The organism is Winogradskyella marincola, assembly GCF_029624125.1.
In the GTDB taxonomy this organism is placed as follows: Bacteria; Bacteroidota; Bacteroidia; order Flavobacteriales; family Flavobacteriaceae; genus Winogradskyella; species Winogradskyella marincola.
This window is the reverse complement of record NZ_JARSBN010000007.1, coordinates 57,672-173,014: the sequence shown is the minus strand read 5'-3', so window position 1 is coordinate 173,014 and position 115,343 is coordinate 57,672. Positions and strand designations below refer to the sequence as shown.

Here is a 115,343-nt window from a genome sequence, read left to right as displayed (position 1 = left end):
AATGAAGCTTTAATGAAGCCGATAATTGCGGACGCTAAAAAAGCAATTCAAGAAGTGGCAAAAGCTCAAGGATATGAGTATGTTTTAGATTCTGCAATGTTACTTGTTTCAGATGGTAAAGACCTTATGGCAGATGTAAAAGCTCACTTAAAAATATAAGTAAGTTTTAAATAAAATCTTTTTGAAAGTCGCTTTTTAATAAAGCGACTTTTTATTTTTGTAAGTATGAGTAATTATCCAATTGGTATTTTCGATTCTGGTGTTGGCGGTACTTCCATTTTTAAGGAAATACATGCCTTGCTTCCTAATGAAAATATAATCTACTTAGCAGATAGTAGAAATGCGCCATATGGTAATAAGACTCAAGAAGAGATTAAGAATCTTTCCATAAAGAATACAGAATATTTACTAAACAAAGGTTGCAAAATTATTGTGGTTGCATGTAATACAGCGACAACAAATGCAATCACCTATTTAAGGGAATCGTATGAGATGCCTTTTATTGGGATAGAACCAGCAATTAAACCTGCAGCTTTAAACACAAAGACCAATGCGGTTGGGATTTTAGCCACAAAAGGAACACTTAGTAGTCAGCTTTTTCATAAAACCTCAGATTTATATGCTAATGGCATAAAAGTGGTAGAGCAGATAGGGGAAGGCATTGTACCTTTAATAGAATCTGGCAAATTGAATTCAGATGAAATGAAAGATTTGCTACAGCTCTATTTAGAGCCTATGCTTAAGGCTAATATAGACTACCTGGTTTTAGGTTGTACGCATTATCCTTACTTAATACCAATGTTAGAAACGATGCTTCCAGAGGGCGTAAAAATCATAGATTCAGGATTGGCAGTCGCCAAACAAACTAAGGCTGTTTTGCAATCTCAAGATTTATTGAATTTAAATGAAGCAACACCTTCAGTAAAACTACATTCTAACAGTAACGTTGAGGTCTTAAATACTTTAGTAGGTGGCAATTTTGAAACCACATTTTTAGATTTTTAAGACTTATTCTTTAAACCAACCAGAATATTTTACATAGTTGTTGGCGATACGGTCAATCTCTCCAGAGATTAATTCCTCACTAATATCCTTTACTTTTTTAGCTGGTACACCAGCGTATATACTGCCAGATTCTACAATTGTGTTTTTGGTTACTACAGCACCAGCAGCAATAATGCTATTGCTTTCAATAACGCAATCATCCATCACAATGCTTCCCATACCAATAAGTACGTTGTCGTGTATTGTGCATCCGTGAACAATAGCGTTATGACCAATAGAAACGTTATTGCCAATAGTAGTTGGTGATTTTTGATAGGTAGCATGGATTACAGCACCATCTTGTATGTTCACCTTATTTCCCATCTTTATATAATGCACATCGCCTCTAACAACAGCATTAAACCAAATACTACATTGGCTTCCCATAGTAACTTCGCCTACAATAGTGGCATTGTCGGCAACAAAACAATCTTCAGATATATGAGGGTGTATATTTCTAACGGGTTTAATAATTGGCATAATTATAATTTTTTGAATGAGTAATTTTAAATCTTCTTCAATTTGCTAAAAACATCCCATATTACTACACCAGTACTTACGGAAATATTTAAAGAGTGTTTGGTCCCAAATTGTGGTATTTCTATAACTTCATCACTAGCGGTTACGATATCTTGCGCTACACCTTTAACTTCATTGCCAAATACAAAAGCATGTTTAGTATTAGGTCGAGGTTGAAATGTATCTAACATCGTTGCATGCTCAGCCTGTTCAATAGCACAAATTTTTACACCTTCGTTTTTTAAATTGGTAACAACATCTATTGTGTTTTCTGCATATTCCCAATCAACAGTTTCGGTACTTCCTAAAGCCGTTTTGCGAATATCGTTATGTGGAGGTTGAGCTGTAATGCCACAGAGGTAAATTTTTTCTATTAAAAAAGCATCACTCGTTCTAAAAACAGACCCGATATTATTCAAACTACGAATATTATCCAAAATGATAATTATAGGTGATTTTTTAGCTTCTTTAAATTCAGAAACATCGAGACGGTCTAATTCGCTATTTTTTAATTTGCGCATGTTGAAATGTTATGTGTTTTGTAAATAACTTATGTTCAAATGGCTTTATATAATAAGGCTATTTGGCTACATTAGCAATCTTACAATTACAAGTCCCGATGACAATCGGGATGAAGCAAAAATACACATTTCTCTTGGCTAAAAAGGCAAAAAAAGAAACACCATTAATGAAGCAGTACAATGCTATAAAAGCAAAGTATCCTGATGCATTATTGCTGTTTAGAGTTGGGGATTTTTATGAAACCTTTGGAAGTGATGCTGTAAAAGCATCCAAAATACTAGATATTATCTTAACCAAACGAGGTGCAGGTAGCGATAGCGAAACTGAATTGGCAGGTTTTCCACATCATTCATTAAATACATATTTACCAAAGTTGGTAAAAGCAGGTGAGCGTGTGGCAATTTGCGATCAACTTGAAGATCCTAAGCAAACCAAAACAATCGTTAAGCGAGGAGTTACAGAATTGGTAACACCTGGTGTGGCATTAAATGATGATATTTTACATTCTAAGTCTAACAACTTTCTGTGTGCTGTTCATTTTGATAAAACCTACATCGGAATTTCGTTTTTAGACATCTCAACAGGTGAATTTTTAACTTCTCAAGGAGATGCAGAATATATAGATAAGTTACTTCAGAATTTTAATCCTAGTGAAGTGCTTATTTCAAAAAAGTGCAGAAAGTCTTTCAGTGAAACGTTTGGAAATGATTTTCATACTTTTTATCTCGAAGACTGGGTGTTTCAAGCAGATTATGCCAACGAAACATTAACCAAGCATTTTAATACTAAAACCTTAAAAGGGTTTGGTGTAGAAGATTTGTATGAAGGTATTATTGCTTCAGGAGTTGTGCTTCACTATTTAAGTGAAACAAGGCATAACAAGTTAGAGCATATCGCAACCATTTCTAGGATTGCTACAGACGATTACGTTTGGATGGATAAATTCACCATTAGAAATTTAGAATTATACCATTCTACCAATGCCAATGCGGTAACCCTAATTAACGTTATTGACAAAACAATTTCGGCAATGGGAGGTCGTACCTTAAAGCGTTGGTTAGCCTTGCCTCTAAAACATGCCGAAAAAATAAAACAACGTCATGAGGTTGTTAAGTATTTACTGGAGCATGATGTTGCGCTTCAAAAAATGCAAGGACAAATAAAGCATATTGGAGATATAGAACGTCTTATTTCTAAAATTGCAACCACTAAGGTGAGTCCACGCGAAGTGATTCAGCTTAAAAATTCTTTAGAAGCAATTGTTCCGATAAAATCTATTTCTGAAAGTTGTGAAAATGAAGCCTTAAAAATTATTGGAAGTAGTCTTCATAATTGCGATTTGCTTCGCGAGAAAATAAAGCAAACGCTAAACGAAGAGGCTCCTGTTAATGTCTTAAAAGGCAATACTATTGCCGAAGGTTTTTCTGAAGAACTCGATGAACTCAGAGGCTTGTCAAAGTCAGGCAAGGATTACTTAGATAAAATGTTAGAGCGCGAAAGTGAGCGCACAGGCATTCCTTCATTGAAAATAGCATCAAATAACGTTTTTGGTTATTACATTGAAGTTAGAAATACGCACAAAGATAAAGTGCCGCAAGAATGGGTGCGTAAGCAAACATTGGTAAGTGCGGAGCGTTATATTACCGAAGAGCTAAAAGAATACGAAGCAAAAATACTAGGTGCCGAAGAACGCATTTTAGCTATAGAGCAACAGTTGTTTGCTGAGTTGGTAAGCTGGATGCATCAATTTATCATTCAGGTGCAGCAAAATGCGCAATTAGTTGGTCAGTTAGATTGCCTTTGTGGTTTTGCAAGTTTGGCAAAGAGTAATAACTATTCTTATCCTCAAATTGATGATAGTTTTGAACTAGATATAAAAGAAGGTCGTCATCCTGTTATAGAAAAACAATTACCATTAGGTGAAGCTTATATTGCTAATGATGTTTATCTCGATAGAGAATCGCAGCAGATTATAATGATTACAGGACCAAACATGTCTGGTAAATCGGCAATCTTAAGACAAACGGCATTAATTGTATTACTAGCCCAAATAGGAAGTTTTGTGCCAGCAGAACAGGCCAGAATTGGACTTGTAGATAAGATTTTTACACGTGTTGGTGCAAGCGATAATATTTCTATGGGAGAATCTACGTTTATGGTAGAAATGAATGAAACCGCTTCTATACTAAATAATATATCAGACCGAAGTTTGGTATTGTTAGATGAAATAGGACGCGGTACAAGTACCTATGATGGTATATCTATTGCATGGGCAATTAGCGAGTATCTGCATGAGCATCCTGCAAAACCAAAAACACTTTTTGCAACGCACTATCACGAGCTTAATGAAATGACAGAAACTTTTAATAGGATTAAAAACTTTAATGTAGCTGTTAAAGAATTAAAAGATAATGTGCTTTTTGTTAGAAAACTTGTTGAAGGAGGAAGTGAGCACAGCTTTGGTATTCATGTTGCTAAAATGGCTGGTATGCCACAACAAGTGATAAGACGAGCAAATAAAATTTTAACTAAACTTGAAAAATCTCATTCAAGTGAAGAGCTAACGGATAAGGTGAAATCTTTAAAGGACGATATGCAGTTAAGTTTCTTTAACTTGGATGATCCTCTTTTAGAGGAGATTAAAGATGAGATTTTACATACAGATATAGATACTTTAACACCAGTTGAGGCATTAATGAAGTTGAATGAAATAAAACGTATGTTGTTGAAAAAAAAGGAAGTGTAAAAAAAATTAATTTATTTTAAAAAAAGGCTTTGGTTTTATAAGATTTATTTTAAATTTGCATCCGCTTTTACAGCGAAATGTTCTTTAAAAAGACTACGCGAAAGTAGCTCAGGGGTAGAGCATCACCTTGCCAAGGTGAGGGTCGCGGGTTCAAATCCCGTCTTTCGCTCTATACAATATAAAAATTTAAGTTACAGTCCGTAACTTGATGCTGAAGTGGTGGAATTGGTAGACACGTTGGACTTAAAATCCAATGGCCATTATGGCCGTGCGGGTTCAAGTCCCGCCTTCAGTACAGATGAAAAGCCGAAACGAAAGTTTCGGCTTTTTTTGTTTTTATTTAACTACAATATTTTACCGGTATAAAAGCAATAAAAGAGATGATTTTTAAAGGGTTAAAAACATGTTTTTAGATTCTAATCCTAGTCGTAAAAAAATTAATGTAACCCAACGAATTAATAAAAACTCATATATTTTTTATTAATTTACCAACCAAACCAATACTATTTTAACAAATTCATAATCCGAAAATAGCAATTACCATATTTATTTATATATTTGTGTAATCGATTACAATTAAAATAAAATTATGTCAAAATACGATACAAGATACGCGTCTAGTCCGCAAGCTGTAAAAAAGTACGATACCCAAGAATTGAGAGACGAATTCTTAATTGAGAATGTAATGAAAACTGATGAATTGAGATGGGTTTATTCGCACTACGATAGGTTTATGGTTGCAGGTATAGTGCCAGTAAGTACAACTGTAAAGTTAGAAACGATTGATCCTTTAAAAGCATCTTATTTTTTAGAAAGAAGAGAATTAGGAATTATCAATGTTGGTGAATCTGGTGTTGTAACTGTAGATGGTACAGTGTACGAGTTAGACCACAAAGAAGCTTTATATCTTGGTCAAGGTAACAAGGAAGTTGAGTTTTCTAGTAAAGACGGAAGTAATCCAGCAAAATTTTATTTAAACTCAACACCTGCTCACAAAACATTTCCAAACAAAAAAATTGGAACTAACGATGTTGAGGTTATAGAATTAGGTTCTGCAGAAACAGCTAATGCCAGAACACTTAGAAAATATATCGTAAATAGTGTTGTTGATGTATGTCAATTGCAAATGGGAATGACAACCATAAAAACAGGTAGTAGTTGGAATACTATGCCTGCTCACGTGCACGATCGTAGAATGGAAGTGTATTTCTATTTTGAAGTTCCAGAAGATCAAGCGGTAAGTCATTTTATGGGTGAGCCTCAAGAAACAAGACATATCTGGATGGGTAATGAAGAAGCTGTAATCTCACCACCTTGGTCTATTCACTCTGGTTCTGGTACAGCGAGCTATTCTTTTATTTGGGGAATGGCAGGTGAAAATCTAGACTACGGAGATATGGATGTTTGTAAAATCAACGAATTAAGATAAGCATAAAATTATGTTCGATTTAACCGGAAAAACAGCACTGGTTACAGGCTGTAAAAGAGGTATTGGCTTTGCTATGGCTGAAGCTTTAGCAGAAGCTGGAGCAGATATTATTGGTGTGTCAGCATCATTAGAAAAAGAAGGCTCTGCAATAGGACAACGCGTTGAAGAGCTAGGGAAAAAGTTCTCAGCTTATCAATGTGATTTTTCAAGTAGAGATTCATTATATAGCTTTATTAAGGCTGTAAAGTCTGACCACTCTAAAATAGATATCCTAGTTAATAACGCAGGTACTATTTTAAGAAAGCCAGCAGCTGAACATCCTGATGAGTATTGGGATAAAGTGATAGAAGTAAACTTAAATGCACAATTTGTTTTAAGCCGAGAAATTGGAAAAGATATGGTTGCTAATGGTTCTGGTAAAATCATTTTTACAGCATCATTACTGACTTTCCAAGGCGGAATTACAGTTCCAGGTTATGCAGCTTCAAAAGGTGCTATTGGTCAGTTAACGATGGCGCTTTCTAACGAATGGGCTTCAAAAAATGTACAGGTTAATGCTATTGCGCCTGGTTATATAGCAACAGATAATACCGAAGCATTGCGCAACGATGAAGACAGAAGTCAATCCATTTTAGCAAGAATTCCTGCTGGAAGATGGGGAACACCAAAAGATTTTAAAGGACCTATAGTTTTTCTGGCTTCAGAAGCAAGCGACTATATGAGTGGCTCAATTTTAACCGTAGATGGCGGTTGGATGGGTCGATAAATTTTCAAAATAGATGAAACAGTTTATACACGATAATTTTCTTTTAGAAAATAAATATGCTGAAGAGTTATATCATAACTATTCAAAAAATCAACCAATAATAGATTACCATAATCACTTGCCACCTCAAGAAATTTTAGAGGATAAAGTGTATAATAATCTTACCAAAGTGTGGATTAATGGCGACCATTATAAGTGGAGAGCTATGCGTACTTTGGGAGTTAATGAAAAGTATATTACTGGTGACGCGTCAGATAAGGACAAGTTTATGCAGTGGGCAAAAACAGTTCCTTACACAATGCGTAACCCTTTGTATCATTGGACGCATTTAGAGTTAACACGTTATTTTGGTGTTACAGATTTATTAAATGAAAAATCTGCAGAACGCATTTTCGAATCTACTTCCGAGCAGTTAAGTTCTTCAGATTACAGTTGTAGAAATTTACTTCGTAAGGTCAATGCCGAATTGGTTTGTACCACCGAAGACCCGATTGATACATTAGAGCATCACCAAGCACTTGCTAAAAGTGATTTCGAAATTAAAGTAAGCACAGCGTTTAGACCAGATAAGGCTATTTTAATAGCAAACGATGGTTATAATGATTATATGGATGCGCTTGGAAAAGCAGCCGATAAAGAGATTTCTAATTATCAAGATTTAAAAGACGCACTACGCAGTAGAATTGAATACTTCCATAATAATGGATGTAGATTGTGTGATCATGGTTTAAATCAAATTTCTTTTGTTGGCTATACAGATAATGAAGTTGAAACGATTTTCAAGAAGAAAAGAGCAGGAGATACATTAACAAAAGACGAGGTGCTTAAGTTTGAAACAGCTATTCTTTTATACCTGTCGGAAACGTATCATGAATTTGGTTGGGTACAGCAATTCCATTTAGGAGCATTAAGAAATAACAATGCGCGTATGCATAGTATTCTTGGGCCAGATACAGGTTGGGATTCTATTGGAGATTATCCACAAGCTGAAAAATTATCTGCATTTTTAAACGCATTAGACGGAAAAGATAAACTTACAAAAACCATAATTTATAACTTAAATCCTGCTGACAACGAAGTTATGGCGACCATGATTGGTAACTTTAACGATGGTAGTGTAAAAGGAAAAGTTCAGTTTGGTTCTGGTTGGTGGTTTTTAGACCAAAAGGATGGTATGACCAAGCAAATGAATGCCTTGTCTAATATGGGATTAATTAGCTGTTTTATTGGTATGCTTACCGATTCTCGTAGCTTTTTATCATTCCCAAGACACGAATATTTCAGACGTTTGCTTTGTAATCTTTTAGGAGACGAAATTCAGCGTGGTGAGTTGCCAAAAGAAGAGCTGGAATGGATTGGTAAAATCGTTTCAGACATCAGTTATTTTAATGCTAAAGAATATTTTAATTTTTAATTAGAAACGCATGTCTGACGCAGCTGTTTTTTTTGAGCAAGACAAGATAGAGTGGGAAGTTTTAGATGATAAAATTAGCCGTCAAATTGTTGGTTACGATGATACAATGATGATGGTTAATGTAAAGTTTAAAAAAGATGGTGTAGGTCAAATGCACAATCATTTTCATACGCAAACCACATACATTTCAAGTGGTAAATTTGAAGTGACTATTGATGACAAAATGAAAATTCTTGAAGAAGGGGATTCTTTTTTTGTGCCATCAAACGTTATGCATGGTGTTGTCTGTTTAGAAGAAGGCATGCTGGTAGATGTTTTTAATCCAGTAAGAAAAGATTTTTTAGAGAATAAAATTTAAAAGAGAAATTATGAAAAACGTATTCCAGCATTTTATTCTTTTAATAGCAGTGACGCTTACCGCATTTAGTTGTAGCGATACAAGCGATGTAGAAACTATTAAGTTGGCACATAGCTTAGACGTTAATCACTCTGTGCACAAAGCCATGGTGAAAATGGGTGAGGATTTGGCTGAAATTTCTGGCGGAAAAATGCAGTTAGAAATATACCCAAGTCAGCAATTAGGAACTGAGCGCGAGTGTATAGAATTGCTTCAAATCGGAAGCTTGGATATGACAAAAGTTTCCGTAGGTGTTATGGAAAATTTTGCACCACGCATGAAGGTTTTCGGTTTACCATATTTATTCAGAGACAGAGCACATGCTTTTGAAGTTTTAGACGGACCAATTGGTCAAGAGCTATTAGACGAAGGTACAAAGTACTGGATTAAAGGAATGTGTTATTACGATGCTGGTAGCAGAAGTTTTTACACTAAAGATAAGCCTATTAACTCTCCAGAAGATTTAAAAGGACTTAAAATTAGAGTAATGGAGAGTGTTACAGCAATGGATATGGTAAAAAGTTTAGGAGGTTCGCCAACACCAATTTCTTGGGGAGAGCTTTACACATCTTTACAACAAGGTGTTGTAGATGGAGCAGAGAATAACCCTCCAAGTTTTTATTTGTCCAGACACTATGAGGTTTGTAAATATTATTCGTTAGATGAGCATACCGTTTTACCAGATGTACTAATCATAGGAACACATGTTTGGGATCGTTTATCTGAACAACAAAAGAAATGGCTTCAGCAAGCTGTAGATCAATCTGTATCTTATCAACGCGAATTATGGGCAGAAGCAGAAAAAGAAGCTTTAGAGGAAGTTCAAAAAGCAGGAGTAACTGTGGTAAGACCAGATAAATCTAGCTTTGCCAATGATGTAGAAGGAGTATACGAAGCATACAGTAAAGATGATGATATGAAAGATCTTATAAACCGCATAAAGAATAACTAATAATGAGAAAAAAGATAGATAAGATTTTAGGAAACCTTCTCATTGTTATTATGGGAGTTATGGTAGTCAATGTAATTTGGCAAGTATTTACAAGGTTTGTTGTAGGTACGCCAAGTTCTTTTACAGATGAGTTGGCTAGATACCTTATGATTTGGTTGGGTATTCTGGGTGCAGCTTATGTTTCAGGAAGAAACATGCATGTTGCAATTGATGTATTACCTCAAAAAGCTTCAAATAAGACACAAAAACACCTAAAGTTAGTAGTATATGTGCTTATTATTTTGTTTGCATTGTTTGCTATGGTAATTGGAGGTTGCAGATTGGTTTACATTACCTATGTTTTAGATCAGCAATCACCAGCATTACAAATTCCTTTAGCCTTTGTGTATTTAGCAATTCCGGTAAGTGGATTACTAATTATTTACTATAAAATTTCAGACATCATTAATATCGAATAATATGGATTACATCCCAATTTTAGTTTTAGTTTTAAGTTTTGTTGGTTTGCTTTCAATAGGTACACCAGTAGCTTGGAGTATTTCTATTTCGTCTGTATTAACGATGTTAGTTAGTATTCCTGCTTTACCAGCTTTTACAACAGTTTCTCAACGTATGGGAACAGGTTTAGATAGTTTTGCCTTGCTTGCCATACCGTTTTTTATCCTCTCAGGACAATTGATGAATAAAGGAGGTATTGCACACCGACTCATAGCTTTTGCCAAGACACTTGTAGGTTCTTTACCAGGTGGATTAGCTTTAATAAATGTTATAGGAGCAATGTTAATGGGAGCTATTGCAGGTTCTGCAATGGCATCAGCTTCTGCAATGGGAAGTATTCTTGGTCCTGAAATGGAAAAAGAAGGTTATTCCAAAGAGTTTGGTGCTGCAGTTAATATTACTTCTGCAACAACAGGATTAATCATTCCGCCAAGTAATGTACTTATTGTATATTCCTTAGCTAGTGGTGGTGTTTCTATTGCTGCATTATTCTTAGCAGGTTACATTCCTGGGATCATTACAGGACTATTCCTAATGATGGTTGCTATGTTTTGGGCTAAAAAGAAAAAATATAAACTAGGAAAGCGTAGTTCTTTAAAAGATGTATTTAAAACATTTATTGATGCTGTTCCAAGTTTATTTTTATTGGTTATAGTAATTGGTGGAATTGTAACAGGAATTTTTACAGCTACAGAAGCTTCTGCAATAGCAGTACTTTACACATTGATTCTAGGTTTTGCATACAAAGAAATTAGTTTTAAAACCTTACCTCAAATTTTATTAGACTCTTCATCTACAACAGCAGTTGTAATGCTATTGATAGGTGCATCAATGAGTATGTCTTGGGTAATGTCTTTTGAGAATATTCCTCAGAGTATCAGTGCTTCATTATTAGCAATAAGTGATAATCCAATCATCATATTATTAATCATCAATCTAATTTTATTGTTTGTGGGCATATTTATGGATATGACTCCAGCAGTATTAATCTTTACACCAATATTTTTACCAGTAGTAGAAGGTCTAGGTATGGATCCTATACAATTTGGTATCATCATGGTTTTAAATTTATGTATTGGGCTCTGTACACCACCTGTAGGCTCCGTCCTCTTTGTAGGTGTTGGTGTTGCAGAAACTACAATTCAAAAAGTAATGAAACCATTGCTACCATTGTTTTTAGCTATGGTAGTAGCTTTATTTTTAGTAACATATTTCCCACAATTAACACTTTGGTTGCCAAGTGTTTTCAACCTTTAAAATAGATTAAAATGTCAGTGACTGTAGATAACAAATTAAATAGATCTAATTTAGGATTAGAAGAAAAATCACCGATAAAAGTCGTACAATTTGGAGAAGGTAATTTTTTAAGAGCCTTTGTTGAGTATGCATTTCAAAAATTAAATCAAAACGCTGATTTCAATGCTGGTGTTGCTGTGGTGCAACCTATTGATAGAGGTATGGTTGATATGTTGAATGACCAAGACGGACTATATACATTGTTCTTAAAAGGGATTCAAAAAGGTAAAGAAATTCAGACGAAAGAGCTTATCACAAATATTGTAAAAGGTGTAAATCCATATGCCGATTTTCAACAGTATTTAGACCTTGCGAAAGAAGAAGAGTTACAATTTATTATATCTAACACAACCGAAGCTGGTATCGCTTATGTAGAAAGTGATACTTTAGAAATGCAACCACCAAGTTCATTTCCCGCGAAACTTACCGTGTTATTATATGAGCGTTTCAAGCATTTCAATGGTGCTTCAGACAAAGCATTGACGATTATTCCGTGTGAATTAATCAATTATAATTCTGATACTTTAAAAGAAATAATTTTAAAATATTGTGCAGATTGGAAGCTTGAAGATGGATTTAAAACCTGGTTAACGCAAGACTGTTCATTTCATAATACTTTGGTAGATCGCATTGTTCCTGGTTATCCAAAAGATCAAATTGAAGAGTACAATGCGCAGTTAGAATATAAAGACAATTTAATTGTTTCAGCTGAAGCATTTCTACTTTGGGTTATTGAAGGAGGCGATGACTTAAAAGCCAAATTACCTTTCGATAAAACCGATTTAGACGTAAAAATTGTTGCAGATATGCAACCATATCGTACTAGAAAAGTACGTATTTTAAATGGTGCGCATACCTCAATGGTGCCATTTTCGTTGCTTTACGGAAACGAAACGGTAAAAGAAACCGTTGATAATGAATTTACAGGAGCTTTTGTAAACAGTGCTATTTTTGATGAAATCAATCAGGTGTTGCCAATGGATAAAGCAGAATTAGACAGTTTTGCTGAAGAAATCCTAGACCGTTTTAGAAACCCATTCATCAAGCATAAGTTAGCTGATATTGCTTTAAATTCCATTTCAAAATTTAAGGTGAGAGTATTACCAAGTTTATTGGAATACAACGAGAAATTTCAAAAGTTACCAGCGCATTTAACCTTTGCTTTTGCGTGTTTAATTCGTTTTTATAAAGGCGAATGGAATGGCGAAGCATTGCCTATAAAGGATAGTGAAGACATTGTAAATGCTTTCAAATCAATTTGGTCAACTGATGATTACAAAGCTGTTGCTACAGCAGCATTACAAAACACGACGTTTTGGGACGAAGACCTTACAAAAGTAAATAACCTTGTAGATGCTATTGCATTGGCATTAGAAGAAATTGAAGCTAATGGTGTTGAGCAAGGTTTGAAAAATTTCAAGAATAAATTATAAGATTAATAAACCGAGAGGTGATGCAGAAGAAGTTAATAAAAGTACATCCAACAGATAATGTCGCAGTGGCTTTGGTCAATCTAAAAGCTGGAGACGTTATAGCATTTGAAGGTCAAGACATCAAAGTGATTTCAGATGTTAAGGCGAAGCATAAAATCGCGATGAATGATTTTGGTGCTGGCGACCGCATTATGATGTACGGAGTTTTAGTAGGAAAAGCGAGTGAAGCTATAGCGAAAGGTGATGTGCTTACCACTGAAAATGTAAAACATCAAAGTGCAAAAGTCACTCAAAAAACTGATACCATTGGTTGGTCTGTTCCAAATGTAGATAAGTGGAAAGACAAAACATTTATGGGTTACCATAGAGAAGATGGACAAGTTGGTACTGCCAATGTTTGGTTGTTTTTTCCTTTGGTGTTCTGCGAAAACAGAAATATTGAACTACTAAAAGATATTTTTGAAAAAGAATTACTGACTCAAAAATCTAATAACCATAGAATGTTATTACGTTCGTTGGTAAATGAAGATAATGGAACTACAGCAGTAGAGCCAGAGCAAACCACGAATGTTTTTGATAATATTGAAGTAAAATTCATCACGCATCCTGGAGGTTGTGGTGGTATTCGTCAAGATTCTGAAAGTTTAGCGCGTTTGTTGGCTGGTTATGTGAAAAACCCGAATGTAGCAGGAGCAACCGTGTTGAGTTTGGGTTGTCAAAATCTTCAAATTGATATTTTCAATAAAGCATTAGAAGCGATTAGCCCAAACAACAAAAAACCAGTGTTGATGTATGAGCAGCAACAAATGGGAACTGTTGACGAAATGCTAACAGCGATTATAAAAAATTCGTTTGAAGCCATTAAGGAAGCGAATAAAATTGAACGTCAACCAGCACCTTTATCGAAGCTTAAAGTAGGTTTAGAATGTGGTGGTTCTGATGGTTTTTCAGGTATTTCAGCCAATCCAACTTTAGGTTACACTTCAGATATGTTAGTTGCACTAGGAGGAACGGCAATTTTAGCTGAATTCCCAGAGCTTTGTGGTGTAGAGCAGGAGTTGGTAAATAGATGTGTAGAAGAAGACAAAGCGAATAAGTTTTTAAGCTTAATGCAAGCCTTTGAAAAATCTGTTGTAGATGCTGGTTCTGGTTTTGATATGAATCCATCACCAGGAAACATCAAAGATGGATTGATTACTGATGCTATGAAATCTGCAGGTGCTGCTAAAAAAGGTGGTACGTCACCAGTTGTTGATGTTTTGGATTATGGCGAATATGTTACAAATCCTGGCCTTAACTTATTGTGTACACCAGGAAATGATGTAGAAAGTACCACAGCAATGGTAGGTTCTGGAGCAAACATTGTGTTGTTCACAACAGGTTTAGGTACACCAACCGGAAACCCAATTACACCAGTGATAAAAGTATCTTCTAACTCGGAGTTAGCAGCAAAAATGAGCGATATCATTGATGTAGATACAGGTGATGTGATTAAAGGCGAAAAGACTATAGAAGAAATGGCAGAAACAATGCTTCAGTACATAGTTGATGTAGCAAGTGGTACCATAAAGTCTAAAGCAAGTATTTTAAATCAAGATGATTTTATTCCTTGGAAACGAGGAGTGTCTTTATAAAATTAAGTTTTCAGCTAGAGTTAAGCAGAAGCTTCACTTTTCACTTTAAGTGAAGAATCTCTGATAATTAATTCTGGCTGAAGTACTATTTTTTCGCTTTCCTTTTTAGGTGTTTTACTGTCTACTTCCTTTAAAAACACTTTAGCGGCAATTCTACCCATTTCAATCGGAGACTGATCTACAGAAGTGATAGAAAGTTCCATAAATTTGGTAAAAGGCTCGTTACTAAATCCAACAACGCTGATATCTTCAGGAATTCTTAAACCATGATCTTTTATTTCCTGTATAGCACCTAAAGCGCTAAAATCTGAAGAAGAGAAAATAGCATCAGGTGGATTTTTCATTTTTAGTAATTTTTTGACTGTTTTTCGTCCTTCTAAAACTTTACTAAAGGTTTCTATAACCAAACTTTCATCAAACTCTAATCCATGATCTATAATGGCTTGTTTGTAGCCTAAATAACGATTTTTAAAGATCTCTAACGACCTGTTGTTAGATAGATGAGCAATACGCTTACAACCTTGTTCTATAAGGTGTTTTGTGGCTTGGTAAGCGCCATTAAAGTCATCAATGGTCACGGAACTTACACCTGGAATTTCTTTTTTTCTATCGAAGAAAATTAATGGTACTTTTTTCTGAGCAATACTATCAAATACGTTACTTTTTGATTTGGCGTTAGAAATAGACATTAAGATACCATCAACTTGTGCATTTAACAACGAATTAATGTTACCGGTTTCTAGATTTTCCTGATCGTGTGTTTGGCAAATAATAACGTGGTAACCTTTTGGGTACAATTCTTCTTCAATACCTCTAATAACGGATGCAAAGAAATTACTGTCCATACGAGGAACAATAACACCAACGTTATAACTTTTTCCACTTTTTAACGCTCTTGCAAGTGTGTTTTGCTCATAGTTCATTTTTTTTGCAGTTTCTTGAACTAGTTTGCGCGTTTTTTCACTAATTTTTGGGTTGTTATTTAATGCTCTAGATACAGTTGCAGCGGTAAGACCAACCTCTTTGGCTATATCGTAAATCGTAGTCTTTTTCTTCATTAAATTCAAGTACAGAATAAACATGTAAATCTAAGCATTTTATTTTAAGTAAGTTTTGTTTCTAGGAAGAAATTCGCTATACTTGTGTAATCGATTACATTAATTTTTTAGATAATGAAAAACATCAATATTATCATATTACAAGTTATTGTAATACTGTATCTATTACCAACTCTTGGTTGCAGTAGTGATAGCTCTGGTGGCTCTTCAGAAACTATTGCGGTTTCTTCGATAACTATTTCAGGAAGTACTATAACAGATGGAGGATCGAGTCAACTTTCTGTTTCTGTTTTGCCTAGTGATGCGACAAACAGTGCTGTAACTTGGATGGTTAATAACAGTAGTGTTGCTACTATCTCTAACTCTGGTTTGTTAACAGCAATTTCTAATGGTTCGGTTACAGTTAGAGCGACAGCACAAGATGGCTCTAATGTGTTTGCTGAGAAAATGTTTGAAATTTCTGGAGTCAGTGATCCTGTTAATGGTACTGTAGTAGAAACGTCGCAACAACTTCTAGCCGCAATTGCTTCTGCTAATTCAGGTGAGACAATTTACGTTAGAGGAGGAGACTATATTTTCAATTCTACCATACAAATTACGGGAAATGGTTCTGGCAACAATTTAATTTCGCTTTTCGCTTATCCTTCGGACACTGAAAGACCTCGATTTAATTTTTCGTCCATGTCTGAAAATTCATCTAACAGAGGTGTTGAACTTTCTGGTGATTACTGGCATATTAAAGGCATAGATATTTATGCTGCTGGCGATAATGGTATGCATATTTCTGGAAACAATAATACTATAGAATTTTGCACATTTAGTGAAAACAAGGACTCAGGATTACAGATTGATGGAGGTGGAAGTAATAATATTATTCTGAATTGTGATTCGTACTACAATGCAGACGCTTCTCTAGAAAATGCAGATGGGTTTGCATGCAAATTAAATGCTGGATCCAATAATAAATTTATTGGTTGTAGGGCTTGGCAAAACTTAGATGATGGTTGGGATGGCTACTTAAGAGATACAGATAATATTTCGACTACCTACGAAAACTGTTGGGCTTTTAAAAATGGATATTTAATGGATGGAACTGTTGGTGCTGGTGATGGAAACGGTTTTAAAACTGGAGGTAGTGATGATAAAACATTAAAGCATAATGCTGTGTACACCAATTGTATTGCAGCAGGTAATGTTTATGATGGTTTTGATCATAATAGCAATAGAGGAGAGGTAGAAATCTATAACTGCTCAGCTTACAGCAATGGACGCAATATTAACTTTAGTTCTACTAATATTGCTCAATTTTTACTGATAAAAAACACAGCTTCTTTTGCCGGAAATAATAATGATAGCTATTCTGCTACTACAACAGATATATCTAGTAACGGATGGCAGAATGGTATTACCACTAATGCTTCGGATTTTATAACTGTTGACATTGATTTACTTGCTTCTCCAAGAAATGAAGACGGAAGCTTACCTAATATAGATTTCTTAAAATTAGTTTCTGGAAGCGACTTAATTGATGCTGGTGAAGATGTTGGACTTCCGTTTAATGGTACAGCACCAGATATTGGTGCTTTTGAATTTAATTAAAGCAAAATATGCTAGTAGATGTATTTATAGTTCATCTACTAACATATGAGCATAAACTTCTATATTAGAATAATGCTCATTTAAGGTATTTAAGTGGGCATCTTTTTTGTTTTTATTTAGCTGTAATTTTCGCTCCCATTTGTCTGGTATACCATCGTTATCAGAGTCTTTTGAAGCTTTCTTAGCTTTTATTTTAGGCCAACCACCAACATTATCCTGCGAGTCTATAATTCCGTTTTTGTAGCTTGGTTTATCCTTTTTTATGCTCTTTATAATCCTTTTGTCTACTTTGTCTCTGTTAAAGCTGGCACCAGCTTGTTTAAGCACGTTTTTATAAGCAATTTCGGTATTGGTAGTTTGAACATTGTTGTTAATATCAACAGCTTTTTCAAGTTTTGTAAGTTCTGGTTGATCGCATTGAACACCACCATTCCAATTGTTATTAGTGATGTCTTCGTAATTGTAAACGAAGTTTCCATCAACATAGAATTTTCCGTAAGGTTCAGAAGGGCTTACAATTCTGTCTAATTTTGAAGATGTTGTTGCAGGTCCTGATTTAAAATAATTGTTCACAATATTGTAAGTACCTTCTTCGCCACCATAAATACTATTTTCGCCCCAATTATATATTACGTTATTTCTGAAATCAACAAATTCATCTTCAGAATTTTTAGTGGTTTTAGAGCCGCTAAATCTTGGGTTTCTGCTATTGTTATTAGCAATTAGATTATGGTGAAACGAAGCGTTTACTCCTCCCCAAATTCCTCCATAACCATGAGCGCCTTTTTTGTGTACAGATCTGTTTAGAGCTTCTGAAACAATGTTCCATTGAAACGTAAAATTTTTGTTGTTATAAAATGAAGCATTTTCATCTGTTGCCCAACTGATAGAGCAGTGGTCTATAATTACATTTTCGGTATTTCTACAACCAAGAGCATCACCTTCAATACCATTAACATCTCCCATTCTAAATCTCAAGTATCTTACAATAACATTATTAGATTTTATAGTTACAGGATAGCCTTTTATGGTAATGCCACCACAAGGAGCTGTTTGTCCTAATATGGTTAAATTTCCTTTGTTGATATCTAATTTAGACTGAAGCTCAATAGTACCAGATACATCAAAAACAATAATTCTGGCACCTTTTTTTTGAATGCCTTTTCTAAGGCTACCTTCTCCGCTATCATTTAGGTTCGTTACTTTATAAATAAAGCCACCTCTTCCACCTGTGGCATATTGCCCAAAGCCTTCTGCAGTAGGAAACGCTTTTTGTTGAGCAGAAAGACCAAGAATGGTTATTAGGCTTATTAACAATATGAAGTTTATTTTTTTCATGTAATATTCTTCCATTTTCAATTTAATAAAAAAAGGAGAAATGTTATTTAAAACAAATCTCCTTCTTTAAAGACTAACTTATCTAAATATTATTGTCTCCAACGTGGATCTCCAACTTGGTTATCAATTAAAGATTGTGTTGTAATTGTGAAATCTCCATTAAGAGGATCTACAAAACCAGGATCTAAAGTTGTATAACTTGATGATGTGTCATATCTAGGTACTGTAGGATCATAGAATGTAGGTGCATTAAAATAATTGTTGTTACTAAATGAAATGAACTCATCCGTTCTGTCTTGATCCGAATAACCTTCTGATTCAGTATCTGTAATTAAAGTATTTGTTACAGTGATGTCATTGTCTTCAAATCTTACGTACAGAATTCTTCTGCTTGAAGAATTGGAACAAGCATATAAAGTACAACTGTCTATAGAGATATTACAAAGGTTGCCGTTAGATGCAAGTGTTCCTGCATCATCAATTCTAAAGAAATCTCTTCCAGGTGCACAATTGTTGAATGTGCTGTTGCTGAAATTTACGTTTAATACATCAGAATTTCTGAAATCAAAGAAATCACCACCACTTGTTAAGACATTTGTAACAACACAGTTCTCAACTGTTATAGATTGCACAATAGCGTCAGTAACATTTCCTGCTATAAATGATCTGTTGTAATCATGAACATTACAACCACTTACCAATAAAGAGTTAAAGTTTCCTGTAGCAGTATACCTTAACATGTCGGTTAAGTCTGTAGCAACATCTCCTGTAAGATCTAAATCTATAAGTTCTACATCTGTTGCACCATCTACAATAGAGAAGCTTAATTTTAATAAAGGCTTATCAAAACTGTAAAGACCTCTAATAGTTAAAGATTTGTCTAATGTAATTGTACCTACTTGAGCAGTATAATCACCAGCATCTAATACTAAAACATCACCTGGATCAGCATCAGCTACCATTTGAAATATATCATCTGTAGGAGTAACTAATATACCATCTCCAATATCAATACCAGTAGTAAAATCTAATACACCTCTTATTGTAGAGCCGTTAAGAATTTGTACAGTATAATCTGTTTCACCTGTTAAACCAGTTACAGTTGCAACACCTTCTGCAATTTCTTGTGCAGATAAAGTATAGGTAATGTTACCTGGTACTAAAAATAACTCAGTTACAGCAGTGTTTGGTAACCATCTAAATGTAGCTTCAGTAGCTAAAATATCTTCTGGTACTATAGGGTAAAAAATCTGCTCAGTTAATGTTTCGGCAGTAGTAGTAGCATACGTAGAGTTTTCTAAACCTCTAGAGCTAATTGCTTGTACTCTTATATAGTAGAATGTTTCTTGTTGCATTTCTACCTGAACAGGAACCTGCTCATAGGTAACATTAACAGTTTCTACGATAGTAGAAAAAGATGCATCTTCACTAAATTCAATAACATAGTCATTAACATAAGGATCAGAATCCCATTGGAGTTCAACAATTACTTGGTTTCTAATAAACGATTGTAATCCTACCGGAGCAAATTCGCGACTTACGTTTAGCTCTTCAATAACTTCATCAGGACTGTCACATCCCGAAAATGTGAATAGTAGAGAAAGAACCACTATTGAACATTTTAAAATATATTTTGCTTTCATCATGTTTTAAGTTTCTTAATTAATAGTTATTAATAGCCGTAATCGTTAACCAATTGACCATTACTTGCGTCTAAAAAGACTTGCCATATTGGCCAAAACTGTCTGTCGTCTGGATTTACACCTAACTTGTATATAGAGTTAATCATGTCGTCCTCTAAAATAGTCCAATCTTGAGCAGAATAATCTGGTCCAGGATTTTCCGTTTCATTTCTATTTAAACCATAGATGTCTAACGTTTCGCCATCCTCTTGGTATTTGTAGTAAAGTGTTGTAGGTACATCTGCATACTCACCAATTCTATTTTTTAGATTGAACATTTTAGCTTTTGCTTCATCTAAATTAGCCCCAAGTAAGTTCCAGCGAATAAGGTTCATTTTACGTTCCATTTCACCAGTAAATTCGTATTTGTGCTCATTGATTATAGCATCAAGCATGTCTGCAGGACTTGATAAAGCATCAACATAAGCGTCAACTTTTTCGGCATGTAATTCAGAAGGGAATGCTCTTCTTCTTAATGCTTTTAAGTAAGGTGCAGCAGCTCCAGGACCTTGTAATTCATTAGCAGTTTCTGCAGCAATCAGTAATACTTCAGCATAACGCATGTAAATTTTATTTACACCATCATCATTAGTAGAAGTTACATAACGATTCATCCACTCGTATCTGTATTTTCCGAAATACCATGTGTCAAGATTAACTAATTCTTGTTGAGCAAAACCATCTGTAGGATTTCCCCATTGGTAAGGTACACAAGTAACATCTCTACGAGTATCTTGTTCGTCAAAATCATAGAATACAGTTGGTAATGGACCAGCAATACCACCTCTTGCCTGACCAGTATGTTGGTCTACACCTCTGTGTCTTACAGCAAAAGAGAATAATACTCTACCACGACCTGCAGCAAATGGTATTTCCCAAAGTGACTCACCACCTGCAACAACAGATTCTTCATTGTAATTTCTCCATAAAGTTTCAAAAGAAGGCTCTAAGCTTGCTTTTCCACTATTAATAACGTCTGTAGCTTCATTAAAAGCTAAAGTGTACATATTTTGAACAGAAAGATCTGGATCATTACTTCTTCTTATACCATCAGGATATTGTTGGAAACCAGAAGCAGCAAGTGCTAATCTAGCTCTAAAAGCTTTAACAAAAGCTTTGTTTGCTTTCTCTACAGTAGTAGTTGTAGCGTTATCGTTTGGCCAAGCTACTAATTCTTCAGCTTCACCTAAGTCAGCAATGATTTGCTTGTATATAACATCTCTGCTTGATTTAGGTAGATATAATGTCTCTGCAGAAATAGGCTCAAAACGCGCAGGTACATCACCCCAAGTTTTTAATAAATCTGCATAATAAATAGCTCTATAAGTTAAAGCTTCTCCAAGTAGCTGTCCAAGAGCTGTTCCTGGCTCAGGATTACCGTAAGTTCTTAAACCTCTAATACAAAGGTTTGCACGTTCTATACCAGCATACATCATAGCCCAAACGTTATTGTCTCTGTTCATTTGAGTATTAGTAGGTGTAGCATCGTATATCATTAATTCTCCTTGAGAGCTTCCTACTTCATCAGAACTGTAATTCCATTCTGTATCAGTATTAAAACCATAAAACGGAATATAGCGACCTCTGTAAGAGTTGGTTTGTCCCATACGCTCTAGTATACCATCTACAGCACCTCTAGCTAAATCTGGTGTAGAGAAGATAACTGATTCATCTCCAGATGATGGAGCAGGCGCATCTAAAAAGTCTTCATCAAATTCTTGACAGGAATTAAATAATCCTGCTAGAAAGATCAGTGTTAGAAATATTGTTTTTTTCATTTTCAAAGTTTTTTAAAAATTAAGGTTTAAACCAAAAGCAACTTGTCTACTTCTAGGGTATGCTGAGTAATCTACACGAGGTGTAAATGTCGTTTTTCTTCTTGTTGATACTTCAGGATCAAGACCAGAATAATTAGTCCATACAAAAACGTTGTTTGCAGTAACGTATAATCTTAGTTTAGAGATTCCGAAGTCAGACACTGCTGATTCTGGTAACGTATACCCTAAGGTTAATGTATTTAATCTTAAGTAAGAACCATCTTCAACAGCCCAGTCGCTAAATACATATCTCTGCATGTATGGAGACCACATCGTTGTATTAGCATTTAAAGCTTCTAATTGAGAAGGGTCTGTAACAAGTTGACCTGAAGAAGGATCTAGGTTAGTCCATCTAACACCATCAGCAAATTGAGTAGTTAAGTTTCCGAAGTCATTACTTTCTCTTGGGGTGTTTGAGTGAATTTTGTTCGCGTTATACACGTCAAACCCAACACTAAAATTAAAAGCGGCACTAAAATCAAATCCATAAGCTCTAGCACTTAAAGTCATACCTCCTGTAAAATCTGGATTAGCATCACCAATTATAGTATTATCATCATTATCAACAACACCATCTCCGTTGATATCTTTAAGTTTTAAAGCACCAGGTCTAACAAATCCATCTCCAATTACTGCACTGTTATCAACAACTCCATCTCTTAAGGTATATTCACCTGTAGAAGAGTCATAATCAAAATCAGATACTTCATAACGACCATCGCTCTTATAACCGTACATAATACCTAAAGGCGAACCTACTTGTACAAGGTAATCATTTCCAATTTGACTAGAAGCCCACTCAGATGTCCATCCAAAATCTTCTAACTCTCCTAGAGAGTTGATACGGTTGGTGTTTGCACTAATATTAAAAGATAAATCTAATCCGTAGTTTTCTTTGTTTATTGCAGAGTAGTTAATTAAGGCTTCAAAACCAGTGTTCTGAATTTCACCTATGTTTCTAAATTGGTATTCGTAACCAGATCCTGGTGTACGGAATGCTAATAATAAATCTTTAGTTACGTTTTTATAAAGCTCAAAAGATCCACTAATACGTCCATTAAAAAGAGAATAATCTATACCAAGGTTTTGAGTAACTGTTGTTTCCCATTTTAAATCAGGGTTTGCTAATACATTAGAAGCAGCCCAATAATTATCTATACCATTTATGTAAGATGTGTTATAAGATTGGAATGTTTGAATAGTTTGTCCTGTTGGAATGTTATTATTACCAGCCTGACCGTAGCTTAAACGTACTTTTAATGAGTTTAACCAATCTGTATTTTGAAGAAACTCTTCTTCAGATACTTTCCATGCAAAAGCAGCAGAAGGGAAGTAACCCCAACGATTATCTCCTAAGAATTTACTAGAACCATCAATACGATAGGTTGCTGTAAGTAAGTATTTGTTTTTGTAATCGTAATTTGCACGACCAAAGAAAGATAATAGTTTGTCTTCTGGGCTGTAGAAGTTGTTTACAGAAAACGGTGTTCCTTGAGTTGTTAAGTTAACACTTGTATTAAAATCAAATGCTGAAGGAAAACCATGAAGCTCGCTAGTAACTTGATTGTTCTTAGCAATAATCATTTCCTGACCAACTAAAAGTTGTAATCCATGATCATCACCAAGGTGGTTTTTAAAGTCGTAGTTAATAGTATTTGCATTTCTAAAGTCTTCACGCTTTCTATCTCTAATAACTAAACTTGGTAAACCTTGATTTTCTACAGCAGGTCTGTTGCTTGAAAAATAGGTTGATTTACCATAAAAACGATAATCTAAATCATTTCTATTGTTAAGGGTAAGACTTGTCTGAAATTTAAGATTATCAATTACTTCCCACTCAAAACTACCAGATAAGTTAAGGTTTTTTCTAGATTGTCTTCTCTGGTTGTCATCTACAGCAACAAAAGGATTTACTAAGTCGCTAAAGAAAGTTTCTTCAGTGTTAGTAGGGTCAAAGCTAACTAATGGTATAGGTGAGTATCTTATAGAGTGCTTTAGTCTAGAATCTGCAGAAGAAACTTCATTCTGCTCATTAGCACCACCACCATTAATTTCAGTGTCAGAGTAACGCGCATTAAACGTTAAGTTAACTCTGTCGCTAGCCTTACTTTTTAAAGCTAATGATAAGTTATTTCTTTTAAAGTTAGAACCAACCATGATTGCCTTTTCATCATAAAGCGCATAGTTGAAATTGAAATTTATTTTTTCAGAACCACCTCTAATAGATAAATCTCTACTTTCAACTTCACCAGTACGACCATAAATTAGCTCTTGCCAATTATTTCCTTTCATGCCAACGTATTGGTCGTAATCTTGATATAAACCATAGTTTTCTTCATAAATCTGTGGTTCATCATTAAGTAACCAATATTCATATTGCCACTTTACAAAATCTTCAGGGCTTAAAACATCAATCGTGTTAGCTATCTTTTTAACACCATAAAATGTGTTAAAGTTAACAGATATTTTTCCTTCTCTACCACTTTTAGTTGTTATAATAACAACACCATTTGCACCTCTAGAACCGTATATAGCAGTAGAAGATGCGTCTTTTAAAACACTAATGTTAGCAATGTCTGAAGGTGAAATGTCACTTAAGTTATTAATAGGGAAACCATCAACAATTATTAATGGAGAACTATCTTGAGTTATAGATCCTGTACCTCTTACTTTAATTTGAACTTCGGCATCAGGTGATCCTTCAGTAGATAATATTTCTACACCAGCTAAACGACCAGTTAAAGTTTCAGCAACATTAGAGATGTTCTGCTCTTTAAGGTCATTACCACTAACTGTTACAACCGAACCTGTTAAGTCAGATTTTCTGGCAGTACCATAACCAATTACAACAACTTCATCTAAAGCTTCTTGACTTGGTTGTAAAGCCACATTTATTGTAGTCTTGTCGCCTACTTTTATTTCTTGAGTAGCATATCCTAGATAAGAAACAACTAATATAGCATCAGGACCACTAACTGTAAGAGAGTAATTACCATCAAAATCAGTAGATGTTCCATTGGTAGTACCTTTAACTAATACAGAGGCACCAGGAACAGGTCCTCCTATATCATCAGCGGTTACAGTACCTGATATAGTTTTGCTTTGGGCAAACAAACAAGAACCGCTCAAAAGGAATAATACAAATAAGGATGTCGAAATGTTTTTTTTCGAAATAATACGCTTAGTATTTATTTTTTCCCGAAAAAAAAGCAAATGTTCAAATAGAGAGTTAAACATAAGATTTTTGAGTTAGTTTATAAATTAATTAAAATATGTAATCGATTGCACAAATTTATCGTTAATTTTGAAATACACAAATTTTTGTTAATATTTTTTTCGATATGTTAATTTTTTAAGTAAATATTGAGTAATCTATAATTTCAAGCATTTTGCAGTTTATACTCCATTTTATAATTTCAAAGAGTTTGTTCTTTTTTTTGGAATATCAAACTAAATTTTATAGGTTTGGTAATCGATTACATTTTTAATAATTTGATATGATTATAAACAGACTTTTTAGTGAGATTTTAAAAAATAGCAAGTTCTTTTTAAGAATTTCTCAAATATCTCTTTTTGCAATGTTAATGTTGGTTGTTTCTTGTAAAGGGGAAGAGCCTGTAAAAGAAAAAGGCCCTTGGGCTAAGATGCAAGAAGTTGTTGAAAGTGTAAAGGAGCCAACGTTTCCTGACAAAACATTTAATGTTGTAGACTATGGAGCAAAAGCAGACGGTGTTACTAAAAACACGGATGCTTTTAAAAAAGCTATAGAAGCTTGTACAGAAAGTGGAGGAGGAAAAGTTGTTGTGCCACAAGGTAAATATCTTACAGGTGCCATTCATTTAGAAGATAATGTAAATCTTCATTTAGAAGAAGGTGCTGAGATTTTATTCAGCACTGATCCAAAAGATTTTTATCCATTAGTGCCAACGGCATATGAAGGTATTGAGCTAATGAATTATTCGCCACTTTTATATGCATATAAGAAAAAGAATATAGCCATTACAGGAAAAGGAACGTTAAACGGACAAGCTAGTAATGAAAATTGGTGGAACTGGTGCGGAAAAGATGTCTACGGATGGAAAGAAGGAATGCCACACCAGAAAGATAGTTTAAATCTTCCTAGACTTATGGATATGGGTCAAGAAGCTACACCATTAGCAGAGCGTGTCTTTGGAGATGGTCATTATTTAAGACCTACGTTTTTAGAGCCTTACGAATGTGAAAATGTTTTAATAAAAGGTGTTAAAATCATTGATGCACCATTTTGGATTATACACCCATTCAAGTCTAATAATGTTATTGTAGATGGTGTAACGGTGGAAAGTCACGGACCAAACAATGATGGTTGTGACCCAGAGTATTCAAAGAACGTCATCATTAAAAACTGTACATTTAATACAGGTGACGATTGTATCGCGATAAAAGCAGGAAGAGATGCTGAAGGTAGACGTGTAGGTATTAAAACTGAGAACGTTGTGGTGCAAAATTGCAAGATGATTGATGGTCACGGAGGTGTTGTAATTGGTAGTGAGATGTCTGCTGGAGTTTCTAACGTTTATGTAGAAAATTGTGAAATGAATAGCCCAAATCTAGATAGAGCTATCAGATTAAAAACAAACTCAAGACGAGGTGGTGCAATAGATGGTGTGTATGTTCGAAATCTTGAAGTTGGTCAAGTAAAAGAAGCGGTACTAAAGCTGAATATGTTCTATGCAACATACACTAACCAAACTGGCGAGCATATACCAGAAATAAAGAATATTGTATTAGAAAATGTAAAAGTTAAAAACGGAGGTTACTACGGTATTTTAGCCAAAGGTTACGAGCAATCGCCTATAACTAACGTGACTTTAAAAAATGTAAATATTGAAAAAGTAGACGAGGCATTTTCGTTAGAGAATGTGTCTAATTTAAAACTTATAGATACATATATCAATGGCTCGTTAATGCAGAGTCCACCTCAGACTAAAGATTAACAATTGTTATAAGTCAATTCCCTAACAATTGAGATTAATAGCGTTAATTTGAATAAGCCTGACTTGAAAATCAGGCTTATTTTTTAAAAAAACCATACAGTGCAAAAAGCCATAACATACAGCCTTTTTTTCTTGATGTTTTCGTCAAGTGTTTTTGCGTTTCAAAGTGTGAAAAAGGATACTTCATACACCGTTAGTAGTTCCTTCAAAAAGTATAAAAAATACTTTTCTGATATAGAAATACCAAAACCTCAGCATTATGAGAATGTCAACGAAATATACGATGAGGTTTACAAGCAAATTGATGAGCGAAAACTACATTTAGACGCTTTTGTAAATACAGATTCCTTGTTAAAGCCAGCGGTAGTAATGGTTCACGGAGGCGGTTGGAAATCTGGAGACAAATCGCATATGAAACCAATGGCTCAGTTTATTGCTTCAAAAGGCTATGCTTGCTTTGCATTAGAATACAGACTTTCTGATGAAGCCCAATATCCTGAAGGTGTTTACGACATTAAAGAAGCTATTCAGTATATAAAGTCTAATGCAACTCGATTTAGAATAGACACTACCAAAGTCGCGATTCTTGGTACATCATCAGGTGCGCAAATGGCAACATTGGTAGGTGCTACCAATAATAATTCAAATTTTGAAGAAGAAACAGATTACAGTACATCGACTTCAGTTCAGGCTATTGTAAATTTAGACGGAGTTATAGCCTTTGTGCACCCAAAATCTAGCGAAGGTAAGATGGCTGCTTGGTGGTTGGGTGGCACTTCAAAAGAGAAACCAGAAACTTGGAAACAGGCATCTGCATTAACGCATATTGATGAAAACACACCACCAACATTGTTTATTAGTAGTCAATACGAACGCTTTCAGGCAGGACGAGAGGAAATGATTGAAATTATGAATAAACACAACATTTATTCTCAAGTTGAGAATTTTCCAGATAGTCCGCATACCTTTTGGTTGTTCAACCCTTGGTATAAGGATACCGTAAATTACATTACCATATTTTTAGATAACACATTCAAAAAAAAACCATAAATGAAAACTTCAAAATTAATAGCAGCTTTATTGTGTGTAAGTACCATTGTAGCTTGTAAATCCGAAAAGAAGGAAGATACAAAACAAGAGGTTCAGCAAGAGCAAAAGGTAGAAGACGTTCCAAAAACATATGCTGAGATTTCAGTAGCGCAAGGTGGCGAATGGAAAGATGGACCAAGAGGTCATCAAGAATACAGCAACGGTACATCGTTTAAAAACGTAAACCGATTAAAAGTGCCAGCGCAGCACACAGACCATACTTGGTTTATCCGTTACGAAGGTCCAGGTTGGGAGAGCAACAAAGTAGGGTACAGACTTTATTTAGATTGGAGAAATGCTATTGACATTTTTGGCAAAAAGACTGATACAATGGTATTAGGGCAAGTGGGTCAAGATGGTTTTGATTCTTACCACGAGCCACAACCTTGGGGACAAGATATTCTAAAAGTAGGCAAAGGTCTTGGTGTTGGTTCATTAGGGCGTTTGGTAAATGACGAAGTGCTTCATTTTAAAAATGTAGATTCAACGTTTGCATCTGTTGAAAATTCTGCCAATGCATCTTCTGTTGTAGTAGATTATTACGGTTGGAAAACAGGCGAAGACACTATCGATTTGCAATCAACACTTAGCATTCAGCCAGATAAAAGGTATACAAAGCACACTATTCAGCCATCAAAAGCGGTAAATGGTATTGTAACTGGGATTATAGACCACAAGGTATCGTATTTCACAAAAGAAAGTGAAAATAAAAAGTGGGCTTACATAGCAACCTATGGCGAGCAAACATTAGTGCCAGACGACTTAGGTATGGCAGTATTTTATGAAGTAAATACAACCGTTGAAGCTAAAAAGGGCGAGTTTGATTACTTAGTAGAATTCAAACCAACTACCGAACCTGTTTCTTTTTACTTTTTAGCAGCTTGGGAACAAGAAACTGATGGAATTAAAACCGAAAAAGAGTTCTTAGATTACCTTGACGGATTGTTGACAGAATTAAACTCTAACAACACGTTATAATGAAAACTGGTATTAAGTTGCTAGCAGTGGTTGCGTTTTGCTTTGCTTTACAGACCACAACAGCTCAGGAAAAAACATACACAATTGAAGAATGTGTAAACACCTTTTCTGAAGAAAAAACGGTGCCTACAAAAGCTGGTTACCAATATTGGTTTGCCGATAAGGATTTTTTAGACGGAAGAACCATAAAAATGAGTGTTGTTGCACCAGGAAAATCTACACACGCACCTCATAAACACAAGGAAGACGAGTTCTTTTATGTGCTAGAAGGCAAAGCAAAATTTCATTTAGATGGTAAGGAAGTTGTTGTTGAATCAAATACCAGTTTGTACTGCCCATCGTGGAGTATGCACGGCATTAGCAATGCAGGAGATACCGAATTAAAATATTTAGTGATTAAAAAATACGAAAAAGAGTAAAGATGAAAAACATAGCACTCGTAGCAATATTAGCATTAGGTTTTCTTACCAGTTGTAAAGAAGAAAAGAAACAAACAGAAGAAACACCTGTAGCTGAAAAAGAAATCTCTGAAGACCTAAAATGGTCAGAGCGTATGGCGCTTTCTGAAATAAAACGTTTTCCAGATCCTACACTTTTAGATTTCAGAGATAAGCCAAAATGGAGTTACACGCCAGGACTGGTTCTGCAAGGAATGTCTAAGGTTTTTGAGCAGACCAAAAATCAAAAAATTTACGATTATATCTATGATTATCCTAACAGGATGATTGAAAAAGATGGTAAGATAAAGACCTACAAAATGTCTAACTACAATCTAGATATGATAAAAGCTGGAGATGTCATCTACTACGTTTACAACAAAACACAAGAGTCGCGTTTTAAGAAAGTGATGGACACCTTACACAAGCAGTTAGAAGGACAGCCAACAACGTCCGAAGGTGGCTATTGGCACAAAAAAATATATCCATACCAAATGTGGTTAGATGGAGTGTATATGGCAGAACCGTTTCATACAAAATATGCCAAAGCTTATATGAGTGAAGACGAAGCCAATAAGGTTTATGACAAAATTATGTTGCAGTTCGATTTAATTGAGAAGTACAGCAGAGACCCAGAAACAGGTTTGTACTATCACGGTTGGGACGAAAGCAAAGAACAAAAATGGGCTGATAAAGAAACAGGATTGTCACAAAATTTTTGGTCTCGAGGAATGGGTTGGTACGGAATGGCATTGGTAGATGTGTTAGATTATTTGCCACAAGACCACGAAGGTAGAGCGCGACTAATTAAGTATCTCAACCAATACGCGGAAGCCATTGTAAAATACCAAGATGAAAAAACAGGTACTTGGTATCAAGTACTAAATCTTCCAGAAAAAGAAGGTAACTATTTAGAGGCAACAGGTACAAGTATGTTTACCTACACTTTAGCAAAAGGCGTTAACAAAGGCTATTTGCCAAAACAATATTTAGACAATGCCAATAAGGCTTTTAATGGTATTTTAGAAACGTTCATCACTGTTGAAGATAATGGTGTCGTTAACCTAAATAAATGTTGTGGAGTAGCTGGTTTGGGAGGCAATCCATATAGAGATGGCACTTTTGAATATTACATCGGAGAAATTATTAGGTCTAACGACCCAAAAGGTACAGGTCCATTTATGATGGCTGCTTTAGAACTTAACAAGTAAAATTGAAAGATACATCAGTTCTAGTGATTTTGAAACGCTGGAAATTGTATCGAGAACAATAACATTATTATGGCTACCATCAACACAGCACTTTGTTCGTACGGAATGAGCGGACATTTATTTCACGCACCATTTATTGAAGCGCATCCAGATTTTAATCTTTATGCAGTTTTTGAACGAACAAAAAACTTAGCTGAAAAAAAATATCCCAATATCAAGACGTTTCGTGCTTTAGATGATATTCTAAAAGATGAAACTATTGATTTAGTAGTGGTTAATACACCAAACATTACACACTACGATTACACCAAAAAAGCCCTTGAAGCTGGTAAACACGTCATTGTAGAAAAACCCTTTACAGTAACCACAAAAGAGGCTGAAGAATTGATAGCCATAGCTGAAAAGCAAAACCTAAAACTTTCAGTCTATCACAACAGACGTTGGGATAGCGACTTTAAAACTGTAAAGAAAGTTGTGCAACAAGGAGTGTTGGGAGATATTGTTGAAGCTGAATTTCATTACGATAGATTCGACCCAGAACTGAGTTATAAAAACCACAAAGAAACACCAACCGAAGGTGTTGGTAGTTTGTACGATTTGGGTTCGCATCTCATTGACCAAGCATTGCAACTGTTTGGTATGCCAAACGGTGTTTTTGCAACTTTAGATACATTCAGAAAAGATTCTAAAGTAGGAGATTATTTTGATGTGAAACTTTACTATGATTCGCATTTTGTAACTCTAAAATCCAGTTATTTTGTAAGAGAACCATTGCCAGCCTATAGCATTCACGGCACAAAAGGTTCGTTTATAAAATCTAAAGCTGATATTCAGGAAACCGAACTTCAAAAAGAAATAAAACCCAATACAGCAAATTGGGGAATTGAACCTGAATCCGAAAGAGGATTGCTTCACACAGTTGAAAATAATACCTCAAAAAAAGAACTCGTTGTAACTGAACAAGGCGATTATATGGCCTATTACAATGGAGTTGCTGAAGCCATAAAAAACAATAAATCATTACCTGTTACAGCAGAAGAAGCCACGCAAGTCATTACAATTATTGAAGCCGCTTTTTTAAGTAACACAGAAAAGAAAGTCATTACCCTATGAAAAATATAAGTTTAATAGCCACATTTTTTATCGTCTTCAATTGTATGGCGCAAGACAAGTTTGTGTCCGAAGTTTGGGTGTCAGATAATGGAGATGATACATACACCAATCCAGTTTTACATTCCGATTTTTCAGACCCAGATGTCGTTAGAGTTGGCGAAGATTATTATATGACGGCTTCGTCATTTACCTGTTCGCCTGGTTTGCCGATTTTACATTCCAAGGATTTGGTAAATTGGGAGTTGGTAAACTACGCTTTACAAAAGCAAGTACCATTAGAGGTTTTTGACAAACCACAACACGGAAAAGGTGTTTGGGCACCTTGTATTCGTTTTCATAAGGGCGAATATTACATTTATTATCCAGACCCAGATTTTGGTATTTATATGATTAAAACCAAAGACCCAAAAGGTGCTTGGTCAGAGCCTGTTTTGGTTAAAGGAGGCAAAGGATTGATAGACCCAACACCACTTTGGGACGATGACGGAAAAGTGTATTTAGCTTATGCTTTTGCAGGAAGTCGTGCAGGTATAAAGAGTTTATTAGTTGTGTGCAGTATGAATGCTGAAGGCACCAAAACTAATGATGATGAGGTTATCATTATCGATGGTCATAAAGAAGAATCTACTATTGAAGGTCCTAAGTTTTACAAACGAAATGGCTACTACTACATTTTTGCACCTGCAGGTGGAGTACCAACAGGTTGGCAAACTATTTTAAGGTCAAAGTCTGTGTTTGGGCCTTACGAAAAAAAGAAGGTATTGCATCAAGGTAATACTGAAATCAATGGACCACATCAAGGAGCTTGGGTAGATACTGTTACTGGCGAAGATTGGTTTCTTCATTTTCAGGATAAAGATATGTATGGTCGTATAGTTCATATGCAGCCAATGTCTTGGGAAAACGATTGGCCAGTTATGGGAGTAGACCAAAACAATGATGGTATTGGTGAACCTGTAACCACATATAAAAAGCCAAATGTTGGAAAAACCTATCCTATAGTAACACCATCAGATTCTGATGAGTTTAATGAACCCAAAAGAGGTTTACAGTGGCAATGGCACGCTAATCCACAAGTGTATTATGGTTTCCCAACACCAATGGGACATTATACAATGTATTGCAGACCACGACCAGAAGGTTCTGGTAATCTGCACGACGTTCCAAATTTGTTATTGCAAAAATTTCCTGCAGAATCGTTTACAGCAACTACCAAATTAACGTTTAATGCCAGACACGATAACGAGCAAGTTGGCTTTTTAATTATGGGATTGAGCTATAGTTATATTAAATTCTCACAAGAAGATGGACAGTTCTATGTGTCGCAGGTAACGTGTAAAGACGCACACAAAGAAGGCAAAGAAAATGAAAGTGAAAAAATAAAAGTAGATAGCAATACAATTTATCTTCAAATTAAAGTCGATAAAGGCGGAGAATGCCATTTTTATTACAGTACAAATAACAAAAGATTTAAGCCAGTAGGAGACACATTCAAAGCAAGAGAAGGCAGATGGATAGGTGCAAAAATAGGTTACTTGGCATTAAGAGAAGGTAATATTAATGATGCAGGAAGTTTAGATATTGACTGGATTCGATTTAAAAAATAATGAAAAGAACAAAGTCAATACAACCGTTATTCGTGTTCGCTTTCTTTGCAATGTTCTTGTTTCAAAATTGTACAAGAGACAAAGCGAATGCATTTCCTTTTAGTGTAAATATCGATATCTTCGATACGCTTCAACCAAAAGATTTAGGTTTAAAACTTCCAAAAGGTATTGAAACACATACCATTTTTAAACCCACAGATAGTACAGATCATTTTAGTAATGGAGCTGTAATGACTGCTTTCAAAGGCGAGTTGTACTGTCAGTGGCAAAGTTCGTCTAAAGATGAAGATTCTGATGACACTTGGGTGGCCTATAGTAAAAGTACAGATGGTGTACATTGGAGCAAGCCAATGGTTTTGGCAGCATCCTTAGAAGAGGGTTATTGTACTTCTGGTGGTTGGTGGACGTACAAAGATTCACTGATTGCTTTCGTTAATGTTTGGCCGTCAAAAGTGTCGCCAAAAGGTGGTTTTACCCATTACAAAACAAGTGCAGATGGATTAAGTTGGTCTAAAGAAAAACCAGTTTTAATGGCAGATAATACAGCTATGAATGCCGTATTTGAGCAAGACCCACATCAGCTTGCTAATGGTCGTATCATCAATGCTGCACATTTTCAACCAGGATTACAAGTGTCGCCAATATACACAGACGACCCAAAAGGTGTTAGAGGTTGGATGAGAGCTCACTTTAGAAATAATTCAGAAAAAAATAATGTCTCTCAAGAAATTGAGCCAAGTAGTTTCAGAAAAAAAGATAATACTTTGGTAATGGTGTTTAGAGACCAATTTAGTTCGTTTCAGACCTTAGCTTCAATTAGTGAAGATAACGGCAAAAGCTGGACGACACCAGTTGAGACCACAATGCCAGACTCTAGGTCTAAACAAAGTGCAGGGAATCTTCCTGATGGTTCCGCTTATATCATCAACAATCCTGTGCAATCCAAAACGAGAATGCCTTTGGCTGTAACGCTTAGTAATGATGGTAATCTGTTTACCAATGCGTATGTGCTTCGCAAAGGAGGAGATGCTATACAGCCATTGCAATACCAAGGCAAGTACAAACGATTGGGTTATCATTACCCTAAGTCGTTTATCTTCAACGATAATTTATATGTGTCTTACACTACCAATAAGGAAGATGTAGAGTACACCAAAGTTCCGTTGAGTAGCCTAAAAACCACTAATCCTTAAAATGATTAATTATGAAATTCAACCCTAACTATAAATTCATACTAGTCGTAATCGGACTATGTTTCTTCACAGGAATTTCAGCTCAGGTTCACGATAAATCTTGGCGAAATATTATTCACACCAAAGACGCTGTCTGGTTTCAATCTGATGAAGCCAAGCAAATTGCAGAAAACGTGTTGTTGTACCAACGCAATATTGGTGGTTGGCCAAAAAATGTACAAATGCATTTGCCGTTGTCTCAAGCAGAAAAAGAAGAATTAATGAAGCAAAAGCAAACCAATGAAGAGACCACAACAGATAATGGAGCAACCATACAAGAAATGCTGTTTCTCTCAAAAATATATGCTCAAACCAAAGATGAAAGATATAAAAACGCCTTTTTAAAAGGTTTGGATTATATACTGGAAGCACAATACGATAATGGAGGTTGGCCACAATTTTACCCATTAAAAAAAGGCTATTACTCGCATATTACCTACAATGACAATTCGATGGTAAACATTATGAATATGCTTCATCATTTTAAAAAGAATACCGATTACTATTCTATAAAATTGCCAAAAGCACAATTAGAGCGAGTTAATGATGCTTTTAGAATTGGTGTAGATTGCATATTGAAAACCCAATACAAACAAAACGGAGTTTTAACAGCGTGGTGTGCGCAACACGATGCAGAGACGTTAGAACCAGCAAAGGCGAGAGCTTATGAGTTACCATCTTTGAGTGGTGCAGAATCGGCTCATATCGTTATGTTGTTAATGTCTATAGAAAATCCGTCAAAAGAAATCATCAACGCTGTAAATAGTGCAGTAGCTTGGTTCGAAAAAGTGAAGATTACAGGTTTGAGGAAAGATAGAGTATACAATGATGTAGGGAAGATTATTGACAAACGAATGATTCCAGATGAAAACGCACCTGCAATTTGGGCACGTTTTATGGAACTTGAAGACAATACGCCTTTCTTTTGTGATAGAGATGGTGTTAAAAAAGCCACTTTAGCAGAAATCGGAGATGAAAGAAGAAATGGCTATGCTTGGTATAGAAATGACCCTCAAATGGTGCTAGATGCCTATCTAGACTGGAAAAAGAAATACGATTTATTTCAGAAGAATTCGCCATCAAATCCATTCAAAATTGTGGTAGCACAAGATGGTAGTGGAGATTACACCTCTATTGTTGAAGCTATAAAAAACACCAAGGCTTTTCCGTATGATAGAATCACTATTTTTATTAAGAATGGAGTCTACAAAGAGAAAGTAAAAATCCACGAGTGGAACCAAAATTTAGCATTGGTTGGCGAGAGTAAAGAGAATACCATTATAACTTACGACGATTATTTTAATAAAGTAGGATTGGGTAGAAACAGTACATTTTACACCTACACATTATTGGTTGAAGCTAATAATGTCATTTTAAAAAATCTCACGATTGAAAATTCTTCAGGCGAAGTTGGACAAGCCGTTGCATTATCTGTGTTTTCAGATGAGGTAGCTGTTGTTAATTGTAATTTATTAGGCAATCAAGATACTTTGTATGCTTCAGGAAAAGGAAAGCAATATTACAAAAACTGTTATATTGAAGGTACAACCGATTTTATCTTTGGAAGTGCAACAGCCTTTTTTGAAAATTGCGAAATCTATAGTAAAAAGAACTCTTACATCACAGCAGCATCAACACCAAAAGATTCATTGTTTGGTTATGTGTTTAAAGATTGTAAAATCACTGCAGATAAAGACGTGGACAAAGTGTATTTAGGAAGACCTTGGCGAGTATACGCGCAAACCGTTTTTATGAATTGCGAATTAGGAAAGCACATCTTGCCAATAGGTTGGCACAATTGGTCTAAACCAGAAGCTGAAAAAACTGCGTTTTATGCAGAATATGAAAACAAAGGCGAAGGTTATAAACCATCAGAACGCGTAGAATGGTCGCACCAATTAACTAAACGCGAAGCAAAAAAGTACACCTTAAAAAATGTACTGGGTAAATACAAAGAAACCTCAAAAAAAGAATGGTATGAGTCATTATAGAATAATCTTAGTTTTAGTAATTATATTATTTCAATCGTGTAATAATACGACTGAAACTAAAAAAGAAGAGCCAGCAAAGACCGTTGAAAACGTTTCGATTTATACCATTGGAGATTCAACGATGTCAGATAAGGTAAATCCAGATGAAAACCCAGAGCGTGGATGGTGCCAATTATTACCAACACTTCTCAACGATAAAGCAACGGTAAAAAATCACGCTGTAAATGGTAGAAGTACCAGAAGTTTCATCACTGAAGGTCGATGGGATTCGGTGCAAAAGCAACTTAAAAAAGGCGATTATGTCTTCATTCAATTTGGGCATAACGACCAAAAAATAACCAATCCGCAACGTTTTACCAATCCGCATACAGCATACAGACACAATTTGATAAAGTTTGTAGAGGAAGCAAGAGCAAAAGAAGCTATTCCTGTACTTTTTTCGTCGATAGTAAGACGAAATTTTAATGCAGATTCCACATTGGTAGACACTCACGGAGTATATCCTTTAGAAACCCGATTGGTAGCTCAAGAGTACGATGTTCCGTTTGTAGATTTGCAATACCTTACTGAAACACTAGAGGAATCTTATGGAGTTGAAGGTTCTAAGAAACTGCATTTGCACTTTGCGCCAGGCGAAATTGCATATTTTCCAGAAGGAAAAGAAGACAATACTCATTTGTCAGTTTTAGGAGCAACCGAAGTCGCAACATTGGCTGTTGCAGAGTTGGTTGAAAAGATTGAGTCGTTTAATGTTTACGTGAAAAAAGACTAAAATGAAGAACGTGTGGTTAAGTATTTTGGGTGTTTTCTTTTTTATGACGTGCTATGCGCAAGAGCGCGAAGTAATTAAACTTTGGCAAGATTCCATTCCTAATGCTATTGAAAATCCGGATTATAAAGAGATTCAAACCCAAAAAGATTCTGCATTATGGAGTGTTGAAAAAGTTAAAGAACCAACATTAACCATTTTTGCACCAGAACAACCAAACGGAACAGCTGTAGTTATTTGTCCTGGTGGAGGTTATCATCATTTGGCCATAAACAAAGAAGGTTTTAAAATTGCTGAATGGTTAAATACGCGTGGAATCACAGCCTTTGTATTAAAATACAGAATGCCTAATGATAGTATATCGACAAATAAAACCATTGCGCCACTTCAAGATGCACAACGTGCTATGCGCTATGTGAGGCAAAATGCCAAACACTGGAATTTAGATGAAAATAAAATCGGAGTTCTTGGGTTTTCGGCAGGTGGACATTTAGCGTCAACACTATCAACGCATTATAATGATGCTGTTTACGAATCGGAATATGAAGTCAGTGCAAGACCAGATTTTTCAATATTGGTGTATCCTGTAATTTCGATGAAAGATGGTGTAACACATCAAGGTTCTAAAACAAATTTGTTGGGCGAAACACCATCAAAAAAAACTGTGGAATTCTATTCTAATGAAACTCAAATCACTTCAGAAACACCAAAAACCATTTTAATTCACGCTACAGATGACAAGTCAGTTCCTGTAGAAAATAGTCTTCAATATTATTTAGCCTTAAAAGAAAACAAAGTGCCAGCCGAGCTTCATATTTATGAAAAAGGCGGACACGGTTTTGGTTTAGGACGCGGTTTTACAAGTGATGATTGGCCAAAAGCTTGCGAGACTTGGTTGGATAAAAATGATTTGTAAACGTTATTTGTTTTAAATAATTCCACTTTTTGAAATCCCAAGACTAAGGCCTCTAAGTTCAGCAAGACCTTTTAAGCGACCAATAGCAGTATAACCAGCATACGAATTGTTATGCTTCAAATCATCAAGCATTTGGTGGCCGTGGTCTGGTCGCATAGGTAGCGAAATGTTGCGTTCTTTTTCAATCTTTAAAACTGCTTTTACAATCTCGAACATATCTGAAGAGCCTTCAAGATGATGGTCTTCGTAAAAACTACCGTCGTCTTCTCGTTTCACGTTTCTAAGATGAAGAAAATGAATTCTATTTTTGAATTTTTCAATCATCTTTGACAAGTCGTTTTTCTTGTTTGCACCCAAAGAACCTGTACAAAACGTAATGCCGTTTGAAGGGCTATCGATAAAACCAACCAAATCATCCAAATCGCGTTCTGAAGTGATGATACGAGGTAATCCCATAATATCAAATGGAGGATCGTCCGGATGAATCGCCATCTTCACACCTAATTCTTCCGCAAGCGGAATAATTTCATTCAAAAAATAGGACAAATTAGATTTTAAATCGGAATGCGATAGGTCTTTATACTGCGCTATCATCTTCTTGAATGTCGGAATATCAAGGTCGTCAACTGTGCCAGGCAAACCTTTTAAAATACCATCTTTTAAACGTTGTATTTCGGTTTTAGACATAGCTTCATAGCGCTGTTTGGCCTTAGCTAAAATAGCTTCGTCGTAATCCTTTTCAACATCATTGCGTTGCATTATATAGGTTTCAAAAACAGCCATTTCAATCTTATCGAATCGTAATGCTGTGCTGCCATCTTCGAGTTCCCAAAAAAGATGTGTACGCGTCCAATCTAAAACAGGCATAAAGTTGTAGCACACATTTTTTACACCACATTTAGCGACATTAATAAGGCTTTGTTTGTAGTTTTCTATGCGTTTTGCATAATCGCCTTGATGCAGTTTTATGTTTTCGTGAATAGGAATACTTTCAATAAATGACCATTCTAATCCTGCATTGAGAATTTCATTTTTTGTGGTTTCAATGTCTTCAATAGGCCAAATTTCGCCATTTGGAATATGATGCAATGCAGTAACTACACCTGTTGCACCAGACTGTCTTATATCCGAAAGGGTTACAGCATCAGATTTGCCAAACCATCTAAAAGTTTCTGTCATTTCTTAATGTTTAAACACCACTAAAAGCACCAAAACCACCATCAACGTGGATGACGGTTCCTGTCATAAATTTTGAAGCATTACTTGCGAGAAGTTGTACTGCACCATTGAGTTCATCAGAATTTCCAAAACGCTTCATAGGTGTGTTTTTAATAATGGTTTCGCCACGTTCGGTTAAAGAGCCATCCTCATTGGTTAATAATTTTCGGTTTTGGTCTGCTAGGAAAAATCCAGGCGCAATGGCATTGACTCTAATCTTATCGCCAAATTTGTGAGCCATATCTACAGCCATCCAACGTGTAAAGTTTTCCATAGCAGCCTTTGAAGCCGAATAACCAACAACACGTGTTAATGCTTGTGCCACAGCAACCGAAGAAACGTTAATGATAGAACCACCATTTTGTTCGGTCATTTGTTTTCCAAAAACCAATGACGGAATCACAGTTCCCATTAAATTTAAATCTGTTACTTTCTGAAAGTCATCCAGCGAGATATCAAATAACGACTGAGAAGGCGACAAAGTTGCGCCTGGCATATTACCACCAGCTGCGTTGATGAGGACATCAATTGTTTGCCACTTTTCTATAAGTTGAGTTTTAACGTTTTCTAGATTTGCTTTGTCTAGTACATCTGCTTTGATGCCTATAGCGTTTGTTGCAGAAAGCTGCGCTGCAAAATTTTTGGCTTTGTCTTCATTTCTGCCAAGGATAGCCACTTTAGCACCAGACGCAACTAGATGCTTAGCTATACCAGAGCCTAATACTCCGTAACCACCTGTGATGATGATGACTTTATCTTTTATATCGAGGATGTTCATTGTTTTGTGTTTTTAAATTTTTTTATCTGAGGATTCCCTAACTATTAATTCAGATTTTAAGATGTTCTTGTTTAGTGAGGGTTTCCAGTTTTTATCATTAATTCTACTTAAGAACGTTTCAGCTGCAATTTTGCCTATTTCGGCACTATGCTGATTTACTGTTGAAATTGTAGGCTTTACAAATGATGTAAATGGTTCATTGCCAAAACCAATTAAACAAATATCCTCTGGGACATTAATGTTATTTTCATTCAATACCTGAAGTGCACCTAAAGCAGCATAATCACTTGCGACATAAACAGCATCTGGACGTTGCTCTAGTTGCAAGAATTTTTGCATCATTTCTCTACCATCTTCAAGCGTAAGACTGCTCTCAGTAAGTAAATTTTGGTCTAAAGGTAGGTTGTGTTTCGTTAATGCGTCTATATATCCTCTTATTCTATTGTTAAAAATTCGAGTTCGTCTATAACCACCAATATGAGCAATACGTTTGCAGCCTTTTTTAACTAAATGTTCAACAATCATGTGGCTACTATCATAATCATTGATACCAACATAATCTACATTAAGGTCGTTTTCACCACGATCAAAAAGTATCAATGGAATTCCTTTAGATTTTATTTTCTCATAATAGGAAAGATCAGTTGTTTCATTTGCCATTGAAGCAATTATGCCATCAACTTGGGTGTAAAGTAATGTGTCTATATTTTTACATTCTTTTTTAAAAGATTCTTTAGACTGTGTGATGATAATGTTATAACCAGCCTTGTCTAAAACAGCTTCCATGTTTTCAATAACAGAAGAAAAGAAATTACTATTAGTACGAGGTACAATAACACCAACTAAATTGCTTTTTCCTTTTCTTAAAGCACTGGCCAAATGGTTAGGTTGGTAGTTTAATTCTTTAGCAACACGTTTTACATCTTCCTTGGTTTGTTTGCTTATCCTAGAATCGTTGTGTAATGCTTTAGAGACTGCTGCTGCTGAGATATTAAGAACATTGGCAATGTCTTTTATTGTAGTTCTTTTTTTATTTCCCAAGATTTTATATATTTGCTTAATCGTTTAAGCAAATTTAAGCTTTTTGTTTATTATAATCAAAACCAGATACGTTTTGATTTATTTTTAAAATGTTTGGTTAAACGTTTAAGCAAATAACTAATTAAACAATTTTCAAATGAAAAAAGTAGTCACTTTTGGGGAAATAATGCTAAGATTAGCACCTCAAGGATTTTTAAGATTTTCTCAAGCATCTAGCTTTGATGTAGTATATGGAGGTGGTGAGTCTAACGTAGCAGTTTCTTTAGCTAACTATGGTGTTCCAGTAGATTTTGTAACGCGTTTACCAAAAAACGATATTGGTGAATGTGCTATGATGGAAATGCGTAAAAGAGGTGTAGGTGTAGATAAAATTATATATGGTGGTGACCGTTTAGGAATTTATTTCCTAGAAACAGGAGCTGTAAGTAGAGGTAGTAAAGTAGTGTATGACAGAGCGCATTCTGCTATTTCAGAGATTAAGCCAGGTATGGTAGATTGGAAATCTGTGTTTGAAGATGTGGCATGGTTCCACTGGACAGGTATTACACCAGCTATTTCTCAAGGTGCAGCAGATGCATGTTTAGAAGCGGTAAAAGTGGCGAGTGAAATGGGTGTTACTATTTCTACAGATCTTAACTATAGAGCAAAACTTTGGACGTATTGTGATGATGCACACAGAGAAAAAATAATGACTGAATTAACATCGTATTGTGATATCGTTTTAGGAAACGAGGAAGACGCAGAGAAGCATTTTGGTATCCATCCTGAAGGTTTAGATGTACACAAGCATGGACATGATGTTAAAGCTGAAGCTTTCTTATCGGTGTGTAAGCAAATGATGGCTAAGTTCCCTAAAGCTAAAAAAGTAATTACAACTTTAAGAGGATCAATTTCTGCTTCTCATAACACTTGGGCTGGTGTATTATACGATGGAGAAAAAATGTATGAAACACGTCAGTACCAAATTACTGATATCGTTGATAGAGTAGGTGGTGGAGATTCATTTATGGGTGGATTAATCTACGGATTATTAAAATACCCTGAAGATGATCAAAATGCATTAGACTTTGCTGTTGCTGCTTCATGTTTAAAGCACACTATTAAAGGTGATGCTAACTTAGTAACGGTTTCTGAAGTAGAAAAATTAATGGGAGGTGATGCTTCTGGACGTGTAGCAAGATAAGTTATGGCAAATTTTTCGAGATTAGAAGTAGCAGAAGTTATGAAACAAACAGGTTTAGTGCCTTTGTTTTATAATGGAGATATAGAGGTTAGTAAAAAAGTAGTTAAAGCCGTTTATGATGGTGGTGCAAGATTACTTGAGTTTACAGCCAGAGGAGATTTTGCTCACGAAGTTTTTGGTGAGTTAAATAAGTATGTTCTTAAAGAATTACCAGGTATGATTATGGGAGTTGGCTCTGTTACAGATGCAGCTTCAGCTTCTCGTTTTATGGCTCTTGGCGCTAACTTTATAGTTACACCTGTGCTAAGAGAAGATATTGCTATTGTTTGTAATAGAAGAAAAGTAATGTGGTCTCCAGGATGTGGTTCTTTAACAGAAATCTGTAGAGCAGAAGAACTGGGTTGCGAAATTGTAAAATTATTTCCAGGTGGTATCTACGGACCGGATTTTGTTAAGGCAATAAAAGGTCCTCAACCATGGACTAGCATAATGCCAACAGGAGGTGTTTCGCCTACAAAAGAGAATCTGGAAGGATGGTTTAAAGCAGGTGTAACGTGTGTTGGTATGGGTTCAAAATTAATAGCTAAAAATGCTGATGGTAATTACGATTTAGCAAAGATTGAATCTGATACTAAAAATGCAATTTCTATAATTAAAGAATTAAAATAGTAAGATATTGAAGACTTCGAGAATTACAATGAAGGAGCTTTCTGAGCTTTCAGGTTACTCTGTTTCTACAGTGTCTAAAGCGCTTAATGGAAAGCAAGATATTAGTCCAGATGCTACAGAATATATAAAGTCATTGGCTAAAAAGTTTAATTATGTACCTAATAAATTTGCGTTAGCGTTAAGAGGTATAAAAACAAAGTCTGTAGCTGTTGTAATTCCCGAAGTTACTTTAAATCATTATAGTAAAATGCTTTATCATTTGCAGGAAATTGCTGAAATAAAAGGCTATAGAGTTATTTTATTTCAAACATTTCATAATGAAAAAAAGCAGTACAAATGTATTAATAGTCTTAATGATGGTTCTATTGATGGTGTTTTTCTAATATCAGACACATCAAAAGAAAATAGTGATTTAAGACTAAAAAATACTCCACTTATACAATTGGGAGTTAACCAATTTAATACTGATAAAGAAATAAAAGAATTGTCTTCTTCTGGTTTTAGTAAATTTTTAAAGCTAGATTGCTAACTTATTTTTATAAATAAGGCCTGCATGTTTATGAAGAAGGCAATTTTTTACATGATAATAAGTGCCATAGCATTTACTTTGCTAAATGTTTTTGTAAAATCTTTAGGGCAGTTTAGTGTTTATCAGATTGTTTTTTTTAGAGCTTTAGGATCTCTAGTTTTTACGTTTCCTTATTTATTAAAGAAGAAGGTTCCTATTTATGGTAATAAAAAAACGCTATTGATACTTAGAAGCGTTTTTGGTCTTACCTCTATGCTTTTATTCTTTTTGTCGCTTAGGTATATTACAATGGGTACAGCAGTATCAATTAGATATATTGCTCCAATTTTTGCTTCAATTTTTGCGGTTTTTCTGCTAAAAGAAAACATTAAACCAATACAATGGCTTTTTTTAGCGTTAGCTTTTTCGGGAGTTTTGGTTTTGAAAGGATTTGATAAAAATCTTCAAATCGAAGGTTTATTGTATGCTCTCATTTCAGCAGTGTTTGCTGGTTTAGTTTATATTACAATAAGAAGAATAGGAGACAAGGACCATCCTGTGGTTGTTGTTAATTACTTTATGTTCATTTCTACAATTATTGGTGGATTACTAACACTACGTAATTGGATAACACCTATTGGTTACGAGTGGTTAGCCTTGTTGAGTTTGGGAGTGTTTGGTTATTTTGCTCAGCTTTATATGACAAAGGCAATGCAAATAGGAGAGACCAATGTTATAACACCTTTTAAATACCTTGAGGTTATATTTACAACCGTTATAGGACTACTTTGGCTTAACGAAGCATATAGTTTGTATACACTTCTAGGAATGCTCATCATAATTACCGGTTTGTGTTTGAATTTGTTTTATAAAAGTACATCTACAAGCTCTTCCTCTCAAAAAAGCTAATCTTTTTAATAAAGCTTTTAATTACTTCAAAGATTTATACAATTAGGATGGACTCAAGGTTTTTCACCTATGAGTTATTCATGGTTAAGCATTAATTGTGATACGATATTTTGTGTTTACAAAACAAATAAATAAATTTGTATGATGTATTACATCGTATGAATTAGATTTTTATGTTTGCACCTTTAGGAATAAAAAAGTCACTTACTCAAATGATTGAGTATGAGTTAACGGAAGCCATAAGAAATGGGAATTATCTTCCAGGAAGTAAATTACCAACAGAGAATGAGCTTTGCGACTTGTTTAAAGTAAGTAGAACTGCTGTACGCGAAGCCATAAAGAAGATGAGTGCTCGTGGTATTGTTCAGGTAAAAAGAGGAAGTGGAGTTTATGTTTCAGAAATGAGCATAAAAAATGCCTCTGAGACATTAAACTTGTTTTTTGAGCTTTCTTCAGATCAAAATGTTATTCAACAAACTATAAACACAAGATTGATTTTAGAGCCAGCTTTGGCAAGTCAGGCAGCGATTAATAGAACAGATGAACAAATAGAAATGCTGGTAAATAATATTGAAATGACCTCTAAGTGTAATATTAATGACACTAAGAAAGAAGCGGAGTTAGATAATGATTTTCATAAAACTATCCTTTCTATTGTAGATAATCAGGTGCTTAATCTACTGCTAGATCCTATTTTTAATTTAATGCCAAAATTTAAAACAGGTGTTTACGCAAAACCACAAGAAGGGGAACTGCAAAAGAAGAAAGAGATTATGCTTAATCATCATAGAAACATACTTGAAGCCATAATAAATCAAGATAGTCAAATGGCAAGTACAGCGATGTACAATCATATTTTAGAAACTCAAAATAACTATACTAAATCACTACAGAAAAAATGAGCTTCATAACCTTTGGAGAAATTATGCTTAGGTTAACACCAGAGAAGCATACAACAAAAATAAGTTCGAGTAATACCTTTAGTGTTAACTACGCAGGTTCAGAATCTAATGTTGCAAGCTCGCTAGGTGTGCTTGGCAATGATGTTAACTACGTTACAAAACTTCCTAAAAATCCATTAGGAGACGCAGCTGTTAGTTCGTTAAGATCATTCCATATCAATACCAATAAAATAGTAAGAGGAGGAGACAGAATAGGAACTTATTTTATAGAACAAGGAAAGTCTATTAGGCCATCTCAGGTAATTTATGACCGCAAAGATTCTGCCTTAAGTATGATTAAGGAAAATGAGTTTAACTGGGAAGATATTCTTGAAGGTAAAAAGTGGATTTTCTTATCAGGAATAACACCAGTACTATCATCACAATGTGCAAAAGAGACTATAAAGGTTGCAGAAATTGCACAAAAAATGGATGTTAAGGTCGCTTTTGATATGAATTACAGAAGATCGCTTTGGAAACAGCCTTCTGATGCAAGAAAAATCTTTGACAAAATACTTGTTAACACAGATCTCTTGTTTGGTAATGCAAATGTATTAGAAGATGTGTATGATATACTTCCTGAAGGTAATACTAGACTAGAAAAAACACTCAATTCTATGAAAATTGCTTCAGAAAAGTTCAAGATCAATAAAATTGCTTTTACAATTAGAGATCATATTTCGGCAAGTAACAATAAGCTTTCAGGTGTATTTCTTTCAAATTCTATTTATAATCTTTCTGAAACCATTGAGGTCTCTATAGCAGATAGATTTGGTACTGGAGATGCCTTTGCTGCAGCTGTATTACACGGTTATAATAAAGGTTGGAATGATAAAAAAGTAATTGATTTTGCTACGGCAGCATTTGCATTAAAGCATACAGTTTTAGGAGATCAGCATACTAGTAAAGAAGAAGAAATATTATCCATAATGGAAGGTAATACAAGTGGACACGTTTTAAGATAAGATGAAAAGAGAAGAGATCGCTGCTATTATAAAACAAGAAAGATTAATAGCAATTGTAAGAACAAAAGAACAGGAAAAAGTACCAGAAATAATTGAAAATTTGGTACAAGGAGGTATAAAAGTGATAGAGATAACTTCTAATACACCTGGTTTTTTACATCATATACAGCAGGCAAAAAAACAATATGCATCTCAAGATGTACTCATAGGAGCTGGCACTGTAATAAATTCTGATATCGCTGAAAAAGCTATAACGTCTGGTGCTCAATTTTTGGTTACACCAAACACAAATACAGAGGTGTTAGCTGTTGCAAAGAAATACAATGTGCCAGTAGCAATGGGAGCCATAACACCAACAGAAATTTGTACTGCAGTTGCTTGTGGAGCGGATATTGTAAAACTGTTTCCAGCAGGCAATTTGGGTATAAGTTATTTTAAATCAGTAAAATCACCTTTAGATGATGTGGCTTTTTTTGCGGTAGGCGGAATAGACCTTTCTAATGCAGAAGAATGGATTTTAGCTGGTGTATCTGGTTTCGGTTTAGGAAGTGCTTTAACAAAATCTAAAGCGTTTGATGGAGTAAAGGCAAATGCAGAACAATTTGTGAAAATTAAAAACGAGTCTAAATGGATCAATTAGAAATTGTCAAATTAGAATTATTTAAAGTGCCACCAAGATGGTTATTTGTTAAAGTAACTACTAAAGGTGGAATTGTTGGTTGGGGTGAGCCTGTTGTAGAAGGAAAAGCAGATTCTGTTGCGGCTTGTGTTAGAGAGTTAGAACCTTATCTAATTGGTAGAACGGCAAACCATATCGAAGATATATGGCAAGTACTTTACAGAGGTGGATTTTACAGAGGAGGTACCATACTTATGAGTGCTATTTCTGGTATCGATCAAGCATTGTGGGACATAAAAGGAAAGTATTTAAATGTTCCTGTATATGAGCTTTTAGGAGGTGCGGTAAGGCAAAAAATGAAGATGTACTGTTGGATTGGAGGCGATAATCCTGATGTGGTTTTAGAGCAAGCTCATGAAAAAATAGCTCAAGGTTATAGAGCAGTAAAAATGAATGCTACAGGTCAAATGCCTTGGGTATCTACCATAAAAGATATAAAAAGCGTTGCCCGAAATATTAAGCTGTTAAGAGAGGAGTTTGGTAACGAAATAGATATAGGCTTAGATTTTCATGGAAGAGTACACAAGCCAATGGTAAAAAAGTTAATAGATGAGTTAGCGCCTTATGATCCAATGTTTATTGAAGAGCCTGTTTTAAGTGAAAATAATGATGCTCTCAAGCATATTTACTCTTATACAAGTATACCAATAGCAACAGGCGAGAGAATGCTGTCTCGATGGGATTTTAAAGACGTATTACATCAAGGTGTTGTAGATATTATTCAGCCAGATTTAAGCCATGCAGGCGGAATCTCAGAAGTCAAAAGAATTGCTACAATGGCAGAAGCGTATGATATAGCAATTGCACCTCATTGTCCTTTAGGGCCAATATCTCTTGCATCTGCTTTGCATTTAGATTTTTCTTCACCAAATGCTATTATTCAAGAAAGTAGTTTGGGTATTCACTATAACCAAGGTTTCGATTTATTAGATTATGTTAAAAATCCTGAAGTTTTTGATGTGAAAAATGGATACTTAGATTTATTAACGAAACCAGGATTAGGAGTTGAGATTGATGAAGAAAAACTAAAAGAAGGTCAAAAAATTGGTCACGATTGGAAAAACCCTATTTGGAGAAATGAAGATGGAAACTTTGCTGAATGGTAGAGTTGTAATCAAAACTTTCATTGATCGTAAATCAAGATAATTTAACGTCTTACAATTGCTTGAAACAACAACAACTTGATTGATTTTTATGTTTAAAATCTATACTATATTAACTTTAATTATTTTAATATAATTTTAACAGTGTTAATATAGTATAGATATAAGATAAGTTAGTGCTATTAAAATCTATCAATTTTTCAGAATTTTGCTCTCAAATTGCTAGTTATAAATAATTGCTATGAAAGAGAAAAATTCTAACAAAAAAGCTTTGTTAGCTTTAGCTGTTGGTGGGTTTGGTATTGGCTTAACGGAATTTGTTATTATGGGTATTTTACCCAATGTAGCCAATGCTTTAAGCATTACCATTCCTGAGGCAGGTCATTTCATTTCAGCTTATGCATTGGGTGTCGTAGTGGGTGCGCCTTTATTAACAAGCCTTAGTAGAAAAATTGCGCCTCATAGAATGTTATTGTTATTAATGGTTTGGTTTACCATTTTCAATACCATATCTGCTTTTTCTTCAAGTTATGGATTTATGTTAGTGGCACGTTTTCTTTCAGGATTGCCTCATGGTGCTTTTTTTGGTATTGGTGCCGTAGTAGCAGGTAAGTTGGCAAAAGAAGGGAAATCTGCACAAGCAATTGCAGTGATGTTTTCTGGATTAACCATAGCCAATGTTATTGGTGTGCCTTTAGGAACATACTTAGGAAATCAATACGATTGGAGTGTATCTTTTTTAATGGTAGGAGTTGTCGGCATTTTGGCTTTAGCAAGTGTTTTTTATTGGATGCCACAGTTTGAAAAAGATGTAAAACGACCTGCAACTTCAGAAGAAAAAGGACTTAAAAATTTAGAACTTTGGGCATTAATAGCGCTTACAACTGTTGGTACAGGTGGGTTTTTTGCTTGGTATAGCTACATAGCTCCTTTATTGACAGAAACGGTAAGTCTATCTGAAAATGCCATTAGTATAGCAATGATTTTAGCTGGATTGGGTATGTTTTGTGGAAACTTTATCGGTGCTAAACTAGCTGAAATCTTTTCGCCCTTAAGAGCAGTTGGTATTAGTTTGCTGTCTATGACTATTATCTTGGTTTGTAATTCTTTTATGATATCAAATGTTGTTGTTGCGATGATTTTTACCTTCATAGTAGGTATGATAGCGTTCACAATTTCTACACCAATACAAATGGCAATTATCAACTCTGCCAAAGGTTCAGAAATGCTTGGGTCTTCTATGAACCAAAGCGCATTTAATATGGGAAATGCTCTTGGTGCTTACTTAGCAGGATTACCAATTGCTTATGGTTACAGTGTTTCTACGTCGTCGTTAGTTGGTGCTTGTTTAGCCTTTTCTGGTGCTACGGTAGCCTTGGCAATTCTAATCTACAGAAAACAGAAGATTAGAAAGAAAAACAAAATAGCCTACTGTTCTTAGTTAACGGATTTCAATTTTAGTTTCCCTTTTTTCAAGCCTTTGCCAGTAACGGTTAATTCTATATCGCCTGCGTCTTCGGTAGATTGAACTAATACCACCAATTTACCACTGAATAATTTCATAGTTGGTAAGTGAAATAGTTCTAATGATGTGGCGTCGCCATTACAAGCAGCTCTGTAAGTTCCATTGCCTTTAACTTTAAAGTTAAGTTGATTGGTTGCTGTTGGGCAAGGAATACCATTTTTATCAACAACAGAAACCGTTACAAAAGCCAAATCTTCGCCATTAGCTTTTATAGTTTTTACGTCGGAATCAAGAACAAGTTGATAAGGTTTGCCTGCGGTTTTAATTTCTTTTTCTGCTGCTGGATTACCGTTTTCATCAAGTGCAACGACTTTTAATGTACCTGGCTCGTATTTTACATCCATCCACATTAAACGATAACGATTTTGCTTAGAATCATTATTTTTCTTTTGAATACCTAAACTTTTTCCGTTTAAGAACAGTTCTGCACTATCATAACTTGTATATACAAAAACAGGTGTGGTTTCGCCTTCGCGACCTTTCCAATTCCAATGTGGTAACATATGGAGCGTTTCATCGGTTGTGTTCCAACGGCTTCGGTACAAATAATAACGGTCCTTTGGTAAACCAGCCAAATCATTTATCCCAAAATACGAACTACGAGAAGGCCAAGCTTCATCGTAAGGTGTAGGTTCGCCTAAATAATCGAAACCAGTCCAAACAAATTCGCCAATAACCCAAGGCTTATCATCTTGTAAAACAAAATCATCATCAGGAAGATTAGACCAGCTGCAATATTCCAAATCGTAAGACGAGGACTGAAAATCTGGATAAGTTTTCATACTGGCAATCTCTACAGGAAACTTATAAATACCACGAGAACTCACAGTTGAAGCTGTCTCGGAACCTAAAAGAAAGCCTTGCGGAAAACGCTCGTAAGCTTCTTCGTAAAGATGCACGCGATAATTTAAACCAGGAACATCCATAATAGCGCCAAAGCCAGATTCCATAACTGCTTTTACTTGGTCCATACCAACCGTTACAGGTCGTGTTGGGTCTTCTCTGTGGAAAATATCTTGCAACCATTTAGCACGTTTTACACCTTCGCTTCCCCATTGGTCTGGTACTTCGTTGCCAGAACTCCACATGACGATACTTGGATGATTTCTAGTGGCTCTTACCAGATTTACAACATCCTTTTCGGCATATTCATCAAAAAAACGATTGTAACCATTTTCAACTTTTGGTTTTTTCCATTCGTCAAAACTTTCAGCTAAAAATAGAAATCCCATTTCGTCACAAAGTTCTAATTGCTCAAAAGAAGGCATATTGTGTGCGCTTCTAATGGCATTACATCCCATATCTTTTAAGATTTTGAGTTGACGTCTCAAGGCAGACATATTCACTGCAGTACCAATCGGACCTAAATCGTGATGTAAACAAACACCTTTAAATTTTCGGGTTTCACCATTAAGACTAAAACCAGTTTTTGGACTGTAATCTATGGTTCTAATACCAAAGCGTTGCGCTATTTCGTCTTTAAGAACGTTGCCTTTGTAAAGCTTTAAAACTGCCGTGTATAAGTGAGGTGTTTCAGGACTCCAAAGTCGTGGTTGGTTGACTTTTATATTCTGTTCAAATTCATCATTAATAACGGTTGAGGTTTCTTGGGAAGAAATCTCGTTTCCATTAACATCAAAAATTTTGGTTACTAATTTTAAGTCCGTTCCAGAAGCTTTAGTCTTGATATTCACTTTAGCTTCATTTTCAGTAATTGATGGCGTAGTGATGAAGGTTGACCATTGCTCAAAACTTTCTTTGTCTTTTACAATGAGCCTTACATTTCTGTATAAACCAGCGCCAGGATACCACCTTGATGATTTGCCAACATTAGTAAGTTTTACGGCTAATGTGTTTTCAGAAGTATCATTAATGTATTTTGAAACATCAAAATAAAAGTAGCTGTAACCATATTTCCATTCGCCAACTTTTTTGCCATTTAAAAAGATTTCTGGTTCGCTCATTGCACCTTCAAAAAGTAATAATACCTTTTTAGAGCCGTCAAAATTTTCAAGTGAAAATGTATTTCTGTACCAAGCTTCTCCGATGTATGGTAAAGCGCCAGTTCTGCCCGTTTTTTCTGTGGCAATGTTTTCGCCATTTTGTGTAATGGCAACGGTTTGCTTGTCTACTTCTTTGTCAAAAGGACCATAAATTGCCCAATCGTGAGGAACGGTTACAGTTTCCCATTTGGCATCATTAAAGTCTATTTTTGTGGCATTAGGATGTTGTCCTTTGTTGAATTTCCAACCTTTTTTTAGCGTGATGACTTCTCTGGTTTGCGCTTCTAAAAAAAATGCTCCACAGGTTAATAGAAATAAACCAAGAAGTGAAAATATAGTTTTATTCATCTAGTGAAGCATTGTAAAATTTAATACCAAGAGTTGCTTTATTGTCGTGGTCAAAAAGTGTGGCATTATCCCAATGCGACCCTTGTGTCCAAAGTGTAGAACAGCCTGTAGAAACCCAAGCTGGCTCCCAATAGACAAGGCCTTGCCCACCTGCGCTTTCAATAATTTGTTTTAGTTGATTAAGGTAATCTAATTGCCCTTGTTGCGTAGCAGGATAGCCACCTGTTAGAGCATCAGAACCTAAAATATTATTAGCACTATCTGCATTATCTAAGGTGAAAGGATATGCGGTTTCTACTATCATTAATTTCTTGTTATAGGTATTAATTAGAGTAGTAAGTGGTGTTTGTACTTCGTTTAAATCGTAATCAGACCAAATTGGGTAATACGACAAACCAATCCAATCAAAATCGGTAACTCCATTTGCAGTAGCCTGCTCAAACCACCAAAGTCCGTTTTCTGGTTGTGCGATATGAAGCATAACCTCTATGGTCTTGTTTTTAGCAGCTGAAATATCTCTAACCGCCTGAATACCTTTATTGATTAATGCCGAATTTCTTGCCCAGTCAATAGGCCAAACTAGTTCGCCTTGTTGTAAAATCATTCCGTTGATTTCATTACCAACTTGCACAATATCTGGCAATAAATTTTCATTAGATAATTGGTCTAAAGTGTTGTATGTGTAATCGTAAAGCAACTGACTTAATGCAGGAGTATTGTTGATTTCACTAACCCAAGCAGCCGGAATTTCTTGTTTAGAAGGGTCTGCCCAAGTATCACTATAATGAAAATCTAAAAGCACTTTTAAACCTTTAGATTTTGCGCGTTGTATCGTTTCCTTAACATCATTATAGTCAGAATAGTTAGTCCAATCAGCATTATGCCACAAACGAACTCTTACCAAATTAGCACCTTCATTCTTAAAAATTTGGTAGACATCAGTTGTTGTACCATTTGAATCTTTATAAGTAGCACCACAATCTTCCATTTCGTTAACATAAGAAAGGTCTGCGCCATAGTAAAACGAAATAGGTGTTTCTATAATGCCATCGTCTCCATCATTACTACCAGAGCTATCATCTGAACACGAATTGACTGTCAATAGAAGTGATAGAAATATTGAAATAGTCGTAATGTAATACATCTTAGAATTGGAATTTGTCATAATTTAAAGCAATTTCCTGCTAAATTAATAAAATATTTTTCAAGCACCTACCAGTACCTACCGGTTTTTACATATATTTGTTAAGTGAGTATCATATATGTAGATAGCAAAGTTGGTATACCAAAATATCGTCAGATTATTCAATCTGTTGAGGTTGGTTTACAAGATGGGCGCCTAAAAAAAGGAGATAAGTTACCGTCTGTAAATAGTATTCGTAATAGGTTTTCGCTATCAAGAGATACGGTTTTTATGGCTTTTGGTGAGCTTAAAAAGCGTGGTATTATTGAAGCTGTTTCTGGCAAAGGATATTACATAAAAAGTGAGGATATTTCAGTAGTAAAGAAAGTATTTCTGCTGTTTGATGAGTTGAATATCTTCAAAGAAGATTTATACAATGCTATAGTTTCGGCTTTGGGAGAAGGAGTTAAGATTGATATCTTTTTTCATCATTTTAATCAAGATGTTTTTGAGAAGCACATTAATGATAATGTAGGAAATTATAACTACTACATTATTATGCCAGCAAGTTTAGAAAACACATTTGAATCATTAAGAAATTTACCAGAGGATAAAGTCTATCTGCTAGATCAAACTAACGATAGCTTGAAAAACTATGCTGGTGTTTTTCAAAATTTTGAAAAAAATGTATTTGAAGGTCTTTTGAGCTTGAAAATTAAATTGCATAAATACGATACTTTGGTTTTTGTAAATCCAAAATCTAATCAGCCTAAGAGTATTTACTCAGGATTTCAAAAATTTATTTCAGACAACATTATAAGAGGTAGTAAGGTAGAAGGAACACATTCTATCTTACCCAAAAAAGGGGATGTTTACTTTGTACTTGACGACAGAAGTTTAATCGAATTGATAAAAAAAATAAAAGAGACTACTCTCGTTATAGGTAAAGACGTTGGTATAATTGCTTATAACGATTCACTTTTAAAGGAAATAGTTGAAGGAGGAATAACAACAATATCAACAAATTTTAAACAAATGGGAGAACGAATATCAACCATGATATTAAATGAAGAGTTTGTACTCGTAGAAAATCCTAATAATATTCTAATAAGAAATTCACTTTAAGTAAGTAATAAAATCACATAAAAGACCATGCAAATACTAGCGTTTATAGCATTTACCTTAATTGTAGCGATTATTTCATATATAAAAACGAGATCAACGAAAGAATCTACTTTAGATGGTTATTTTTTAGGAGGTCGAAGTTTAACAGCAGGTGTTATTGCAGGTTCGTTGTTGTTAACCAATCTTTCCACGGAACAAATTGTGGGTCTTAACGGGTCTGCTTACCAAAGCGGTTTGTCTGTAATGGTTTGGGAAACACTTGCAGCAATAGCAATGGTTGTAACAGCGATATATTTATTGCCAAGGTATCTAAAAGGAGGTATTACAACCGTACCACAATTTCTTCAAGATAGGTTTGATACATCCACTAAGACTATTACGTCTGCTCTGTTTCTTACAGGCTATGTTGTAGTGCTATTGCCAATCATTTTATATTCTGGATCTATAGCCTTAAGTGGTATGTTCGATGTGCCAGAGCTATTAGGTGTTTCAAAATCTACAGCTTTAAAAGTTTGTATTTGGGGAATAGGTATGGTCGGTTCTGTTTATGCTATTTTTGGTGGATTAAAAGCTGTAGCTGTTTCGGATTCTATAAATGCTATTGGGCTTTTAATTGGAGGACTTTTAATTCCTGTTTTTGGTTTAATGCTTGTTGGTGATGGAGATGTTTTAAACGGACTATCTATATTAACCACAGAGCATCCAGATAAGTTTAAATCCATGGGTAGTCGCACAGATCCTGTTCCTTTTTATACCATATTTACAGGAATGATGTTGGTGCAATTGTTTTATTGGGGAACTAACCAGCAAATCATTCAGAGAGCACTTGGTGCAAAAAATTTGAAAGAAGGTCAAAAAGGTATTCTATTAGCGTCTTTTATTAAAATATTGGGACCACTCATTGTTGTTTTACCTGGATTAATAGCGTTTCATGTTTTTAACGGAGATTTGGGTAATGGAGATGATGCTTATCCTATGTTGGTGAAAAAAGTATTACCAGGAGCTTGGGTTGGTTTTTTTGCAGCTGTTTTGTTTGGTGCCATTTTAAGTTCGTTTAATAGTGTTTTAAATAGTTCTGTTACACTCTTTGGAATGGATATATATAAACAGCACATCAATAAGGAAGCGAGCGACAAAAAAGTTGTTATGTATGGTAAAATATTTGGTATTGTACTCGCTTTACTTGCCATGTTTATAGCGCCTTTAATAGAGAAAGCAGGTAGTTTGTTTGATTATCTTCAAGAAGTCAATGGAATTTATAGTATTCCTATCTTAACTATCATCGTTGTAGGATATTTTACTAAGTATGTGCCAGCTATTGCCGCTAAAATAGGACTAGTTACGGGTTGCGTATTTTATATTTTGAGTCAGTTTTTCTTAAAACCCTATTTTGTTGAAAAAGCATTGAATGAAGCTAAGTTAAATGGTAACATTACTTCAGAGTCAGCATTGGCTTTAGTTGAGGCAAAAGCATATCCGCATTTTTTAGATATTATGGCTATACTCTTTGTTTTGAATATTATAGTTATGCTTATTATAGGAAAGCTTAGACCATTAAAAACTCCTTACAATATGAGATATACTAAGCAGGTAGATATTACACCTTGGAAGTATGTAAATCATGTAAGTATAGGTATAGCATTAATAGTTGTAGCTATCTACATTTATTTTGCTTAAAATTTCTTTAACTCTTACAATTAATGATATAAAAAAGGCTTCTCTAGGAGAAGCCTTTTTGCTCAAATAAACACTTAATAATTAGAGCTTGACTAACTTAGTTGTCTTAGTTTTATTGTTGTTGTCTTTAACTCTTACAATGTATGTTCCGGTATTTAAACTAGAAATATCAAAACTGTCATTTTTAGTGAAAGAGCCTTCAAAAGACTTTACCTTTTTTCCTGTTAAGTCATAGATTTCAATATCAGAGATATTAGAATTTATGCTAAATGACGATTGTGTAGGATTAGGATATATTGCAAACAACGATAATATTTCATCATCAATACTTAGCGCGTTAGATGGCTGGTTTCCTAATATTCTAAACTGTCCAGCAGGAATTGAAATAGTTAACGTAGAGTTAGAAACAGTAGTACTACCTGATGGGTCCATTAAGTCATACCATGTTGTTGTTACACCAGCTGGGAAATTGGTGTTAACAGTTTGTGTATTCACATCAAAATTTGCTAAGATTATAACATTTCTTAATTCTGTAGTAGGAATAGAGGTGTCAAAAACATCTATTCTAGGAGTAAAATTACCAGAAGACATTGTGTAGTCGCCTTCAAAAACAGGTTCTTCTATCTTAAGTTTATGTAGCTTAGACCAATCTTCATATACTTGTCCTCTTACTGCATCTGTTAGCCAGTTATTAACCCATTGCGGTTGAGGCTTAAGATCTAGCTTACAATCACCAGCAATAGCATCGTCTTGAGAGTTAACAGTGCCGTTGTTACATGTAAAAATAGATTGTTCCATACCAAGTTCTCCAAAATGCCAAATCATTTTTGGTCCGGGAACCATAATAGAAACTGCAGCCAAAGCAGACATACGAGATAATGCAGTATTCAAATCCTGAACGTTGTGGCTACTATTACTGGTATTTCCATACTGTAGGTTTTTGTACATTAAACGTTCTTCATCGTGACTTTCCGGATAACCCATTACTCTAGGACCGTTATAACCAGCACGAGCGTTATGGCCAATTCTATTAATGTTTCTGTCGCCATCCTGTCCCATTGTAAGTTCATTGTATTGATGTGTCATAATTCCCCACATCATAATACCTTTACCTTCGTCCAAACGATAATTAGCCCATTCCTTTTCTTCATTATCAGTACCTAAATGCTCAAAAATTACATAGTGGTCTGGATCTAAAGACCAAGAGTAGTCAGCATATTCTTTTAGTACATCAACTCTGTCTTGCTGGTATCCATTAGTACAACCTTCGTTACTTGCAGAACAGTTTTGGGTAAATCCTTTTGTTAAATCCCAACGGATTCCGTCTATTTTAAACTCTTGAATCCAATGTTCTAATGTACGTTTTACAAAATCTTTAGTTCGTGGGTTAGAGTGATCAAAATCATTACCAACACTGTATGTATGAAGCGCAACTTGGTTAAAGTAAGGATTATCAGAACTTGGTTCTCCCCAACCATCGCCATCAGGATCTTCCATCCACATGCGTACCATTGGATTTCTACCAAAAGCATGATTAAAAGCTAAGTCTAGTATTACTGCAATACCATTTTGATGACAAACATCTACAAGCTCTTTAAATTTTTCTTTTGTTCCGTAGAATTTATCAAGTGCCATATGAAATGAAGTGTTGTAACCCCAACTTTCATTACCTTCATATTCCATTACTGGCATAAGCTCTATGGCGTTAATATTTAAATCTTTGAAATAATCAATTTTGTCTATTACATCTTGAAAATTTCTGTTGGTATCAAAATCTCTTATTAATAGTTCGTAAACAATTAGATCTTCTTTCTTTGGTTTTTCAAAATCTGTTACTTGCCAGTTATAAGCTGTTTGTCCTGTTTGTAAAACAGTAACTTCTCTTTCCTGCCCAGCAGGATACGTAGGCATATTAGGGTAAGATGCTTCTGGTATATAAGGGTCGTCCCAAGGAGAAAGAACTAGTGTAGAATAAGGATCTGCAGTTTTAACTAGAGTAGGGGAGTTTGGAAGAGGAGTTTTGTCAACTACCCAATATTGGTAGGTTTCTATTTGTCCTGGAGTTAACCCGTTTAGTTGAAGCCAAAATTTGTTGTTTCTTGTTGGGTCTTTTTTCATTGCATAAGTTGCATCTGGTTGATAGTTATTAAAACTACCTGCTAAGTATACAAAGTCTTTACCTGTAGCGTATAATACTAATACAGCAGTATTGTCATCTAAGTAGTTAATACCATCTTCATAATCTTGCGTCATTATACCAATATTAGAACCTGGATCAACCAACACGCTAAAGGACCTTGTAATTGTAGTACCGTTTAGTGATGCGGTTAATTCATAATTTTTGTTCTCAGTAATATTTGTGTCTGTATAAGAATAATTAGAAGTAAAGTTAACGGTCTCGATTACTGTTCCATTTGCAGATAAAGTATAAGTAGCTGGACCACCTATGTTAGAGGCTTCAATGTTCAGACTTTCTCCAGAATTTACAATCGAAGTGTTAGAACTTGGTGCAGATAAACTCATTTGAAAAGTACCAACTTCATATATAAAATCACTACAACCGTTAGCTTTTAATTCTTGAGTGCCATCTTCGTTTCTAAAAACAATACCCATTTGAACCACATTTGAAACTTGTGAAGCTGAAAGACCAAAATAAGTTTCTGGAGTAAGCGTAATAGTGTAAATTCCGCCACCTTGATTTGTCATTTCTCCAACACCATCATCTTGTCCCCAATTTCCAACAACACTAATATTAAAAGCATTATCACTATCTCCAACACCTGAGTGCATATATACTTTAGATGGATTGCTAAATCCGTTACAATTACTAGAACTACTATTAATGTCTAATGTAATCGTAATAGATTCGTCAACCTCAAACGGATTTGGTGTTATGGTAACTTGACTATATCCTATTAGGGAAAATACAGCAAGTAAAGTAAACATGTAAATCTTTTTCATAAGGTTTTATTTAAAAAAAGGGCTGACATTCATCAGCCCTTTTTGGGTTTATAATAATAAACTTACTATTGAATTTTATTTAATTCGTATGTGCCATTAGCAACATCCATTTTTACACGGTACAAACCAGCTGTTACAGTAATGTCATCACCACCTGCATCTAGAGTTCCGTCAGCACCAACATCACCATAATCAGTTGACCAGTCATTGTTTGGTCTAAACTTCATAGCTCCATCCATTAGAGTTACAATGTCACCTACGTACACATCTGGTTGCACTTGAGTTAATGCAAAATCAGGACCATCGCTTCCCCAGTTATTGTAAGCGCTACCAACTATGCCCCAAACATCACCAGCTTCTAGAGTGTAAACGCTGTTATTAAAGTCTAAAGTGATATTGTAATGACCAGCAGTTACAGGGATATCATCACCACCTGCATCTAGGGTTCCGTCAGCACCAACATCACCAAAGTCGCTTGCCCAATCGTTATTCATTCTAAATTTAATAGCTCCATCTACAAGTCTTACACTAACTTTAAATGTGTCAGTAGTGTAATCGTAGTAGAATTTCGCGTCTGGACCTGCACTACCCCAATCATTATAACCAGATCCTACAACACCCCAAGAATAATCTTCCATAGTGTAAGAGCTATTAGCTATATCCAAAGTTATTTTATAAATACCAGCTGTCACGTTAATGTCAGCACCACCAGCTTCTAAAGAACCATCAGCACCATCGTCACCAAAGTTATTGTCCCAAGCATTATTTTCTCTAAACTTAATAGCGCCATCAATCAAAGTGGCATAAGCTACGTACACGTCTGACTGATCAGTAGTGTAGAAAACACCATCAGCACCTGCATTTCCCCAATCATTATATCCAGAACCAACGATTCCCCAAGACGATGGCATTATACCACTACCTCCAGAACCAGTACTTTCTAGTAATTCTACATTTAATACTAAAGTGTTAGAAAATGCATCTGCTCCATTTCCATCACCAGGAAATGCTCTTAATCTTACAGAGAAAGAACCTGTGTTTGGTGCAGGACTATCTGGGTCAGCGTCTAGACCAGCTTCTGTTGCAATTGCCATCATATCTCCAATTGACATAGCAATTTCGTTTGATGTTGTTGAAGAAACAGTGTTAGCATCTGTAAAATCACCACTTATAGAGCTTTGTAGTTCGTAAGTAACATTTGTAGGTGTACCAAAATCTGCATTTCCCCATGTAAATCTTTCACCTAGATTACTAGATGTTCCTTGGGAAAGAATATAACTGTCTGAAGTAGAGTTTGTAAATACAAAACCTTCAGGTTCTTGTGTTGTGAAAACTACGTCATCTTCAGTTTCACAACTGTTAAAACTTATTAAGGCAAAGATGAAAAGGCCTAATATTGATAATTTTTTCATAATTATAGAAATGTTAATTAATTAGTATCCTGTGTTTTGTTCTAAATTGGTGTTAATACCTAGGTCTGTAGCAGGTAAAGGCATTACATCTCTAAAAGAGTCTGTAGTAGTACCAGATTGTACTCCACCTTTCCATTGCCATACACCGTTGTCTGAAAATTGATTAAATCTAATTAGATCTGTTCTTCTGTGTGCTTCCCAGTATAATTCTCTTGCACGCTCATCTAATATGAAATCTAAGTCAAGATCAGATTGAGAAATGTTTCCACTTGTATCTCCGTAAGCACGTACTCTTAATTCATTGATATAATCAACAGCAGTACCCATAGAACCTCCACCACCTCTAAGTACAGCTTCGGCATACATTAGATAAGCATCTGCCAATCTAAACATTGGAAAGTCGATATCTGTGTGGTCTCCTGTAGTGTCAGAACCAGGATTTCCATTTACATCAACATTTCTATATTTTGCAATAGCGAAACCATCTGTAAATGTTGCTACAGTTAAAATATCTTTGTTTTGACCATCTGTGTAGAACAATTCTCTACCGTCGTTAGAATTTTCTTCACCTGGGAATTTCTCAACAAATGTTGGTGTTGTTCTTACACCAAACCATCCACCATTAATACCAAACTCTGAAGGATCCATTGAGCCTCCTACAGGTGCATGTGTTAAAAATGTCATACCGCCAAAAGCTTGTGTTCTAAGACCATCAAAAGGAATTGTAAATATTACTTCTTCTTCGGCACCGTTAGAATCATTATCAGCTAAGAAAGAGTGAAAGTAAGGTATACTTGGAATAGTGTATCCAGCTCCGATGATATTATTGGTATAAGTAATAACATCTGCATATCTAGGTGTACCTGTATAAACTTCAGCATTTAAATACATTTTTGCTAATAACATCCAAGCAGCAGCTCTATCTGCTCTACCATATTCGTTAGCTCTTGGCGCAGCCATGTTATCCATGATGTCTAGTAACTCAGACTCAACATAGTTAAATAAATCTGCTCGTTGAATTTGTGGTGGTAAAAATGCACCAATTGGATCGTTCTCAGTTATAAATGGCGGATTAGCATATAAATCCATAGCATGCCAATACGTAAGAGCTCTCATAAATCTTGCTTCAGCTCTGAAAGTTTGTATTTCAGTTCTTAAATCTGAAGATACTCCACGACCATCTAACTTACCATCTGTAGTTTGTCTTAAAAACTCATTACAAAGAGCCACTTGGTATAATAAACGGCTATACATGGTTCTTATAAATTCATTACCAGATGTCCATACTTGATTGTGTAAATCGTGTATTGTTCCATCATTCCATGCAATTATAGCTTCATCTGTAGTAAGCTCTTGCATTTTCCAGTATAATCTCAAATAATTGGAAAATCCTTCGTCTAGACCAGCCAAATCAGGAAAACCAGCAGGACCTTCTTGACCACTCAAAGAAATTCCAGCATAAATTTTTGCTAAAAATTGCTTGTATGCATCAGGATCTTCAAAGGCAGCATCAGCAGAAAGACGATTGTCTTCTGGCTGTAAATCTAATCGGTCAGCACAAGATTGAGCAAATAGCACAACTGCAAAAACCAATAAGAAGCTTTTAATTGTTCTTAACATCATAGCTTTGTTGTTTATATATTTATTTTTCATTTTCTTAGAATGTAAAGTTTAAGCCAAGAATAATATCTCTCGTTCTTGGATAGAAATTGTTTTCTATACCATTGCTAATTTCAGGGTCTAAACCATCATACTCAGTAATTACAAATACATTTGTAGCTGTTAATGACGTTCTTAATGTCATTTTTGAGAAAGGAATAGTATAACCTAAAGAAATGTTATCTAATCTCACGAAGTCTGCACGCTGAATGTATAAATCTGAAAACAAATTCTGATTTACAAAGCCTGTGTCTAAGTAGCTTGCATGTGCGTTTGCCTGATAACCAGGTTGGTTAACAACAGCATTTAAGTTACCTCTGTCAGAAGCGCTATTGTTATACACGTAGTTGCCAAAACTTCCTCTAAACGTAAAGTTTAAGTCTAAATTCTTATATCTAAAGTTGTTTGTGAAACCAATAAATGCATCTGGTGTTGCTTTTTTGTAGGCTTGTCTATCAGCTTCAGTAATTTGGTTATCACCATTAACATCCACATAAGCACCTTCTATAGGGTTTCCGTTACTGTCATATACCTGACGGAAAACAAAGAATGTTGTTGGGTCGTATCCAGGTTTCCAAAGTTGAATAGTGTTACCTACACCACCAGAAATACCTCCTTGAGGAAGGAAATAGTCAGAATCATTAGAAAGATTAAGTTTTGTAATCTCTCTTTCTTGGAACGTTACATTGAAGTTAGTGTCCCAACCAAAATTTTCTTTCTGAACGATAACTCCATTTAAGCTTACTTCCAGACCACGACTTGTCATTTCACCAACGTTTGTAGTTAATTGGTCAGAAAGGTTTGCACCAGCAGGTACAGGAACACTAGATAATAAATCTTTAGTTTCTCTGTAGTAACCATCTATAGTACCTGTTAATCTATTATTGAATAAACCGAAGTCTACAGCAAGGTTGTATTGTGTTGTTTCCTCCCACTTTAATTCTTCGTCAAAGGCTTCTGGTCTCAAAGTTTCTATAAAAATTGGCTCACCTGTTGGTGTAGTACCAAATTGAATGTTGGCAGCATTGTTTCTAGAAGGTGTATAAATACCTTGGTAACCGTAGTTAGGACCAATTTCTTGCTGACCAGTAACTCCCCAACCAGCTCTAAGCTTCAAATTAGAAAAGAATGAATTTTCCATAAAGCTTTCGTTCATAATTTTCCACCCAACAGATACTCCAGGGAAAGATCCCCAACGATTATCTTCACTAAATCTAGATGAACCATCACGTCTGTAACTTGCAGAAATCAAGTATTTATCTGCAATATCAAAACTAGCTCTGGCAAAGTAAGATTCTAAAGCATTTCTATTTATATCAGTCTGAACAATGTTAGTGTTAGTTGTTCTGTCAAAGAAACTTCTGATGTAAAACTCTTGGAATGCATGACCAGCTGTAACGTCTACTGTAGTGTTTATAGACTCTATGTTCTTTTTATAGTTTAAGTAGAAATCTAACGATGTGTTTCGGTTTAATCCACTAGAAACTTCATTAGTCTGAGCAGCATCTGGATTATTAGGGTTAGCCTCTACAAATCTGTGTCCATTGTTTTCGGCATAATCTATACCAGCATTTAAGTTAAAGCGTAAATCTTTCAAAAACCAAAACTTATAATCTATGTTGAAGTTAGAAATGACACGTTTTATTGTTTGACGACTTTCATATTCATTTTGAACAAATAGTGGGTTTTGAGTCGCAAGATTTGTTCCTAGTTGAGTATAGTTTCCGTTTTCGTCATAAACAGGTTGTGTAGGATCGAAAGCTATTGCAGCACCAATAGCACCTTCATTTGCATAATCAAATTCATCTTGTACTGCTTTAGCAACTAAAGTTAATTTTAAGTCGTTATCTAAAAAGCGATGAACAAATGATGTATTAACACCAGTTCTTTCATAAAGGTCATTTAATGGACCTTCTTGAGATACGTGGTTAAAGTTAATTCTAAAGTTGAAGTTTTCGTAACCTTTAGAAGCTGTAAGGTTGTGTATTGCGCCTACACCAGTTGTGTAGATTTCATCTTGCCAATCTGTACTGGCATTACCTAAGGTAGAACTGTCAAAATTTGGGTCAGAAGCTAAAGCTCTATATTGCTCAGCAGATAAAACATCTACCTTGTTAGCAACGCGTCTAGTAGAAGCTTGTAAACCATATTCTAATTTAAGGTCTTGATTTGCAGATCCTTTTTTGGTGGTAATTAGTATAACACCATTAGAAGCACGAGAACCATAAATTGCAGTTGCAGATGCGTCTTTTAAAACTACAAAATCCTCGATATCTGCTGGGTTAATAGCATTTAAAGCATTTCTACTACCTTGAGAACCTCCACGTTGGTCTATAGGTAGTCCGTCAATAACTATAAGTGGATCATTTGTAGCAGATAGAGATGCACCACCACGAATTCTAATTTCACCACCTTCACCAGCAGCACCACCACCAGTAGTAATACGTACACCAGCGGCTTTACCAGCTATAAGTTGTTGAGGTGCTACAATAGCACCACGGTTAAAATCCTCGTCACCTACTTTTTCTACGGCTCCAGTGGCATCTTGCTTGGTGGTAGAACCATATCCAATAAGTACCACTTCATCTAATTGTGCTGCATCTTCTTCAAGGACAACATTAAAACTAGACTGACCATTAAATGTTACTTCTTTTGTTTTGTAACCAACATAAGAAACGACGATGGTTTCTCCTTGGTTGACTTCAATGCTGAACTTACCGTCAAAATCAGTAGAAGCACCTCTGGAAGTCCCTTTTACCAGTACATTTACACCTGGTAAAGGCATAGCGTTTGCTTTATCTGTTACTGTACCGGAAACGGTTGTCTGAGCTAATAAAGCGGTAGGTACCATTATCAAACAAAACAGTAAAGCATTTAGGAATGTTTTCATACAATGTTTTTAAGTTAATTGCTTAGTTAAATTGATTTATATTTTCACTTCTTGGGTTAAATCTATGTAAAATTGATGTGATTTTTTTGTAAAAAGATTGTACTACACAAACGAAAACGTTTTCGTGTTAAAAACTTTTTAATAATCATTAACATTTCTATTAAAATAGTGAAAAAATGAGGAATTCGCAATAAGAGCTCGTTAAAATTAAGGAGTTTAGAATTTAATTTGTTAAAATAAGGTTATATTCGCTCTTCGATTTTTAGCCGAAAATATGAAACGAAAAATTACCCTTAAGCAAATAGCAAGAGAATTAGATGTCTCTATTTCTACAGTTTCAAAAGCCCTGAGAAATAGTCCTGAAATTAGCGAAGATACCAAGCAAAAAGTACAAGCTTTCGCAAAATTATATAACTACAGACCAAACAATATTGCTTTAAGTTTAAAAAACCGTAAAACAAATACCATTGGTATTTTAATTCCTGAGATCGTTCATCATTTCTTTTCTAAAGTAATTAGAGGTGTTGAGCTTGTGGCAAACAAAAGAGGGTATAATGTTATTGTAGGACTTTCTAATGAATCCTTTTCTAAAGAGGTAATTAACATGGAGATGCTTGCTAATGGTAGTATTGATGGTTTTATTCTTTCTATATCTAAAGAAACACAACAGCTGCAAGATTTTCATCATTTTAATGAAACTATGAGTCAAGGTATGCCTATCGTAATGTTTGATCGTGTTGTGTCAGATATTAATTGCGATAAAGTGATTGTAGATGATTTGAAAGGAGCTAAAAATGCAGTTGAAAAATTAATAAAAAATGATTGTAAATCCATCGCGCTGATTACTACCAAAGATTATGTAAGTGTTGGTAAGCTTAGAACTCAAGGTTATCTTGAAGCCTTAGAGAGTCATAAAATTCAGCCTAAAGCAGAGCTTATTTTAAAAATTGATGACACTCTTGAGTATGAGTCTAATTTAGAAGCCTTAGAAAAGGAGATAGAGCAGTTATTTAAGTCTAATGAAAAGATAGATGGCATTTTTGCAGTTAATGAACTTTATGCTTTATCAGCCATGAAAGTAGCTAGAAAATTAGGGTTCGATATTCCAAATGACATACAGGTTATTGGTTTTACTGATGGTGTGTTGTCTAAGCATTCAACACCAAGTTTAACCACTGTAAGTCAGCATGCACAGCAGATGGGAGAAAGAGCTGCGGATTTGTTAATTAATAAATTAGAAAACAAAATAGAGACTGAAGAAGAAGAGTTTCAGACTATTGTAATAGCTACAGAATTAATTGAGCGCGAATCCACTAAATAATAATTTAACATTGGTGTTCTAAAATCTTTTATATCTTTACACCCGAAATCAAGACTTATATTTTCACTTCTTACATAAGTTTTGATGAGCACTGCTTATCAGAATAGTATTAATATTAAACATACTATTTAATGAAAAAGCGCATTCTCGGTTTTTGGGAAATCTGGAATATGAGTTTCGGATTCCTAGGAATTCAATTTGGTTTTGCTTTACAAGGTGGCTTTATGTCACGTATCTTTCAAACGCTAGGCGCAGGTAAAGATGAGATTCCACTATTGTGGATTGCTGCACCTTTAACAGGCTTACTTGTACAGCCTATTATTGGTTATATGAGTGATAGAACCTGGCACTCTCGTTTTGGTCGTCGTAGACCTTACTTTCTTATTGGAGCCATTTTAAGTTCTATAGCCCTATTCTTTGTGCCTTATTCGCCTGCCTTGTGGGTTGCTGCAGGGTTTTTGTGGATTCTTGATGCTTCTATCAATGTATCTATGGAGCCATTCAGAGCCTTAGTTGCAGACAAGTTGCACGAGTCGCAAAGAACCTACGGGTTCGTAGTGCAAACCTTAATTATTGGTATTGGTACTTGGGTAGCGAGTAATTTACCTTGGCTGGTATCTAAGATGGGTGTAAGTGATTCAGCAGATTTGGGAGTTGTTCCAGATTCTGTTAAAGTAGCATTTGCTATTGGTGCTTTTGTCTTCTTGCTAAGTATTCTTTACACAGTATTTACCACAACAGAATATCCGCCAGAGGATATGGAGGCTTTTGAAAGAGAGAAAAAAGAGAAGAACAGTTTTGTTTCAGATATTATCAATAATGTAGGTAATATGCCAATTACGATGAAGAAATTAGGTGTTATCCAGTTTTTTAGCTGGTTTGCCTTTTTTACAATGTGGAGTTTGGCAAATCCTGCACTAACAGAACACGTATTTGAAACGCCTGCACCTGTAGAAGCTAATTTCGATATGAGTGTACCTGCAGATAAGGAAGCTTACGATATAGCAAATACTGCATTTCAAAAATCATCTAATCTTGTGGGTTCAGCAATGGGAGTTTATGGACTGTCATCTATGGCTTTTGCGTTGTTATTGGTGTTGTATACTTCAAAACGACGCATTAACAGAAAGTATGTGCATATGTTTTCACTCTTTTTGGGAGGAGCAGGATTCTTATTTATGAATTACGCTTCGCCAGAGAGTTTAAAATACTGCTTTTTGCTCATAGGTTTGGCTTGGGGAAGTATTCTTTCAATGCCTTATGCAATGCTATCAAGTTCAGTGGATCCAAAACGAATGGGTATGTTTATGGGAATATTTAATATGTTCATTGTAATCCCACAAATTATTGCGGCACTTGGTGGAATCAACTTTGTGTCAGGATTATTAGGTGAGCAAGCTATTAACGCAATGACTGTAGCTGGACTTAGTTTAGTTATTGCGGGACTTTGTAATCTTCTTATAACTAATAGAAGTGCTATTTCTTATCAATCAGAAAACTAAATAAATGAAAACTAAAGGCTTCATATTCGATTTAGATGGTGTCATTGTAGATACCGCAAAATACCACTTCTTGGCGTGGAAAAAACTAGCCAACGATTTAGGTATAGACTTTACCGAAGAAGAAAACGAACAACTAAAAGGTGTAAGCCGAGTAAAATCGCTTGAAAAGATTTTAGCTTGGGGAAATAAAACCCTTTCAGAAAAAGATTTTAACGCGCAAATGGCTAAGAAAAATGAAGATTACTTAAGCCATATTGCTAAAATGGACGAATCCGAAATTCTTCCAGATGTACCAAAAGTACTCAACTTTTTAAGTGAAAATAATCAACCTATATCTTTGGGTTCGGCAAGTAAAAACGCCAGAACCATTTTAGAGCGTGTTAATTTAAAAGAACAATTCAATGCTATTGTAGATGGTAACGATGTTACCAAAGCAAAGCCAGACCCAGAAGTGTTTTTAATAGCTGCAAAACTGTTAAATGTAGCGCCAGAAAACTGCATTGTTTTTGAAGATTCAGTTGCTGGTGTAGAAGCTGCTAATGTTGCCAATATGATATCTATAGGTATTGGTAGCAAGGATGTGTTGGGTCACGCCAAATATGTCTTCAACAATTTCACAGAAATTTCTGAAGAATTTATAGAAAAACTTATAAACGAATAAAAAATAAGCCTTTGTTCTTGGCTAAAAAAGGAAATAAATGAACTTAGATTATATCATACCTAACGCTTGGTCAATCATCGAAGAAGGATTCGACCCAAACAAAGTTAAAGCTTCAGAAAGTATCTTTAGCTTAGGAAATGGTGCAATGGGACAACGTGCCAATTTTGAAGAGAGGTATTCCGGACCTACGTTTCAAGGGAGTTACATTGCAGGTGTTTACTATCCAGATAAAACTAGAGTAGGTTGGTGGAAAAACGGTTATCCAGAGTATTTTGCTAAGGTGTTAAACGCACCAAGCTGGATTGGTATCAACGTTATGATTAATGACGAAACCTTAGACCTGTATACGTGTAAAAAGGTTGAAAACTTTAAACGCGAGCTTAATATGAAAGAAGGTTGGCTGTTTAGAAGTTTTACGGTAACACTTCAAAATGATGTAGAGGTTGAAGTCAATGTAAAACGTTTTCTAAGTCTTACTGAGGATGAAGTAGGTGCTATAAATTATGAAGTAAAGCCACTAAATTCTGATATTAAGGTAACCTTTCAGTCGTATTTAGATAGTGGAATTACAAATGAAGATACCAACTGGGACGACCAGTTTTGGGATACGCAAGATGTGGTTCAAGATGGTGAAAAGGCATTCATCAAAGCCAAAACGATGAAGACCGAATTCCATACCTGTACATTTATGGAATCTCGTATTTTTCTTAATGGAACTTCAGTTGAATCAAATGCAGAGGTTGATAAAACGTCAAACAAAATAGCATTTACCTATGCACAAGATGCAAAGCAAGGTGAAACTGTTGCTATTCATAAATTTGGTGGTTACACAGTAGATAGAAATCACGATAAAGACCAATTAATCAACGCAGCAAGTTCAGTTTTAGATACAGCTGTAAATGCTGGTTTTTCAAACTTGTTAGAATCTCAAAAAGAAGCTTGGGCTAAGATTTGGGATATGGCAGATATTACCATTGATGGTGACTTAAAAGCGCAACAAGGTATTCGATTTAATATCTTTCATTTGAATCAAACCTATTTAGGAACTGACCCACAATTAAACATAGGGCCAAAAGGGTTTACAGGTGAAAAATATGGTGGAAGTACGTATTGGGATACTGAAGCGTATTGTATTCCATTTTATATGGCAACCAAAGACCAAAGCGTTGCTAGAATGTTGTTAACCTACAGATATAAGCACTTAGAAAAAGCTATTGAAAATGCCGAAAAGTTAGGCTTCAAAAATGGCGCAGCTTTATATCCAATGGTAACAATGAATGGTGAAGAATGCCATAACGAGTGGGAAATTACCTTTGAAGAAATCCACAGAAATGGTGCTATAGCATTCGCTATTTACAACTATTTCCGTTATACAGGCGACTTTAGTTATGTGCCAGAAATGGGACTTGAAGTATTGATTGGAATTGCAAGATTTTGGCACCAACGTGCTACGTTTTCAACATACAGAAATAAATATGTAATCCTTGGTGTAACTGGTCCAAACGAGTACGAAAATAATATTAATAATAACTGGTACACCAACTACATTGCGCAGTGGTGTATTAAGTATGCTGCAGAATGTATAGATAAGGTTGAAGCCGATTATAATACAGATTACACGCGTGTTATGAATAAGGCTAAACTCTCTAAAGCTGAAGTTAAAGAATGGTTAGAAGTGGCAAATAATATGTACTTCCCACATTCTGAAGAACACAATGTATTCTTGCAGCAAGACGGTTTCTTGGATAAGGAATTAATCACTGTGGCAGATTTAGACAAATCACAACGACCAATTAACCAAAAGTGGTCTTGGGACAGAATTTTACGTTCGCCATACATTAAGCAAGCAGATACATTACAAGGATTCTATTTCTTTGAAGACCATTTTTCAACTGAAGAATTAGAACGTCATTTCGATTTTTATGAGCCATTTACGGTTCACGAAAGTTCGTTGTCCCCTTGTGTGCACAGTATACAAGCAGCGAAGTTAGACCGAATGGAGCAAGCATACACGTTCTACTTAAGAACATCACGTTTAGACTTAGATGACTATAACCACGAAGTTCACGAAGGACTTCACATCACATCAATGGCTGGTACGTGGATGAGTATTGTAGAAGGTTTTGGTGGTATGCGTGTTAAGGACAATATGCTAACTTTTGAGCCTCGTATTCCTGAGCAATGGGAAGGTTATTCATTCAAAGTAAATTTTAGAAATCAAATCTTAAAGGTTATCGTTAATCAAGGTAAAACACATTTTGAAGTTGATGGAGACCAAGATTTACAAATAGTAGTAAATGGTGAAAACGTAACTATTTCACCAAATAACTTAGTAACAGTTTAAGCTGTTAAGTTTTACAAGAACATTAAACTTATTCTTATGAAGAAACTATCATTAGTTATAACACTTTTTTCAATCGTTTTAATGTGGTCTTGTAAAGAAAAGGCAGATTCTACTACGACTGAAACTGAAGATAAACCATTACCTGAATTTAATGATGTTGAAAAGATTGAACCGCCATTTTGGTGGACAGGCTTTAAAAACAAATCACTTCAACTTTTGGTTAAACATCCAGATATAGGGAAGTTTATTCCAGAAGTTGATTCTGGTGATGTTTCTCTGGTCAAATTTCACAAAGCAGAGAGCCCAAACTATCTATTTTTAGATTTAGAAATTGCAGAAGGAGCAAAACCTAATAAATTCAATATTATTTTTAGAGAAAACGACTCTATTGGATTAGTGCAAACCTACGAGTTAAAAGCCAGAGAAAAATCTGCTGAAGATTATATAGGTTTCAACAGTTCTGATGCTATTTATCTCATCACACCAGACCGTTTTGCAAATGCCAATCCAGATAACGATGAGGTTGAAGGTTTACTTCAACAAGGCATCGATAGAACTGATGGATATAAGCGTCACGGAGGCGACATTCAGGGCATTACTGAGCATTTAGATTATATTGATGAAATGGGCTTCACTGCCGTTTGGCCTTGCCCAGTTTTAATCAACGATATGTCAAGTGGTTCTTATCACGGCTACGCAATGACCGATTTTTATAAGGTAGACCCTCGTTTCGGAACTTTAAACGAATACAAAAATTTAGCCAACCAACTTCATAATAGAGATATGAAACTTATTATGGACCAAGTGGCTAACCACTGTGGATTAGAACATTGGTGGATGAAGGATTTACCATTCAAAGATTGGGTAAATTACCAAGAGCATTACGAGCAAAACAAGGATAATTGGGATTGGAAAACCACTAAAATGTCTAACCATAGACGTACCACAAATCAAGACCCTTATGCTTCCGAAGCCGATTACGAAGGCATGTCAAAAGGCTGGTTTGTGCCAAGTATGCCAGATTTAAATCAGAAAAATCCATTTATGGCCAAGTACATTATTCAAAATAGTATTTGGTGGGTAGAAGTTTTAGGTTTAGATGGTATTAGACAAGATACGTATCCATATCCAGACAAGGATTTTATGAGTGATTGGGCAGGAGCTATTATGACTGAGTATCCAAACTTCAGCATCGTTGGTGAAGAGTGGAGTTTAAATCCGTTGCTAATTGCATATTGGCAAGAAGGACATCAAAATACAGATGGTTATGATTCTAACTTAACATCGTCAATGGATTTTGCAATGCAAGCTAAATTAGTAGAGTCTTTAAACGAGGGCGAAGCTTGGAATAGTGGTTTGGTTAAGATTTATGAAGCTCTAGCAAATGACTTTGCATATACAGCACCAGAAAAGATTATGGCATTTCCAGATAATCACGATATGAGCCGAATCTTCACGCAACTAAAGGGTGATGCAACAAATACCAAAATGGCATTAAGTTACCTGTTGATGTTGCCGAGAATTCCACAAATCTACTACGGAACAGAAATCTTAATGGATGATTTTGATAAGCCTGGAGACCACGGATTAATCCGTACAGATTTCCCAGGAGGTTGGCAAGGCGACACTGTAAATGCATTTACAGGTGAAGGGTTGACATCAGACCAAAAAGAAATGCAATCCTTTTTAAAGACCGTTTTAAATTACAGAAAAACGAGCGAAGCTATTCACAAAGGCAAGACAAAGCATTTTGCACCTTTTCAAGGCACTTACTTTTTATACCGTTCCAACGGAGACGAGACAGTGGTTCATATTATGAATAAAAACGATGAACCAATTGAAATCGATTTAAAGTATCACGAAGAAATGGGATTGAAAGGTAAAACCTTAAAAAATATCATTACAGGAGAGACTTTAACTTGGGATGATAGTATTAAACTTAATGAGAAAGGAAGTTATATCTATACCACGAAATTGTAATTATGAAACATCTAACTGCCTTTTTTTGTTTATGTCTAATGGTGTTTTCCTGTAAAACCGTTAACACAAAACAAAAAACTTCGGAATCCAAAATAGTTGAAAGGTCAACAATTGAATTTAAAACAGTTGAAGATGCCAAACTAGCTTCAGGACAATTGTTGCGAGTAGAAGATTTTCCATCAGAATACATTAAACCAAGACCAGTTGATGTTTGGTTGCCAAAGGACTATTCCGAAGACAAAAAATACAATGTCTTATATATGCACGATGGCCAAATGTTGTTTGATAGTACCACAACTTGGAACAAGCAAGAATGGAAAATTGATGAGTGGGCAACACAATTAAGAGAAGATGATAGAGTTGAGAATTTTATTGTAGTTGGTATCTATAATATTCCTAAAATCCGATGGCAAGATTTATTTCCTCAAAAGGCGTTCGATTCTTATTTAGATGAAGAAACTCGTGAAAGCTTATTAGAAGAAGCTGTAAATGCTGATAAGGATACTAAATTTTATGGCAATAATTATTTAAAGTTTATTGTTGAAGAATTAAAACCTGTAATAGATAGCACGTATTCTGTGTATACAGACCAAGAACACACTTTTGTAATGGGTTCTAGTATGGGAGGATTAATGTCTATGTATGCTATTAGTGAATATCCTGAAGTATTTGGAGGAGCTGCTTGTTTGTCTACGCATTGGATTGGTGCTGCACCAAGAGAAGATAATCCTATACCAGATGCTATATTTAAATATATGGAGGATAATCTGCCACAAGCAGGACAACACAAATTGTATTTCGATTACGGTAACAAAACTTTAGACAAACATTATCCACAATATGCACCAAGAGTTGACGCTATTTTAAAACAAAAAGGATACACAGAAGACAACGCCAAGAACTTGTTTTTTGAAGGTACAGACCATTCTGAAAATTCTTGGAATGCAAGGTTAGACCAACCGTTAACTTTTTTGTTAGGTAACTAAATCCATTATTGTCATCCTGAACTCGTTTCAGGATCTTATTAAATTATATGAAACACATCATCCTATACATATCAATTTTCTTCATAACGGTTTCAGTAGCTGCACAAAATGTAGAGCGCTTCTTCGTTACATCTGAAAATATTCATAATGGAGCACAAGTAGCTATAGAAACAAATGATGGTAAATATTTGATAAGACCCATTTCATCTCACATTATAGAAACAACCTTTGTGCCGAATGGTGAATTTTTAAAAACAGAATCACATACTGTGGTTTCTGAACCGAATACTTCAAAGTTTGAAATTTCTCGAAAAGGACAAGATATCATATTGAAAACGACATCAGATTTTTATGTAGTAATTCAAAAAAATCCTTTCCAAATCTCATATTACTATAAAGACAAATTCATCACTTCCGAAAAACGTGGTTACTACAAAAGTAAGCACGAGCCAATGGATATGGTAAAAGGCAACATCGTTGCAGATTCCACCGAAAAAATAGAGTTCAATCTATCAAAAGACGAAGTATTGTACGGAGGTGGAGCAAGAGCTTTGGGTATGAATCGTAGAGGGCATCGTTTGCCATTGTTTAACCGAGCTCATTATGGTTACGAAACGCATAGTGAGTTGATGAATTTCACAATGCCAATCGTATTGTCGTCCAATCAATATATGATTCACTTTGACAATGCACCAATTGGGTGTTTGGACTTGGATAGCAAAGGCGATAACACCTTAACTTACGAAACCGTTTCTGGTCGTAAAACCTATCAAATCATCGTAGGAGAATCGTGGTACGATATGTTGAATAATTATACAAATCTCACAGGAAAACAGCCAATGTTGCCACGTTGGGCATTGGGTAATTTTTCAAGCCGATTTGGGTATCACTCACAAGAAGAAGTAGAACAAACTATAGCTAAATTCAAAGAAGAAAAAATTCCTGTAGATGCCATTATTTTAGACTTGTACTGGTTTGGAAAAGAGGTTAAAGGTACGATGGGAAATCTAGAAGTATTTAGAGATTCTTTCCCGGATTTTGAAGGTATGGTAAAACGACTCAATGATAAAGGCGTCAAAACGATTACAATCACAGAGCCATTTGTGTTAACCACATCAAAAAAATGGGATGAAGCAGTTGCTAAAAATGTACTAGCCAAAGATTCTGTTGGCAATCCTGCGAAGTACGATTTCTTTTTTGGTAATACAGGGCTTATAGATGTTTATAAACCAGAAGGAGAACAATGGTTTTGGGATATTTACAAAGATTTAGCCAACAAAGGTGTGGCTGGTGTTTGGGGAGATTTAGGAGAGCCAGAAGTGCATCCAGATTGGGTACAACATCATACAGGTTCAGCTTCCGAAGTGCATAATATTTACGGTCACGATTGGGCACGTTTAATCCACGAAGGTTATCAACGCGATTTCCCAAATACAAGACCCTTTATTTTAATGCGAGCAGGTTATTCTGGTAGTCAACGTTACGGAATGGTACCTTGGTCTGGCGATGTTAACCGAACTTGGGGAGGATTGCAAAGTCAGCCTGAAATTGCGCTTCAAATGGGAATGCAAGGTTTGGCATATATGCATAGCGATTTAGGTGGTTTTGCAGGTGCAAATTTAGACGATGAGCTTTATGTGCGTTGGTTGCAGTATGGAGCATTCAATCCAATTTTTAGACCTCACGCGCAAGAAGATGTACCAAGCGAGCCAATTTATAGAAGTGAAAAAGCCAAACGATTAGCAAGTTTTGCCATCGCAATGCGATACAGATTATTACCATATAACTATAATCTGGTGTACGAAAACCATAAATATGGAAAGCCGCTAATGCGTCCACTATTGTTTGAAGAACCTAGAAATCCAGAATTATTCAATTATTCAAAAACCTATTTATGGGGAAATGATATTCTGGTCTCGCCAGTTTTAGAAGCAGGCAAAAAGGAGCAAGAAATTTACTTCCCAAAAGGTTCAAAATGGTTTGATATCGAAACCGATAATATTACCGAAGGAGGTACAACAAAAACCGTTCAGTTGAGAGAAGATTTTATTCCGGTTTATGTCAGAGCAGGTGCATTTATTCCGTTAACTGATATGGTTCAAACTACCGAAAACTATGAGGATAGTACATTTCAATTACAATACTACCACGATGATTCTGTTACAGAATCTGAGCGAGAATTATATTTTGATGATGGAAAAACTGCTAATCCAATCGAGAATGAAGCTTTTCAAATTTTAGAGTTTGAAGCAGAGCAAAAAGGTAATTGGTTGGAGATTAATTTTGAAGCAGAGACAGGAAAAAACTATTCAGCTAAATCAAAAACGATTGCCTTAACCATTCATAACATCAAGAAGGAACCTAAAAAAATCAAAGTAGGAAGAGAAAAGGTTCAAGGGACATACAATTCAAAGTATAAAACCTTAACCCTAAATGTGAGTTGGGATACTTCAACCGAAAAAGAAATTAAAATAAAGCTTAACAAATAGTATGCGTTCAAAATATATAATTGCTTTAATTTTACTTGTATCGCTTGTTTTTAGTTGCAAAAACGAGCCAAAACAAACTATAAAAACTGAAGAAACTAAATCAGTGATGAAAAAGAAAGAAGTCGTATATCAGGTGTTTACACGTTTATTCGGAAACACCAATACCAACAACAAACCTTGGGGAACTTTAGAAGAAAATGGCGTTGGTAAATTCAACGATTTCACGGACAAAGCACTTGCTGAAATCAAGGATTTAGGAGTTACGCATATTTGGTACACTGGAGTGCCACATCACGATGTAATAACGGATTATACTAAATATGGCATTTCTAACGACGACCCAGATATTGTAAAAGGTCGTGCAGGCTCGCCTTATGCGGTTAAGGATTATTATAATGTAAATCCTGATTTAGCCGAAAATGTAGAGAATAGATTGCAAGAGTTTGAAACCTTAATTGAGCGTTCGCACAACGCAGGTTTAAAAGTGTTAATAGACATTGTGCCAAACCACGTGGCTCGTAATTATCAAAGTTTAACGAATCCTGAAGGCACAACAGACTTTGGTGCAGACGATGATAAAACTGTGACTTACGCAGTCAATAACAACTTTTATTACAATCCAGGCGAACCATTTAAAGTACCAAATTGGGAAAACGGTTACCAACCTTTAGGAGGTGAAAATCATACAATAGCAGATAGTAAGTTTGAAGAAATTCCAGCAAAATGGACTGGCAATGGCTCACGAGCATCACAGCCAGATATGAACGATTGGTACGAAACCGTTAAGGTAAACTATGGAATCAATCCAGATGACAAAAAAGATTTTGACGAACTTCCAGAAGGTTTCGATAACGAAGATTACAACGCACATTATAACTTTTGGAAAAACAAAACCGTACCAAGTTCTTGGGTAAAGTTTAAAGACATTGCACTGTATTGGACAGCCAAAGGCGTAGACGGTTTCCGATTTGATATGGCAGAAATGGTACCTGTGGAATTTTGGAGTTATATGAATTCGCACATCAAGATGCAGAATCCTGATGCATTTTTATTGGCTGAGGTCTACCAACCGCATTTGTACAGAGATTACATCAAAAAAGGAAAAATGGATTACCTGTACGATAAAGTACAATTGTATGACACCATAAAACACGTGATGCAAGGTCACGGAAGCACGTACAACATTCCGCCAATTCAAGAAGATTTAAAAGATATTGAGCATCATATGCTTCACTTTTTAGAAAATCACGATGAGCAACGTATTGCGAGTCCAGATTTTGCAGGTAATGCTGAAAAAGGAAAGCCAGCAATGGTGGTATCTGCAACCATAAGCACATCGCCAACAATGGTGTATTTCGGTCAGGAATTTGGCGAAAAAGCCGAAGAAGATTTAGGTTTTGGCGACCCAACCCGAACCTCGATTTTCGATTACGGAAGTGTGCCAAGTGTTGTGCGTTGGGTAAACAACAAACAGTTTGATGGAGGTCAATCTACTGAAGATGAAAAAGTATTACGAGACTTTTACAAGCGCTTATTAAACTTCACAATTACCAGTGAAGCTTTGATGGGAGACTATCAAGATTTGCAACATTACAATCAACAACATACAGAGTGGTATAATGATAAAGTCTTAAGTTTTGCACGTTGGAGTGAAGACGAAAAACTCATTGTAATTTCAAATTTTAATGCAGAAAACACCTATGGTTTTGAATTGCAATTACCAGAAGATTTGGTCTCAAAATTAGAATTGAAAGATGGAGACTATCAAGTGGAAGACCAGTTGTACAACAATTATACTTCAACATTAAAAGTTGAAAATGGCAAAGCCCAAGTACGTATTGATATAAAACCTTTAGAATCATTCATCCTTAAGATTAAATAAAATAAACCTAAACCAGGCCTAGTAGGTCTAAACCATCAAAAAATGAAAAAACTATTAATAGCAATTTTTGCAATCGCGTTAGTTATATCGTGCAAAGAAGAAAAGAAAGCATCCGAAGTTAAAGAAGAACAAAAAGCAGTTTTAGACATAGAACCAATTTCGGATGAGGTCTTAGAAACAGCTGTAATTTACGAAGCTAACATTCGTCAGTATTCGCCAGAAGGTACCTTTAATGCCTTTGCAAAAGATATTCCTGTGCTAAAAGATTTAGGTGTTAAGGTTATTTGGTTAATGCCAATCAATCCGATTTCAGAAGTTAAAAGAAAAGCAACAGATGGACAATTTACTTCCGAAATTGAAGACGAAAACGAACGCAAAAAATACTTAGGTAGTTATTATTCTGTGTCAGATTACAGAGCTATAAATCCAGAATTTGGTACAAAAGAAGACTTCAAAAATTTGGTAAAAACAGCGCACCAAAATGGCATTTATGTTATCGTGGATTGGGTGCCAAATCACACAGGTTGGGACCATCCTTGGATAAAAGCACATCCAGATTATTACACTCAAAATGAAGCTGGCGAAATTATAGACCCAATAAATCCAGATACTGGAAAATCTTGGGGCTGGACAGACGTTGCGGATTTAAATTACGACAATATGGAAATGCGTGAGAAGATGATTTCAGATTTAAAATATTGGTTAACAGAAGCCGATATTGATGGTTATAGAATGGATGTTGCTCATAAAGTGCCAGTAGATTTTTTCGAAAAAGTAACAGAAGAATTAAAGACCATAAAGCCAGTGTTTATGCTGGCTGAAGCTGAGCAAGCAGATTTAATGGTTAAGGCTTTTGATATGCAATACGGTTGGGACGTACATCATATTTTTAATAAGCTATCGAAAGGAGAAGTGACTACCAAAGCTTTTGATGAGTATATGGTAAAAATAGATTCTACGTATCAAGAGGACGATATCAATATGAATTTTGTAACCAATCACGATGAAAATTCTTGGAATGGTACTCTAAAAGAACGTATGCCAAATAATAAGGAAATTTTCACGGCTTTAACTTATGTTATGCCAGGAATGCCTTTGATTTATAGTGGTCAGGAATATGATTTAGAGCATCGCTTAAAGTTCTTTGAAAAGGATTCTATTCCGAAAGAAAAAGGAGCGTATTTCACTTTGTTGAAAAAGCTAGGAGAACTGAAAAATACAAACGTAGCTTTAAATGGTGGTAAAGATGCAGCTTCCTATAAATCTATTCCATATTCAGATAGTATTTTAATGTTTGAAAGAAGTAAAGGCGAAGAGACCATAGTTTTTGTTGGAAACTTTACAGATAATGACAGTAGAGTTGTAATTCCTAAAGGAAAATATAAAAACTACCTTACAGGAGAGGTTGAAACTATTACGCCAGAAACACAGCCTATAGATGCTTGGGAGTACAAAATCTTAATTAAATTATAATGTACAAGTATTTCTTCATAATAGCTTTAACTTTAACAATACTAAGTTGTAAAGAACATACTGAAAGTATAGAAGTGCAAAAACAAGAAACACCATTTGTTTGGGAAGGTGCCAATCTTTATTTTCTGTTAACCGACAGATTCAATAACGGAGACACCTCTAACGATGTTAATTTTGAAAGAACTTGGAAGCCAGGAAAACTAAGAGGTTTCGAAGGCGGAGACATCAAAGGTATCACTCAAAAAATCAAGGAAGGCTATTTTACCGATTTGGGCATCAATGCAATATGGATGACACCAATCGTAGAGCAAATTCACGGAGGCACTGACGAAGGTACAGGAGTTACTTATGGTTTTCACGGTTATTGGACTAAAGACTGGACTAACATAGACCCAAATTTCGGTACCAAAGAAGACCTACACGAGTTGGTTAAGGAAGCACACGCCAAAGGAATTCGTATTGTGCTAGATGCTGTGATTAATCACACAGGACCTGTAACTGGAAAAGACCCAGTTTGGCCAGAAGAATGGGTAAGAACAGATGTGCAGTGTACTTACGATACTTACGACCATACCATCAGTTGTACCTTGGTTGAGAATTTACCAGACATTAGAACAGAAAGTAACGATAATGTAGAATTGCCACCTCAATTGGTAGAAAAGTGGAAAGCCGAAGGTCGTTACGAGCAAGAAGTAAAAGAACTCGATGCTTTTTTTGAAAGAACAGGTCATCCTAGAGCACCACGTTTTTACATTATGAAATGGCTAACCGATTATATTACCGAGTTTGGTATTGATGGTTACAGAGTAGACACCGTAAAGCATACTGAAGAATACGTGTGGCAAGAATTTAAGGTAGAGTGCGATTATGCCTTTTCAGAATTTAAGAAGAACAATCCAGATAAAGTTATAGATGAAAATGATTTTTATTTAGTCGGAGAAGTGTATAACTACGGAATTTCAGGTGGCCAATGGTTCGATTTCGGAGATAGAAAAGTGAACTATTTTAATCCACCAAGTTTTCAAAGTTTAATCAATTTTGAATTCAAATGGAATGCTAAGCAAATGGGTTATGAAGCAATGTTCAAAAAGTATAATGATACTTTAAAAGGACCATTAAAAGGATTTGGTACTTTGAATTATTTAAGCTCGCACGATGATGGAAGTCCGTTTGATGCTTTAAGAGAAAAGCCTTTTGAAACCGCAAACCGATTACTATTATCGCCAGGAACATCGCAAGTATATTATGGCGACGAATCTGCTAGGTCATTGGTTGTAGAAGGAACAGAAGGAGATGCCACTTTACGTTCTTTTATGAATTGGGAAGCCATTAAATCAGACCCAAAAACCAAAGCTGTCTTAACGCATTGGCAAAAAATAGGGCAGTTTAGACAACATCATCCAGCAGTTGGTGCAGGATTGCATCAAATGATTACAGAACAACCATATTATTTTTACAGGTCTTTTCAAAACGGGGATTTCAAGGATTTGGTTATCGTTGGTTTAGATGTGCCAAAAGGAAAAAAAGTGATAGATGTTTCCAAAATATTTGAAGAACGTACAATGTTACAAGATGCTTATTCAGGAGAAAAAGCAACTGTAGAAAACGGAAAAATAACTATCAATTCAGATTTTAATATCGTACTTATAGAAAAACAATAGAATAAAAACTTCTAAAGTTACCTCTTGAGGGAACTTTAGGGTTGTAAAACATAAAACTCAATTATGAAACAAAAATTATTATCAATAGCCTTTGCAGTATTACTATTGGCTTGCAATTCAGAAGAAAAGCAAATTACAGAAGTATCGTCGCCAAATAAAGACGTAACCGTCAACTTTAATCTTACCAAAGAAGGACAACCATTTTATACTGTAATGTTCAACAACAAAACGGTTGTGGATACATCGTATTTAGGCTTCGATTTTAAGAATAATGAAGATTTTGATAAAAACTTCAAAATAAAAAAGGCATCAACATCAACGTTCAACGAAACTTGGCAAATGCCTTGGGGAGAACAACTAGATGTTGTAAATAATTACAATGAATTAAAGGTAGAGCTTCAAGAAAATAACGAAGCTGCACGTTTAATGACTGTTGTTTTTAAAGTCTATGATGATGGTATTGGTTTTAGATATGAATTCCCAGAACAAGACAATTTTAAAGGGGACGTTTACATTAACGACGAGCATACCGAATTTAATCTAACAGAAGATTACAAAACCTTTTGGATTCCCGGAGATTGGGATATTTACGAACATTTGTACAACACTACAAAGTTGTCTGAATTAAATGCTTTACAGTATGCCAACCACAAAGATTTAGCGCAAACAGATATACCAGAGAATGCTGTTAATACACCAGTAACAATGGTTGGTTCAGATGGTACGCATTTAAGTTTTCACGAGGCAGCTTTAATTGATTATTCAGGAATGACTCTAAAAGTGGATACTAAAAATTTAGACTTAAAAAGTAATCTTGTAGGCTCAAGAAATACAGATTATAAGGTTAAGAAAACAGTGCCATTTCATACACCTTGGAGAACTATTCAAATTACAGATAATGCACCAGATTTAATTGAGTCTAACCTTATCGTTAATTTAAATGAACCGAATAAACTTGGAGATGTGTCTTGGTTTACGCCAATGAAATACACAGGAGTTTGGTGGGAAATGCACTTAGGAAAATCGTCTTGGGATTACGGAATGACTCAGAATATGAGTACTTGGACAGATACAGGTGGAGCACACGGAAAACACGGAGCAACCACTGAAAACGTTAAGAATTTCATCGATTTTTCTGCAAAAAACAATATGAAAGGTGTTTTGGTTGAAGGCTGGAATACAGGTTGGGAAAACTGGATTGGTTTTGAAGATAGAGAAGGCGTGTTCGATTTTGTAACACCATATCCAGATTACGATTTAGATGAAGTAACAAGATACGCTAAAGAAAAAGGTGTAGAAATTATAATGCACCACGAAACTTCTGCAGCAACCGAAACCTACACCAAACAGCAAGATACCGCTTATGCTTTAATGCAGAAGTATGGTATGCATTCTGTGAAATCGGGTTATGTTGGTAAAATTCTTCCAAAGGGAGAATTCCACCACGGACAATATATGGTAAACCACTACAACAATGCAGCCATAAAAGCAGCAAAATATGAAGTGGCAGTGAATGCTCACGAACCAATTAAGGACACAGGTTTACGTAGAACATATCCAAATATCATTTCTCGAGAAGGTCTAAGAGGTCAAGAATTTAATGCTTGGGCAAGCGATGGTGGAAATCCACCAGAGCATTTGCCAATTGTAGCTTTTACAAGAATGTTGTCTGGTCCTATAGATTTTACACCAGGTATTTTCAATATTAAGTTTGATGAATACAAGGAAAACAATCAGGTAAATACTACGATTGCTCAGCAATTGGCGCTGTATGTTGTAATTTATAGTCCAATACAAATGGCAGCAGATTTGGTTGAGCATTACGAGGCGAATCCAGAACCACTTCAATTTATAAAAGATGTTGGTGTAGATTGGCAACAGACTAAAGTCTTAAATGGCGAGGTTGGCGATTATGTAACTATAGCAAGACAAGAGCGCGAAACAGGCGATTGGTTTGTTGGTGGTATTACAGATGAAAATTCAAGAACACTAGATTTAACTTTTGACTTTTTAGACGAAAACCAAAAGTATGAAGCTATTATATACAAAGATGGCGAAAATGCACATTGGGATAATAATCCACTAGACATCACTATCGAAAAAATTGAGGTGTCAAAAGGCTCAAAACTTTCAGTGAAATTAGCCGAAGGTGGTGGCTTTGCTATAAGCATTAAAAAGGTATAATCTTTATTGGTTTTAGTGTAACAAAAGTGGTGTAAGTACGTCTAGTTAGAAACGACTAAACGTATTTATTCGTAACTTTGCATTACACTAAAACCATTTTTTTTGAATATCAACCACCATATAGATTCACCTTTTAACTTAAATGTAAGCTTTAATAAGCTATTAGATAAGTATGAAGAATTAAGTCAGGCAAACAATGACTTTCAGGTTTCTAATGCGCAGCGTGTACTGCAAATAGCTGAAGAAAATCCTGTGCTAAGAGAAGGTTTTAGTGATCTGTCTTTGTTAAAGACCTACGAAAAGGAAATAGCCGGAATTCTTCAGGATTCTTTCAATCCAATTTTAACTCTAAACGAAATAAAAACAGCATCTATTCCTTTGCATGATGTTATTTTTAACTCTTCGGAACGGTTTAGAAATATCTTAAAAGACGCTGGTGATGATTTTCAGTTAGAAATAAAAAATTTACCAGAAGACGATACTTATATTGTAGCCTGTACCATTATTTTAATGTTTTGTTACGGTTATGATTTAAATTTTAAAAGACCTTTTTTTTACGAAATACCAGATAAAAAAGGTGTAATGCGTTACTATAAAATTCTGTACAATGCAGATTTTGTAGAAATAACTCCAAACGAAAAGGCGCCAAAATTAACTCAAGAAGACTATGACGAACTCATAGATAATTTTGAAAATATTGAGTTATGGAGAGAAAAATTTCCACCAAACAGTTATGATTTTAAAGGTTTCGTAATTTCAAATATTTTTGATGTTACAGATGACCAGTCTATATCCAATATCAAATCTTCTCTTTTAGGCAAAGGAAAGCGTAAAGACGAAGCTTTTATGAAAGACTTTCAGGATATATTTCGTTCGCTTTTAGGATTAAAAGATATTAAAGTCGGTTTTTCTATATATAATAAAGAAGAAGACTCTTTTGTTAGGGTTTATGGCGCTGGAATGACGAGCTATCTTCTTAATGAATTGGAGGCATCTTATTGTACAGACGCTTTATGTGATTGGTCTTATGAAAGGCTGATTAAGGAAAAGAAATACTTTACCATATCTAATGTAGAAGACGCATACAACAATTCTGAGTGCAATGTGCCTCATATAAAAATGTTGTACGAGCAAGGAATTAAAAGTGCCATTTTTGCACCTATAGCCAATGATACAGGCTTAATGGGAATTCTGGAGATTGTCTCTGAGCAGCCAAAGGTTTTAAACAGTATTAATGCTAATAAATTAGTAGATGTAATGCCTTTTATTGTTTCTGCTGTAGAACGATCAAAACGAGAAGAAGAAAATCTGATAGAAGCTGTAATTCAAAAAGAATGTACATCTATACACTCTAGTGTGCATTGGAAATTTGTGCAAGAAGCCAGAAATTATATAAAATCAGAATACAGCAAAGACGAGTCGCCAACATTTAGAAAAATAGCTTTTGATAATGTGTATCCGCTATTTGGGCAAATTGATGTTAAAGGCTCATCAGACTCCAGAAATGAAGCTACCAAAAAAGATTTGGTAATGCAGTTAAATCTTGCTGAAAAGATTTTAGAAAAAAGTTTAGAAGAACGACACATACCTTTTTACGAACAAATTAAGTTTCAGATTGCAGAGTATAGTTCTGAGCTAAACAATAATTTTAAAGTAGATAGTGAGCATGCAATAACAGTCTTTTTACGAGAAGACGTTAAGCCTGTATTTCAACTTATAGCAAAGACGCAAGAAGCTCTTAAAGAAGATATAGAAGGCTATTTTAGTAAAATAGATGAAGATCTTAATGTCATTTATTTTTACAGAAAGCACTATGACGATACCATAAAGCTTATTAATACTAATATGTCTTCCTTGTTAGATGACAAGCAAATGGAAGCTCAGCAAATGTATCCACACTTCTTTGAGCGTTTTAAAACTGATGGAGTAGAGCATAATATGTACATAGGAGAATCTATTACAAAACAAGACAGTTTTAGTATGATTTACCTATACAATCTAAGATTATGGCAGTTGCAGGTGATGTGCGAGATGGAAAATGCGTATTATCAAAATCAACATGAATATCCAGTAGCTTTAGATGTAGCATCTATGATTTTGGTGTTTAATCAGCCTCTATCTATAAGATTTAGAATGGATGAAAAACGTTTTGATGTTGATGGTACATACAATGCTAGATACGAAGTTGTAAAAAAGCGAGTAGATAAAGCGTTTATTAAAGGAACTGAAGAACGTATCACAGAAAAAGGAAAGTTAACGATTGTTTATTCTCAAAAAGAGGATGAAGAAGAGTATAAAAAATACATAAGTTTTCTTCAGTCTAAGAATATACTAGATAACGATTTAGAGATTTTAGAACTGGAAGACTTACAAGGCGTAACAGGTCTAAAAGCATTAAGAACAAGCATTCTTTATCATAATGAAAATGATGATAAGAATTTCTATACTTACAATGATTTAATGGAAACCATTAAATCATAAACCTATTTTCTTTTGTCTTTTTAGGGGTAAAGTAACTTGTCTCTGTACTGGTTTCTGGTAAAACATCCTTGATATTTACATTAGGGTTATCTTTCACTGCGATAGCAAAAGATATTAATGAGATAATGATACCAATCATAAATACAGTGTATGTAATACGTAGCAATCTGTATTTGCGTTCCAAAACTTTTCCTAAGAAGTATAAATCTTTGGTCAGCGCTTTATAGATATAGTCTTTGTCTTTTACCATTTCTCCTATAGCCCATTCAAATTCTTTGAGTTCCATTTTATGAAAATTACCAAAAAAGCTAAGGTTTACTTCTTGGTTTTTTACATCTTCTTTGGTGAATTCTCCACTTGTAACGTTTGGTCGGGTTGCTATGATAGAGAGTACCATAGAAATAACACAAAACGACAAGAAAATAATTGTAGGCCAGGTTAAATATGGGTTTGTATCTAGTTTAGAAATAAGATTAGCAAGTACAACAGATATAATAATAGCATTAACCGATAATAAAATATTGGCTTTTGTATCTGCAATATCACTAAGTTTTATGTGGTTTCTTAAAGCCGTTCTATAGAAAGTTTGTACACCACGTTCTGGGCTTTCGTTTTTGTATTGTGCTTTGTATTTTGCTTTAAGTTTTTCAACATCAAGCTTCTTTTTTCTTTTCTTCTTTTTACCCATTAATTTGGCTAAGTTCTTTTCTTTTCTTGGCTGCCAGTTTTTTAAAGCATATTCTGTGTAGAAACTGTGCTCAGTTAAAACATTTATGTTTTCAGCACGCCATTCTGCAGGTGTGTAATTTTTAATACCTCTAAGTTCAAGCTCTTTTCTAAGAAATTCACTAGCCTCATTAAAATATTTTTTTCCAAAATGCGAAGCATCAGCATCTCTAATAATTTCTTCGAGTTTGTTGGTTGGCTCTTTGTCAAATTTTGTAGCCAATATGCAATCCATAACAGATTTAATAATGCGCTCTTCAACACCTTTCTCTTTTAAGAAAACTTTAGCAAGCTTTACACCTTCTTCTTCATGGTTTTCTGTGCTAACAGTGTAACCAATGTCATGCAATAAAGCAGTAAGTTCTAATATTTTGGCTTCTTCGTTGCTAATTTCAGAGTTCTCAATAAGTTCTCTTGTACTTCTTAAAACACGCTCTGTATGAGTGTAGTTATGGTATATAAATGTATTCGGAAGCTTTTCTGTTAAAAGGTTAAAAACATATTCCTGAGTGTCTTCAATAAGAGACTTTGTCATAAGTAAGGTAGATTATTAATTAGGTCTAAATTACGAAAAATACAAGACTTAACATTTAATTAGTGCACATAGTAATTACTAAGTTGTATTTTTATACATATATTACAATAAGTCGTAACTACCAACATTACATTTCAGACTTAAGCGTCTTCACAGCATTTATATGAAATTAAAAATAGCAGATAGTTTTAATAAAGAGTTATCGTCTGATGCCAATTTAGATAATACAAGGCGCAAAGTATTTGGTGCCATGTACTCTTATGTAAAGCCAAAAAGACCTTTATCTCCGAAATTAATTCATGTTTCGCCAGAAATGTGCGAAAACATTGGTATTCATAAAGACGAAGTAGATTCTCAAGCGTTTTTAAATGTTTTTTCAGGCTCAGAATTGTATAAAGAAACGCAGCCTTATGCCATGGCTTATGCAGGACACCAATTTGGGAATTGGGCAGGACAGCTAGGTGATGGAAGAGCAATAAATTTATTCGAGGTACAGCACAATAAAAAACGTTGGGCAATACAACTAAAAGGAGCTGGTGAAACGCCATATTCTAGGCAAGGAGATGGCTTGGCTGTTTTAAGATCTTCCGTAAGAGAATATTTGTGTAGCGAAGCAATGCACCATTTAGGTGTGCCAACAACAAGAGCATTGAGCCTTATGCTTTCTGGAGATGAGGTGTTAAGAGATATGCTTTATAACGGCAATACAGCCTATGAGAAAGGAGCTATTGTTTGCAGAGTAGCACCATCATTTATTCGTTTTGGTAATTTTGAATTGTTTGCTTCAAGAAACGATATAGAAAATCTTAAAAAGCTTACAGATTATACCATAAAACATTTTTATCCAGAACTTGGAGCACCTTCAAAAGAAGTCTATATTCAGTTTTTTAAAGCAGTTGCAGATAAAACTTTAGATATGATTATTCATTGGCAACGTGTCGGTTTTGTGCATGGAGTTATGAATACAGATAACATGTCTATTTTAGGACAAACCATAGATTATGGACCTTACGGTTGGTTAGAAGGTTTTGATTTTGGATGGACACCAAACACTACAGATAGAGAGCATAAGCGTTACCGTTATGGTAATCAGCCAAATATTGGGTTGTGGAATTTGCTGCAATTGGCTAATGCGTTGTATGCTTTAGTTGATGAAGCAGAGCCATTTGAAACAATTTTGAATCAATATCAAAAAGATTTTGAAGAAGCGTTTTTAAATATGATGCGTTCAAAATTAGGGTTAGATTTCAAAAAAGAAGGAGATCAAAAATTAGTTGAAGATTTAGAAGATTGCTTGTTGCTTTCAGAAACAGATATGACAATTTTTTACCGTTTGCTTTCTAATTTTGAAAAAGGAAAAGTTGAAAATAGCCTAGAAATTGTAAAGCAAGCATTTTATAACCCAGAAGAAATACAAGGCAAGAAAGAAGAGAAATGGAATGATTGGATTATAGATTACGACAAAAGATTAAAGTTAGAAGAAGCTACAGACCAACAACGACAAATAAAAATGAATGCTGTAAATCCTAAATATGTACTTAGAAATTACATGGCACAGTTGGCTATAGATGATGCCAATGAAGGAGAATATGGTTTAATTGACGATTTGTTTCAAATGTTGAAAAATCCATACAGCAATCAACCAAAATATGAAAAATGGTTTGCTAAACAACCAGAATGGGCACGACATAAAGCAGGATGCTCTATGTTATCTTGTAGCTCTTAACCTTTTTAACAAGTTTATTTTTCAGTTATAAATAATACACATGAAACATATTTACAAAAGAATTACAATCTTAGTTTTAATCATTTTAAGTCATGCATGTGCTACGTATAAAGCGCAGTATGCTGAAGATGATTTTACAATTCAAAATTTACCAGAAAAACCAGTTGATAATGTATTTTACTTAGTTGGTGATGCTGGTAAATCTCCTATGAATGGCTATTCAGATGCTTTAATGGCGTTTAAGAAGCATATAGCAGCGCAAGGCAATTCAAAAGAAGATTATACACTGTACTTGGGAGACAATATTTACCCAGCAGGATTACCAAAAAAAGAGCATAAAGACAGAGCGTCGGCAGAAAATGCACTTCAGGCTCAGTTTGGTGCTGTAAAAGATTTTAAAGGTAAAACCATATTTATACCAGGTAATCATGAGTGGTATGCAGGCGGATTAAAAGGAGTAAAGCGTCAAGAAAAGTATGTAGAAAACGCATTAGGTAAAAACACTTTTCAGCCAGAAAATGGTTGTCCGTTAGAGAGTATAGATGTTAGTGAGACAGTACAACTCATCATTATAGATACCCAATGGTATTTAGAAAACTGGAATGATAATCCAGGTATAAATGACGAGTGCGAAATAAAAACAAGAGAACGTTTTTTCCTAGAAGTAGAAGGAGAACTAAAAAAAGCACAAAACAAGACCATAGTTTTTGCAATGCATCATCCTATGTACACTAATGGTGTTCATGGTGGTCAGTTTGCAGCTTCTAAGCATTTGTTTCCTGGTCAAAAGAAAATACCTATTCCTGTTTTAGCAACAGTAGTTGCTCAGGTAAGAACTCAAGGAGGTGTGTCTATACAAGATCGTTATAACGAGCGTTACAATGAGTTAATGAAACGATTAGAAACGCTTGCTGTAGACAGCCCTAAATTAGTGTTTGTGTCTGGTCACGAGCACACTATGCAATATATAGAAGAGGGAAGAATTAAGCAGATAGTTTCGGGTTCTGGAGCAAAGGAATCTTATGCAACATTGAGTGATAATGGTTTGTTTTCTTATGGAAAGCAAGGGTTTGCAAAGCTTGTAGTTTACAAGGATGGAAGTTCTTGGGTGCAAATTTTTAGTGCAGTTAATGGTGAGCCTAAAGCAATATTTCAAAAAGAAATTATACCGCCAAACAAACCAGATTTTGACATATCAACATTACCAGATAGTTTTCCTAATACAATAGAAGTTTCTATTTATTCAAAAGAAGAAACAGATAAAACCGGTTTTTTTGAAGCCATTTGGGGCGAAAATTACAGAGATATTTACAGCAAAAAAATTACAGCAAAAGTAGCTACTTTAGATACGCTGTATGGAGGTTTAGAGGTTGTAAGAAAAGGAGGAGGACACCAAACACGTTCTTTAAGACTAAAGTTAAAAGACGGTAGAGAATTAAACATGCGCGCACTTAGAAAGAGTGCTACACAGTACATACAGACTGTAGTATTTAAAGATAATTTTGTAGAAAATGAGTTTGATGAAACCATTGTAGAAGAACTCATATTAGATTTCTATACAGCGGCACATCCTTATGCTTTTTTAGCTGTTCCAAAATTGTCAGATGCTGCTCAGGTGCTCCACACCAACCCAAAGCTATATTACATTCCAAAGCATAAACATTTAGGTAAGTATAATGATGAGTACGGAGGAGAATTGTATATGATAGAAGAACGACCAGAAGATAACTACTCTAACGATAGAAATTTTGGGTATGCAGATGATATAGAAAGTACGCATGATATTATAGAAAAGATACGCAAAGACGAAGAGTATAAAATTGATGAAGTCGCTTTTGTAAGAGCAAGGCTTTTTGATATGCTTTTGGGAGATTGGGATAGACACCAGGACCAATGGCGTTGGGCACAATTTGATCAGCCTAATGGAGATAAACTATATAGAGCTATACCGAGAGATAGAGATCAGGTGTTTTCTAATTTTGATGGTACTTTATTAGATATAGGAAGAACAATTTCTAGTGCTACAAATCAGCTTCAGGTGTATGATGAAGAGCTAAAAGACATCAGATGGATGAATAGCGCTGGGCACAAACTAGACAAAGCATTAATAAAACAAGCAGACAAATCGGTTTGGATAGCACAGGCTCAGTTTTTACAAGAGCACGTAACAGATGAAGTTATAGAAGCGGCTTTTTCAAATTTGCCTGAAGAGATTCAAGACAAAACCATTGAAGACATTAAAACCAAGCTAAAAGGCAGACGCGATAACCTTATTGATATAGCCACACGTTATTCAAACTATTTAGATGAATTAGTTATTCTTACCGCTACAGATAAAGATGATTTTATTGAGATTACCAGAACTGCTGACAAAGAAACCAGAGTGCAAATTTGGAGAAACAAAGGTGGTAAAAAAGCAGATGTTATTGTAGATAGAACATACCATAGAGATACAACTAAAGAAATTTGGGTATATGGTCTGGATGATGATGATATTTTTGAAGTTAACGGAAAGGCCAATAATCTAATTTACACAAGGATTATTGGTGGGCAAGGCAATGATATTTATAAGATTAATAATGGCAGACGTGTAAAAGTGTACGACCATAAATCGAAAGAAAACACCATAGAAAAAAATAAAGGAGCACAAATAAAACTTACAGATAACTACCAGTCTAATTTATACGATTTTCAGAAATTTATAACAAAGACAAGTGTTATTACTCCAAGTGTTGGTTTTAATCCAGATGATGGGTTTAAAGTAGGTGTTAGTTTAACCAAAACCAAAAAAGGATTTGAGCGCAATCCGTTTTCGCAACAGCATAAGTTTAGATCGGGTTATTATTTTGCAACCAAAGGTTTCGATTTAAGATACGAAGGACAATTTGCTAATATTTTTGGCGATTGGAATTTAAAGCTCGGAGGCATTTTTACAAGTGCTAATTTTACAAATAACTTCTTTGGAATTGGAAATGAAACACAAAATAATGACGATGATTTAGACTTAGATTACAACAGAGTTAAGACAAGTATTTTTGGTGTAAATGTAGGAGCTGTTAAAAACTCTGGTTATGGTAGTGAGTATGGTTTTAAAGCTGTTTTTGAAGGTGTAGAACTAGATGCTACAGACAACAGGTTTATAACCGATTATATTCCTGCTACCAATGAAGAATTTTACAAAAGACGTTTTTTTACAGCACTTGAGACTGCCTACAAATACCATAGTGCAGATGACGAAATAGCAACTTCTCGAGGAATGGATTTTAACATTGTTGCTGGTGCAAAGACAGAAATAGAAGAGTTTAATAACATTTTTGGTTATGTTAATGCACATCTAGGGTTTTACAACGCATTGAGTGTTAATAGAAAACTGGTTTTAAAAACAGATATAAGAACTCAATTGCGTTTTGGAGATGACTTTTTGTTTTTTCAAGGAGCCAATATCGGAGATGGTGGTGCAGGACTAAGAGGTTACAGAACAGAGCGTTTTACAGGTAAAAACTCGTTGGTAACAAATGCAGATTTAAGATATAGTTTTAATAGCTTTAAAACAGCATGGTTTCCTATGCAAATAGGTATTTTCTCTGGTGCAGATTTAGGGAGAGTTTGGGTGAAAAATGACAATTCAGAAAAATGGCACAACTCTTATGGTGGTGGATTTTGGGTTGCAGCAGCAGACTCTGTAGCAGGAACATTTAATTTCTTTACAGGCGAAGATGGCTTAAGATTTTCTTTCGGTTTCGGACTCAATTTTTAATTGAGTCTGTAACTGTATATGTTGCCGCCTTCATCGCCATTGCGTTCATCAGTGATGTAGATTGTAGAATCATTTTTAAAACAAATTCCTTCTTTTTGGGTGTTGTGGTCCAAAGCTTGTGCTTCAACATTGCCAGAAAAGAAATCATCATTACTAAAGTCAGTAATTTTCCAGACTTTATCATGGTTAAGTAGTACTATGCTTTTACCGTCATCGCTTATGTCGGCAGAGGTGATTTTATTGTTTTTACCGTTTAAGTTAAAGTCAGATCTTAAAATAGCTTCATGTTTACCAGGTGTATTAGGAACCTTTAAGGTGATAAATTTCTTTGTCTCTTTACTAAAGATATAGAACGAATTATTATACAAAAAGAAGGCTTCAAAGTCTTTAGAATACTTCTTTTTTGGCACAGTAAAGTCAATGATTTCTGCTTCAGCAGTATCGTTGTCTAAGTCGTTATGATTTATTTTCAAAATCCTAAAATGCTTTCGCTTTTCATTGTTGTTTCCAAAGTCACCAATGTAAATGTTTCCTTCTTTATCAGAGGTTAAATCTTCCCAGTCTATATTACTGGCATTGGTAATGTTAATTTGTTTTACAATATTTCCGCCAGAATCTAATCCGTATAAATTACTGTCATTACCAGCATCTTCAATAGTCCATATAAGGTTAGATTGAGATGTGGTTTCGGCAGCCGAAGCCTCTTTTATAGCATTGTTAATACTTCCTTCTATTTTAAGTTGTCCTGCAGATTGGCAAGAAACCGCAATTAGCGTTATTAATATTAATCTTTTATAGTGTATCATTGTATATTGTTTCTGATGTTAAGAATAGCTATTGAAGTTGTTAATAACAAAGATTTACTCATAAAATCTCGTTAAATCAAAGTTTTGCAAGTACAAAAAGACATAATTGTTATAGGTGGAGGAGCAGCAGGATTTTTTGCTGCAATTAACATAGCAGAAAAACATCCCGAATTATCCGTTGCTATTTTAGAGCGTGGTAAAGAAGGTCTGCAAAAGGTGAAGATTTCTGGAGGTGGACGTTGCAATGTTACACATGCAGAGTTTATACCATCAGAGTTGGTGCAAAATTATCCAAGAGGCGAAAAGGAATTGCTTGGACCTTTTCATACTTTTATGACAGGAGATACTATTGCATGGTTTGAAGAGCGTGGAGTAGAATTAAAGATAGAAGAGGATGGTAGGATGTTTCCGGTCTCAAATTCATCTCAGACTATTATAGATTGCTTTTTGTTTGAAGCTAAAAAACATAAGGTTGAGGTTTTATATAATTATTCTGTAAAGTCAATAAAACCAGTTGATAATAGATTTACAGTTACTACATCTCAAGGAGATGTTGAAGCCAAAAAAATAGTTTTGGCAACAGGAAGCAACCCTAAAGTCTGGAATCTTTTAGAAGATTTAGGACATTCCATAATTCCGCCAGTACCTTCGTTATTCACCTTTGATATAAAAGATAAACGCATAAAAGATATACCAGGAGTTGTGGCGCAAAATGTAGAAGTAAAGGTTTTAGATACCGATCTTTTTTCTGAAGGCCCTTTGCTTATAACTCATGTAGGTATGAGCGCGCCAGCGATTTTAAAATTATCGGCTTATGGAGCTGTGGAGTTAGCAAAGCTTAATTATAATTTTAAGATTGAAATTAATTTTATAAAGCAAGATTTTGAAGATTGTATAGATCAACTAAAAGATTTAAAACAAGATTTAGCTAAGAAACAGATTTTTGGCACTGCGCAGTTCGATTTACCAAAACGACTGTGGAGGAAATTAGTTGTAGCATCTCATATCTCTGAAAACGAACGTTGGGCAGATCTCAATAAAGAGCAACTGAATGCTCTGGCAATGCAGTTAACACAAGCCGTTTTTCAGGTAACAGGCAAAAGTACCTTTAAAGAAGAATTTGTTACAGCAGGAGGAGTAGACTTAAAAGAAGTGAACTTTAAAACGTTTGAAAGTAAGTTAATACCCAATTTATTTTTTGCAGGAGAAGTTATTAATGTAGATGCAGTAACAGGAGGGTTTAATTTTCAGAATGCTTGGACAGGTGCTTACATTGTGTCGCAATCAATAGCAGAATAATGAAAACTTACATCGCATTATTAAGAGGCATCAACGTTGGTGGACATAGAAAAGTGCCAATGGCAGAGTTAAGAGATTTGCTAACTAAGATTGGATTTTCTAATGTTAAAACATACATACAAAGCGGTAATGTAATCTTTCAAACAAAAGAAATACCATTTACGCAGTTAGAAAATGGAATAAGAAAATCTATTGAAACTCATTTTGGTTTTGAAGTTTCAGTAATGGTAAGAACCAGACAACAATTACAAAAAATATTTGACGATTGTCCGTTTTCCGAAGACCAAAAAAGCAACAGTTATTTTGCCATATTATCTCATGTTCCGCAAGAAGATTTAGTTGAGGTAGCTTACGAAAAAGTCTATGAACACGAGGAATATAAAATTATAAATGACGGTCTTTATTTCTATTCAGACAAGGGTTATGGCAATGCAAAATTCAGTCTCAACTATTTTGAGAAAAAACTAAAAGTCAATGCCACAGCAAGAAACTATAAAACTATGCTAAAGTTACTATCTTTGTCGGCAGAAAATTAAAAAATGAAGGCTGAAGATTTTATCCTTAAAAATTATAATTCAAGTGTAGAAAGTGGCTCAGTAAAATGGGAATCACCAAGTAATATTGCATTAATAAAATATTGGGGAAAAAAGGAAAATCAAATTCCAGAAAACCCATCAATAAGCTTTACACTATCTAACTGTAAGACCATTACAAAGCTTACTTACACTAAAAAAGAAACTAAAGATTTTAGTTTTGATGTGTATTTTGAAGGAAAGCAAAACGAAGCCTTCAAACCAAAAATTCAAACTTTTTTTGAGCGTATAGAAGCGTACGTACCTTTTTTAAGAGATTATCATTTTAAGATAGAAACTTCTAACACCTTTCCTCACAGTTCTGGTATTGCATCTTCTGCTTCAGGTATGAGTGCGTTGGCATTATGTTTAATGAGTGTTGAGGTAGATTTAGGTACTGATTACACTTCAGAATATTTCAACAAAAAAGCATCGTTTTTAGCCAGATTAGGCTCTGGTAGTGCTTGTAGAAGTATCGAAGGAGAGTTGGTAGTTTGGGGACAAAATGAGAGTGCAGAAAGTTCAGATTTATATGGAATTAAATTTGATGGCGAAGTACATTCTAACTTCAATAATTATCAAGATACTATACTTTTAGTTGATAAGGGCGAAAAACAAGTGAGCAGTACAGTTGGTCATAAATTAATGTATGGTCATCCTTTTGCTCAGCAACGTTTTGCGCAAGCACATGAAAATTTAGCAAAACTTAAAGCCGTTTTAGCTTCTGGTGATTTGCAAAGCTTTGTAGAAATTGTTGAGAGTGAGGCTTTAACGCTTCATGCAATGATGATGACGAGTATGCCTTACTTTATTTTAATGAAGCCTAATACGTTAGAGATAATTAATAAAATCTGGAAGCATAGAGAAGAAAATAATTCTAATGTATGTTTTACTTTAGATGCAGGTGCTAACGTGCATGTGTTATATCCTGAAAATGAAAAAGAAAGTGTGCTAAATTTTATAAAAAAAGAACTGACTGTATTTTGCCAAAATGGGCATTTTATTACAGATGTTGTAGGTAAAGGCGCACAGTTAATTAAAAAATAACACTGCTTAGGGCTTGACAGCAAACCATATAGCGGATTAATCCGTATATTTGTTAAAGAAATCGTTTAATACCATTATGAAAGGACCTCTTTTCTACTCAAAAATTTTACTCTTCGGTGAGTATGGAATCATTAAAGATTCTAAGGGTTTATCTATACCTTATAATTTTTACAATGGAGCTTTAAAGGTTGATGAAAATCCATCTGAAGAGGCTGTAAAATCTAATGAAAGTTTAAAACGTTTTGCTTCTTATTTAGCAAATTTAGATAAAGATTTAGTGTCTTTTGATATAGATAAACTAAAGACAGATGTAGAAGCAGGTATGTACTTCGATTCATCCATTCCTCAAGGCTATGGAGTAGGGAGTAGTGGTGCATTGGTAGCAGCGATTTATGACAAGTATGCTACAGAAAAGATTACGGTTTTAGAAAACTTAACACGAGAAAAACTATTAAAGTTAAAAGCTATTTTTTCTGAAATGGAATCGTTTTTTCATGGAAAATCTTCAGGTTTAGATCCTCTAAATAGCTACTTAAGTCTACCAATTTTAATCAAATCTAAAGATAATATTGAGGCAACAGGCATACCATCTCAAAGTACAGAAGGTAAAGGAGCTGTGTTTTTATTAGATAGTGGTATTGTTGGAGAAACTGCACCAATGGTTAGTATTTTTATGGAAAACATGAAAAGCGAAGGCTTCCGTAGTATGCTAAAAGAGCAGTTTATAAAACATACAGATGCTTGTGTAGATGATTTCTTAAAAGGAGATATCAAGTCTTTGTTTAGAAACACAAAGCAGCTTTCTAAAATTGTATTAAATAATTTTAAGCCTATGATACCTAATCAATTTCATGAACTTTGGAAAAAAGGTATCGAAACTAATGACTACTATCTAAAGCTTTGTGGCTCTGGAGGTGGTGGCTACATCTTAGGTTTTACAGAAGATATAGAAAAAGCTAAAGCAGCTTTGAAAGGTCAGAAATTAGAAGTTGTTTACAACTTTTAGAACTAAAAATATTACATTTAAACCTCACAGATTCCTGTAATTTGTGAGGTTTTTTTAATTCTAATTTTTATGCTAAACAGAAAGCAGAAACATATTCTGTTAAAATTCTTCAGCCTGTTTTCGGTAGTACGTGGCTACAATATTTTAGTTGTAGTTATTGCGCAATATCTGGCATCAGTTTACATTTTTGCTCACGATAAGCCATTAAAAAAGGTGTTGTTTGATGTTAATTTGCTAATGCTGGTTTTAGCCTCATCTGCAACCATAGCAGCAGGTTACATTATTAATAATTTCTACGATTCCGAAAAAGACTTAATCAACAGGCCAAGAAAAACAATGCTAGATCGTTTGGTAAGCCAAAATACAAAGTTGTCCTTTTATTTTGTATTGAATTTCTTAGCAGTAGTTTTTGCAAGTTACGTGTCCTTTAGTGCTGTTGTATTCTTTGCGTTTTACATTTTTGGTATATGGTTGTATTCACACAGGTTCAAAAAACAACCAATGACTGGGAATTTGGTGTCTGCAATCCTTACTGTAACACCATTTTTTGTGATTTTTATCTATTATCAAAATTTTGAATTGGTCATTTTTGCGCACGCCATATTTTTATTTTTATTGGTGTCCATGCGAGAATTAACCAAAGATTTAGAGAATATAAAAGGTGATTTAGCTTTAAACTATAAGACAGTTCCTGTGGTGTATGGTGAGCGTACTTCTAAAGTAATGCTTACTGTTTTAGCTTTTCTAACAATCATTTCTGGTATTGCACTTATTCTGTTTTTTAAGATTGGTTACATGTATTATTTCTTTTATTTAAGTGTGATTTTGCTCTTCTTTTTCTTGTTAATTCTTTGGAGGTCTAATAACAAAACACACTACCTCATTCTTCATAATATTTTAAAATTTATCATAGTAGCAGGTGTATTCTCTATTTTGCTTATTGATGTCTCTGTGGTTTTAAATAGATTATAATCTTTTCATTCTAAGTATAAACAACTATAGAAATTAATAGTTGATATAAACTATTGTTATACCTTTGCATCAAAATTCATCAAAGCTTTAATGCAGGTGAAAAACAAATTAATATGAGCAGACATCAAGATAGCAAAGGAAGAGGAAATACTTCGGGAAGAGGACAAGCTAACCGCAAATCAAAAAGTTTAGCGCGAGGTAATGCTCCTTTCAAAAAGAAAGCAAAACCAAAAACGACATCTAATTCAGATGAAATACGTTTAAATAAATATATAGCGAACTCTGGTATATGTTCGCGAAGAGAAGCTGATGAAAATATAGCCATTGGTTTGGTAACCGTAAACGGAAAAGTGGTTACAGAAATGGGTTATAAAGTAAAGCGCGAAGATGATGTGCGTTTTGATGGTCAGCGTATTGCGCCAGAGCCAAAAGTCTATGTATTACTTAATAAACCTAAAGGTTTTGCAACTACAACAGCAGAAGGTAAGGGAAGAACGGTTATGGACTTAGTTGCAAATGCAACGAGTGCTAATATTAGACCAATAGGTCGTTTAGGAAGAAATTCTCTTGGGCTTTTATTGTTTACTAACGATGAAAAAGTAGTTCAAAAATTTACCAATTCTAAAAATGGTGTTGCTCGATTGTTTCAGGTAGAATTAAATAAAAACTTAAAGTTTGAAGACTTAAAGAAGATTAAAGAAGGCTTTAATATAGACGGTAATTTAATTACTGTTGAAGATATAAGCTATATCGAAGGTGAGTCAAAGAATAACATAGGTATAAAGATTAAAAACACCGGAAACTCAATACTAAGAACCATTTTTGAAACTTTAAAATACGACTTGGTAAAGATAGATTGTGTTGCTATTGGGCATTTAACCAAAAAAGATATTCCTAGAGGTCATTGGAAACATCTTACAGAGCAAGAAATCAACACGCTAAAAATGCTTTAATCATTTCTTAACTTCTACAGTATATGTAGAAATTAAATCATCATCTATATAGAGATGCACATCATAAAAGCCAGTTTGAGTAAACTGGTGTTCTACCTCCAAAGATTTATCATTTATAGAAATCGAAGTTGGCTGATTTTTCCATGTGCTAAAACCATTATCAAACCCAAGCTTAATGTTTTGGGTTTTGGTGTTATCCTTTAGCTGATACTTAAAAATCACTTTTTCTAAAGGTTTTATATTATGATGCATCTGCTGAGGCGCATTGTGTAGTTCTAGTTTTTTGTATGCGTTACCATAAAGAATAGGAGAGCTTAAAAAAGTCTCAAAAGAAGGAATATCACTACCATATAAAAGCCACCATTGTTTATCAACAGGAAAGTGGTTTACAGCAAATAGTTTTGGGTTAGCCAAAAAGAAACCATCATTATACTGAAAAATAAATTTATTGGTTTTAGGACTAGGAATACCACTTGCCCAAGTAGGATCGCACAGATACCATTTGTTATTAAGGTTTACGGCATTCCAAGAGTGGTTTGGCAAATCTAGAGTTTCAATATTTGTAGTGCTAACACGTCCATATCCTTGCACAATTTTACAGTCGATATTAGCAAAGTCAGCTAAAGTTTTTACCAAATAAGCATATCCTGTGCATATGGTTTGTTTTCTTTTTAGTAACCTGTTGAAGAGTTTGGTCCTAAACTTTGTATTCCAAGCAGTAAGTTTTAAGCTGTCTTTTTTAAAACGCTGTCGTTGTCGACTGTTTCTAAGGTAAAGCGTGTAATCATTAGCGATATTATCGCAAACCCATCTGTAAATAGCTCTAAAACGCTCTGCGTCTGTTTTAAGATTGCTTGTAAGCTTGTAAGAAAGTTCAGGTAGATTTGTGAGGTTTTCGCCTTTTAAACTTAAGGCAATACTATCTGCTTTTTTAAAATTTATATGGTCAAAATCTGAGATTTGAGCATTAAGTTCACATAAACTTAAAAAAAGCAGTACTAGTAATAAAGCTGTCTTTTGCAAAGCTTAAATTTAATTCTTTTTGCGTTTAGATTTGTAAGGCTTATTGGTGTCAACAGCACCAATCATTTCTACCATGTCTGGTGTAAGTTCTAAAGTAATAAAGCTTGTTTTGTCTGTAATGGATACCTTTTGGGTTTCGTAACCAAGGTAGCTAAAGACCAATACATCTCCGGTTTTAAGTTTTTTTGGAAACGTAAACTTACCATCATCGTCTGTTACTGCGCCAACTCTGGTGCCATCTAATGTAATGTTTGCGCCAGGTAAAGGGCCATCTTCGTTAGATACTAGCCCTTTTATGGTACGTTCTTGCGTAGCTTCTTTAGTTTGGGCAAAAGTGGTGTTAAACGAAAATAATGTCATCATTAAAACCAATGCAAAACCAAAAGTTTTGAATGCTTTGTTCTGTGTAGCTGTTTGTGTTTTCATAATATCTAGGTTTTGTTTACCTCTAAACTAAAGCGTTTGGTTAAAGATATAAAATACGTGTGAGTTAATGATGCCTTTGGTTGAGTAAAGTGTTGGTTGTGGTGAGGGAGTTTGAGTTGCACACAACGGTCTCGGCTATGAGTAGTTGCGAGGATTTTCAGAAGAAGGCTAGACCAAGCAATTACTTTTAGCCATTATTAGCATTTCGTCATTTTTGTTTATTATGTTCTTTTAAAAACGCTTCTGTCCGCTTTTTTTGCTCTTCAAGATTCCATTCAAAATTAAATCTATTTTTTAGAAATATCGCTATTGAATCGAGCCCAATTTCAGTTCTTCTTTTATCTATATTTTCTGGATCAAAAACAGGCCAAAGATTAAAGCTCTTGGTTTCTGGATAGTACTTCATTTGTCCGCCATAGATTTGTAAATTACCTCTTTCTGTTGCTATTCTGTCTTCTGCTCTAACTAAAAATCGAGGCTCTAATTTTTTATCTTTTACAGCTTGTTTCATCATTGGAAGATACTGTATTCTAACTGCATTGTCTGAGTGTTGTATAACATTGCATATCGTCCAATTACCTTGCTCGCCACCGGACATTTCTTTGGTTGGCCATCCATAAGTGTCTAGAATATCCTTCACTTTTTTTTCATTGATGCTATGATTTTTTTTATAGTTGGCTTGTTGTTCTTTCACTAACTCCGATTCTGCACCATATAGTTTCATAAGAGAATCTCTTTTTCTAATTGGTAGTTGTTCCGCTTTCCAGATAGTGTCTAAAACTGCGATTAAATTTTCTTGATTTTCCGTTTTTGTTGATGTAGTTTCAGACTTGGTTTTACTGGAGCAACTCATTGCTAGTACTAGACTGAGTATTAAAATATATTTCATTGGTTAATATTAATTTTTTTGGTTTGTATGCAACGATTAAAAGATTCTACATACACTTTATTTTTGGTTCTTAATGATCTTAACAATACGATTAATCGAAATCTCTGATAAATTCCATTCGTAGCCATTAAAGTCAGTTGTGTTTAGAAATTGTACAACCACAGTATCTATATTTTCGTGATATTCGGCAAGGCTTTGGTAACCAGGTACCAATCCACCATGTTCAAACTCATAAATAGACGCATAGATGTCTCTCTCACCTTCATTAAACACAGAACCATCGTTTAGAGCGCGTAAGAACGTGCCAACATCTTCTGCGGTAGCCAACATGCCATATTCATTGGTTTTAAAATCTTGGTCTATACCAATATAATAGCCACTCATTACATCGTCTAAGTTAACTTCTTTAAGAGAAAAAAACGTATGATTAAGATGGAGTGGACGCAATATGGTGTCTTTGATGTACTGTTCGTGGCTATAGCCTAAAACCTTATCTATAATTTTACGAAGTAAAAGATAGTTAGTGTTGGAATATTCGTAACCTTGATCTGGTTTAAAACTTGCTGGCAAATCTAAAGCAAAATCAAGTGCTCTTTTACCATTTTCTTGTTCGTCTTCCCAGTAAGCAGGATTATCAGTAAAATTTGGAATACCACTACGATGCTGTACCATCATTTTTAGAGTAATGGTCTCAACGTTTTCAATTCTACCAACCAATTCCGGAAAGTAATCTGCAAGTGTATCATCTAATGACAATTCATTGGCTTTGGCGAGTTTAGCAATAGAAACTGCAGTGTAGAGTTTGCTTATGCTTGCAATTTTAAATAACGACTTAGGGTTTGCAGGTGTTTTGTTTTCTCTGTCTTTCCAGCCACCAGTATAAAATGCAGGAGGTTTTCCTGCTTGGTCAACATAAACAATCATGCCTTCAAAACCATGAGATAAGGTTTCGTCTACTTGTTCTTGTATGGTGTTTGGTAAGGGTAAAATCCAAGCCCAAACCAAAATCCATGGCACATAGAATAATGAAATTACAGTACCAACCAACAAGACGACTCTAAATATGTTTTTTTTCATGATGTCATTTGCTATTAGTAGAACAGACTACTTGTATTTTACAGTTGCAAATTTCCATTAATATACTAAGAGTAAGAATTTTATAACTCTGAATTGTTGAATTGTCTTGATGAGTTGTTTGTTTTGTTCAATTCCGATTCAGTGTTTTCAGAATTGAGTCGACAAAATCAGGCCTAATGGAATTATCAGATAAACAATCGTTATTATATTTAAAATCAGTCCAATTTTATAGAATCTATTTTTTCTTTTCATTCCAATTATACTCAATATTAATGATATTAACATTGGGATTAAATAGAGTAGAGCAACTTTAATTCCACCTGCTACTAAAGTCGGTTGCATATCACCATTCCCAGATTCCAATTCAGTCGTTATTATTCTATAAGTTTCTAAATCTAAAAATGCTTTTTTGATTATAAAAAATGATGTGATTAATATTGAAATTAGGGATAAATGTTTTCCGATTTTCATTTCTCGTTTTGTTATTCGATTCTTATTGAGTAATAATGCTAGAGATTCCTTTTCAGATTTATCTTCGATTATTTACATAAAGAGTTAGTCCGAAATAAAAAAGAGCCATAAAAATAATAGTAACGATGACTGGAACAGATTCGCGATTTGTATTGGCGATTATTAGTTCCATTACCATATTAGCAGCAAAAAAACTCAATACAATTCTAACGAAGGTTATTTTTAAGTATCTCATTAATTAATTTTCAGATTTTGAGTGCATCACCGCAATGAATAGCAATGGTCTCGTATAACCGTCAGTTACGGGTTAATATGCGTTGATTTTCGGTTTGGCCTTGATGTTAGCAATTCCGAGTGGATTCGGACGAAGTCGAATCCGCCGTAATTGCGGTTATACATTGTTGTAAGCAGTTTTATTTTTCTGGGTCATAAGAAATTTGACTTGGTATTTCAATTTTATTTCCGTTTAAGTCAATTACTACTGAATAATTTAAAGAGGTTCTTTCGTTAGTTTTAGGGGTAAATTCTATGTCAAAGCTTGGTTCGCTAAGATTTTCTTTTAGAAGCTCTTTTACATCATTTTCTTTAATTCGATATACCTGATAATTAGGATATGGGCTAGATGTATGCATTAATACATTTAATTTATTTGGTACGCCTAGAATTACCTCTTTTTTTTCAGGTATTGCAATAAGTTGTGTGTTGTAAATTCTGCTTTTCAGTATTTTGTTCAACGAGTCTGACAAGGTTTTATTCATTTTTTCGAGTTCAGTTATTCGTTCATTTAATTCCAATTCTTTGCTTTGTACTTCCATACATGAATTAAGGGAGAGAATGACTAATAGGACAATCAATAATATTCTCATATGGGATAATTGTGTTAGTTGATGGTTTCATTACGTGTTTAAGTAATAAAGTTAGTAAATAATCACAGATATAAAATTTCAGCGGAATTTTCGTGAGTAAGCCTTTACTATCAATGGATTATAGCTGTTGTTGTGCGTTCGTTTTTTTTATTCGGTTAATAATTTCAATTCCTAAATAGTCTTTTAATTTCGGAAATTTATATCTGTAATATTTATTCCAATAACTTGCTATTCGACTTTCTGTTTGTTGCCAATATTTTGGGTTTTCATTTTTGAATTCTTTATAAAAATCCAACGTGTTATTATTCACTTTTTTGTCAATAATCGGGAATAATTCATAAACGTATTCTCCCAATAATTGAACTAAAAAAGGTGTTTTCCATTTTTCTGGTTTTTCAGATAATTCATTTAACCTTTTTTCTCTTATAAATCCATTATGATGTCTGGTAAAAAAACAATTTAAAATATCTTTCTGTATTTCGGTCAGTTGGTTTTCATTTTGTGGCTTTGGTTCGTCAAAATAAATTCTTACTGGGACTTTTAATATTTCTTCGCTAACTTTTACGTTATAAAAATCAGAACTTATTAAATCAAATTTGTATTTACTTTCTAAAGGAATGATGCTGAAAACTTTTGTAACATCTGATTTTAGATTTTCAGGGAAAGAATCTATTATTATTTTCAGATAATCAGGTGTCATTTTCTTAATTAGTTCTTGTTTCCGTTTTGTTTTTAAATTACTTACAACTCGTTACATGCCAATAAATATAATAATTATCCTCTCTTAATCTGGCGATTAGAGAAGTTAATGCTTCATTTTGTCATCATCAATCCTAAATAACTTTCCGTTAGTTATTTTTAAAACAAATAGATTATCTTAATTTTACACGCTTGTCTTTGCTGCGTGACATACAGACCATATCTGAGTGTTTTTTTGGGTATGACATTTAAAAATTTGAAAAACTAAAAAGAATCCTGTTTTTACAGGAAGTATTATGATTTCACAAAATTCTATATCTCAAGTATTTGAAACTGCTCGTGTAGAGGAGGTTATTGGTGATTTTGTGCAATTAAAAAAAGCAGGTAGCAACTATAAAGGTCTTAGTCCGTTTAGCGAAGAGCGTACACCAAGTTTTATGGTATCTCCTGTAAAACAAATCTGGAAAGATTTCTCAACAGGAAAAGGAGGTAATGCTATTACTTTTTTAATGGAGCACGAGCATTTTACCTATCCTGAGGCTATAAGGTACTTAGCAAAAAAGTATAATATAGATATAGAAGAAACTGAGCGTACAGATGAAGAGAAAGAACAGTTAAACGCTAAAGAAAGTTTGTACCTGGTTAGTGAGTATGCTAATGAGTATTTTCAAAAAGTTTTACAAAAAACAGACCAAGGACAAGCCATTGGAAAAAGCTATTTTAAAGAACGTGGCTTTACAGAAGATACCATTAAAAAGTTTCAATTAGGATACTCGTTAGATGAGTGGCAAGCCTTTACTGATGATGCATTGGGTAAGGGTTATAAGTTAGAGTTTTTAGAAAAAACAGGGCTTACAATTGTTAAGGATGAGAGACGTTTTGATAGGTTTAAAGGCCGTGTAATGTTTCCTATTCATAGTATGAGTGGGAGAGTTCTTGGTTTTGGTGGAAGAATCCTAACAAATGATAAAAAAGCAGCAAAATATCTTAACTCGCCAGAGAGTGATATTTATCACAAAAGTAAGGTGCTTTACGGTTTGTTTTTTGCAAAGAAAACTATAGCAAAAGAAGACAATTGCTTTTTGGTAGAAGGTTATACAGACGTTATTCAGTTTTATCAAACAGGTGTAAAAAATGTAGTCTCGTCTTCTGGTACAGCGTTAACCTCAGAACAAATAAGGCTAATTAATAGACTTACCAACAATATTACGGTGCTTTTTGATGGTGATGCTGCAGGTATGAGAGCTTCTATTAGAGGTGTAGATTTAATTTTGGAGCAAGGTATGAATGTTAAGGTTTGTACTTTTCCAGATGGTGAAGATCCTGATAGTTTTGCAAAGTCAAATACTTTAGAGGAACTTACCGAATATCTTAATGAAAACGCAAAGGATTTTATACAGTTTAAAGCATCGCTTTTAGTAAAAGATGCTAATAACGATCCTATAAAAAAGGCCGAAACTATAAGGGATATTGTAAATAGTATTGCAAAAATTCCTGATGCTATAAAACGCGAAATATACATTAGAGAATGTGCTTCTATAATGGATATTAGCGAAAACGTGCTGTTTAGTACCTTGGCACAAATCAACAAAAAGGATGTTAAGGAAAACAATAGGCAGTATAAGCAAGAACAAAAAGCGTTTGAAGTTGTAAAAAGTGAACAGCAACAAAAACGAAAGATTGATGTTCAGTACGAATTAGAGCGAAAGATTATAGAAATCTTAATGCTTTATGGTGATAGAACAGAACAGTTTGAAGATTTAATCTTAAAAGAAGATGAAGGGTCAGGAGATTTAATTTTGGAGCCAGCTATACATGAGGCTCGTGTTTTCGAAAAAATATATTTAGATCTTCAGGAGGACGAAATGATGTTTTCTAATGAGAACTTTAAAGAATTATATTACTCAATAATAGATAGGCTAAACCAGGAAGAAGATTTTTCAACCAAGGATTTTATAAATCAACTAGACCAAAAATACGCTACAGAGGTAACAAGTATTTTAATGGAGGATGAAAAATATAATCTACACGATTGGCATAGAAATAATATAGTACCTAAGGAAAAGGAGCATTCTGTTGCGCAGTTGGTAAGCCAAACGATACTGAGTCTACGTTGTTATCTTATAGATCAGAAAGTAGCAGAATATAAAAACGAGACTTTAAGGCCAAATGCAGATATACGTTCTGTAATGGAAGATGTAAAAGACTATTTAGGTCTTAAGATGTTGTTGTCTAGAAAGTTGGGTAAGGTTGTTGGTGGCTAGTTTACTAAGTTAAGTTGTGGTGTTTGGCTTGATGAATTAAATCTACAATATTATTTACATTAAGCTTCTTAAAAAGTCTTGCTTTGTAGGTGCTTACAGTTTTTTCGTTAATATCTAATTCTTCTGCAATTTCTTTGTTTTTGCGTCCAATAGATAAAAGTTTAAGAACTTCAACTTCTCTTGTAGAGAGCTTTTTAAACATACGGCTTCTGCTCTTGCGAGTATCTTCGTAACGCAAGTGCTTATCCATTTTTTCGCTTAGAGACACTTCGCCTCTATGTATTTTTCTTACTGCAGCCTCTATAGCTTCTACACTGCAAGTTTTATTTAAGTAACCAGATGCACCAGCTTTTAGAGTGCTTATGGCATAGATTTCTTCTGGTTGGTGGCTAAACATAAGTACATTAACCGATTGATTTTCCTTTTTTATTGCCCTTAATGCTGTAATTCCATTAAGCTCAGGTAAGTCAATTTCTGAAATAATAACATCGACATCATGACGTCTTACAAATTCAAAAATTTCAATTCCGCTACTTAGTTTACCAACAACGTTTAAATCTGGCTTACTGTTTAAGTAGAGCTCTAGACCTGTTCTTACGATAGGATGGTTATCAACAATCAAAATACGTATCATGACAATAGAGAGTTTAGTTAAGGTTAATCAGTATGATAACAATTATTACTAAGTCAAGATTTTCAAGGGGATAATGGCTTAGTAAAGGTAATCAAAAAATAAGCAGTTAGAGAAAATTATTCGATAAACTGCAATAATTATCTTAAATTTTTAGGAATTTCACAAATAGGAATAGGAATCATTTTGTGTTGATTTCTAGAGTTGTAGCTCATGAAAATGTCAAAAACCTCTTTTTGTCGTCCAGAAAAGTCATTTGAGGTTTTGCCTTCATCCTTCATTTTCATAGCCCATTCAAGTTCAGGATAAGAAGCTCCTATTTGGTCTTCGTCACTTCTAGCATCTCCAAACAATCCATCACTTGGTGCAGCCTCCATAATAGATGCTGGTACATTAAGAAGATTTCCAATTTCATAGACCTCAGATTTTAATAAATCAGCAATTGGGCTTAGGTCTACACCTCCATCACCATATTTGGTGTAAAAACCTACACCAAAGTCTTCAACTTTGTTGCCTGTTCCGGCAACCAAACGTCCGTGTAAACCTGCGTAGTAGTAGAGTGTAGTCATTCTTAATCTGGCTCTGGTGTTAGCTAAAGCCATATCTACAGTAGCTTGTTTGCCATCTAAGCTTACTTCGGTTTTAAACTCTTCAAAAACAGGAGTTAAGTCAACACGAGCCTCACTTACATTAGGAAAACGTTTCTTTAATTGTGCAATATGTTCTTGAGCTCTGGTTACATGACTTGCAGCTTGGTGAATAGGCATTTCTATGCATAAAAGGTCTAAGCCAGTTTTGGCACAAAGTGTTGAGGTTACGGCAGAATCTATTCCGCCAGAAATACCAACAACAAAACCATTAACCTTTGCATTATTTGCATAGTTTTTTAGCCAATTTACAATGTGATCTACAACCTTTTCTGTTTGCATAATGTTTACAATTTAAAACAAAGAAAACGTACCTTTGCACAACAAAAATAACGGAAACGTGTTAGGATTAAAAATGTTTCGTAAAATGTCATTAAGAATTTTCTTATTATTAATACTGAGTTTCACTTTGGCGTCTTGTAATGAGGATGATAAGTTAGAGGAGGAAATTTCAAAAATTGAAGTAGACTTTATCGTTGAACGTTTTGATAAAGCTTATGCAGCTGCAAAACCTTCAGATTTACCCAAATTAAAGCAAGCTTATCCGTTTTTGTTTTCTAAGTATGTGCCAGATTCTGTATGGATTGATAGAATTAATGATACTTTGCAAAATCAATTGTTAATAGAGGTTGGTAAGGCATTTCCAGATTTTAAAGATGTAAATAAAGATTTTGAAAAACTGTTTCAGCACTTAAAATACTACGATAAGACATTTACCGCACCAAGGGTAGTTACATTAACTAACGATGTAGACTACAGGAACAAAACTATAGTTACAGATTCGCTGTTGCTTGTAGCATTAGATAATTTTTTAGGTGAAAATCATGAATTTTATCAAAATATACCAAGGTATTTAGTGCAGAATATGCGTAAAAATCAGATTGTGCCAGAAGTGGCCGAAGCTTACGGAAAAAAGTATGCCTATCAATCCAGTCATAAAACCCTTTTAGATGAAATGATCTATTACGGTAAGTTGCTGTACTTTAAAGATGTAATGATTCCGTTTAAAACTGATGCCGAAAAAATAGGATATACAGAGCAAGAATTAAAATGGGCAGAAGCTAACGAAAGTCCGATCTGGAGCTATTTTATAGAAAAAGAATTGCTGTTTAGTACAGATAGTAAATTACCAAGTCGTTTTATTGCAGATGCACCTTACTCTAAGTTTTATTTAGAATTAGATAATGAATCTCCAGGACGATTAGGGCAATATATAGGTTGGCAAATAGTGAGAGCTTATGCAGAAACAACAGACGAAAATGTGCTAGCCATTTTAGAAAAAGAACCCGAAGAAATTTTTAACAAAGCAAAATTTAAACCAAAGAAATAATGTCTAAAACTATAACTTCAAAAATAGAATTAAACGTAGAACTTGATGAAAACAGAGTGCCAGAAAAATTAAACTGGTCTGCACAAGATGGAGGTGTTAATAATGAAGAAGCTAAAGCTATAATGCTTTCAGTTTGGGATAGCAATGCTCAAGAAACTCTGAAAATAGATTTGTGGACCAAAGATATGCCTGTTGATGAGATGAAGCAGTTTTTTCATCAGACATTAGTTACCATGAGCGATACATTTTTAAGAGCTACACAAGATGAAAAAATGACAGCTACAATGAAAGATTTCTGCGATTATTTTGCAGAAAAATTAGAGCTTAAGAAAAAGTAGGTTTTGCCTAACTACCTTCAGATTTGTAAAAAGGATCTGTATTAAAACAATCTGCTTTTTTTACAGTTGCATAGTCTGGGTTGTGTTTTTTAAAGCGTAAAAACTTTGAAGTGTCGTATACTTCCCAGATTGTTAATTTATTATGTTTTCCTGCTTTAGACTTTAAGTCTATTTTATGTTGAGCAATCATTTTATCTACAACTTCTCTGTCTCCAATGCGCATTTTTTTGCTAGAGCTGTGACCTTTGTTAATTTGTTTTTCAATCCAATAAAATCTTACAGGCTTATCTAATGATTCGTCTATGACGTCTTCAGAGTCAAGATTAGACATAGATTTACCTTCAGATTTGTTTTGATGAGTAGATTGCCCAAAAATACTATTTTGCTCTTCTGTATCTATTTCGGTTGTTTCGGTGAGATCAGATTCATTATCAAAATTCTCGTGTCTTAAGAGGGTTATGATGATGAGTTTGTTGTTTACCTTCACCTCAGTAACAAACCTTCCAACAGGAATGTCAGTTAAAGGTATTTTGGTGTCAAGACGGTTTACTATGTAAGCTTTCTGAAAATCACTATTAAAAATCTCAACTTTATCTATGGTGCGTTCACCTTTTAAAATTAGAGTATCTCCAACTTTATTTAAGCTGTGATGTAGCTCACTTGCTCTATAGTTAATATTTTTAAGTAAAGTTGATTTTTGGCTATATACAACAGTAGCCAAAAGCAGTAGAAATGCTGTTAAAAATCTTGTCATCATAAGTAGGTTTTTTTTGTTTTTTGGGGAAACAAAAAGAGTTTAGTTCAAAACTTGGTGTAAAGATAATTTGGTGTCTTTAATTATTACTATTCTTAGGCTATAAGGTGTTTTTTTTAGTTGAAAAGTATGTGTGTTCGGTGTGTGTTTTAAAAAATCGGTAAAGTAGAGAAGTGTTACATACAGTTAATATATAGATAAGAATTTGGTAATCTATAATTTGAAAAATGAGACTAAATTTGTAGTGTTAGTTTTTTATTAAATAAACATTAGTTGGGCCTTTATTAGAGAAGGAAACTAGTGTTTTTTTTGTTTTTAAAAGACCATGAAGCATATAATTTTTTTAAATTAGCTTATGCGAAAAATCTTATTTGGAGTTATAATTACATTGGTTGTTCTCTTCACTTTTAAATATTGTGGAGATAAAAAAAACGAGCAAACTATTATAAAGGAAAATTCGGCTTTAATACAAGAGCAGTTAAAAAACGTTAGTAAACTTGTTGTTACCGAAGGTCATTTCAGTGAAGTCTTTACGTACGAAAACTCCAAACGTGTCTTTGGTGATTTATTAGAAGCTGAAAAAAAGGCAATTGTGGTAGTAAATGCAGATGTAACAGTAGCTTACGACTTGTCTAAAATTGAATACAATATCGATGAAACCACAAAGACACTACAGATATTGAGTATACCAGAGGAAGAAATAAAAATAAGTCCAGATTTTGAATATTACGATATTCAGGCAGATTATCTCAATCCTTTTAAGGCTAAAGATTACAACGAAATCAAAAAAACGGTGCGCAAACAATTAATGAAGAAAATTGAAGCGTCAGATTTAAAGTCCAACGCGCAAAATAGATTGTTAAGCGAACTCTCAAAATTCTATATTCTTACCAATTCCCTTGGTTGGACACTTGAGTACAACCAAACGCCTGTTGAGAGTCTGGAAGGTTTAAATACGCTTAAACTATAGTTTGCCTTTTAGAGAAACCCAGCCGCCACCATTAGTAGCTTCAATATTATTCAAATTTAAAAACTTCGCAGCTTTAGCAGAGCGCACACCACTAGCACAACAAGTTACTACTGGTTTGCTTAGTTTTTTTATCTCGTCAACTCTATTGTTCAATTGGTCTAGCGGAATATGTACAGCATTTTCAATGTGGCCAGCATCCCATTCACGTTGGCTACGCACATCAAGAATTACTGCACCATTTTCTAAAAATTCATCAACTTGTCGCTTCTTGCTTCCAAAAATAAAATCTAAAAATCCCATAGTTTTCTTTTTTATAAATTTACGTTGAATTAATCACTTCCTAAAATTGAAAACCGAAACACGTAAAGACGAAATTATAAAAACTGCAGCCAAACTCTTCAAAGAAAAAGGTTACAGCGCAGTAACAATGCGTGATTTGGCATCTGCAATGGGAATGAAAGCGGCAAGCTTATACAATCACATAAAATCTAAACAGCAAATCTTAAAAGAGATTATTATTACTCTGGCAGAAGAGTTTACAAGTGGTTTAAGGCAAATTCAACAATCCGAAAAATCAAACATCAAAAAAATTGAAGAGGTTGTAAAACTACACGTTAAGATTGCATCTCAAAACCCTTATGGAATGGCATCTTTAAATAATGATTGGATGCACTTAGAAGAAAAGTTAGATTACTATTTAGAGCTACGGACTAATTATGAAGAAGAATTAAGAGAAATCATAGCAGAAGGAGTGAAGAAAGACGAAATTATTGACGAGAATATTGAGATAATGTTGTTCTCAATATTAACAACCCTCAGATCGCTGTATTCATGGATACCCAAAAAAGAGTATCGCAATCCAGAAAAATTGTCTCAACAATTAAGTACGGTACTCATTCAGGGAATTAACAAAAATTAGATTAATTTTTTGTAAATTTGACAATGAAACTAACAAGTGTTAGTTTCATTGTCATTTCTGCGAAAGCAGGAATCTTAATAATGCTAAATTTTATAAATCAATTCTAGTTGTCACCAAAATGGCAGATTTTCATAAATTAAGAATAAAAGATATTTACAAGGAAACAAAAGATACATCAGTTGTAACTTTTGATATTCCTGAAGCATTGCAAGGCGAATTTAAATTCTCGCAAGGGCAACATTTAACGCTTAAGGCATTAATTAATGGCGAAGATGTACGTCGCTCATATTCGCTATGTTCTAGTCCATTTGATAACGAATGGAAAGTGGCAGTCAAAGAAATTCCAGGAGGGAAGTTTTCAACCTTTGTCAATAGCACTTTAAAAGCAGGAGACGAGCTAGATGTTATGGCACCTAGCGGAACATTTGGCGTAGATTGTAATGTAGACAATGCTAAAAACTACTTGTTTTTTGCAGCAGGAAGTGGTGTTACGCCAATTCTTTCAATGATTAAAGCGCATTTGGCAGCAGAGCCAAACTCAACTTGTAAGTTGTTTTATGTCAATAGAACAGCAAAATCCATTATCTTTAAGGAAGAGTTAGAGCAATTAAGAAACACCTATTTCGGTCGTTTGGAAATCTATTATTTCCTAACCAAAGAAAAGCGAGATATTGAGTTGTTCAATGGTCGTTTTGATGATGAAAAAATGAAAGTGCTCACCAAAACATTCATTGATATTCCAGATACAAGCGAAGTGTTTTTGTGCGGACCAGAAGATATGGTCAATTACGTGAGTAATTATCTGGCTGAAGCCGGTTTACCAAAAGATTTAATTCATTTCGAATTATTTGTAAAAGGCCTAACCGAAGAAGATAAAAAACGTGTTGAGCGTTTATCAGAACAAAAAATTGATGGTGTCGAAGTTGTTATTATTGATGGCGGAAAAGAATTCCGTTTCACAATGCAGCAAGACGATGATAATATTTTAGATGGTGCACTAACTGCCGGAGCAGATTTGCCTTTTGCATGCAAAGGAGGCGTTTGCAGTACCTGTAAGTGCCAAGTAATGGAAGGCGAAGTTGAAATGAAAATCAACTACGCATTAGAAGAAGATGAAGTCGCACAAAACTATGTGTTAAGTTGTCAAGCCGTTCCAACTACTAAAAAAGTGGTGGTCGATTTCGACGTGTAAAATAATGGCGTTACCCAAGGGTCAGGCTTTCGGCAGTCGCTCTCTACGAGGAGCTTCAACAAAGCCTCAATCCTTAACGCACCAACAGCCAATGGCAAATAGCCAGCAGCTATAAAAATTAAGTTTCACTAGCTAACAGCGAAATGCTAATAGCCAAAAGCTAAAAGAAATGAGTGAAGAACAAATAAAAAACCTAGAAGAGCAATTTGAAGCGCGTATCGCTCGCGACGAAAAAATTGAACCTAAAGACTGGATGCCAGAAAAATATCGCCAAACGCATATTAGGCAAATTAGTCAGCACGCACATTCCGAAATTGTAGGAATGTTACCAGAAGGTAACTGGATTACTCGTGCGCCATCCTTACGTCGTAAAGTAGCCTTATTGGCAAAAGTACAGGATGAAGCTGGTCATGGATTATACCTATACAGTGCTTGCGAAACATTAGGCATCTCGCGAGACGAGTTGTACGAGCAATTGCATTCGGGTAAAGCAAAATATTCTTCCATATTCAATTACCCAACAGTAACTTGGGCAGATATGGGAGCTATCGGCTGGTTGGTAGATGGTGCAGCTATTATCAATCAAGTGCCACTTTGTAGTACCTCTTTCGGGCCTTATGCAAGAGCAATGGTACGCGTGTGTAAAGAAGAAAGTTTTCACCAGCGCCAAGGTTACGAAATTATGCTAAAGCTTTGCAATGGAACACCAGAACAAAAAGAAATGGCACAAGATGCACTTAACCGTTGGTGGTGGCCAAGTTTAATGATGTTAGGGCCAACTGATGATATGTCGGTTCACACCGAACAATCAATGAAATGGAAATTGAAGCGAAAAACCAATGACGAGTTACGTCAGCAGTTTATTGACCAAACCGTGCCACAAGCTGATATTTTAGGATTAACAATTCCAGACCCAGATTTAAAATGGAACGAAGAGCGTCAAAGTTATGATTTCGGAGAAATTGATTGGGAAGAATTCTGGCAAGTTGTAAAAGGTCACGGACCAATGAACAAAGCAAGAATGAAAGCAAGAGTTGGCGCTTGGGAACGTGGCGAATGGGTTAGAGACGCAGCTATGGCTCACGCTGAAAAACAACAAGAAAGAAAAAACAAACAAGTAGTATAATCAGAAGGTTAGACTCGAGAAATGAGAAATGAGAGAAGTACTCTGATAAAGTCTAACATCTAACATCTAATATCTAATGTCTAATAAAAAGAACTGGCCACTTTGGGAGGTTTTCGTAAGAAGTAAAAACGGATTAGAACATCGTCATTTCGGAAGTCTTCACGCAGCAGATGCAGAA

At 34.8% G+C, this 115,343-nt stretch carries 92 protein-coding genes and 2 tRNA genes (2 of these 94 cut by a window edge); 65 read left to right on the top strand and 29 right to left on the bottom strand.

Going from position 1 to position 115,343, the window contains the following annotated elements; genetic code table 11:
• Both P7122_RS13135 and murI read left to right on the top strand, forming a co-directional pair.
• Positions 1-159: the end of an OmpH/Skp family outer membrane protein gene (locus P7122_RS13135; protein WP_278006262.1), read on the top strand. It extends 342 nt beyond the left edge of the window; the window shows 159 of its 501 coding nt (coding positions 343-501); its start codon lies beyond the left edge, outside the window; the stop codon is at positions 157-159.
• 66 nt (positions 160-225) lie between these two features.
• Positions 226-1,005: a glutamate racemase gene (murI, locus tag P7122_RS13130; protein ID WP_278006261.1), complete on the top strand. Its 780-nt coding sequence runs from the start codon at positions 226-228 to the stop codon at positions 1,003-1,005.
• Between the two features lie 3 nt (positions 1,006-1,008).
• Here the strand turns inward: murI and P7122_RS13125 are convergent, their stop codons facing one another.
• The gene (locus P7122_RS13125) at positions 1,009-1,524 is read right to left on the bottom strand and encodes a gamma carbonic anhydrase family protein (RefSeq protein ID WP_278006260.1); all 516 of its coding nucleotides are present in this window, start codon (positions 1,522-1,524) and stop codon (positions 1,009-1,011) included.
• 26 nt (positions 1,525-1,550) lie between these two features.
• Positions 1,551-2,084, bottom strand: a complete 534-nt coding sequence (locus P7122_RS13120; protein WP_278006259.1) for an RNA methyltransferase — start codon at positions 2,082-2,084, stop codon at positions 1,551-1,553.
• A 134-nt stretch (positions 2,085-2,218) separates the two neighbouring features.
• On the opposite strand from P7122_RS13120, the gene mutS reads away from it, so the two are divergent.
• The 12 genes from mutS to P7122_RS13060 all read left to right on the top strand — a co-directional run bounded on the left by mutS (position 2,219) and on the right by P7122_RS13060 (position 14,650).
• A complete protein-coding gene (mutS, locus tag P7122_RS13115; RefSeq protein WP_278006286.1) occupies positions 2,219-4,831 on the top strand; it encodes a DNA mismatch repair protein MutS in 2,613 nt (870 codons plus the stop codon).
• Positions 4,832-4,928: 97 nt separating this feature from the next.
• Positions 4,929-5,000 (top strand) — tRNA-Gly (locus P7122_RS13110).
• Positions 5,001-5,041: 41 nt separating this feature from the next.
• Positions 5,042-5,126: transfer RNA gene (locus tag P7122_RS13105), tRNA-Leu, on the top strand.
• 294 nt (positions 5,127-5,420) lie between these two features.
• Positions 5,421-6,260, top strand: coding sequence for a 5-dehydro-4-deoxy-D-glucuronate isomerase (kduI, locus tag P7122_RS13100; RefSeq protein WP_278006258.1), 840 nt, complete (start codon positions 5,421-5,423; stop codon positions 6,258-6,260).
• 10 nt (positions 6,261-6,270) lie between these two features.
• On the top strand, positions 6,271-7,026 hold the full coding sequence (locus tag P7122_RS13095) for an SDR family oxidoreductase (protein WP_278006257.1): 756 nt from the start codon (positions 6,271-6,273) through the stop codon (positions 7,024-7,026).
• Positions 7,027-7,039: 13 nt separating this feature from the next.
• The gene (uxaC, locus tag P7122_RS13090; protein WP_278006256.1) at positions 7,040-8,440 is read left to right on the top strand and encodes a glucuronate isomerase; all 1,401 of its coding nucleotides are present in this window, start codon (positions 7,040-7,042) and stop codon (positions 8,438-8,440) included.
• Between the two features lie 10 nt (positions 8,441-8,450).
• Entirely contained in the window at positions 8,451-8,798 is a 348-nt protein-coding gene (locus tag P7122_RS13085; protein WP_278006255.1) for a cupin domain-containing protein, read from the top strand.
• 10 nt (positions 8,799-8,808) lie between these two features.
• Positions 8,809-9,789, top strand: a complete 981-nt coding sequence (locus P7122_RS13080) for a TRAP transporter substrate-binding protein (protein ID WP_278006254.1) — start codon at positions 8,809-8,811, stop codon at positions 9,787-9,789.
• Between the two features lie 2 nt (positions 9,790-9,791).
• Positions 9,792-10,247, top strand: a complete 456-nt coding sequence (locus tag P7122_RS13075; protein ID WP_278006253.1) for a TRAP transporter small permease — start codon at positions 9,792-9,794, stop codon at positions 10,245-10,247.
• A 1-nt stretch (position 10,248) separates the two neighbouring features.
• Complete coding sequence (locus tag P7122_RS13070; protein ID WP_278006252.1) at positions 10,249-11,544, top strand: TRAP transporter large permease; 1,296 nt, start codon at positions 10,249-10,251, stop codon at positions 11,542-11,544.
• 11 nt (positions 11,545-11,555) lie between these two features.
• A complete protein-coding gene (locus P7122_RS13065; RefSeq protein WP_278006251.1) occupies positions 11,556-13,016 on the top strand; it encodes a tagaturonate reductase in 1,461 nt (486 codons plus the stop codon).
• 20 nt (positions 13,017-13,036) lie between these two features.
• A complete protein-coding gene (locus P7122_RS13060; protein WP_278006250.1) occupies positions 13,037-14,650 on the top strand; it encodes a UxaA family hydrolase in 1,614 nt (537 codons plus the stop codon).
• Between the two features lie 20 nt (positions 14,651-14,670).
• On the opposite strand, the gene P7122_RS13055 is transcribed toward P7122_RS13060, so the two are convergent.
• Positions 14,671-15,708 carry a LacI family DNA-binding transcriptional regulator gene (locus tag P7122_RS13055; protein WP_278006249.1) on the bottom strand — a complete coding sequence of 346 codons (1,038 nt, stop codon included), beginning with the start codon at positions 15,706-15,708 and terminating at the stop codon, positions 14,671-14,673.
• A 114-nt stretch (positions 15,709-15,822) separates the two neighbouring features.
• Here P7122_RS13055 and P7122_RS13050 point away from each other — a divergent pair, with 114 nt between their 5' ends.
• The gene (locus tag P7122_RS13050; RefSeq protein ID WP_278006248.1) at positions 15,823-17,307 is read left to right on the top strand and encodes a right-handed parallel beta-helix repeat-containing protein; all 1,485 of its coding nucleotides are present in this window, start codon (positions 15,823-15,825) and stop codon (positions 17,305-17,307) included.
• Positions 17,308-17,331: 24 nt separating this feature from the next.
• Here P7122_RS13050 and P7122_RS13045 read toward each other — a convergent pair whose 3' ends face one another.
• The 4 genes from P7122_RS13045 to P7122_RS13030 all read right to left on the bottom strand — a co-directional run bounded on the left by P7122_RS13045 (position 17,332) and on the right by P7122_RS13030 (position 25,258).
• Positions 17,332-18,645, bottom strand: coding sequence for a pectate lyase family protein (locus tag P7122_RS13045; RefSeq protein ID WP_278006247.1), 1,314 nt, complete (start codon positions 18,643-18,645; stop codon positions 17,332-17,334).
• 89 nt (positions 18,646-18,734) lie between these two features.
• Positions 18,735-20,291, bottom strand: a complete 1,557-nt coding sequence (locus P7122_RS13040; protein ID WP_278006246.1) for a DUF5123 domain-containing protein — start codon at positions 20,289-20,291, stop codon at positions 18,735-18,737.
• Between the two features lie 26 nt (positions 20,292-20,317).
• The gene (locus tag P7122_RS13035; protein WP_278006245.1) at positions 20,318-22,105 is read right to left on the bottom strand and encodes a RagB/SusD family nutrient uptake outer membrane protein; all 1,788 of its coding nucleotides are present in this window, start codon (positions 22,103-22,105) and stop codon (positions 20,318-20,320) included.
• Positions 22,106-22,117: 12 nt separating this feature from the next.
• Positions 22,118-25,258 carry a SusC/RagA family TonB-linked outer membrane protein gene (locus P7122_RS13030; RefSeq protein ID WP_278006244.1) on the bottom strand — a complete coding sequence of 1,047 codons (3,141 nt, stop codon included), beginning with the start codon at positions 25,256-25,258 and terminating at the stop codon, positions 22,118-22,120.
• 383 nt (positions 25,259-25,641) lie between these two features.
• Here P7122_RS13030 and P7122_RS13025 point away from each other — a divergent pair, with 383 nt between their 5' ends.
• From P7122_RS13025 to P7122_RS12975, 11 genes are all read left to right on the top strand, one after another.
• On the top strand, positions 25,642-27,120 hold the full coding sequence (locus P7122_RS13025; protein WP_437130094.1) for a glycoside hydrolase family 28 protein: 1,479 nt from the start codon (positions 25,642-25,644) through the stop codon (positions 27,118-27,120).
• Positions 27,121-27,288: 168 nt separating this feature from the next.
• Positions 27,289-28,170 carry an alpha/beta hydrolase gene (locus P7122_RS13020; protein WP_278006243.1) on the top strand — a complete coding sequence of 294 codons (882 nt, stop codon included), beginning with the start codon at positions 27,289-27,291 and terminating at the stop codon, positions 28,168-28,170.
• Complete coding sequence (locus tag P7122_RS13015) at positions 28,171-29,187, top strand: DUF4861 family protein (RefSeq protein WP_278006242.1); 1,017 nt, start codon at positions 28,171-28,173, stop codon at positions 29,185-29,187. It begins immediately after the preceding gene.
• On the top strand, positions 29,187-29,606 hold the full coding sequence (locus P7122_RS13010; protein WP_278006241.1) for a cupin domain-containing protein: 420 nt from the start codon (positions 29,187-29,189) through the stop codon (positions 29,604-29,606). The genes P7122_RS13015 and P7122_RS13010 overlap by 1 nt, the downstream gene beginning before the upstream one ends.
• 2 nt (positions 29,607-29,608) lie before the next feature.
• A complete protein-coding gene (locus P7122_RS13005) occupies positions 29,609-30,835 on the top strand; it encodes a glycoside hydrolase family 88/105 protein (RefSeq protein WP_278006240.1) in 1,227 nt (408 codons plus the stop codon).
• Positions 30,836-30,904: 69 nt separating this feature from the next.
• Complete coding sequence (locus P7122_RS13000; protein WP_278006239.1) at positions 30,905-31,948, top strand: Gfo/Idh/MocA family oxidoreductase; 1,044 nt, start codon at positions 30,905-30,907, stop codon at positions 31,946-31,948.
• Positions 31,945-33,555: a glycoside hydrolase family 43 protein gene (locus P7122_RS12995; protein ID WP_278006238.1), complete on the top strand. Its 1,611-nt coding sequence runs from the start codon at positions 31,945-31,947 to the stop codon at positions 33,553-33,555. Before P7122_RS13000 ends, P7122_RS12995 begins: the two co-directional genes overlap by 4 nt.
• A complete protein-coding gene (locus P7122_RS12990; protein ID WP_278006237.1) occupies positions 33,555-34,748 on the top strand; it encodes an exo-alpha-sialidase in 1,194 nt (397 codons plus the stop codon). The genes P7122_RS12995 and P7122_RS12990 overlap by 1 nt, the downstream gene beginning before the upstream one ends.
• 11 nt (positions 34,749-34,759) lie before the next feature.
• Positions 34,760-36,778 (top strand): pectate lyase, encoded by a 2,019-nt coding sequence (pelA, locus tag P7122_RS12985; RefSeq protein ID WP_278006236.1) that lies wholly within the window; start codon positions 34,760-34,762, stop codon positions 36,776-36,778.
• On the top strand, positions 36,765-37,550 hold the full coding sequence (locus tag P7122_RS12980) for a rhamnogalacturonan acetylesterase (RefSeq protein WP_278006235.1): 786 nt from the start codon (positions 36,765-36,767) through the stop codon (positions 37,548-37,550). The genes pelA and P7122_RS12980 overlap by 14 nt, the downstream gene beginning before the upstream one ends.
• Before the next feature lies 1 nt (position 37,551).
• Positions 37,552-38,463, top strand: coding sequence for an alpha/beta hydrolase (locus P7122_RS12975; protein ID WP_278006234.1), 912 nt, complete (start codon positions 37,552-37,554; stop codon positions 38,461-38,463).
• A gap of 12 nt (positions 38,464-38,475) precedes the next feature.
• Here P7122_RS12975 and uxuA read toward each other — a convergent pair whose 3' ends face one another.
• From uxuA to P7122_RS12960, 3 genes are read right to left on the bottom strand one after another with little or no spacing between them, the layout of a single operon-like run.
• Positions 38,476-39,642 (bottom strand): mannonate dehydratase, encoded by a 1,167-nt coding sequence (uxuA, locus tag P7122_RS12970; RefSeq protein ID WP_278006233.1) that lies wholly within the window; start codon positions 39,640-39,642, stop codon positions 38,476-38,478.
• A 10-nt stretch (positions 39,643-39,652) separates the two neighbouring features.
• Positions 39,653-40,459: an SDR family oxidoreductase gene (locus tag P7122_RS12965; RefSeq protein WP_278006232.1), complete on the bottom strand. Its 807-nt coding sequence runs from the start codon at positions 40,457-40,459 to the stop codon at positions 39,653-39,655.
• A 12-nt stretch (positions 40,460-40,471) separates the two neighbouring features.
• Positions 40,472-41,500, bottom strand: a complete 1,029-nt coding sequence (locus P7122_RS12960) for a LacI family DNA-binding transcriptional regulator (protein ID WP_278006231.1) — start codon at positions 41,498-41,500, stop codon at positions 40,472-40,474.
• 136 nt (positions 41,501-41,636) lie between these two features.
• Here P7122_RS12960 and P7122_RS12955 point away from each other — a divergent pair, with 136 nt between their 5' ends.
• The 9 genes from P7122_RS12955 to P7122_RS12915 all read left to right on the top strand — a co-directional run bounded on the left by P7122_RS12955 (position 41,637) and on the right by P7122_RS12915 (position 49,898).
• A complete protein-coding gene (locus tag P7122_RS12955) occupies positions 41,637-42,683 on the top strand; it encodes a sugar kinase (RefSeq protein ID WP_278006230.1) in 1,047 nt (348 codons plus the stop codon).
• A 3-nt stretch (positions 42,684-42,686) separates the two neighbouring features.
• On the top strand, positions 42,687-43,352 hold the full coding sequence (locus tag P7122_RS12950; protein WP_278006229.1) for a bifunctional 4-hydroxy-2-oxoglutarate aldolase/2-dehydro-3-deoxy-phosphogluconate aldolase: 666 nt from the start codon (positions 42,687-42,689) through the stop codon (positions 43,350-43,352).
• A gap of 28 nt (positions 43,353-43,380) precedes the next feature.
• Positions 43,381-43,881 carry a LacI family DNA-binding transcriptional regulator gene (locus P7122_RS12945; protein WP_278006228.1) on the top strand — a complete coding sequence of 167 codons (501 nt, stop codon included), beginning with the start codon at positions 43,381-43,383 and terminating at the stop codon, positions 43,879-43,881.
• Positions 43,882-43,911: 30 nt separating this feature from the next.
• Positions 43,912-44,769, top strand: a complete 858-nt coding sequence (locus P7122_RS12940; protein ID WP_437130093.1) for a DMT family transporter — start codon at positions 43,912-43,914, stop codon at positions 44,767-44,769.
• Between the two features lie 173 nt (positions 44,770-44,942).
• The gene (locus tag P7122_RS12935; protein WP_278006226.1) at positions 44,943-45,671 is read left to right on the top strand and encodes a FadR/GntR family transcriptional regulator; all 729 of its coding nucleotides are present in this window, start codon (positions 44,943-44,945) and stop codon (positions 45,669-45,671) included.
• Positions 45,668-46,675 (top strand): sugar kinase, encoded by a 1,008-nt coding sequence (locus P7122_RS12930; protein ID WP_278006225.1) that lies wholly within the window; start codon positions 45,668-45,670, stop codon positions 46,673-46,675. The genes P7122_RS12935 and P7122_RS12930 overlap by 4 nt, the downstream gene beginning before the upstream one ends.
• Position 46,676: 1 nt before the next feature.
• Positions 46,677-47,315 carry a bifunctional 4-hydroxy-2-oxoglutarate aldolase/2-dehydro-3-deoxy-phosphogluconate aldolase gene (locus P7122_RS12925; protein WP_278006224.1) on the top strand — a complete coding sequence of 213 codons (639 nt, stop codon included), beginning with the start codon at positions 46,677-46,679 and terminating at the stop codon, positions 47,313-47,315.
• A complete protein-coding gene (gene dgoD, locus P7122_RS12920) occupies positions 47,303-48,460 on the top strand; it encodes a galactonate dehydratase (RefSeq protein ID WP_278006223.1) in 1,158 nt (385 codons plus the stop codon). Before P7122_RS12925 ends, dgoD begins: the two co-directional genes overlap by 13 nt.
• Before the next feature lie 238 nt (positions 48,461-48,698).
• On the top strand, positions 48,699-49,898 hold the full coding sequence (locus P7122_RS12915) for an MFS transporter (RefSeq protein ID WP_278006222.1): 1,200 nt from the start codon (positions 48,699-48,701) through the stop codon (positions 49,896-49,898).
• On the opposite strand, the gene P7122_RS12910 is transcribed toward P7122_RS12915, so the two are convergent.
• Both P7122_RS12910 and P7122_RS12905 read right to left on the bottom strand, forming a co-directional pair.
• Complete coding sequence (locus tag P7122_RS12910; RefSeq protein ID WP_278006221.1) at positions 49,895-52,333, bottom strand: DUF4982 domain-containing protein; 2,439 nt, start codon at positions 52,331-52,333, stop codon at positions 49,895-49,897. The genes P7122_RS12915 and P7122_RS12910 overlap by 4 nt on opposite strands.
• Complete coding sequence (locus P7122_RS12905) at positions 52,326-53,498, bottom strand: glycoside hydrolase family 53 protein (RefSeq protein WP_278006220.1); 1,173 nt, start codon at positions 53,496-53,498, stop codon at positions 52,326-52,328. Before P7122_RS12905 ends, P7122_RS12910 begins: the two co-directional genes overlap by 8 nt.
• Positions 53,499-53,582: 84 nt before the next feature.
• Here P7122_RS12905 and P7122_RS12900 point away from each other — a divergent pair, with 84 nt between their 5' ends.
• Both P7122_RS12900 and P7122_RS12895 read left to right on the top strand, forming a co-directional pair.
• Positions 53,583-54,581 carry a GntR family transcriptional regulator gene (locus P7122_RS12900; RefSeq protein ID WP_278006219.1) on the top strand — a complete coding sequence of 333 codons (999 nt, stop codon included), beginning with the start codon at positions 53,583-53,585 and terminating at the stop codon, positions 54,579-54,581.
• Positions 54,582-54,608: 27 nt separating this feature from the next.
• Positions 54,609-56,258 carry a solute:sodium symporter family transporter gene (locus P7122_RS12895; protein WP_278006218.1) on the top strand — a complete coding sequence of 550 codons (1,650 nt, stop codon included), beginning with the start codon at positions 54,609-54,611 and terminating at the stop codon, positions 56,256-56,258.
• A gap of 81 nt (positions 56,259-56,339) precedes the next feature.
• On the opposite strand, the gene P7122_RS12890 is transcribed toward P7122_RS12895, so the two are convergent.
• The 4 genes from P7122_RS12890 to P7122_RS12875 all read right to left on the bottom strand — a co-directional run bounded on the left by P7122_RS12890 (position 56,340) and on the right by P7122_RS12875 (position 65,180).
• Complete coding sequence (locus P7122_RS12890) at positions 56,340-59,219, bottom strand: alpha-amylase family glycosyl hydrolase (RefSeq protein WP_278006217.1); 2,880 nt, start codon at positions 59,217-59,219, stop codon at positions 56,340-56,342.
• 65 nt (positions 59,220-59,284) lie between these two features.
• The gene (locus P7122_RS12885) at positions 59,285-60,631 is read right to left on the bottom strand and encodes a SusF/SusE family carbohydrate-binding protein (RefSeq protein ID WP_278006216.1); all 1,347 of its coding nucleotides are present in this window, start codon (positions 60,629-60,631) and stop codon (positions 59,285-59,287) included.
• Positions 60,632-60,652: 21 nt separating this feature from the next.
• Complete coding sequence (locus P7122_RS12880) at positions 60,653-62,284, bottom strand: RagB/SusD family nutrient uptake outer membrane protein (protein WP_278006215.1); 1,632 nt, start codon at positions 62,282-62,284, stop codon at positions 60,653-60,655.
• A 4-nt stretch (positions 62,285-62,288) separates the two neighbouring features.
• Positions 62,289-65,180, bottom strand: coding sequence for a SusC/RagA family TonB-linked outer membrane protein (locus P7122_RS12875; RefSeq protein WP_278006214.1), 2,892 nt, complete (start codon positions 65,178-65,180; stop codon positions 62,289-62,291).
• Positions 65,181-65,454: 274 nt separating this feature from the next.
• Between P7122_RS12875 and P7122_RS12870 the strand changes: the two genes are divergently transcribed.
• The 12 genes from P7122_RS12870 to P7122_RS12815 all read left to right on the top strand — a co-directional run bounded on the left by P7122_RS12870 (position 65,455) and on the right by P7122_RS12815 (position 86,144).
• Complete coding sequence (locus tag P7122_RS12870) at positions 65,455-66,501, top strand: LacI family DNA-binding transcriptional regulator (protein WP_278006213.1); 1,047 nt, start codon at positions 65,455-65,457, stop codon at positions 66,499-66,501.
• A gap of 131 nt (positions 66,502-66,632) precedes the next feature.
• Positions 66,633-68,003 (top strand): MFS transporter, encoded by a 1,371-nt coding sequence (locus P7122_RS12865; protein ID WP_278006212.1) that lies wholly within the window; start codon positions 66,633-66,635, stop codon positions 68,001-68,003.
• Between the two features lie 4 nt (positions 68,004-68,007).
• Positions 68,008-68,664: a beta-phosphoglucomutase gene (pgmB, locus tag P7122_RS12860; protein WP_278006211.1), complete on the top strand. Its 657-nt coding sequence runs from the start codon at positions 68,008-68,010 to the stop codon at positions 68,662-68,664.
• Positions 68,665-68,701: 37 nt separating this feature from the next.
• A complete protein-coding gene (locus P7122_RS12855; protein ID WP_278006210.1) occupies positions 68,702-71,008 on the top strand; it encodes a glycoside hydrolase family 65 protein in 2,307 nt (768 codons plus the stop codon).
• A 36-nt stretch (positions 71,009-71,044) separates the two neighbouring features.
• Entirely contained in the window at positions 71,045-72,988 is a 1,944-nt protein-coding gene (locus P7122_RS12850; protein ID WP_278006209.1) for a glycoside hydrolase family 13 protein, read from the top strand.
• Between the two features lie 2 nt (positions 72,989-72,990).
• Positions 72,991-73,974, top strand: coding sequence for an alpha/beta hydrolase (locus tag P7122_RS12845; protein ID WP_278006208.1), 984 nt, complete (start codon positions 72,991-72,993; stop codon positions 73,972-73,974).
• Between the two features lie 47 nt (positions 73,975-74,021).
• Entirely contained in the window at positions 74,022-76,463 is a 2,442-nt protein-coding gene (locus tag P7122_RS12840) for a TIM-barrel domain-containing protein (RefSeq protein WP_278006207.1), read from the top strand.
• A 1-nt stretch (position 76,464) separates the two neighbouring features.
• Positions 76,465-78,345: an alpha-amylase family glycosyl hydrolase gene (locus P7122_RS12835; protein ID WP_278006206.1), complete on the top strand. Its 1,881-nt coding sequence runs from the start codon at positions 76,465-76,467 to the stop codon at positions 78,343-78,345.
• Between the two features lie 42 nt (positions 78,346-78,387).
• Positions 78,388-79,818 (top strand): alpha-amylase family glycosyl hydrolase, encoded by a 1,431-nt coding sequence (locus tag P7122_RS12830; RefSeq protein ID WP_278006205.1) that lies wholly within the window; start codon positions 78,388-78,390, stop codon positions 79,816-79,818.
• On the top strand, positions 79,818-81,479 hold the full coding sequence (locus tag P7122_RS12825; RefSeq protein WP_278006204.1) for an alpha-amylase family glycosyl hydrolase: 1,662 nt from the start codon (positions 79,818-79,820) through the stop codon (positions 81,477-81,479). Before P7122_RS12830 ends, P7122_RS12825 begins: the two co-directional genes overlap by 1 nt.
• 63 nt (positions 81,480-81,542) lie before the next feature.
• Positions 81,543-83,663, top strand: a complete 2,121-nt coding sequence (locus tag P7122_RS12820; protein ID WP_278006203.1) for a glycoside hydrolase family 97 protein — start codon at positions 81,543-81,545, stop codon at positions 83,661-83,663.
• Positions 83,664-83,765: 102 nt separating this feature from the next.
• Positions 83,766-86,144 carry a GAF domain-containing protein gene (locus P7122_RS12815; RefSeq protein WP_278006202.1) on the top strand — a complete coding sequence of 793 codons (2,379 nt, stop codon included), beginning with the start codon at positions 83,766-83,768 and terminating at the stop codon, positions 86,142-86,144.
• On the opposite strand, the gene P7122_RS12810 is transcribed toward P7122_RS12815, so the two are convergent.
• Positions 86,134-87,405: a Pycsar system effector family protein gene (locus P7122_RS12810; protein WP_278006201.1), complete on the bottom strand. Its 1,272-nt coding sequence runs from the start codon at positions 87,403-87,405 to the stop codon at positions 86,134-86,136. The genes P7122_RS12815 and P7122_RS12810 overlap by 11 nt on opposite strands.
• A 163-nt stretch (positions 87,406-87,568) precedes the next feature.
• On the opposite strand from P7122_RS12810, the gene P7122_RS12805 reads away from it, so the two are divergent.
• Positions 87,569-89,131 (top strand): protein adenylyltransferase SelO, encoded by a 1,563-nt coding sequence (locus P7122_RS12805; RefSeq protein WP_278006200.1) that lies wholly within the window; start codon positions 87,569-87,571, stop codon positions 89,129-89,131.
• Positions 89,132-89,171: 40 nt separating this feature from the next.
• Entirely contained in the window at positions 89,172-92,888 is a 3,717-nt protein-coding gene (locus tag P7122_RS12800) for a metallophosphoesterase (protein WP_278006199.1), read from the top strand.
• On the opposite strand, the gene P7122_RS12795 is transcribed toward P7122_RS12800, so the two are convergent.
• Positions 92,885-93,694: an SdiA-regulated domain-containing protein gene (locus tag P7122_RS12795; RefSeq protein ID WP_278006198.1), complete on the bottom strand. Its 810-nt coding sequence runs from the start codon at positions 93,692-93,694 to the stop codon at positions 92,885-92,887. The two genes, P7122_RS12800 and P7122_RS12795, sit on opposite strands and share 4 nt — an antisense overlap.
• A gap of 84 nt (positions 93,695-93,778) precedes the next feature.
• On the opposite strand from P7122_RS12795, the gene P7122_RS12790 reads away from it, so the two are divergent.
• The 6 genes from P7122_RS12790 (at position 93,779) to P7122_RS12765 (ending at position 99,543) form a co-directional block, all read left to right on the top strand.
• Positions 93,779-94,993 (top strand): BaiN/RdsA family NAD(P)/FAD-dependent oxidoreductase, encoded by a 1,215-nt coding sequence (locus tag P7122_RS12790; RefSeq protein WP_278006197.1) that lies wholly within the window; start codon positions 93,779-93,781, stop codon positions 94,991-94,993.
• Complete coding sequence (locus P7122_RS12785) at positions 94,993-95,529, top strand: DUF1697 domain-containing protein (protein ID WP_278006196.1); 537 nt, start codon at positions 94,993-94,995, stop codon at positions 95,527-95,529. The genes P7122_RS12790 and P7122_RS12785 overlap by 1 nt, the downstream gene beginning before the upstream one ends.
• Positions 95,530-95,532: 3 nt before the next feature.
• Positions 95,533-96,612, top strand: coding sequence for a diphosphomevalonate decarboxylase (mvaD, locus tag P7122_RS12780; protein ID WP_278006195.1), 1,080 nt, complete (start codon positions 95,533-95,535; stop codon positions 96,610-96,612).
• A gap of 76 nt (positions 96,613-96,688) precedes the next feature.
• The gene (locus P7122_RS12775) at positions 96,689-97,618 is read left to right on the top strand and encodes a mevalonate kinase family protein (protein ID WP_278006194.1); all 930 of its coding nucleotides are present in this window, start codon (positions 96,689-96,691) and stop codon (positions 97,616-97,618) included.
• Positions 97,619-97,687: 69 nt separating this feature from the next.
• Entirely contained in the window at positions 97,688-98,590 is a 903-nt protein-coding gene (locus tag P7122_RS12770; protein ID WP_278006193.1) for a geranylgeranylglycerol-phosphate geranylgeranyltransferase, read from the top strand.
• Positions 98,591-98,703: 113 nt separating this feature from the next.
• A complete protein-coding gene (locus P7122_RS12765; RefSeq protein WP_278006192.1) occupies positions 98,704-99,543 on the top strand; it encodes a pseudouridine synthase in 840 nt (279 codons plus the stop codon).
• Here the strand turns inward: P7122_RS12765 and P7122_RS12760 are convergent, their stop codons facing one another.
• From P7122_RS12760 to P7122_RS12730, 7 genes are all read right to left on the bottom strand, one after another.
• A complete protein-coding gene (locus P7122_RS12760) occupies positions 99,544-100,566 on the bottom strand; it encodes a transglutaminase domain-containing protein (RefSeq protein ID WP_278006191.1) in 1,023 nt (340 codons plus the stop codon).
• Between the two features lie 9 nt (positions 100,567-100,575).
• Complete coding sequence (locus P7122_RS12755; RefSeq protein WP_278006190.1) at positions 100,576-100,992, bottom strand: carboxypeptidase-like regulatory domain-containing protein; 417 nt, start codon at positions 100,990-100,992, stop codon at positions 100,576-100,578.
• 208 nt (positions 100,993-101,200) lie between these two features.
• The gene (locus P7122_RS12750) at positions 101,201-101,881 is read right to left on the bottom strand and encodes a DUF6624 domain-containing protein (protein ID WP_278006189.1); all 681 of its coding nucleotides are present in this window, start codon (positions 101,879-101,881) and stop codon (positions 101,201-101,203) included.
• A gap of 57 nt (positions 101,882-101,938) precedes the next feature.
• On the bottom strand, positions 101,939-102,958 hold the full coding sequence (locus P7122_RS12745; RefSeq protein ID WP_278006188.1) for a serine hydrolase domain-containing protein: 1,020 nt from the start codon (positions 102,956-102,958) through the stop codon (positions 101,939-101,941).
• 147 nt (positions 102,959-103,105) lie between these two features.
• Positions 103,106-103,429: a hypothetical protein gene (locus P7122_RS12740; RefSeq protein WP_278006187.1), complete on the bottom strand. Its 324-nt coding sequence runs from the start codon at positions 103,427-103,429 to the stop codon at positions 103,106-103,108.
• 413 nt (positions 103,430-103,842) lie between these two features.
• Positions 103,843-104,244: a hypothetical protein gene (locus P7122_RS12735; RefSeq protein ID WP_278006186.1), complete on the bottom strand. Its 402-nt coding sequence runs from the start codon at positions 104,242-104,244 to the stop codon at positions 103,843-103,845.
• Between the two features lie 169 nt (positions 104,245-104,413).
• Positions 104,414-104,995, bottom strand: a complete 582-nt coding sequence (locus tag P7122_RS12730) for a hypothetical protein (RefSeq protein WP_278006185.1) — start codon at positions 104,993-104,995, stop codon at positions 104,414-104,416.
• 295 nt (positions 104,996-105,290) lie between these two features.
• On the opposite strand from P7122_RS12730, the gene dnaG reads away from it, so the two are divergent.
• Positions 105,291-107,258: a DNA primase gene (gene dnaG / locus P7122_RS12725; protein ID WP_278006184.1), complete on the top strand. Its 1,968-nt coding sequence runs from the start codon at positions 105,291-105,293 to the stop codon at positions 107,256-107,258.
• Between the two features lie 4 nt (positions 107,259-107,262).
• Here dnaG and P7122_RS12720 read toward each other — a convergent pair whose 3' ends face one another.
• Entirely contained in the window at positions 107,263-107,892 is a 630-nt protein-coding gene (locus tag P7122_RS12720; RefSeq protein WP_278006183.1) for a response regulator, read from the bottom strand.
• Positions 107,893-108,029: 137 nt separating this feature from the next.
• Positions 108,030-108,818 (bottom strand): NAD(+) synthase, encoded by a 789-nt coding sequence (gene nadE / locus P7122_RS12715; RefSeq protein WP_278006182.1) that lies wholly within the window; start codon positions 108,816-108,818, stop codon positions 108,030-108,032.
• Positions 108,819-108,903: 85 nt separating this feature from the next.
• Between nadE and gldB the strand changes: the two genes are divergently transcribed.
• Complete coding sequence (gene gldB, locus P7122_RS12710; protein ID WP_278006181.1) at positions 108,904-109,866, top strand: gliding motility lipoprotein GldB; 963 nt, start codon at positions 108,904-108,906, stop codon at positions 109,864-109,866.
• Positions 109,866-110,204, top strand: a complete 339-nt coding sequence (gene gldC, locus P7122_RS12705) for a gliding motility protein GldC (protein ID WP_278006180.1) — start codon at positions 109,866-109,868, stop codon at positions 110,202-110,204. The genes gldB and gldC overlap by 1 nt, the downstream gene beginning before the upstream one ends.
• 7 nt (positions 110,205-110,211) lie before the next feature.
• Here the strand turns inward: gldC and P7122_RS12700 are convergent, their stop codons facing one another.
• Positions 110,212-110,961, bottom strand: coding sequence for a hypothetical protein (locus tag P7122_RS12700; RefSeq protein ID WP_278006179.1), 750 nt, complete (start codon positions 110,959-110,961; stop codon positions 110,212-110,214).
• Between the two features lie 352 nt (positions 110,962-111,313).
• Here P7122_RS12700 and P7122_RS12695 point away from each other — a divergent pair, with 352 nt between their 5' ends.
• Complete coding sequence (locus P7122_RS12695) at positions 111,314-111,928, top strand: DUF4230 domain-containing protein (RefSeq protein WP_278006178.1); 615 nt, start codon at positions 111,314-111,316, stop codon at positions 111,926-111,928.
• Here the strand turns inward: P7122_RS12695 and P7122_RS12690 are convergent.
• Positions 111,923-112,228, bottom strand: coding sequence for a rhodanese-like domain-containing protein (locus P7122_RS12690; protein WP_278006177.1), 306 nt, complete (start codon positions 112,226-112,228; stop codon positions 111,923-111,925). The genes P7122_RS12695 and P7122_RS12690 overlap by 6 nt on opposite strands.
• A gap of 46 nt (positions 112,229-112,274) precedes the next feature.
• Here P7122_RS12690 and P7122_RS12685 point away from each other — a divergent pair, with 46 nt between their 5' ends.
• The 4 genes from P7122_RS12685 to paaB all read left to right on the top strand — a co-directional run.
• Positions 112,275-112,847, top strand: a complete 573-nt coding sequence (locus P7122_RS12685; RefSeq protein ID WP_278006176.1) for a TetR/AcrR family transcriptional regulator — start codon at positions 112,275-112,277, stop codon at positions 112,845-112,847.
• A 118-nt stretch (positions 112,848-112,965) separates the two neighbouring features.
• Entirely contained in the window at positions 112,966-114,039 is a 1,074-nt protein-coding gene (gene paaE, locus P7122_RS12680; protein ID WP_278006175.1) for a 1,2-phenylacetyl-CoA epoxidase subunit PaaE, read from the top strand.
• 169 nt (positions 114,040-114,208) lie between these two features.
• Complete coding sequence (gene paaA, locus P7122_RS12675; protein WP_347402820.1) at positions 114,209-115,165, top strand: 1,2-phenylacetyl-CoA epoxidase subunit PaaA; 957 nt, start codon at positions 114,209-114,211, stop codon at positions 115,163-115,165.
• Between the two features lie 76 nt (positions 115,166-115,241).
• A protein-coding gene (paaB, locus tag P7122_RS12670) for a 1,2-phenylacetyl-CoA epoxidase subunit PaaB (protein ID WP_076620128.1) crosses the window boundary here: on the top strand, positions 115,242-115,343 show its start. The gene runs 189 nt beyond the window's last position; 102 of the gene's 291 nt are visible here — the first part of the coding sequence; its start codon is at positions 115,242-115,244; its stop codon lies off the right edge, out of view.

What these genes read in the sequence shown, in the direction of transcription:
- murI (WP_278006261.1), top strand. Translation starts at nt 226, where the DNA reads ATGAGTAATTATCCAATTGGTATTTTCGATTCTGGTGTTGGCGGTACT.
- P7122_RS13125 (WP_278006260.1), bottom strand. Translation starts at nt 1,524, where the DNA reads ATGCCAATTATTAAACCCGTTAGAAATATACACCCTCATATATCTGAA.
- P7122_RS13120 (WP_278006259.1), bottom strand. Translation starts at nt 2,084, where the DNA reads ATGCGCAAATTAAAAAATAGCGAATTAGACCGTCTCGATGTTTCTGAA.
- kduI (WP_278006258.1), top strand. Translation starts at nt 5,421, where the DNA reads ATGTCAAAATACGATACAAGATACGCGTCTAGTCCGCAAGCTGTAAAA.
- P7122_RS13095 (WP_278006257.1), top strand. Translation starts at nt 6,271, where the DNA reads ATGTTCGATTTAACCGGAAAAACAGCACTGGTTACAGGCTGTAAAAGA.
- uxaC (WP_278006256.1), top strand. Translation starts at nt 7,040, where the DNA reads ATGAAACAGTTTATACACGATAATTTTCTTTTAGAAAATAAATATGCT.
- P7122_RS13085 (WP_278006255.1), top strand. Translation starts at nt 8,451, where the DNA reads ATGTCTGACGCAGCTGTTTTTTTTGAGCAAGACAAGATAGAGTGGGAA.
- P7122_RS13080 (WP_278006254.1), top strand. Translation starts at nt 8,809, where the DNA reads ATGAAAAACGTATTCCAGCATTTTATTCTTTTAATAGCAGTGACGCTT.
- P7122_RS13075 (WP_278006253.1), top strand. Translation starts at nt 9,792, where the DNA reads ATGAGAAAAAAGATAGATAAGATTTTAGGAAACCTTCTCATTGTTATT.
- P7122_RS13070 (WP_278006252.1), top strand. Translation starts at nt 10,249, where the DNA reads ATGGATTACATCCCAATTTTAGTTTTAGTTTTAAGTTTTGTTGGTTTG.
- P7122_RS13065 (WP_278006251.1), top strand. Translation starts at nt 11,556, where the DNA reads ATGTCAGTGACTGTAGATAACAAATTAAATAGATCTAATTTAGGATTA.
- P7122_RS13060 (WP_278006250.1), top strand. Translation starts at nt 13,037, where the DNA reads ATGCAGAAGAAGTTAATAAAAGTACATCCAACAGATAATGTCGCAGTG.
- P7122_RS13055 (WP_278006249.1), bottom strand. Translation starts at nt 15,708, where the DNA reads ATGAAGAAAAAGACTACGATTTACGATATAGCCAAAGAGGTTGGTCTT.
- P7122_RS13050 (WP_278006248.1), top strand. Translation starts at nt 15,823, where the DNA reads ATGAAAAACATCAATATTATCATATTACAAGTTATTGTAATACTGTAT.
- P7122_RS13045 (WP_278006247.1), bottom strand. Translation starts at nt 18,645, where the DNA reads ATGAAAAAAATAAACTTCATATTGTTAATAAGCCTAATAACCATTCTT.
- P7122_RS13040 (WP_278006246.1), bottom strand. Translation starts at nt 20,291, where the DNA reads ATGATGAAAGCAAAATATATTTTAAAATGTTCAATAGTGGTTCTTTCT.
- P7122_RS13035 (WP_278006245.1), bottom strand. Translation starts at nt 22,105, where the DNA reads ATGAAAAAAACAATATTTCTAACACTGATCTTTCTAGCAGGATTATTT.
- P7122_RS13025 (WP_437130094.1), top strand. Translation starts at nt 25,642, where the DNA reads ATGATTATAAACAGACTTTTTAGTGAGATTTTAAAAAATAGCAAGTTC.
- P7122_RS13015 (WP_278006242.1), top strand. Translation starts at nt 28,171, where the DNA reads ATGAAAACTTCAAAATTAATAGCAGCTTTATTGTGTGTAAGTACCATT.
- P7122_RS13010 (WP_278006241.1), top strand. Translation starts at nt 29,187, where the DNA reads ATGAAAACTGGTATTAAGTTGCTAGCAGTGGTTGCGTTTTGCTTTGCT.
- P7122_RS13005 (WP_278006240.1), top strand. Translation starts at nt 29,609, where the DNA reads ATGAAAAACATAGCACTCGTAGCAATATTAGCATTAGGTTTTCTTACC.
- P7122_RS13000 (WP_278006239.1), top strand. Translation starts at nt 30,905, where the DNA reads ATGGCTACCATCAACACAGCACTTTGTTCGTACGGAATGAGCGGACAT.
- P7122_RS12995 (WP_278006238.1), top strand. Translation starts at nt 31,945, where the DNA reads ATGAAAAATATAAGTTTAATAGCCACATTTTTTATCGTCTTCAATTGT.
- P7122_RS12990 (WP_278006237.1), top strand. Translation starts at nt 33,555, where the DNA reads ATGAAAAGAACAAAGTCAATACAACCGTTATTCGTGTTCGCTTTCTTT.
- pelA (WP_278006236.1), top strand. Translation starts at nt 34,760, where the DNA reads ATGAAATTCAACCCTAACTATAAATTCATACTAGTCGTAATCGGACTA.
- P7122_RS12980 (WP_278006235.1), top strand. Translation starts at nt 36,765, where the DNA reads ATGAGTCATTATAGAATAATCTTAGTTTTAGTAATTATATTATTTCAA.
- P7122_RS12975 (WP_278006234.1), top strand. Translation starts at nt 37,552, where the DNA reads ATGAAGAACGTGTGGTTAAGTATTTTGGGTGTTTTCTTTTTTATGACG.
- uxuA (WP_278006233.1), bottom strand. Translation starts at nt 39,642, where the DNA reads ATGACAGAAACTTTTAGATGGTTTGGCAAATCTGATGCTGTAACCCTT.
- P7122_RS12965 (WP_278006232.1), bottom strand. Translation starts at nt 40,459, where the DNA reads ATGAACATCCTCGATATAAAAGATAAAGTCATCATCATCACAGGTGGT.
- P7122_RS12955 (WP_278006230.1), top strand. Translation starts at nt 41,637, where the DNA reads ATGAAAAAAGTAGTCACTTTTGGGGAAATAATGCTAAGATTAGCACCT.
- P7122_RS12950 (WP_278006229.1), top strand. Translation starts at nt 42,687, where the DNA reads ATGGCAAATTTTTCGAGATTAGAAGTAGCAGAAGTTATGAAACAAACA.
- P7122_RS12945 (WP_278006228.1), top strand. Translation starts at nt 43,381, where the DNA reads ATGAAGGAGCTTTCTGAGCTTTCAGGTTACTCTGTTTCTACAGTGTCT.
- P7122_RS12940 (WP_437130093.1), top strand. Translation starts at nt 43,912, where the DNA reads ATGAAGAAGGCAATTTTTTACATGATAATAAGTGCCATAGCATTTACT.
- P7122_RS12935 (WP_278006226.1), top strand. Translation starts at nt 44,943, where the DNA reads ATGTTTGCACCTTTAGGAATAAAAAAGTCACTTACTCAAATGATTGAG.
- P7122_RS12930 (WP_278006225.1), top strand. Translation starts at nt 45,668, where the DNA reads ATGAGCTTCATAACCTTTGGAGAAATTATGCTTAGGTTAACACCAGAG.
- P7122_RS12925 (WP_278006224.1), top strand. Translation starts at nt 46,677, where the DNA reads ATGAAAAGAGAAGAGATCGCTGCTATTATAAAACAAGAAAGATTAATA.
- dgoD (WP_278006223.1), top strand. Translation starts at nt 47,303, where the DNA reads ATGGATCAATTAGAAATTGTCAAATTAGAATTATTTAAAGTGCCACCA.
- P7122_RS12915 (WP_278006222.1), top strand. Translation starts at nt 48,699, where the DNA reads ATGAAAGAGAAAAATTCTAACAAAAAAGCTTTGTTAGCTTTAGCTGTT.
- P7122_RS12910 (WP_278006221.1), bottom strand. Translation starts at nt 52,333, where the DNA reads ATGAATAAAACTATATTTTCACTTCTTGGTTTATTTCTATTAACCTGT.
- P7122_RS12905 (WP_278006220.1), bottom strand. Translation starts at nt 53,498, where the DNA reads ATGACAAATTCCAATTCTAAGATGTATTACATTACGACTATTTCAATA.
- P7122_RS12895 (WP_278006218.1), top strand. Translation starts at nt 54,609, where the DNA reads ATGCAAATACTAGCGTTTATAGCATTTACCTTAATTGTAGCGATTATT.
- P7122_RS12890 (WP_278006217.1), bottom strand. Translation starts at nt 59,219, where the DNA reads ATGAAAAAGATTTACATGTTTACTTTACTTGCTGTATTTTCCCTAATA.
- P7122_RS12885 (WP_278006216.1), bottom strand. Translation starts at nt 60,631, where the DNA reads ATGAAAAAATTATCAATATTAGGCCTTTTCATCTTTGCCTTAATAAGT.
- P7122_RS12880 (WP_278006215.1), bottom strand. Translation starts at nt 62,284, where the DNA reads ATGAAAAATAAATATATAAACAACAAAGCTATGATGTTAAGAACAATT.
- P7122_RS12875 (WP_278006214.1), bottom strand. Translation starts at nt 65,180, where the DNA reads ATGAAAACATTCCTAAATGCTTTACTGTTTTGTTTGATAATGGTACCT.
- P7122_RS12870 (WP_278006213.1), top strand. Translation starts at nt 65,455, where the DNA reads ATGAAACGAAAAATTACCCTTAAGCAAATAGCAAGAGAATTAGATGTC.
- P7122_RS12865 (WP_278006212.1), top strand. Translation starts at nt 66,633, where the DNA reads ATGAAAAAGCGCATTCTCGGTTTTTGGGAAATCTGGAATATGAGTTTC.
- pgmB (WP_278006211.1), top strand. Translation starts at nt 68,008, where the DNA reads ATGAAAACTAAAGGCTTCATATTCGATTTAGATGGTGTCATTGTAGAT.
- P7122_RS12855 (WP_278006210.1), top strand. Translation starts at nt 68,702, where the DNA reads ATGAACTTAGATTATATCATACCTAACGCTTGGTCAATCATCGAAGAA.
- P7122_RS12850 (WP_278006209.1), top strand. Translation starts at nt 71,045, where the DNA reads ATGAAGAAACTATCATTAGTTATAACACTTTTTTCAATCGTTTTAATG.
- P7122_RS12845 (WP_278006208.1), top strand. Translation starts at nt 72,991, where the DNA reads ATGAAACATCTAACTGCCTTTTTTTGTTTATGTCTAATGGTGTTTTCC.
- P7122_RS12840 (WP_278006207.1), top strand. Translation starts at nt 74,022, where the DNA reads ATGAAACACATCATCCTATACATATCAATTTTCTTCATAACGGTTTCA.
- P7122_RS12835 (WP_278006206.1), top strand. Translation starts at nt 76,465, where the DNA reads ATGCGTTCAAAATATATAATTGCTTTAATTTTACTTGTATCGCTTGTT.
- P7122_RS12830 (WP_278006205.1), top strand. Translation starts at nt 78,388, where the DNA reads ATGAAAAAACTATTAATAGCAATTTTTGCAATCGCGTTAGTTATATCG.
- P7122_RS12825 (WP_278006204.1), top strand. Translation starts at nt 79,818, where the DNA reads ATGTACAAGTATTTCTTCATAATAGCTTTAACTTTAACAATACTAAGT.
- P7122_RS12820 (WP_278006203.1), top strand. Translation starts at nt 81,543, where the DNA reads ATGAAACAAAAATTATTATCAATAGCCTTTGCAGTATTACTATTGGCT.
- P7122_RS12810 (WP_278006201.1), bottom strand. Translation starts at nt 87,405, where the DNA reads ATGACAAAGTCTCTTATTGAAGACACTCAGGAATATGTTTTTAACCTT.
- P7122_RS12805 (WP_278006200.1), top strand. Translation starts at nt 87,569, where the DNA reads ATGAAATTAAAAATAGCAGATAGTTTTAATAAAGAGTTATCGTCTGAT.
- P7122_RS12800 (WP_278006199.1), top strand. Translation starts at nt 89,172, where the DNA reads ATGAAACATATTTACAAAAGAATTACAATCTTAGTTTTAATCATTTTA.
- P7122_RS12795 (WP_278006198.1), bottom strand. Translation starts at nt 93,694, where the DNA reads ATGATACACTATAAAAGATTAATATTAATAACGCTAATTGCGGTTTCT.
- P7122_RS12785 (WP_278006196.1), top strand. Translation starts at nt 94,993, where the DNA reads ATGAAAACTTACATCGCATTATTAAGAGGCATCAACGTTGGTGGACAT.
- mvaD (WP_278006195.1), top strand. Translation starts at nt 95,533, where the DNA reads ATGAAGGCTGAAGATTTTATCCTTAAAAATTATAATTCAAGTGTAGAA.
- P7122_RS12775 (WP_278006194.1), top strand. Translation starts at nt 96,689, where the DNA reads ATGAAAGGACCTCTTTTCTACTCAAAAATTTTACTCTTCGGTGAGTAT.
- P7122_RS12770 (WP_278006193.1), top strand. Translation starts at nt 97,688, where the DNA reads ATGCTAAACAGAAAGCAGAAACATATTCTGTTAAAATTCTTCAGCCTG.
- P7122_RS12765 (WP_278006192.1), top strand. Translation starts at nt 98,704, where the DNA reads ATGAGCAGACATCAAGATAGCAAAGGAAGAGGAAATACTTCGGGAAGA.
- P7122_RS12755 (WP_278006190.1), bottom strand. Translation starts at nt 100,992, where the DNA reads ATGAAAACACAAACAGCTACACAGAACAAAGCATTCAAAACTTTTGGT.
- P7122_RS12750 (WP_278006189.1), bottom strand. Translation starts at nt 101,881, where the DNA reads ATGAAATATATTTTAATACTCAGTCTAGTACTAGCAATGAGTTGCTCC.
- P7122_RS12745 (WP_278006188.1), bottom strand. Translation starts at nt 102,958, where the DNA reads ATGAAAAAAAACATATTTAGAGTCGTCTTGTTGGTTGGTACTGTAATT.
- P7122_RS12740 (WP_278006187.1), bottom strand. Translation starts at nt 103,429, where the DNA reads ATGAAAATCGGAAAACATTTATCCCTAATTTCAATATTAATCACATCA.
- P7122_RS12735 (WP_278006186.1), bottom strand. Translation starts at nt 104,244, where the DNA reads ATGGAAGTACAAAGCAAAGAATTGGAATTAAATGAACGAATAACTGAA.
- P7122_RS12730 (WP_278006185.1), bottom strand. Translation starts at nt 104,995, where the DNA reads ATGACACCTGATTATCTGAAAATAATAATAGATTCTTTCCCTGAAAAT.
- dnaG (WP_278006184.1), top strand. Translation starts at nt 105,291, where the DNA reads ATGATTTCACAAAATTCTATATCTCAAGTATTTGAAACTGCTCGTGTA.
- P7122_RS12720 (WP_278006183.1), bottom strand. Translation starts at nt 107,892, where the DNA reads ATGATACGTATTTTGATTGTTGATAACCATCCTATCGTAAGAACAGGT.
- nadE (WP_278006182.1), bottom strand. Translation starts at nt 108,818, where the DNA reads ATGCAAACAGAAAAGGTTGTAGATCACATTGTAAATTGGCTAAAAAAC.
- gldB (WP_278006181.1), top strand. Translation starts at nt 108,904, where the DNA reads ATGTCATTAAGAATTTTCTTATTATTAATACTGAGTTTCACTTTGGCG.
- gldC (WP_278006180.1), top strand. Translation starts at nt 109,866, where the DNA reads ATGTCTAAAACTATAACTTCAAAAATAGAATTAAACGTAGAACTTGAT.
- P7122_RS12700 (WP_278006179.1), bottom strand. Translation starts at nt 110,961, where the DNA reads ATGATGACAAGATTTTTAACAGCATTTCTACTGCTTTTGGCTACTGTT.
- P7122_RS12695 (WP_278006178.1), top strand. Translation starts at nt 111,314, where the DNA reads ATGCGAAAAATCTTATTTGGAGTTATAATTACATTGGTTGTTCTCTTC.
- P7122_RS12690 (WP_278006177.1), bottom strand. Translation starts at nt 112,228, where the DNA reads ATGGGATTTTTAGATTTTATTTTTGGAAGCAAGAAGCGACAAGTTGAT.
- paaE (WP_278006175.1), top strand. Translation starts at nt 112,966, where the DNA reads ATGGCAGATTTTCATAAATTAAGAATAAAAGATATTTACAAGGAAACA.
- paaA (WP_347402820.1), top strand. Translation starts at nt 114,209, where the DNA reads ATGAGTGAAGAACAAATAAAAAACCTAGAAGAGCAATTTGAAGCGCGT.